Here is a 113263-nt window from a genome sequence, read left to right as displayed (position 1 = left end):
TGCTCGAACTTCATCACGTCGAAGCGATGATGCGGGCAGATCGGGAATTCCTCAGCCATTACACTTTGCTGCCCGCCGCCATGGATGCGCAGCAAGCGAGAGCCCGCAGCCTGCGGCTGGCGCATAATTTTTTGACATTGGTGGAAAACATCAAGAGCCGCTCGGTACTGGGCGCCTTGAAGACCACGATAAGGGATCCTGCCGTGCTGGGGCACTTAAGAATGCCGATTGCGGTGCGGCTGAGGAGGCTGCGGGATGCGATGTTTGCGCCCGCGGCGAATACAGGGGTGAAAAGACAGATTTCGTGAAATTGACGCGTGGACGAAATCTGCGCGGGGACTGGGGACAGATCAAACCTTGATGAAGGAGAACGCGATGGACCTGAACAAAACTGTCAGAAAAGCCGTCATTCCCGTAGCTGGCAACGGCACACGGTTTTTGCCCGCCACCAAGGCGATACCGAAGGAAATGCTGACGATCGTGGATCGTCCGGTCGTGCAATATGCCGTTGACGAAGCCATGCAGGCCGGCATCGAACACATTATTTTCGTGACGAGCCGCAACAAGACCGCCATCGAGGACTATTTCGACAGCGCGCCGGAACTCATCAACACGCTCACCCGCTCCGGCAAGACCGTGCAGGTATTGCAGCTGGAAAAGATGCTGCCGGTTGCCGGCACTGTCAGCTACACGCGCCAGCAGGTGCCGCTCGGTCTCGGCCACGCCGTCTGGTGTGCACGCGAACTGGTGGGCAAGGAGCCTTTCGCCCTGCTGCTGCCTGATATGGTTTCCTATGGCGCACGCGGCTGCATTGCCGGGCTGATGGAGCTTTACGATGAAGTCGGCGGCAATATTCTCGGCGTCGAGGAATGCCTGCCGGAAGAAGTCTCGTCCTATGGCGTCGTCGGCGTCGGCCAGAAGGTCAATCATGGCTTCGCCGTCACCGAAATGGTCGAAAAGCCGGAACCATCCAAGGCGCCTTCGAATTATTACCTGAATGGCCGTTACATCCTGCAGCCGGAAATCTTCGATATTCTCGCCAGGCAGGAACGCGGCGCGGGCAATGAAATCCAGCTGACCGACGGCATGAAGCGGCTTGCCGAAAAGCAGTCCTTCCATGCGCAGAAATATAGCGGTCGCACTTTCGACTGCGGCAGCAAGCAGGGCTTCATCGCCGCCAACGTCGCCTTCTCGCTGATGCGCGCCGATATGGAAGCCCAGGTTCTCGCTTCGGTGAAGGAACTGGTGGCGAACCACGAAAGCCGCGTCCAGGCGGCCTGACTTTAATCGCGCCGCCGGGGGAGGCGGCCGGCGCACCAATAACGGGAGGCGGGAAGGCGAGCATTTGTTCGGCTTCCCGCGTACCATTTTAATTCACAAGGTAGGTCCATGCACCACAAGACCTTTAAATCCAATATCGGTTTTCCGGAGTCCGGCAAGGATTCCGACACGTTCATCGACCTCGACCGCCTGTGGGCCGCCGTGGTGCGTCGCGCCAATGTCATTGCCGCCTCCGTCATTGCCGCCGTGGTTCTGGCCGGCCTTTATCTGGTGCTTGCGACCCCCGTTTACACCGCGATGACGCAGGTGCTCCTGGATGAAAGCCTTTCCCGTTATGCGGAAGAGGAATCGCCGGTGCCCGCCGCGCAGATCGTCGACAACCGCATCGCCAGCGCCGTGGAAATTTTAAAATCCAAGGAAATGGCCCTGACCGTGGTCGACAAGGCCAGGCTTGATGAGAACGACATCATCGTCAATCCGCCGATGTCGCCGGTCGAACTCGCCAAATCCTCCGTGCGCGGCATTCTCGATCTCGTTCTGCCGGGCGATCCGCCGGTTTCCGAAGCCGCAATCCGCGCCGGACGCCGCGAAAAGGCCGCCGCCGTTCTGCAGCAGTCGCTCACGGTGGAACGTGTCGGCCGCAGCTCGGTCATCGCCATCTCCACCCGCTCGACCGACCGCCAGCTTGCCGCGCAGATTGCCAAGACCTATGCGCAGGCCTACCTTACCGAACAGCTGAACGCCAATTTCGACGCCAGCGAGCGCGCCTCCGTCTGGTTGCAGGAACGCATGACGGACCTTAACCAGCGCGCCCAGGCGGCTGAACTGGCGGTGCAGAAATTCAAGTCGGACAACAACATCGTCTCCTCGCGCGGCGAGCTGATGTCCGAAGGCCAGCTTGCCGATCTCAACGGCCAGCTGATCGCCGCGCAGGCCGATGCCGCGACGGCCTCTGCCCGCTACAGCCAGTATAAATCGATCATCGACCGGGGACCGGACGCGGCCGTCGACAATGCCGTCGTTTCGGCCCGCGACACCGATAATTCGGTCATTCAGGATCTGCGCAAACGCTACATCACCATTTCCGACCGGCAGCAGGGCATCGTCCAGCAATTCGGCGCCGACCATCCGCAGGCGGTTGCGCTGGACGCCGAGAAGAAAGAGGTTTCGCGGCAGATCTATCAGGAACTGCAGCAGCTGACCGGCAGCCTGAAGAACGAATACGACGTCACCAATTCCCGCGTTCAGTCGCTGCGCGACAATATCGACCGGGTGGCAGGCCGCAATTCCGAGGCCAATATCACCATGGTGCAGCTGCGCGAACTCGAGCAGCGGGCAACGGCGCTGCGCACCCTCTACCAGTCTTACCTCGGACGCTTCGAGGAGGCTTCGCAGAAGCAGTCGCTGCCCATCGCCAAGGCGCGCATCATCTCCGAAGCGGGCCTGCCGACATCGCCTTCCAGCCCGAAAAAGACCATGACCATGGCGCTTTCGGTCGTTCTCGGCCTGATGCTCGGCGGCGGTATCGCAGCGCTTCTCGAATTCCGGGATCGCTTCTTCCACACCGGCAATGATGTGCGTGACAATCTGCGCATGCGTTTTCTCGGTTACCTGCCCTTCATCGGTGAAAGAGGCGTGGAAAACGCCAAGGCGGGCAACAGTGCCGCCACCCCCGGCGGCGAGAACGCCACGCTTGACGAAAGCGGGCAGGTCTCGTTCCAGAAAATGCTGCGCCTTGCCGTGGATAGTCCGCGCTCGAGCTTTGCGGAAACGCTTCGCAACGTGAAACTGACGGCAGATGTCGTCATTCAGGAACGCCAGTGCCGGGTCATCGGCGTCATTTCCTGCCTGCCGAACGAAGGCAAGTCGGTCGTGGCGCTCAATCTCGCCGGGCTGATCGCCTCCACCGGCAAGCGCACGCTGGTCGTGGATGCCGATATCCGCAATCCCGGCCTCAGCCGCATGCTGACGACACGGCAATCCGCCGGCCTCGTCGAAGTGGTGCTCGATGAAGTTCCGTGGACGCAGGCGGTGAAGGTGGATACACGCACGAAAATGGGCATCCTGCCGGTTTCCACCAGCAACCAGTTCGCCCATTCGAGCGAGCTGCTCTCCTCCTCCGGCATGCGCAAATTCATCGACTCCGCTCGCGAGGCCTGCGACTACATCATCGTCGACCTGGCGCCGGTGGTTCCCGTCATCGACGCCAAGGCCTTTGCGCCGCAGGTGGACGGTTTCGTCTTCGTCACCGAATGGGGCAAGACGCCGATCCAGATGGTGCAGAACCTGATGGCCAACGAACCGCAGATCGCCAACAAGACGCTCGGCATCGTGCTGAACAAGACCGACATGACGGAACTGCAGCGTTATGCCGGCCCCGGCGGTTCGGAACATTATCACGAGAAATTCTCGGCCTATTACGGCGATGCGAAGCCGCCGGTAAAGGAAGATGCGTAATGATGAAGCGGCCCGGTGAAACCGGGCCGTTTTATTCTGCCGAAGATTAAGACGGCAGGCCTCTGGCATTGCCCCCTGAAATTGCGCATTGATGGCGTGAAGCTAAAATCGCAAGCAGGATCAGTCCCATGCCATCACCCATCGCCTTTGTTTCACGGATGAATGCGGAAACGGAAGCCGTCTGGAAACAGGCGCTGCGCGCCGCCATGCCGCAGGAGGACATTCTCTCCTTTTCCGAATTGACGGACGAGCAGCGACAGGCGGTGGATTTCGCCATCGTCGCCAATCCCGATCCGGCCGATATTGCGGCACTTCCGGGCCTCAAATGGATCCACAGCCTGTGGGCGGGTGTCGAGCGGCTGGTGCTGGAACTGGGCGACAAGGCTCCCCCCATCGTCCGGCTGAAGGACCCTGAGCTTTCCCGCGTCATGGCCGAAGCCGTGCTGGCATGGACCTATTATCTGCAGCGCGACATGCCCGCCTATCGCGAAAACCAAAAAAAGGCGCTCTGGCAGGAGCTGGACTACCGCCATCCGGCCGAGATGACCATCGGCCTCCTCGGCCTCGGGGCGCTCGGCACGGCTGCGGCGGAGCGCCTCACCCATGCCGGTTTCAACGTTGCAGGCTGGAGCCGTTCGGCCAAGGCGATAAACGGCGTGGAACCACTGACCGGCGATAACGGGCTGCAGGCATTGCTGGAAAAGAGCGACATTCTCGTCTGCCTCGTGCCGCTTACCGATGCGACGCGCGGTCTTCTTGATGCCGCCCGTCTCGCCGCAATGAAACAGGGCGCGGCGCTCATCAATTTCGCCCGCGGCGCTGTCATCGTCGCCGACGATCTGATCGCGGCGCTTGATTCCGGCAGGCTTTCGCACGCCGTTCTCGATGTCTTCGAGCAGGAGCCGTTGCCCACCGCTTCCGCCTTCTGGCAACACCCCAAAGTTACGGTCCTGCCGCATATTTCCGCGCCGACAAGCCGGGAAAGTTCGGCCCGGATCGTCGCCGGCAATGTTCGCACATGGCGGGAAACGGGCGGGCTGCCGGAGACGGTCGACATGGCCCGCGGTTACTGAACGGCGGCAAGGCGGCCTATTCGGCCGCCACCGACTTGCCCGTATGGGCCTGTTCAACGGCGGAGATGATCTGCTGTTCGTCATAGGGCTTGGTCAAGAGAACCGCGCTTGCCGGCGCACCCTCCGGCAAATGGCTGTCCCCCGTCGCAAACACAATGGCAAGCCCCGGCTTGCGGCGCAGGGCCTCCACCGCCAGTTCGCCGCCCTTCATGTCGGGCAGGCCGATATCGGTAACGAGAACATCGATCTGATCTGCTTCGATAGCCTTCAGCGCCTGGGCCGCATTCCCGGCCTCAACGACGACAAAGCCGCTCTCCGACAGCATCTCCGTCGAATTCATCCGGATCAGCTCGTCATCCTCGACCAGAAGAACACGGATCGGCCGATTTTCGTTTTCGACCGTCCTGACAGGTTCGGAAGGTTTTAGATAACCGGGCGCGACAGTCGGCCGTGCCCTCGACAACGACACCTGCTTGCGGTTGGCGATGACGTGGCGAATGCGCCGCGCCAGCGCTTCGCGCGTATAGGGTTTGGAAAGCAGTTCCACCCCGGCATCCAGCCTGCCACCGTGAACGATGGAGTTTTCGGTGTAACCCGAGGTGAAGAGAACGGCGAGATTGGGCAGCCGTTCCTGCGCACGGCGCGCCATTTCCCGGCTTTTCAACGGTCCGGGCATTACCACGTCGGTGAAAATGACATCGATCGGAATGCCGCTTTCCACCACCGTCAAACCGGCCTGCGCATCGCGGGCGGTGAGCACGCGGTAGCCGAGATCGCTCAAGGTCTCGACGACGGTGTTGCGCACTTCCTCGTCATCTTCCACCACAAGAATGGTTTCCGTGCCGCCCTCCACCGGGCCGGTCGGCATCACCACTTCCCTGTCCTCATCGGCGGCGGAGCGCGGCAGATACATCTTTACCGTCGTGCCCTGCCCCACCTCGCTATAGATGTTGACATGGCCGCTGGACTGTTTCGCAAAACCATAGACCATCGAAAGCCCAAGACCGGTGCCCTTGCCTTCCGGTTTGGTCGAAAAGAACGGCTCGAAGACCTTGTCGAGAATCTCCGGCGACATGCCGGAACCGGTATCGGTGACGGCGAGCATCACATATTGCCCCGCCGAGACTTCCGAGTGCTTGCGGGCATAATCGCGGTCGAGAACCGCATTTCCAACCTCGATGGTCAGCTTGCCCTGCCCTTCCATGGCGTCACGCGCATTGATGGCCAGATTGAGAAGCGCGTTCTCGACCTGGTTGGGGTCGGCATAGGTGTTCCAGAGACCGCCTGAGGTGATGACCTCCACCTCGATCGCCTCGCCGAGCGAGCGGCGAAGCAGATCGTCCATGCCGGTTACGAAACGCGCGATGTTGATGACGCGCGGCTCCAGCGCCTGGCGGCGGCCGAAGGCCAGAAGCTGGCTGGCCAGCTTTGCGCCGCGATGAACGCCGGCAAGCGCGTTTTCCAGCCGCCGCTCCGCACGTTCATTGCCGGTCACATCCTTCGACAGCAATTGCAGATTGCCGGCGATCACCTGCAGCAGATTGTTGAAATCATGCGCCACGCCGCCGGTGAGCTGGCCGATGGATTCCATCTTCTGCGCCTGTTGCAGGGCCTTTTCAGTCTGGCGACGCTCGGCCATTTCCGCCTCGACACGCGCCTCGAGGCTCTCGTTCAATTGCCGAAGCTGCTCTTCCGCCCGGATGCGGTGACGAATTTCGCGCTCGAGATTGCTCGCATGTTCCTTGAGGGTATTTTCGGCCCGCCGCTGTTCGGTGACATCCGTATGGACACCGACCCATTCGGCAATAGCGCCGGCCTTGTCGAAAATCGGCACGCCACGGATCGCAAAAGTGCGGTAGACGCCGTCATGGCGGCGCACCCGATGTTCCCAGATATAGGTCGACTTTTCCGCGACCGCTTTGTTCCAGCTCTCGACAGACCCCTGCCTGTCCTCGGGATGGACCGCGTCCGCCCAGCCAAAACCCTGATAGTCTTCCGGAGTCTGACCCGTCAAAGCGCTCCAGGCGGGTTGTTCGCCCAGCATCATTCCTTCGGCGCTGTTGGTCCACAGCACGCCGTGCACGGCATCCACCGCAGCACGGAAACGATTGTTGCTGATGAGGATTTCCCGCTCCGAGCGCTTCCTCTCCTCGATATCGATGATCAGCACATAGATGCCGTCGATGGAGCCATCGGCAATGTAACGCGGAACATAGCGGATTTCGGCGGCGCGCGTGCTGCCGTCCGGTCTGCTGATCACGGTATCCGAAACGATCTTCTCGCCGCTGAGTGCGCGGTCGAGATAGGCCCTGCGGGCCTCGAAAAAGGCCTCGCCGACGATCTCGGGAACGCTGCGGCCGATCACCTCCTCGGCGCGGCGGCCGAACCATTCCAGATAGCCGTCATTGGCGAATTTATAAACGTAGTCACGGTCGACATATCCGACCAGGATGGGCAGGGCATTGGTAAGCCGGCTCAGTTCCTTGCGGCTCTGCTCCAGCGCCTCCACGGCCTTCACCTTGTCGGTGTTTTCGAGCACGGTGCACAGGACGCCGTCCACCGTTCCACCTTCGTTATAGATCGGCGTGTAGAACAGGTCGAAGATCACCTTTTCCGGCAGACCGTGCCGCATCAGCGTCATCGGCTGGTCGCGATAGGCCATCACCTCGCCGCGAAACCCCGCTTCCAGGATGCGGCTGTTCCAGTCCCATATTTCCGGCCAGATTCCCGGCACCGTGCCGCCGAGCGCCTGCGGGTGATAATTGCCGGCGATCTCCGCATAACCGTCATTATAGATCATCACATGATCCCTGCCCCACATCAGCACCTGCGGAATGGGCGAATTGACAACGGAATTGGCCTTCTGCCTCAGATTTTGCGGCCAGTCGCAAATAGGACCGAGCGATGTCTTCGACCAGTCGAAGCGGCGCACAAGCTCACCCGTTTCACCGCCACCGATCGGCCATACCGGGGCAGCACGAAGATTGGTCATTCAACATCACCACAAAAATCGAGAGGAAATCTCCCGTAATACAGATCGAAATAAAAGTCCAAGAAAACAAAAACTTCCGCTTATTGTTCCCCGCCCATTTTCAGATTTGGATAAAGTTCCGTCCGCGCGAAACATTCCGACGCATCGGCGGAATGGCGGCGCAACGTCGTTATCGCGACATCGCAGATTTCGGCATGACGCCCGAAAGACCGGACGATTGATTGATGATTGCCATCCTCAATACGCCAGAATCTGCCGCAAACGGAACGGCCACAAAGGAATTATTAAGCCTCAATATGGGCGCTGGCGGTCGCGGTGCCGTCGGCGCCCGGGTCTTCGCCACACCGCGACCAGAGGGAACAACAATGAAAATACTTTTGGGTGCCACAATTCTTTCCGCCGGCTTCGCCTTTTCAGGCGGCGCAGCCTATGCCGCCGACTGCGGAAACGTGACAATTGCCAGCATGAACTGGCAATCGGCCGAAGTCGCGGCCAATCTCGACAAGCTCATTCTTGAAAAGGGCTATGGATGTTCCGCCGAAATCGTCACCGGCGACACCGTGCCGACATTGACCTCCATGGCCGAAAAGGGCCAGCCGGATATCGCCCCGGAAGCCTGGGTCAGCCTGCAGCCGGAAATCGTCAAGCAGGGGCTGGAAGGCGGCAAGGTCGTCGCGGCTTCGAAGATACTGTCGGACGGCGCGGTTCAGGGCTGGTGGATTCCGAAATATGTCGCCGACGCCAATCCCGATCTCAAGACCATTCCCGACCTCTTCAAACATCCCGAACTCTTCCCCTCGCCTGAAGACAAGTCGAAGGGCGCCGTGTTCAACGGTCCGCAGGGCTGGGGCGGCACTGTCGTCACCGCGCAGCTTTTCAAGGCTTTCGACGGTGAGAAGGCCGGCTTCACCCTGGTCGATACCGGCTCCGCCGCAGGTCTCGACGGTTCCATTGCCAAGGCTTACGAAGCCAAGCAGCCCTGGGTCGGTTATTATTGGGCGCCCACCTCGCTGCTCGGCAAATATGAGATGGTGAAACTCGGCTTCGGCACCGATTATGACGCGGCCGAATGGAAACGCTGCACCTCGATTGCCGATTGTCCGGACCCGAAACCGAACGCATGGCAGGTGGACGATGTGCAGACGCTGGTGAGCAAGACCTTTGCCGACCGTGCCGGTCCGGCCATGGACTATCTGAACAAGCGCGCCTGGACCAATGACACCGTCAACAAGCTGATCGCCTGGATGACGGACAATCAGGCGACCGGTGAAGACGGCGCCAAGCACTTCCTGAAGGAAAACGAGGCGCTGTGGACCGGCTGGGTCTCTCCTGACGTCGCGGAAAAGGTCAAGGCCGCCCTTTAAAGCCGGCCCCTGCATATCTGCCCGGCAAACGGCGTCCGCCAGCGACGCCGCCGCGCCCGTACCGGCTTGGAAATACCCCCAGGCTTTACGGTGACGGTGTGCCGGTTCAACAGAGCGTTCCGTCCTGAGCCCTGCAGGACGCGCGGCGCTCTGGCGACTTTACTCCCGGAGCGCGGCGGACATCGATCCCCGCCTCCGGTTCGTCATGGAGAACAGGATATGGAATGGCTTTTCAAATTTCCGACCATGAATGATGATGCTCTGCGCGCGCTGAAAAAGGTTATCGACGAAGGCTTCCGGGCGTTCACCCGAACCTATGGCAGCGCGATAGAGGGGCTGTTCACACCCCTGCAGAGCTTCCTCATCTGGGCGGAAAGGCTTTTGATCGGCGCGCCCTGGCCGGTCGTTATTCTTATTGTCGGCGCACTCGCCTGGTTCGCCAGCCGCAGCGCCACCATTGTTGCGCTGTGTTGCGGCATTCTCTTCGCCATCGGCTGGTTCGGCATGTGGGAAGACACGATGAAGACGATATCGATGATCTTCGTCTGCGCCGTGCTGTCCATCGTCATCGGCCTGCCCATCGGCATCGCCATGGCGCGCTCCAACCGCCTGCAGAATGTCGTCAATCCCGTCCTCGACGTGATGCAGACGATGCCGAGTTTCGTCTATCTCATTCCCGTCGTCATGCTGCTCGGCATCGGTCGCGTGCCCGGTGTCATCGCCGTCGTCATCTACGCCATTCCGCCGATGATCCGGCTCACCAATCTCGGCATCCGCATGGTCGACCGCGACGTGCTGGAGGCGGCGGACGCCTTCGGGTCCTCGAAGCGCCAGAAGCTTTTCAAGGTGCAGCTGCCGCTTGCCCTTCCCACCATCATGGCCGGCATCAACCAGACGATCATGATGGCGCTCGCCATGGTCGTCATCGCCTCCATGATCGGCGTGCAGGGCCTCGGTCAGCCGGTGCTGAAGGCCATCGCCAATCAATATTTCACGCTTGGCGTGTTCAACGGGCTTGCCATCGTCGGCATCGCCATCATCTTCGACCGCATCAGCCAGGCCTATGGCCTTCGCCTGCAAAAACACCGGGAAGCAGCGCATGGCTAGTCAATCGATCGAAATTCGCAGCCTCTACAAGATTTTCGGCTCAAAGGCGGCCGACTATGTCGAACCTGTCAAGACCGGCATGTCCAAGGCGGACCTCAACGCCAAACATGGTCACGTGCTCGGCCTGCGCGATATCAACATCACCATGCCGGGCGGACAGATCACCGTCATCATGGGCCTTTCCGGCTCGGGAAAATCGACACTGATACGCCACGTCAACCGCCTGATCGACCCGACGGCCGGCGAAATCCTCTATGGCGGCACCGATGTCTGTCGCCTCAACGAAGCCGAGCTTCTGGAATTCCGCCGCCACAAGACGGCGATGGTGTTCCAGAAATTCGGCCTCTTGCCCCACCGCAATGTGCTGCAGAATGTCGTCTATGGCCTTGAGGTACAGGGCGTCGAAAAGCGCGAGCGGGAGGAAAGGGCCGAAGTCTGGATCAGGCGCGTGGGGCTCGAAGGCTTCTCCAGCCACTATCCGAACCAGCTTTCCGGCGGCATGCAGCAACGCGTTGGCCTTGCCCGGGCGTTGACCAACAATGCAGAAATTCTGCTGATGGACGAGGCCTATTCGGCACTCGATCCGCTCATTCGCGTCGACATGCAGACGGTGCTTTTGGAATTGCAGAAGGAGTTGAAGAAGACCGTGGTCTTCATCACCCACGATCTCGACGAGGCGCTGCGGCTGGGCGACAAGATCGCCATCTTACGCGACGGCGAAATCATCCAGCAGGGCACGGCCGCCGAAATCGTCATGTCGCCCGCCGACAGCTATATCGAGGCCTTCGTGGAGGAGGTCAATCGCGGCAGGGTCATCCGTCTCGGTGCCATCGTCCAGCCGGAGTTTTCCGGCCAGTCACGGCTTCAGCTCGATGCGGACATGACTGTTGAAGAAGGCCTGCGTGCGCTCGTTCGGGAAAATGTCAGCAGCGCCACGGTCGTCGGGGAAAACGGCAAGGCGCTCGGCGCCGTCACCACCGACGCCATCATGCGCTGCCTCGTCAGGACCGCACATGGTGAGGAAGCAGGCACGGCTGAACGCTTGTCAGGCTGAGCCTTCAAGCCATTCGGCCATGCCCTTCGCGGCGGCCCTGCCGGTGGCGAAACAGGCGGTCAAGAGATAACCGCCGGTCGGCGCTTCCCAATCCAGCATTTCCCCGGCGACGAACATGCCGGGGAGCTTTTCCAGCATGTAGTTTTCATCAAGGCCGCTCCACGCGATACCGCCGGCCGATGAAATCGCCTCGGCAATCGGCCTCGTCCGCAAAAGCGGTATCTCCGCATGTTTTATTCTCGCGGCGACGAACTCATCCGGCATGGCCGCGATGTCGGGAAAGATTTCCCGCAGAAGCCCGACCTTCACAGCCGATAAGCCGGCCGCCTTGCGCATGCGGTTTGCAAAACTCTCCTTCCGCCCGAGTTTCGCCAGATCGCGGCTGAGACGTTCCACCCTACGTCCCGGCGCAAGATCGATTGCGAGCGACACTTTGCCCACCTGTTCCAGCCGGTCACGCAGCGCGGCGGAATGGGCATAGATCACGCTGCCTTCAATACCATGCTTCGTGATGACGAATTCGCCCTGAAAAGCCCCTGCCGATGAAATGGTGATGGTGGATTTCACCGCTTCGCCGGCAAAACGCGCGCGGAAGACATCGCTCCAGTCGACGTCGAAACCGCAATTGGCGGGGCGGAACGGGGAAAGCGCCACGCCTTTCTCCGCCAGCGCCGGAACCCATGCGGCATCGGAGCCGAGACGCGGCCAGCTTGCGCCGCCAAGCGCCAGAAGAACGGCATCGGTCTTGATGGCGATCTCGCCCTCCGGTGTCGCGAAAACCAGCTGCCCGCCGGAAAAGCCCGTCCAGCGATGCCGCGTCCTGATGGTCACCCCCTGCGCCTCCAGCCGGGCGAGCCATGCCCTGAGCAACGGCGAGGCCTTCATGACGGTGGGAAACACCCGGCCCGAAGTGCCGACGAAGGTTTCCTGCCCAAGCCCCTGCGCCCAGTCGCGCAGCATGTCCGGCGTAAAATCATCGAGAGCGGCGCGCAGCCGCGGTTCCGCATCACCGAACCGGTGACGGAAGCTGTCGTAATCTTCGGCATGAGTAATGTTGAGGCCGGATTTTCCGGCCATCAGCAATTTACGCGCCACGGTCGGCATCGCCTCGAACACCGTTACGGCATGGCCTGCGGCCGAGAGCACTTCGGCCGCCATCAGCCCCGCCGGTCCACCGCCGATAATCGCGACCTGCCTCGCCTTTGCCAAAACCTTCTCCATCGCCATCTTCGCCATTCCGAGCCTTATACCGATTTCCGCATGCGAATATATGCGATATTGAACGCCCATGTTCACGCTCGACCGACCCGTCACCTTTTCGCAGGATATCAAGAAAAGCCGCTTCATCGCCTTTGCCGCACCGGTGACGGGCGAAGAGGATGCGAAAAACTTTCTTGCGGCGCATTCCGATCCTGACGCGAACCATAATTGCTGGGCATGGCGAAGCGGCCAGACCTATCGTTTCAGCGATGACGGCGAGCCTTCGGGCACGGCCGGGAAACCGATCCTTCAGGCCATAGACGGCCAGGCGCTGGATAATGTCGCGGTTCTCGTCATCCGCTGGTTCGGCGGCATCCTGCTTGGCAGCGGCGGGCTGATGCGCGCCTATGGCGGCACGGCGGCCGCCTGCCTGCGGCTTGGCGAAACCTCGCCGGTCATCGCTTATGTCAGCGCGACACTGAGCTGCCCCTTCTCCGATCTGGCGCTGGTGAAATCGCGCCTTTCCGCCACCCAGAACCTGCGTCTGGAAAGGGAAGATTTCACCGGCACCGGCGCGGATATGCTGCTTTCTGTTCCGGCGGATGAAGCCGAACGGCTCACCCGGCTTTTAAGCGACCTGACCAGCGGACGCGTCAATCTCCACATTCCCGACTAGCACGTCTGTCCGAATGCACGATTTGTGCTAAGGAAGCGCCATGTCATCTGAGCTTTCCAACCCCGTCTATAATCCGCCGCTCGAACCGTGGCTGACCATCGTGCACCGTGATGACGATCTTCTGGTGCTGGACAAGCCGAGCGGGCTTTTATCGGTGCCGGGGCGCGATCCGGCGCTTTCGGACAGCCTGATGACGCGTGTGCAGAAACAGTTCCCGAAAGCGCTGATGATCAACCGGCTGGACAAGGACACATCAGGCATCGTGCTGATGTCCCTGAACCGCAAGGCGCATGCGGCGATTGCGTCGCAGTTTGAAAACCGCCAGACACGCAAATCCTATGTCGCCATTGTCTGGGGAGAGGTTGCCGGAGAAGCGGGCGAAGTGGATTTGCCACTCGCCATCGATCCCGAAAACAAGCCCCGCCACCGCGTCGACCGCGAGAACGGCAAGCCGGCACAGAGCCTTTGGCGGGTGCTGGAACGATTGCCGCTTCCGGCAACGCGGCTGGCGCTGACACCCCTTACCGGCCGTACCCACCAATTGCGGGTGCATATGAAGGCACTTGGCCACCCCATTCTCGGCGATGAATTTTATGCCGAGGGCGAAGCGCTTGCCGCTGCGCCGCGGCTGATGCTGCATGCGCAGGAGGTTGGTTTCCGCCATCCCGATGGCCGCGACGTCACCTATACCGTGCCCTGCCCCTTCTGAGGCCTGCGATGAAAGAAAAAGACGAAAGCTTCGTAGTAGATTTTGTCGGCGGTGCAGTTGGCCACCGTTTCCGCTCCGGCGAGGGGCGCGGACAGGCCCTGCCGAAAGCCGCGGGTTTCACAAAAGGCCGCACGCCAAAGATCGTGGATGCGACCGCAGGCCTCGGGCGCGACGCCTTTCTGCTGGCCTCACTGGGAGCGGAAGTGACCCTCATCGAACGCTCGCCGGGAATGCATGCCCATCTTGCGGACGGCATTCGCCGCGCATTGGAGGCGGGCGGCGCCTATGCCGAGGCGGCGGCGCGCATGACGCTGCTTCACGGAGATTCACGCCAGTTGCTGAAAGAGCTTTCGCCCGAGGTGGTGATTGTCGACCCCATGCATCCGCCGCGCCACAACACGGCGCTGGTGAAAAAGGAGATGCGGGTGCTGAGGGAACTGGTTGGCTCCGACCCGGACCAGGTGGAGCTGATGGAGGCCGCACTGGAAAATGCCACGAAACGGGTGGTTTTGAAATGGCCGCTGCGCGCCGAGCCGATGCCGGGCATTCGCAAGCCTTCGCATCAGATAATGGGCAAGAACACCCGTTATGATGTCTTCATGATCTTCGGGAAATCTCTCGACCCGGAGGAATGATCAGCGGAAGCTCGGCTTGCGCTGCGCATTCATCAAAAGCTCGTGCCGCGAGGCGAACTCGCCGAACAGCTTTCTGAGCCGGGTTTCCTCCGCCTTGTCCAGCCGGTAACGCCGGCAGAATTCCGCGACGTTGAGGATCGGCTTGGTTCTGTTCCCGTCTATGGTCTTGTTGTCGATGATCTGCATGGCTCCCTCCGTGTAACAAAAGGGAAAACGTGACCGCAGGCTGGCGGTTCCTTATGAATTCGCATGGATGAGAAAAGAGCGTGCAGCCTGCACACGGCGTGATCAAGTTTTCTTGAAACTATCGCAGGAAACGAAATCCTCCCCAAATGGTTCTCTGCCTGACGTAAACGAAGGAAGGGAGACCCATGTTCCATAACAACCGATTTCTGAGTTCGACGATCCTGTGTGCGCTGCTCGCCGTGCCGCTTGCCGGTGTTGCGCAGGCCCAGGCCCCGGCTGCCGAAACGAAACGGCCGAATGCGCCGGATCAGAAACCGGCTTTTGAGGGCCAGACCCGCGCGCCGCAGGCCGCCACCCAGCCGAATATCGAAAAAACCGTCATTGCCGAGGGCCTGCCGCATCTGTGGTCGATGGAGTTTCTGCCCGATGGCCGCATGATCGTCGCAGCCAAGGAGGGCGCCATGCATATCGTCGCCGACGGCAAGGCCGGCCCGGCGATTGCCGGCGTGCCTGAGGTGGCATCCGACGGGCAGGGCGGACTTCTCGACATCGCGCTGGCTCCCGATTTCGAAACATCGCGCACCATCTTCTTCTCCTTCTCCGAACCGCGCGATGGCGGCAACGGCACGTCGGTAGCCTCGGCGAAACTGACCGAGGAGGGCGGCGCGGCAAAGCTGGACAATGTCTCGGTGATCTTCCGCCAGATGCCGACCTATGACGGCGACAAACATTTCGGCTCCCGCCTCGTCTTCGGGCCGAACAACGAGCTTTACGTCACCGTCGGAGAACGTTCGGATTCAAAGCCGCGCGTGCAGGCGCAGGACCTGTCGAGCGGGCTTGGCAAGGTCTTCCGCATCGATACACAGGGCAAGGCCTTTGAAGGCAATCCTTTCGCCAGCCAGCAGAACGCCCTCCCCGAAATCTGGAGCTATGGCCACCGCAACCTGCAGGCGGCAGCGCTTGACGGAGAAGGCAGGCTCTGGACCGTGGAACATGGCCCTCGCGGCGGCGATGAGCTGAACATGCCGAAAGCGGGCCTGAACTACGGCTGGCCGGTCATCACCTATGGCGTCGAATATAGCGGAAGGTCGGTTGGTGAAGGCGTTACCGCCAGAAGAGGCATGGAACAGCCGGTTTATTATTGGGACCCGGTCATCGGCCCCTCCGGCATGGCCTATTATGACGGCGACCAGATTCCCGAATGGAAGGGCGCTTTCTTCGTCGGCGGTCTGGTAAGCCAGGGCCTCGTCATCCTGCATATCGATGGCGACAGGGTCGCGACCGAAAGCCGGTTGCCGCTGGAGGCGCGCATTCGCGACGTGAAGGTGGGTCCGGATGGCGCAATCTATGCCGTGACCGAAGAGCGCGGCGGCGGTCAATCGCAGATCCTGCGGATCGCCAAGGCCGGCTGAGAAAACTCACGATTGGAACGACAGGCCGCCGGAACGAAGGCGGCCTGTTTTTCGTTTGCCGCAGCGTGAAACCTGCCGGAAAAAACCATGCCACAGCCGCCCACCCGCCTTCTTGCCAAAATCGGACTTGCCTATGTCAACGATCAGGAGCCGGGTATTGCCCGCGAGAAACGCGGACGCGGTTTCTGTTACCGCCTGCCGGGCGGCGAACTTCTGTCCGACAGCGTCGAACTGAAGCGCATCAAAGCGCTCAGCGTGCCGCCCGCCTATAAGGACGTGTGGATCTGCATCGACCCATCAGGCCATCTGCAGGCAACCGGCTTTGATGCCCGGGGGCGAAAACAATATCGGTATCATCCCGACTGGCATGCGCTCCGGGGCGAGACGAAATTCTTCCAGCTGAAAAGCTTCGGCAGGGCGCTGCCGGCCATTCGCCGCCGCGCCATCGCCGATATCGAAAAACAGGATCATGGGCCGGAAATGACGCTCGCGGCACTCACGCTGCTGCTCGATGCCGCCTATCTGCGCGTCGGCAACCGCTCCTATCTCGAAACCAACAGCACCTATGGCGCAACGACATTGCTCAAGCGGCACGTCTCCTTCGGTGAAACCATCGAGCTGCGGTTTGCCGCCAAGGGCGGGCAGAAGGTGAAACGGCAATTGCGCCACCCTCGCCTGCAGAAAATCCTCGAGGAGATCGCCGATCTGCCCGGCAAGGAACTCTTCGTCTGGCAGGACAGTGAAAACCGGGTGCATTCGGTCGATTCCAGCGATCTCAACGCTTACCTCTCCCGCATCGGCGGGCAAGGCATTTCCGCCAAGACCTTCCGCACCTGGGGTGGAACGCTGGCGGCCTTCTGCAACGCGATGGAACATGTGGCGGCGGGTGACAAGCCGAGCATAAAGGGCATGTGCGAGGCAGCGGCGGCGGAGCTTTCCAACACGCCCGCCATCTGCCGCAAGAGCTATGTGCACCCGGCCGTCCTCGATATAGCCACGGAAGAGAAAGCGCAGAAAAAGCTTGGCCGCATCTTGAAGGTCGGGGCAAAGCCCGTCTCGGGCCTCAGGGCGGATGAAAGACGGCTGCTTGCCTTCCTGCCCTGAGGATCAGCGGCTGCCCGCCCATTCCGCCAGCTCCCGCTCGGCCCTTTCCAGCGCGCTGTAATTCAACAGCTTGCGCAGGAAAGCGACGGTAACAGCGCGGGTTCTGAGATTATACCGGCCTTCCGCCTCGTCATCGCCAGCTGCCTGATGCACGTTCAGCTTCTCATAGAGGCTTTGCAGCCGGTTCTGTACGCTGCGCAGCGACAGGTTGCGGCGGCGGGCAATCGCCTTGTCGGTGAGGCCGAGCGCGACATCGACAAGGATTTCATATTCGGAATCGGTAAAGCCATGGGCCTTGCCGAGGCTCTTTTCCTGCAGGCCGCGCACTTCCCGGTCAATCACGCATTGCGCCTCGATGAAGATGCTGCGCAGCGCCAGCCGCAAGCGGTCATCGGAGGCCGATTTCAGCACGTAGCCATAGGCGGCACCCTCAGGCACGATGCGGGAGACACCGCGCACATAGGCCTCGTCGGAATAGTTGGACCAGAACAGGATGCGGGTATCCGGCCTTTCCTTCCAGATGGTGCGCGCCGCCTCGATGCCGTTGCGCTCGTTCATCTGCAAATCCATGACGATATGGGCGGCGCGATTTTCCCGCGCGAGCTTTTCGCCGGTTCTGCCATTGGCCGCTTCCAGCACCTTGTCGCATTCCGGCAGCGCGGCACGCACCGCCTCGTTCAGATAGGCGCGGTGCAACGCATCGTCCTCGACGATCAGCACATCCATGTCACAACTCCTCCCGCCGGTCGAAAGCGCCTGCCGGCAAGGTCACGGTGATGCGGGTTCCCGCTCCCGTGCCATTGCCGCCAATATCGAATCTGGCTGAAATCAGCCGCGCCCGCGTCTTCATATTGCCGATGCCGAGGCCACCGGAAGCCCCACCTTCGCCGCCGCCGCTGCCGTCGTCGCTGACCGTCATCCGCAAGCCGCCGTCGATTGCGGTCAGTTTCACGGCAATCGCTTCCGGCTGGGCATGACGAATGGCGTTATTGACCGCCTCCTGCACGATGCGGAACAGCGAGATGGCCACCGTCTTGTCCAGTCTTTCCACCAGCCCATCCGTCTCATCCGTCACCGACCAGTCGATTGCCGACCCGCTATCGCGCACGGAGCGGTCCACATAGGTCTCGATGGCCTCAACGACGCCGAACAATTGCAGGATCGAGGGTTTCGCCTCCTCGATGATCTCACGCAAATCCTGCATGCAGTGCTGCAGGCTGCGCACCACCGGCTCCAGCATCTCGCCTGACAGGTCGGGGGTATGGCTCATGCGCTCGATGCGCCGCGCAAGCCGCGTCAGGTCCGCCAGCGTCTGATCGTGCAGATCCATGCCGATGCGCTGCCGCTCGGCCTCCAGCGCCTCGGTCAATTGCAGCGCGCCGAGCCGGAGGCCTTCCTCGCGGGCATTGGCGCGCGCCTCCTCGATGGCGGAGCGTTTGGCCTGCTCGGCGGCGCGGATCGCGTAGAAATAGGGCGCCAGCAAATCGGCGACCGCGCGGGCATTCGCCACATCCTCCATCGTATAGGCGTCCGACCGGTGGGAGGAGCAACTCAGCGCGCCGATGATGTCGCCATGCACCTTCATCGGCACATGCAGCCGGCTATGCAGGTTAAGTTCGATGATCGGGCTTGAAAACGACCCTTCGAAATGAAAGCGCGGATCGGCGCAGGCGTCGCCGCTCAGGAGGTATTCGACCTCGCCTGATAGCAGCGAACGGATCGGACTACCGGTCAGAAGGGCGGGCGGCTGCCGGCTCCAGGCGCTGACGAGGCCGCTCTCATAGGCGATGTGATATTTGTCATCCAGCTGCTTGATGCAGACATCCATATGGTCATGCGGGATGATATGGCTGATCTCGGTGGCGACCGCCTGGATGATGGCGTTAAATTCGAGCTGCCCGGCAAGCAGCCGCGAAATGCCCATGTAGTGATGAAAAAGAGCGCTTTTCGGCGTATCCAGCATGTGCGGACGCCCTCCCAAGCGCCTGCCTTCGACCATCGCGGCGAAGCTTCAACCCATTGGGCGCCGCATCATCCATTCTGCGCCCGGCAGTGGCGTTTCGTCCTGCGGGTTCCCGCAAGCTTTCTGCGGAAACCCGCAGGAAGATTGCCGCGATCCGCCTATACAAGCCAAATCTTCTTGGTCATTCTCGCTTCTACTGGGGAACGGAGCTCCAGTGCAACGGGATTTCGTCTGCTGCCGAGGAGATTTGCGGCGGATGAGGGTTCCGGACCCGAAAGGGCAAGCCACCAGGGAGGAAATCAAATGGCTTTCAGGAAGATGCTTCTGGCATCGGCCGCTGTCGCATGTGCAGCTTTGCCGATCACCGCTCATGCCGATACGTCGGCCAAAAAAATTGCGCTTTCCAACAATTATGCCGGCAATTCCTGGCGTCAGGCGATGCTGACGAGCTGGGACAAGATCACCAAGCAGGCGGTTGCCGACAAGCAGGTCGCCGCCGCTGACGCCTTCACCACAGCCGAAAACCAGGCGACCGAACAGGCCGCGCAGATCCAGAACCTCATTCTTCAGGGTTACGACGCCATCGTCATCAATGCCGCTTCGCCGACCGCCCTTAACGGCGCGGTGAAGGAAGCCTGCGATGCCGGCATCACCGTCGTTTCCTTCGATGGCATCGTCACCGAGCCCTGCGCATGGCGCATCGCGGTCGATTTCAAGGCGATGGGCGAAAGCCAGATCGATTATCTCGCCAAGGCCATGCCGAAGGGCGGCAACCTGCTTGAAATTCGCGGTCTTGCGGGCGTTTCGGTGGACGATGAAATCCACGCCGGCATCGCCGCCGGCGTCGCCAGGAACCCGCAGTTCAAGATCGTCGGTTCCGTCAATGGCGACTGGGCGCAGGATGTGGCGCAGCGCGCCGTCGCCGGCATCCTGCCGAGCCTTCCCGAAGTCGCGGCTGTCGTGACGCAGGGCGGCGACGGTTATGGCGCGGCGCAGGCCTTCGCGGCCGCCAAGCGCCCGATACCCACCATCGTCATGGGCAACCGCGAAGACGAGCTGCAATGGTGGAAGCAGCAGAAAGACGCAAGCGGTTACGAGACCATGTCCGTCTCCATCGCTCCCGGCGTCTCGACGCTGGCTTTCTGGGTGGCGCAGCAAATCCTCGACGGCAAGGATGTGAAGAAGGACCTGACCGTGCCCTTCCTGCGCATCGACCAGGCCAATCTCGAGGAAAACCTGAAGACGACCCAGAAGGGCGGCGTGGCGAATGTGGAATATTCGCAGGAAGACGCCCAGAAGGCCATCGCATCGGCCAAATAGGCCGGATCGGCTTTAAGCCTGGCTATTGCGACGCTCCCGGAACGGGCGCCGCAATAGCCAAACATTATCCGATTTTCACATCACTGGCGTAGTTGCTCATGAATGACATCATCGAGGCGGAAGAAGTCGTCGCTGCGTGCGGCGTGAAAGTCGTGTTCGGCGCGGTAAGGGCGCTGGATGGGGCCGATCTCGTCATCCGCACGGGGGAATGCCTCGGGCTCGTCGGCCATAACGGCGCGGGAAAATCCACCATCGTCAACGTCATCAATGGCGGGCTGACGCCGCATGAGGGTTCCGTTTCCTATGGCGGCAACGAAAACCGCCACGGCATTGCCGCCGCCCGCGCGAACGGCGTTCGCTGCGTGTTTCAGGAACTGTCACTCTGCCCGAACCTGACGATCAGCGAAAATGTCCGCATCATGCATGCCGCCACGGGTGGGCGAAACTGGCGCGGCCGTGCGCTGACGACGATCCGCCAGACACTGGATGAAATTTTTCCCGGCCACGGCATCGATTGCGAACTGACCATCGCCGAACTTTCCATCGCCGAACGGTAGATGGTGGAAATCGCCATCAATTTCTGCCGCATACCGCACGCGCCGAGACTGGTGATTCTCGATGAGCCCACCTCTTCGCTCGATGCCGGTCTTGCCGAGCAGCTGATGGATTATATCCGCCGTTTCGTGCGTGAGGGCGGTTCGGTTCTGCTGATCTCGCATATTCTCGGAGAAATTCTTTCGACGGCCACCCGCATCGTGGTGATGAAGGATGGCCGGGTGGTGGCCGACCGGAAGGCCGCCGACTTCACCACCCGCTCGCTGGTCGAAGCCATGGGCAGCGTCGTCAAGGAACAGGACAGGCGACGGGGTGAAAGCCGCAAGGCAGGCGAAAAGGTGCTTTCCATGCCGGCACGCCGGGGCGAAGGCCTTGCCTTCGAGGCCTTTCGCGGCGAGATCGTTGGCCTTGCCGGTCTCGGCGGCCATGGCCAGACCGAAGCGCTTCTCGATCTTTATCTTGCCCGCAACAATAGCTGGCTGCCCTCGCGCAAGACCGATCTCGCCTTCGTGGCGGGCGACCGCAGCCTGAACGGCACCTTCCCGCTGTGGAGCATCCTCAAAAACCTGTCCATCGCCTCGCTCAGGGATATTTCAACCGCAGGCATGGTGGACAGGGGCAGGGAAACCGAGCTTGAGGCGCAATGGAAAAAGCGCATCGAAATCCGCACGCCCGACATGGGCAACAAGATCCTCTCCCTTTCCGGCGGCAACCAGCAGAAGGTGCTTTTTGCCCGTGCGCTTGCCACCACCGCCAGCACCGTCTTGATGGACGACCCGATGCGCGGCGTCGATATCGGCACCAAACAGGAGGTCTATGACATCTTGAGAACCGAAGCCTCCCACGGCCGCACCTTCATCTGGTACTCCACCGAAATGGACGAAATCCGCCTCTGCGACCGGGTCTATGTGTTCCGCGACGGCGCCATCCAGGCGGAACTCGTCGGCGACGATATTACCGAGCAGAATGTGCTGGCAGCCTCCTTTGCCGGAGAAGACCACGCATGAAACTCTCGGCAAACGCGCTCCGCCTCATCATTCCCGCCGCCTCGCTCGCCTTCCTGCTCGCCGCCGTCTTCTACATGCAGCCGCGCGCCATGAGCTATACGGGCATGAACCTGCTGTTCAATCTGGCGGTGCCGATTGCGCTCGCCACCATTGCGCAGATGCTGATCATGTCGGTCAACGATCTCGATCTATCGATGGGCACCTTCGTCAGTTTCTGCGCCTGTGTGACCGCCACTTTCCTGCAAACCACGCCCCTCCTCGGAATTGCGATTTTTGCCGGGGCGATTGCGGTTTACGCATTGCTTGGCGCCATCATCCATATCCGCGCCCTGCCCTCCATCGTCGTCACGCTCGGCATGAGCTTCGTCTGGGGCGGCCTCGCCGTCCTCATTCTTCCCTCGCCCGGCGGCCAGGCCCCCGCCTTCATCCGGGCGCTGATGACGGCGAAGCCGCCTTTCGTGCCGATCGCCATCGTCGCCAGCATCCTGATCGCGGTCGTCGCCCATTACATCGTCATGCGCTCGTCTTTCGGCGTACTTATGCGCGGGGTCGGCGGCAATTTCCGCTCGGTCGAACGCTCCGGCTGGTCGGTCGTCGGCATTCGCGCCGCCACCTTTGCGCTGGCCGGTTTCTTCGCGGTGCTGTCCGGTATCGCTCTTGTCGGGCTGACGACATCGGCCGACGCCAATATCGCGCTGCGTTACACGCTGCTCTCGATTGCCGGCGTCATTCTCGGCGGCGGTGAATTCGTCGGCGGAAGGGTATCGCCCATCGGCGCCGTCATCGGCGCGCTGACGCTGACGCTCGCCGGTTCGTTCCTCTCCTTCATGCGCATTTCACCCGACTGGCAGATCGGCGCGCAGGGGGCGATCCTCATCATCGTGCTGGCGCTGCGCATCCTGCTCAACCGTCTTGAAAAGCGGGAGAAAAACCAATGAACGGGCTGTCTTCCCTCACCAGAAAACCATGGATCTGGTCTTTCGCCGCAACGGCGGTCGTCTGGATCATCACCGTGCTTTTCACCGGCGGCGCAAGCTCCTTCGGCCTGTCGCATGCCGCACTCACCTTCGCAGCCTTTTCGGTCATCGTCGGCATCGGCCAGATGTTCGTCATCACGCTCGGGCCAGGCAATATCGACCTCTGTGTTCCCGCCACGATGACGCTGTCAGGCACACTGGCGCTCAAATTCATGGATGTGTCCGACGGACTTATCCTGCCCGGACTGCTGATCGCCATTCTGATCGGCATCGCCATCGGCATCGGCAATTATGCGCTGATCAAGCTCCTGCGCATCCCGCCGATCATCGCGACGCTCTCCATGAGCTTCATCGTGCAGTCCATCGCCATCTGGTCGAACCGCGGCCTGCGCATCAAGCCGCCGGAAACATTGGCCACATTCACCACGTCAAGTTTCTTCGGCATTCCGAACGTCGCCCTCGTGGCCCTGCTGCTGTCCGTCATCGCCTGGCTGCTGCTCGACCGCTCGTTTTACGGACGCTGGATTTCCGCCATCGGCCAGAGCACCTTCGCCGCCCGAATGACCGGCATTCCGGTGGACGGCGCACGTTTCGTCACCTATGTGCTCTGCGCGGTGCTTGCTGCCATCGCGGGTTATCTGCTCGCCAGCTTTTCCGGCGGTGCTGCGCTCAACATGGGCTCGGAATATCTGCTGATGTCCATCGCCGTTGTCGTCATCGGCGGCACGGCGGTGGCGGGCGGCGATTCCAATGTTCCCGGCATCTGGGGCGCTTCGCTCTTTATGTTCCTGGTGGTTTCGATGCTGAATACCTATGGTTTCGGCGCCGGCATCCGCCTCATCCTCACCGGCCTCATCATCATCTCCGTCATCCTTCTGGCAAGCGGCCCCAAGGCCACGCGCTGAACCCATAACGACAAGCCCCCAAGCGGACCACGCTCATGACCACAGACAAGACCTCCCCTTACGAAATCCACGATGACCGCTTTCGCCATCTGATCGTCGGCAATGCCGAGCTGGAAGAGCTTTATTCCGGCTGCCGCTGGGCCGAAGGCCCGGTGTGGTTTGCCGATCTGAACTGCCTGCTGTTCAGCGACATCCCCAATGAGCGCATGCTGCGCTGGGTGCCGGATGGCGGGATCTCCGTGTTCCGCCAGCCCTCCAACTTCACCAACGGCAACACGCGCGACCGGCAGGGACGGCTCGTTTCCTGCGAACATGGCGGCCGCCGCGTCACCCGCACCGAAGTCGACGGGTCGATCACCGCCCTTGCCGACAGCTATGGCGGCAAACGGTTGAACTCGCCCAACGACGTGGTGGTCAAATCCGATGGCAGCGTCTGGTTCACCGATCCCACCTACGGCATTCTTTCCGATTACGAGGGATACAAGGCCGAGCCGGAACAGAAGACGCGCAATGTCTACCGGCTCGATCCCGCAACGGGAGAGGTCACGATCGCCATCGACGACTTCATGCAGCCGAACGGGCTTGCGTTTTCTCCCGATGAGACAAAGCTCTACGTCGCCGACAGTTCCTACAGCCACGATGTCTCCCGCCCGCGCCATATCCGCGTCTTCGACGTGGTGGACGGTGTGAAGCTCGCCAACGGCCGGGAATTCTGCAATCTCGACAATGGCCTGCCGGATGGCTTCCGCCTGGATACGGCCGGCAACCTGTGGACCAGCGCCGGTGACGGCGTTCACTGCTTTTCCCCCGAAGGCACGCTCATCGGCAAGATCAGGGTGCCGCAGACGGTCGCAAACCTCACCTTCGGCGGCCCGAAAAAGAACCGGCTGTTCATCACCGCAACGAAATCGCTCTATTCGGTCTATGTCGCCGCAACCGGTGCGCAAACACCTTGAGGTGCTGAAAACCGGAGGATATGGGCCGGGAAGGAACTGGCAAGACGGGTTCACCGCGCTATAAAAGCGGAATGAACGACGATTCCAGCCCCTTCCTGACCGACGACATGGCCGAGGACGGCGACATGCCGGCCGTTGAGCCCACCAGCCGGATGCTTTCATGGGCGCGCAATTCCGCGCTCTACCGGCTGGAACAGCGGATGATGACGGAAAAGCAGCTGCGCGACGCCATCATGCGCAAGGCGCGGGAAAAATTCGAGGATATCAGCCCGGCGCAGGTGAAGGCGCTCGGCGAGTTTGCCGTGACCTTCGCTTATGGCATCAAGGCGCTCGACGACACGGCTTTCGCGGAAATTGCCGTGCGGAGCGGCCAGCGCAGCGGCAAGTCTAAACGCGGGCTGGCGCAGAAACTTCAGATCAAGGGTATCGCCCGGGAGACGGCGACGGCCGCGTTGCAGGAGACCAATGATCTGGTCGCGGCCGTCATCTTTGCGCGCAAGCGCGCCTTCGGGCCTTTTCGCCGTGTCGAACTCGACGAGAAGCGCAAAAACAAGGAGTTTTCCGCCTTCGCCCGCAATGGCTTCGGTTTCGAAATCGGCGCGAAGGTCATGGCCATGACTTTCGAAGAGGCGGAAGAGATTGTCGCTGAAGCGCCGCTCTGACAGCTATTGCGGCAGGGGATGGGTTTTCAGATAGGCGATCAGGTCCGTTATATCGGTTTCGCTCCAGAGCCCGAAAAAACGCATCGCATTTCCCGGTATCGCCTTCTTCGGGCTGGCGATGAATTTCTGCAGCTCTTCTTCCGTCCAGACCCGGCCAGCCGCGCCGGCATCTTTGAGCGCCTGCGAATAATGGCTGTAATCGGCCACAGAAGCCATCGGCCTGCCGACCACGCCCATCAGATGCGGCCCCATGCGGGTGCGCGGCGTATCGGCACTGTGGCAGGTGGAACAGCGGCTGAAGACTTTTTCCCCACGGGCCGCATCGCCTTCTGCAAAGGCGCTCGCCGCAAGGAGGAGGAAAAACGCGGACGCCGCCGCAGCTTGTTTGGACATGGAAATCATGGCCCGGATAATACAACGCCCTCTCCGCCTGACAACGAAGAGGGCGTTTTTTGAGATGCGACAGAATGCCCGGCTGAGGCCGGGCACTTTGCCGATCAGTTCATGGCCGTCAGCGTCACCGAAGTGCCGGTGGCGGCGAGGTTGAGGCCAACCTGGCCCGTCACGCTGACCGTCTGCAGCTGGATGGAGCCGGACGTGCCGCCAACGAGAACGTTGGTGCCAACGCCGAGACCGACGGTGACTTCAGCCGTTGCGCCCTGATAAAGGCCGCCGAGCGAGCCGCGGTGGTAACCGGCGGTCGGGGCGAAAACGGCCCAGACCAGACGGCCCTGCGTGGTGAAACCGAGGTCAACACCCATCTTGCGGATGGCGCCGGAATAATGGTCGGTGCGACGGGCGCCGATCGTGGACTGGAAGGTGCAATCCAGTTCCTTGGCCGAGCCGATCACGTAACCGACGCCGCCGCCGATATCGCAGGTGAGGTAACCGATCTTGACGCCATTGCGTTCGTCCTGCTCCTGCGGAGCCGGCTCATATTTTGCAAGGTCGGCAGCGAGTGCGGAAGCGGTTCCGCCAAGGCCCATCGTCAATGCGGCAAAAGTTACGGCAACAGCCTTTTTCATCTGATTTTCTCCTGTTTTATTCCTACCCGCAGCAGCCCTTCTTGCCCTCTCCGGATATTGAATTCCGCACTGTTAACGTTTGTTCCGAAAAATCGATCCAAAACAACTTAATTGGAGGCGATGAAAGCGGAACGGTTAACAATGTCTCATGGCGGTAGGATGCCATTAAGACATTGTTAGGGCGGGAAATGCGCGCGAAACCGCCATCAACAACCTGTGTTTCCGACCGTTGTTTTGCTGCAACAGCCTCAGAGCGGCAGCGCTACGGGAAGGCCGGTGGCGGCATGGGTCATGACATCCATGCGAACGCCATAGATCCGCTCCAGCGTTTCCGGCGTCATGATCTCCTGCGGCGTCCCCCGTGCAATGAGCTGGCCGGAATGCAGCGCGACGATCTCGTCGCAGAACCTTGCGGCCATGTTGACGTCGTGCAGCACCACGATGACGCCTAGGCCCTTTTCCCGCGACAGCCGCTGCACCAGCGAGAGCACCTCGAGCTGATGGGCCATGTCGAGCGCGGAAATGGGCTCGTCGAGAAGCAGGCTTTCGGCATTTTGCGCCACCAGCATGGCCAACCACACGCGCTGGCGTTCGCCGCCGGAAAGCGTATCGACCAGCCGGTCGCGGAAGGCGACGGTATCGGTGAGTTCGATGGCCTCATCCACCTTCTCCTGATCCGCTTTGGTGAACTGCCCGAGCGCGCCGTGCCAGGGATAACGGCCGAGCGCCACCAGTTCCCTGGCCAGCATGCCGGAGGCGGCCGGCGTATATTGCGGCAGATAGGCGAGCTTGCGCGCAAATTCGCGGTTGCCCCAGGCGTTCAACGGCTTTCCTTCGAACGAAACACTGCCCGCCGTCGGCTCCTGCATGCGCGCGAGAATCTTGAGCAGCGTCGATTTTCCCGAACCGTTATGGCCGATCAGGCCGATGGTCTTGCCGGTTGGAAAACTGGCCGTCAGCGGCTGCAGCAATGTCCTGCCCGGCACCTCCATGGTCACGCCGTCGAGAGAAAAAAGCGGAACATCGTCGCAGTCGACGGCAAGTGCTGCCTGGCCCATGGTTCTCATCTCCGTACATCGTTCAAAAAATTCATCATCGCCTGCCAGAGAGCCAGACCAGGTAGGGCGCACCCGCCAGGGCCGCAAAGAGCCCGAGCGGCAGCTCGTAGGGGAAAGTGACCGTCCGCGCCCCGAGATCGGAAAGCGCCATCAAAACCGCGCCGAACAGGAAGGAGGCGAAGAGATGGTCGCGCGGCGTGGTGAAGCCGGCGCGAAGCGCAATATGCGGCGCCATTAGCCCAACGAAACTCAAGGGGCCGACAAGCAGCGAGGCGGCGGCGGTGGCGATGCCGGCCACCGCGATGACGGCGATACGCGCCGCGCCGAGCGGCAGGCCGAGGGAGACCGGCACATCCCGGCCGAGCGGCAGGATCGTCAGCCAGCGCGCGACCGATAGCGCGCCCGCCAGAAGCACGACGGAAAGAATGGCGAGAAAGATCGCCGAAGCCGGTGTCGCGGTCGAGCCCGAGCCGCTGAGCCAGGCGAGAATCTGCCAGGCGCGCTGGTCGCCAATAGCGAGCAGCGCCGAAAGCACCGCAGAGCAGAGCGAACTTACGGCAATGCCGGCAAGCAGGATTTTTTCCGGCGCAAGGTGCCGGCGCACGGAAAAGATCAATACGAGGATCATGACCGCCGCCGAGCCGACGCCGGCGCCGCAAAACAGTTCGAACAGGCCGGCCGCCGGGAAAAGCGTGATGGCGGCGGCAAAACCGAGACCCGCGCCGCCGCTAACGCCGATGACCTCAGGGCTTGCCATGGGATTGCCGGTGAGCCGCTGGAGGAGCGCCCCCGCCATGGCCAGCAGACCGCCGGCGGCTATGGCCGCCACCAGCCGCGGCCAGCGCAACGGCAGCAGGCTTTGCAGGTCATTGGCGCCAAGCACCGTCCAGCCCTCCGGCGCCTTTCCTATGGCGAGCGCTGCAAAGACCAGACCCGCCATGATGGCGAGAACCGGCAGCAGGGCCGTAAGCCGGCGTCTTGTCGTCAGATCGACGCCTTCGCCGCGATGCACATCGGTCGGCCGGATTTTCGGCAGCAGCCACAGAAGCAGCGGGCCGCCGATCAGTGCCGTTACCGCACCGGTCGGAAAAACTTCGGCCGTCGTGCTCGCCAGAAGCTGCACGAGACCGTCGCAGAACCACAGCAGCAGACCACCGAGAAGCGGGGAAACCAGGAGCACCGAAGACGAGCGCCTGACGCCGAGCGCCCGGGTGAGCGCCGGTGCAGCAAGGCCGATGAAGCTGACGAGACCGACCGCCGAAGCAACGAAGGCGGCGAGCATGACGGCGACGGCCGCAACCGCCAGCCTGACCGAAAACAGCGAGACGCCAAACGATCGAGCGCCGGCGTCACCGAGACCGAGAACCGTGAGCGGCCTTATCAACACACCGGTCAGGACAAGGCCCGCGAGAAGCTGGAAGGCAAGCAGAATGGCGTTCGACCAATCCTGCTGGCTGAGCGAGCCGCCGTTCCAGACGACGAGCGACATCAGATATTCGCCCTGCGCCAGCGTCAGCGCGGCGGAAGCGGAAGCGGCGGTGATGCCGACCAACAGCCCTGACACCACCATGGTCACCGGCTCGAAAGAGCGTCGCCAGCCGAGAAGAAACACGATACCGGCCGCAGCGGCAGCGCCGGCGAGCGCCACCAATGCGCGGTTACCATCCAGCACCGATGGGAAAAACAGGGTGGCGACGACGATGGCGAGCTGTGCGCCTGCGGAAATGCCGAGCGTCGACGGGTCGGCAATCGGATTGCGCAGCAATTGCTGGAAAAGCGCGCCGGACAGGCCAAGCATGGCACCCGCCAGAATAGCGACGGCCACACGCGGCATCAGGCTGAAAGCGAAGATGATCTGATCCATCGACATGGATGCGGCATCGAATGGCGGACCGGGCCACGCCCCGAAAGGCAACCGCTGGAAGCCGGCATGCAGGGAAAGCCCGCAGGCCAGCACGAACAGCAGGCCGAAGAAAATCTGAAGGGGCCGGGCTGTCACAGCGCCTCCCCCCGCGCCGTCAGGGCCTCGGTCAGAAGCCGTGCGAAACGCATGCCGGCGGTGATGCCGCCATAGGGGCCGACATTGCCGAGCGTGACCACCCGGTTTTCGCGTATGGCGGGCAATGCGCGCCAGATGGCGCTGTTACGCAGGCTTTCGCGCGCTTCCACCGGAATATCGGAAACAATGACGATACGCGCCTCGGGCGAAGCAGCGAGGTTTTCAAGCGGAACCGGGGCAGCGAAGGTAAATTGCGAACGGTTCGCCCAGGCATTGCCAAGCCCCAGCCGGCCGAGAATATCCCCGAACATGCTGTCGGCGCCGAAAACGCGAAAATGCCGGGCATCGCCGATATTGATCACATAGGTCGGCCGCGCCGCAAAACCGGCAAGGCGGGTCCGCATGGCCTGCAGCGATTTTTCCGTTTCGTCCAAGACCCTGCGCGCTTCATCGACCCTGCCGAGTTTTTCACCAAGCGCGGTAACCGCCGCCAGCGCCTTTTGAAACGGCGGCTCGCCCTTCACGTAAAAGGGCAGCGAGAAGACCGGGGCAATCGCTTCCAGCCTGCCGGTATAACGCGTGTAGAAAGGCGAGATCAGAATGAGATCCGGCCGGGTCAATTGCAGAAGCTCGAAATTCGGCGCGCCGCGCAGGCCGAGATCGGCGACGGTTTCAGGGATTTCCGGCTCGACTGCGTTCACCCTGAACTGGATGAGTTCGGTGGCCGCCACCGGCATGATGCCGAGCGCCACCGAGGTTTCGAGCATGGCCCAGTCGATCGCGGCGAGGCGCGGCGTGGCTGCCGCCCCCGCCTTGCCCGCAAGGGCCGAAGCGGCGAGCAGGCCTAAAAATTCCCGCCGTCCCCAGAGGGGGGACATCCATCGATCCTTGCGCGTCATGCCCCTGCTGCTTCACTTTGATGTGGCGTTACCAACGGTAGGTCAGCTTGCCCATAACGGTTCTGCCGTCACCGTAATAGCATCCGAAAGTGGAGCAACTAGAAATATATTCTTTATCAGTCAAGTTTTGCACCAGAAGCGAGGCGCGGTAGCCGTTCTTCTCGTAGTGCACGCCGAGATCGAGAAGGGCGAGGCCCTTCATCTCGAAGGCATTGGCCGCATCGCCGTAGCGTTTGCCGACATAGCGCACACCGCCGCCAATGCCGAAACCTTCGAGCGCCGTATCCTCCGGGAAGGTGTAATCGAGCCAGAGGCTTGCGGCGTGCTGGGGGGCATTGTCCAGTTCCTTGCCGTTGTTGACGCGGCCGGAGACCTCGCTGTCCATGTAGGTATAGGCCGCGCGCAGGTCGAGCCCGTCTGCAAGGCTTGCGACGCCTTCCAGTTCGAGACCTCTCACATGCGCCTCATCCATCTGCTGCGTCACGCCGCCCACCGTCGTTGTGACGTTCTTCTGTTTCAGATCGTAGATCGCGGCGGAGAAGAAACCATCGAAGCCCTCAGGCTGATATTTGATGCCCGCTTCCCATTGTTCGCCGGTGGTCGGTTTCGGCGCATCGCCGACGGCCGGCTGCGGCACCGGTTCGAAGGAGGTCGCGTAGCTGACATAGGGCGCAATGCCGCCATCGAAGAGATAGCTGACACCGACACGGCCGGTCAGCTTGTGATCGTCCTTGTCGAGCGAGCGGTAGGTGGTGCCGTTGAAGGTCGTGCCGGTGGTGCTTGCCCAGTCCTGCCGCAGGCCGGCGGTGACGCGCCAGTTCTCGAAGGCCATCTCGTCCTGGGCATAAAGGCCGATCTGGGAAATATCCGTCTTCACATCGGCATAAAGCGTGCGCGAGGTGAGGCTGATCGGCCCGCCATAGACCGGATTGACCGGGTTGAGCGGCGTCGCGGCCCAGAATTCGGTTTTGACGTTATTGTCGAAATAACGGTAGTCTAGCCCGACAAGCAGGGTGTGGTCGACAGGCCCCGTGGAGAAATCCGCCTGCAGGCTGTTGTCGATGTTGAAAGTGTTCAGCAGCTCGTCCTGGAACGTCGCATTGCGGCGGATGAGATTGCCGATCATGCCGTTATTGGTCGAAGACATGCCGAGCGCACGATAGGACCAGTCGAAATTGGAATAACGCGCATTCTGCCGGAAGGTGAAGGTCTCGTCGAAACGGTGCTCGAATTCATAGCCGATATTGGTGAATTTGCGGCTTGACGTATCGAAGGACGGATCGCCGACATAAAAGCTGCGGTCCAGCATATTGCCGGGCCTCAAATAGGTCAGCGCCGGCGGCAGGCCGGAGGGCGAACTGGGATTATCGTGTTGATAGGACCCAAGCACCGTCAGTTTCGTATCCTCGTCCGGCTGCCAGGTGAGCGCCGGCGCGATGAAATAACGGTCGTTCTGCAGATTGTCCGTCTGGGCATGGGCGTTGCGGGCAACGCCGGTCAGGCGATAGGCGAAACTGTCGCTATCCGCCACCGGGCCGCCAATATCGAACATCGACTGGTAATAATCGAAGCTGCCGACCTGCGCGCCCACTTCGCCGAAACGCTCGAAGGTCGGCCGCTTGCTGATGAGATTGATGAGGCCGCCGGGATTGCTCTGGCCGAAAAGCACCGAAGCCGGCCCGCGAATGACCTCCACCCGCTCCAGCCCATAAACTTCATAAGCCGGCGCACCCGCCGTGCGCATCAGCCGCAGACCGTTGAGGAACTGCAGCTGGTTTCCCTGAAACCCACGAATGCGCGGCGCATCGAAGCGCGGATCGGCACCTGAAGGCTGCGCGACGACGCCGGGCACATAATTCAGCGCCTCGCTGAGATTGCGGACATTCTGCGCATCCATCTGATCCTTGGTGATGACCGAGACCGATTGCGGCGTCTCGATCAGGGATCGCCCCGTCTTGGTGGCGCTGGCGCTGGTTTTCGCCACATAACCCTTCACCGGGGCCTTGGGATCCTGGTTCTTGCCGCCTTCCAGGGTAATGGTCTGCAGCACCGTCGTCCCGGCTTCCTGGGCAAGGGCGCCGCCAGAGGCCAGCAATGCGGTATAGGCGATGGCCGCGCAACCGCCCGCCAGAATGGAAATGTGTTTGGTTTTTCCCTGCACGCCAAGACCCTTTGCCGCCCGCGCCGCCCCGAAAAAGACGGATAGTTTTCTGGAGAATTTCAGTCATCTTATTACGCAAGGCGTCAATTACGATCCAATAAGTGCAGCCGTTTTTTTTCATAATTATTGATTATGAAAATCTGCATCGATAATAGCTTGGAATTATTCAAATCTGCCGGGAAGGGCCGTGACGATGAGCAGGAAACCGGCAATCCGGGCAGAAACGTTCGAACTGCGCCACCTGCGTTATTTCACGACGCTGGTGGATGAGCGCAACTTCGAACGCGCCGCCGCCCGCCTCGGCATCGCCCAGCCGGGATTGAGCCAGCAGATCATGGCGCTCGAACAGATTGTCGGCATGCCGCTTCTCGACCGGACACGCCGATCGGTGAAGCTTACCACGCCCGGCCAGCTTCTTTACGAGGACGCCCGGAAAATCCTCGCCAATGCCGAGGCAACGCTTGCGGCGCTCAAACGCGTCGACCGCGGCGAAACCGGCCGTATCTCCATCGGTTATGTGGCCTCGGCCGCCTATTCCGGCCTGATGATCCAGTCCATCGCCAGTTTCCGCGCCTCCCACCCCGATGTGGAATTACAATTGATCGAGATGGAGATGCGGCTGCAGCTGGCCAAGATCGCCGATGGCAATCTCGATTTCGCCTTCATCCGCCCGCCCGCACCCATTCCGGAAGGCGTCACAACCCATGTGATCCTGCGCGAACCGCTAATGGCGGCCCTGCCGGAAAATCACCCCCTGGCCTATGCGTTGCAGGTCGATCTCAGGAACCTTTCCGGGGAAACCTTCATCACGCCGCGGCAACCGCCGGATGTCGGCTTTCACTACAATACCATGGAAGCCTGCAACGAAGCCGGCTTCCAGCCGACGATCAGCCCGGAAGGCCGCGATTACACCACCATTGCCAGCATGGTGGCCATCGGCCTCGGTGTCGCGCTGGTGCCGCGTTCGCTCGACTGCCTGAGGTTGCCCGGCATGCGCTATGTGCCGCTTGCGGCCAGCACCTCGACATCGGACCTCGCCATCGCCCACCGGAAAACGGAAGCCTCTCCCGCCGTCAGGGCCTTTATTCTCCACGCGCGCAATTAAAGCGGGGCAGGCTCCCCCGCGGGCCGAACAGCCCCGCCTGCCCGGCGGTCCCGTGGACGCAAATCCACCGTCATCCTTTTTTGTGTGGTATCGACGGCAAAACCATTTTTGGCGCAAACACATGAGATTGCGGGGAAAATACCGCTCTCCCGCCAGATGCCGCAAGCAGGGCCGCAATCCTGTCCGGATATTTCCTGCCCCGCTTTTCCCCATCGCCCCGGCGCACCGCATAATCGTGGCAGATTTCGATTTACGGGAGACAGCAATGGCTGAGACTTACGAACACCACGCCGCCGGCCTCGAATCCCCGGCATCCCACGCTTTCGAGGTTGCTCCAGACGATACAAACCCGCTTCCGTCCCCCACCCGCGCCATCTATGTGGGCAATGGCGGCCATCTCTGCCTGACCCTGCTTTCCGGGGTGACGGTGACCTTCCAGAACCTGCCGGCGGGCAGCATCCTACCGGTCAGGGCCATGCGCGTGATGTCAACGCGCACCACCGCCACAGGCATCGTCGGGCTCAGTTGAACCCCTCCGTCCCAAGCGATCAATGATGCGAAACACGGTACCCGCCGGAAACCCGCCACGGAGTATGACACTTTCATGACAAGCTTTCAGGTTGATGTCAGCAAAATCACGCATCCGCCATCAATCGGCCCAAGCGGCAGCATGCGCATGAGCATTTTCGCGCTCTCTTCGCTACCGCCGGGCTATCGGGAATCTGGTGGATCTGGCAGTGGCTCTTTTTACCGCGAAAGCGACGGGAACAGTAACATATCGTCCGGAAATCGGCAGCGTGCCGCTCAGCCTGCTGACGGCGATCTATCTGCTGTTTTTCATGAACCGGACATTCTGGTCGAAGGTTCACACCTATCTTTCCGCCTATCCGGTTGCTGTCGTCGCGCTTTATGTGGCCATGGCCGCCTTTCTCGGCGCGCTCATCATCATTTTTTCCGCCAAATATCTCATCAAACCGTTTCTGATCTTCCTGATCTTTGCGGCAGCCGCCGCGTCATGGTTCATGGACCGTTACGGCATCGTCATCGACAGCGACATGATCCGCAACGCCATGGAGACGACGCAGGCGGAGGCGGGCAATCTGATCACGCCCGGTTTTCTCTGGCATATGGCGATTTACGGACTGGTGCCGTCCCTCGTCATCGTCACCGTCCGCATCAGGCACCGGCCCATCCTCGACAAGCTTTTGTGGAACACGATCAGCATCCTGCTCTGTCTCTCCATCGCCGGCATCATAAGCTTCGCCAATTCCAAGACATTCACCACCGCCGTTCGCCAGCACAAGGACATCGTCAAAAGCGTCAACCCATTGTCGCCGATCATGTCGACCATTCATTATTTCACCCTGGCCGGCAAGGAAGTCGATGTTCAGGTCACCCCGGTCGGCAGGGATGCGAAGGTGCTGTCCTCATTGGGCGGCGTCCGCAAACCCCGCATCACCGTCATCGTGGCGGGCGAGACCGCGCGGGCCGCGAATTTTTCCCTGAACGGTTATGGGCGCGATACCAATCCCGAACTCGCGAAACGCGGCGTGATCTATTTTCCGAACACGACGAGCTGCGGCACCGCCACGGCCATTTCCATTCCCTGCATGTTCTCGAAATTCCCACGGTCGCAATATAGCCACAACAAGGCGCTCGCCAATGAAAACGTCATGGATGTTCTCGTCCATGCCGGCATCAGCGCCACATGGCTTGATAACAATACCGGCAGCAAGAACGTCGCCGACCGCATCGCCTATTTCGACCTGCCCTCCACCAATGACAGCCGCTTCTGCACCAGCGGGGAATGCCGCGACGATATCTTCTTCGACAAGCTCGACTCCTGGCTCAACGGCGTCACCAAGGACAGCGTCATCGTGCTGCACCAGATGGGCAGCCACGGGCCGACCTATTATCTGCGCTACACCGACGAATTCCGTAAATTCACCCCGGATTGCCGCACCGCCGAGCTTGGCAACTGCTCCGATGCGGAGATCGCCAATTCCTACGACAACACCCTGCTCTATACCGACCATTTCCTTTCGACCGTGATCGACAAGCTCAAAGCGCGGTCCGACAGGCTGGCGACGGGCATGATCTATGCCTCGGACCACGGCGAATCGCTTGGCGAGAACGGCGTCTACCTGCATGGCGCGCCCTATCTGCTGGCGCCCGACCAGCAGACCCATGTGCCGTTTCTCGTCTGGTTCGACGACGACTTTGCGAAATCCATGGGGCTCAACAAGGCCTGCCTGGCAAAAACCGCGGCGGAGGGCGGGCGCTCGCACGACAATTATTTCCACAGCATCCTCGGCATGATGAATGTCTCCACCTCCGTCTACGATCCCTCGCTCGATGTGTTCAGCGGCTGCACCCAGCGCCAGAACAGCTGAAACACCGTGCTTGACGCTTATCCGGAGAAAGAGATACGCAGGACGAAGCGATAGAGGGAGCTGTCTTGCGGGTTCTGCTTGTTGAAGACGATCATGTGCTGGGCGAAGCGCTGCGGGACCATGTCGCGGCGGCGGGCCATGCTGTCGACTGGTTCAAGACGCTGGGTGACGCCATGGCGGCGACGCTGACGATGGGTTACGGCCTCATCCTGCTCGACATGCGCCTGCCGGATGGCGAGGGCATCACCCTTCTGCAGACGCTGCGCCAGCGCGACGACGCGACGCCGGTGATCATTCTGACGGCCCATGACCAGGTTTCCGACCGGATTGCCGGGCTGAACGCCGGTGCGGACGATTATCTGGTCAAACCCTTCGATCTCAACGAGCTTTCGGCCCGCATGCTGGCGGTCTCGCGCCGTTACGAGGGGCGTTCCGCTCCCGTCATCCGCCTGCCCGGCATCGAGATCAACCAGGTGGCGCGCAATATCACCGTCGATGGAACGGCGCAGACGCTGAGCGCCCGGGAATGGGCCGTGCTGGAAAAACTCGTCGAACATCCCGGCGCGGTCGTCTCGAAAGCGCAATTGCACGACACGCTTTACGAATTCGGCGCGGAAATAGAAAGCAACACGGTCGAGGTCTATATCAGCCGGCTGCGCAAGAAAATCGGCCATGACCGCGTCGAAACCGTACGCGGCGTCGGCTACACCATCAGGTAAGAACGGCAGGCAGGCAGAGATGGCCAGACCGACCAGCATGACCCGCAAGCTCGTGACGGCGCTGACCAGCGTTGTCGCCATATCCTGGCTTCTCGCCTGCGGGCTGGGCGTCATGGTGATGCAGGACGAGTTCGCCGAGATTTTCGACGCCGGCGTCGAGGAGACAGCCGAAAGGTTGCTGCCACTATTGGTGGACGACCTCAGGGAAAATAACACCGCCCCCGCCTCGCGCAATCTCAACCCTTCGGCGGAGGGGGCGGAATATCTGACCTATCAGGTTCGTGATCGGGAAGGACAGGTTGTGCTGCATTCGCATGACAGTTCGACGGAACCTTTCGAGGTTTCGCTCGAACCCGGTTTTTCCGAAACCGCGACCCAGCGCATCTTTACGGTTGCGACACCGGACGGAAACTATTTCCTGCAGGTCGCCGATGCCTTCGCCAATCGCCGCGAGGCGATCGAAGAGGCGGGCACCGCACTGGTTCTCCCCGTTCTCATCCTCATTCCCGCCAGCATTTTCGCCGTCATCGTCGTGGTGCGCAGGACGCTGCGGCCGATACAGACCCTGCGCGACGACATCGGTAAAAAGGACGGCGGTAATCTCGCGCCGCTGCCAACGCAGCCCTTTCCGGGCGAGCTTCATCCCATCGCCCGTTCCGTCAACCTGCTGCTTGGGCGGCTGCGATCGACCATCGAGGCGGAGCGGGAATTCACCGCCAACAGCGCCCATGAATTGCGCACGCCGATTGCCGGCGCGCTGGCGCAGGCGCAGCGGCTGCATGCCGACATTCCGCCGGAACTGGCGCCGCGTGTGGAAAATATCGAAAAATCCCTGCAGCATCTCGCCCACCTTGCCGAAAAACTGCTGCAGATGTCACGCGCGGAAGCGAGGATCGGGGTCACCGACACGGTAAACGACCTCATTCCCGTTCTCGAGCTCGTCATCGACGACATGATGAGAACGGCCATCGGTTCATCCCGCATCCGTTTCACCAATCGCTGTGAGCGTGGCCTGTCCTGCAGGATCGGCGCGGATGCCTTCGGCATCATCATCCGCAACCTCCTCGAAAACGCGCTGATCCACAGCCCGGCGGAAAGCCCGGTACAGGTCTTTGCCGAAGCGGACGGCACGATCCGCATCGTCAATGCCGGGGCGGCGATCGACGCGGCGCTCCTGCCCAAGCTGACGACCCGTTTCACCAGGGGCCAGACCATGGCCGATGGTACCGGGCTTGGTCTTGCCATCGTCAAGAGCCTGGTGGAGCAGGCCGGCGGAGAGCTGGTGCTTTCCTCGCCGGCGCCGGGCCGGAAGGACGGCTTTGAGGCCCGCGTCATCCTTCCCGTCGAAGCCGCCTGAATGCTCAGAAGAAAAAGCCCCGCCGGAAGGGCGAGGCTTTTGCCGGCCTGGATGGCGGCCGCTCAATCCTCGTGGATATGGCTGTGATCGCGCGTATCGCGCATCTTCACATAAACCACCAGCGACAGGGCGATCATGATCGTCACATACCAGAAGAACCAGTTTTCGTGGCCGATCTGCTTGAACTTCAAAGCCACGAATTCCGCCGTTCCGCCGAATATGGTGTTCGCCAGCGCATAAGGCAGAGCCACGCCGAGCGCACGGATATGGGCGGGGAACATTTCCGCCTTCACCACCGCATTGATGGAGGTATAGCCGGTCACGATCAACAGGCCGACCAGAACGAGGGCGAAAGCCATGATCGGATCGGTCGTGGTCGAAAGCGTGCTGAAGATCACATAGGTGAACAACGTTCCGAGAATGCCGAAGCCCACCATCAGCGGCTTGCGGCCGATCTTGTCCGAAAGCGCGCCGGCAATCGGCTGGCACAGCATGAAGACGAAGAGCGCCGCGGTGGTGATTTCGGTGGCGCTTTCCTTGCTGAAGCCCGAGGTGTTGACGAGGAATTTCTGCAGATAGGTCGTATAGGCGTAAAAGGCGAGCGTGCCGCCCGATGTGAGCGCCATGACCATCAACGCTTCCCTAGGATAGTGCTTGAACAGCGCCCAGCCGCTGGACTTCGGCTTGTCGGCCTCGCCGGCCTTGGCGTTTTCGAAGGACTGCGTCTCGACAAGGCCGCGGCGGATATAAAACACCGCAATCGCCAGAAGGCCGCCGATGAAGAAGGGAATGCGCCAGCCCCAGGAACCGAGCTGTTCCGGCGTCAGGACCCGCTGCAGCACCAGAAGCACCGCCAGCGCCAGAAGCTGGCCGGAAATCAGCGTCACATACTGGAAGCTGGAGAAGAAACCGCGGCGGTTCTTGCCGGCCATTTCGCTGAGATAGGTTGCGCTGGCGCCATATTCGCCGCCGACGCTGATACCCTGTAGCAGCCGGGCGAAAACGAGAATGGCCGGTGCGGCGATGCCGATCGTCTCATGGCCGGGCGTAATCGCGATCAACAGCGAACCGAGACACATCAGTGTGACGGACAGTGTGAGGCCGGCCTTGCGGCCCTTGCGGTCGGCATAGGTGCCCATGAACCAGGCCCCGATGGGCCGCATCAGAAATCCGACGGCGAAAACGGCGGCTGCGCTCAACAATTCTGCGGTCTGGTTTCCGGAAGGGAAAAACACCGGCGCGAAATAAAGGGTGAAGGCCGAATAGACGTACCAGTCGTACCATTCGACGAGGTTGCCCGCCGATCCGCCGATAATGGATTTCAAACGGGTTTTCTGGTCCGGCGCGGCGGCGGGACCATTTGCCATAATATTCACGGGTAAACTCCAATTCATCTTCGTCTGGAGATGGAAGGGCGAACGGAAGGTGTGATAATTTGTCGCTCTCGGTGGGGGTATATACCCGTCATGTTGCACTGCGCAAGTTTATACCGCATCGCAATATTGCCGACAAAACCGCCGGAGCAGCCAAAACCCTTCTGGCTCCCAACCTTTGGCCACCGGTCTTTTCGTCGGGATCTTGGGTAGAACCCGCGAAAGTAAAACCGCCCGACTGTGATCCGCCTTGTAAGCCGCCCGCGCTCAAACTAAAAAATATCAATGATTTACGATATATCGGACATCCAGATCGAAAAGCTCCTGATTGCCGCCGCCCGTGCGGGCGAGGCGCTGGCGCGGCTGGACGAGCGGATCGACCGGTCACCGATGAAACACGGCTTCATCGAAAGACAGGATTTCACCGATGCGATTTCCTCCATGTGGGTGGACGGTGAACTCGTCCATATGGAAGATCTGGTGCTGCATGACGCGCATATGGATGTGCGCGCGCCAACCCATGAAATGACGGCGGCGCACCGGATTCTCCGCTCGAGACGGCTGATTTTTTCCAATGCCGCCGGCTGGGCCTTTACCGCACCGGGCCTTTCGAGGCTGCGCGGCAGGGCGGCACTTGCCGAAGAGCCGGCGCCTCCCAGACAATCGCCCGATCACTCCCGCGATGAAGACACCGACGCGGGCGAGACGGAAACATCGCTGGACGGCGCTTTTTCCGAGCTGGATGCGCTTCTGGCGCGAAGCGCCGCAACGCTCGATGCGATCACCACCGGCAGCGCTCTTCCGCCAATGCACAGGGAGGAAAGCCATGCGATCATCAACGAACCCGACTGGGACGAGGATGGGCGGCTGAAAGAATGGTGGGACGTCCATGCGCGGACGGAGGAACTGCCGGCGATTCTTCGCACCGCCATCCTGCTCGACGCCTGGAACATGATCGAGGTGCTGCAACGCAGCCCCTGGCTTGGCAGGCTTCTGGCCTCCTCCTTCCTGCGTGACGGCGCCGTCACGCCCGATCACCTGCCCGCGCTTAGCACCGGGCTTCGCGCCGTTCCGCGGGAGCGCCGGCACGCCAGAAACCAGACGCAGCGCCTTCTCGCGCTTCTCGACAGCTTTTATGAAGCGGCACAGGCCACCATGAAGGAGCACGACCGGCTGAGCCACGCAAGAGAGCGCATGATGCGCAAGCTGGCCGGCAGGCGCTCCTCTTCGCGTCTGCCGGAACTGGTGGAGCTTGTCGTCTCCCGCCCGGTGGTCTCGGCGGCGATGATCGTCAAGGAGCTCGGCACCACGCCGCAGGGCGCGATCGGGCTCGCCAACCAGCTGGAATTGCGGGAAGTCACGGGGCGTGGCCGGTTTCGCGCCTGGGGCATGCTGTAGCAAAGGCCGCCCCGACCTTCGCAAGAACCCGGAAAAATACCGGCTTTTCAGCCTTTTTGCCGATATGAATTGCCGCGGGAATGCAGCGATCACGAATCTTAACAAAATTTAACTATTGCGTAGGTCGACGAAGCCGTTATGTTCCTCGCTGCGTTGCAGCACTGATTTTCTTCTCCGGCAACGCGGTCGCATTCGGTCCCGGCAACTTTTCTTTGCCGCCCGCATTTAAGTGTCCATTCTGAGGGAGATGCAATAATGACAATTTCAATCTCACAACCCGATTCCGATCACGAAACCGATGCTCCTTTTGCCAAAAAGGTCCTCACCGCGCGCAATCTCGCCGGATACACGGTCGAACAGCTTGCCGTAACCTGCGGTCTCACCACCAGCGAAATCCGCGCCCTGGAAGACGGCACGGATAGCGATCCGCTGCGCATCCGGCGCGTTGCGGCAGCACTTCATATTCCTGTCGAAACCGTCATCTGATCCGTCCCTGGCGATCAGCAAAATCTCAGCGCCGCCGGGGATGATGTTCAAAAGAACATCCGGGCGGCGCGCGTAGCCTTTTGCCGCCAACCGCTTCCGGAACATTTTCCGCTCCGCTCTCTTAACATTTTCGTTATCCGGCACCACATGGGGTTCACGAGCGACCATTCGGCCCCGCTTGTGCGAGAGCAGCAACAACCTCCGGAATCCTGCCATGACACTCAGTCTTAACACCGAAGAACCGGTTTCTTCCGCATTGGATGAATTATGGCCAGCGGAAAAGACGGAAATTCTCGACTGGCTCATCACCGGCACCAAGGATGAACGCTTTATCGACGACATATTCGTCGAGCTTTGCAGCAGGCTGCGCGAGAGCGGAGTTTCCGTTGCGCGGGGCACACTCGCTTTCCGCATTCGCCATCCGCAATGGCTTGGCGCGCGCATTTTGTGGAAAGCCGGCCAGCCCGCCGCCGAAATCGCCACCTATGGCTATGGGTCGGAAAGCACGCCCGAATATCTCAATAGCCCCATCAACGACATTCATCAGGGCGCAACCGAGGTTCGCCACCGGCTGACCGGCGAGGAAATCGACCAACCCGGCTATACGATCTACGCGGATCTGCGGGCCGAAGGGCTGACGGATTATTACGCCTGGCCGATCGAGCACACCTTCGGCAAGCGCCATGTCGCCACATTCTCCAGCGACAGGCCCGGCGGCTTTACGGAAGCGGAAGTCTTCACCCTGAAAAACCTGCTGCCGGCCCTGGCGCTGGTCAGCGAAATACGCCTGAAAAATCGCATGACACGCACCCTTCTGGAAACCTATGTGGGGCCGCATGCGGGCGAAAAAATCCTCAATGGCGCCACCACACGCGGCAGCGGCATGACGGTGGGCGCTGCGATCCTGATCTGCGACCTCAGAAATTTCACCCATATTTCCGACCTTTGGCCGCGCGACGATGTGATCGAGCTCCTGAACGGTTATTTCGACGCCATGTGCGATCCCATCGAGGAATTCGGCGGCGAAATACTCAAATTCATGGGCGACGGGCTGCTGGCGATTTTCCCACTCAGCGACCCGCAGGCCTGCGAAAACCTGCTGAAGGCCATCGCCAGTGCGCAGAAAGGCCTTGTCGCCCTCAACGAGATCAATCGCCAGAAGGGCCACGATCCCCTGGGTTACGGCATCGGCGTGCATGTCGGCGATGTCATGTATGGCAATATCGGCTCGAAGACCCGCCTCGATTTCACCGTCATCGGCCCAGCCGTCAACATCGCCTCGCGGCTGGAAACGCTGACCAAGGAGACCGGGCGCAATGTGCTTTTCTCCGAAGAATTCGTCCGCATGGCCGGATATCAGGGGAAGCTGGAAAATCTCGGCCACTGGCTGCTGCGCGGCCTCGAAACCCCAGTCGAGGTTTACGCCCTGCCCCACAATCCGGTCCTGACAGCGTCGGCCGATTGAATGTCGCAAGGGGCTTTGACGCCGCCCCTATGCTTTTTACGACAGCAGCCATGCACGCCATGGAACCCTCCCGAAGGAATGATTCCGGTCGTCTCGATCATCGTCAAAACGCTTGACACGTCCCCGATGTCGATCTAGCAAAATGGAACATATATTCCATATCGAAACATTGATTGCATTCATATTCTGTCTCTCCGGGAGTGAGGGACGGATGTGAGAAACCGGAGGAAAGATGGTTACGAAATTGGCACTGCTCGGCGCTGGACGGATCGGCAAGGTCCACGCCAAGGCGATCACCACCGACAGCCGTGCGCAGCTGGTGGCCGTTGTTGACGCCATGGCCGGCGCCGCGGAAGCAATCGCCCGCGAGGCGCAGTGCAAGGTCAGCACCATCGATGAGGTTCTGGCCGACAAGACGATCGACGCCGTCATCATCTGCACCCCGACCAACACCCATGCCGACCTGATCGAGCGTTTCGCCCGGGCCGGCAAGGCGATCTTCTGCGAAAAGCCCGTCGATCTCGATGTCGCCCGTGCGGAAGCCTGCGCCAAAGTGGTCGAGGAAACCGGTGCGAAGGTGATGCTCGGTTTCAACCGCCGTTTCGACCCGCATTTCCAGGCCGTTCACAAGGCCATAGACGATGGCCGTATCGGCAAGGTGGAAATGGTGACCATCACCAGCCGCGACCCCGGCCCGCCGCCGGCCGAATATATCAAGGTCTCCGGCGGCATTTTCCGCGACATGACCATTCATGATTTCGACATGGCCCGTTTCCTGCTCGGCGAGGAAGTGGAAAGCGTGTTCGCCACCGGTTCCGTCCTCGTCAATCCGGAGATCGGCGCGCTCGGTGATTTCGACAGCGCCAGCATCATCCTGACGACGAAAAGCGGCAGGCAGGCGATCATTTCGAATTCGCGCCGCGCCACCTATGGTTACGACCAGCGTATCGAGGTGCACGGTTCGCTCGGTTCGGCAGCGGCCGAAAACCAGCGCCCGGTCTCCATCGAAATCGCCAATGCGGATGGCTACACCCGCCCGCCGCTGCATGATTTCTTCATGACGCGTTATACGGCCGCATATGCGGCGGAAATCACCGCCTTCATCGACAGCATCGAAAACAATGTTGCGCCGTCGCCCTCCATCAAGGACGGTCTGATCGCGCTGAAACTGGCCGACGCCGCGTTGAAATCCACCGCTTCGAAGGCGGCCGTGAAGATCGGCTGAAGCCACAACCGGGACGCTGAGCGTCTTGCAGAATCTTCTGTCCGCCGCGCAATCGTTGACGGCGGACAGCCGCGCCTGTCCCAAAGCCCTCGGCAGCGGGCCAATATCATCAAGGCTTCACGTCGACTCGAAACGCGTCGCACCTTTCAGATTCCACAAGCCGCGCCTCTAAGATTCCATAATAGGTCGGCACGCCCCACCGCCCTCATTCCTGTGCTTGTCGCAGGAATCCAGCCGACGCGCGTCTGCGCGGCGGGAGAGACTCCTTTCAGTCCAAGGACTTCGACTGGCTGGATCCCTGTGACAAGCACAGGGATGAGGGGAAAGCACCGCAAAACTACGTTCCAGCAATCGGCCCTTGAAAAGGCAGCTTCCACACTTGCATGGCAGCTATTCGGAAAATAAGGTTGTCTGACAAGGTACGGCCATAACATATGGCTGTTACCCACCTCATTCACCCCGAATACTCTTTTGCCGGCGGCAGCCGGATAGCGGTTTTTTCATGCCATCACCCAGGACCGGCTTTGTTTATGCGCTTGTCGCCTTCACGATCTTTGCGGCGCAGGATGGTATTTCGAAACACCTCGGCAGCGCCTATCCCCCTGTCTTCATCGCCATGCTGCGATACTGGGCCTTTGCCCTTTTCGTTCTTTTGATGGCCGCAAGGTCGGCGGGTGGTATCAGGGGCGCCGTCATGGCCAACCGTCCCTGGCTGCAGATTGGCCGCGGCGTGCTTCTCGCCGTGCAGATCGTGATTTCGATCTTTTCCTTCGCCGTCGTCGGGCTGGCGCACAGCCATTCCATCCTCGCCTCCGCACCGCTGATCGTTGCGGCGCTGTCCATGCCTTTGCTGGGAGAACATGTGGGCTGGCGGCGCTGGAGCGCCATTTTTGTCGGCTTCCTCGGCGTTCTCGTCATCCTCAAACCGGAGGGCGACGGTTTCGACAACCGGCTGCTGATCACCTTCGTGGCCACCTTCATGCTGGCGCTCTACAGCGTCCTGACCCGCCTCGGCAGCAAGAGCGATTCGGCGATGACAAGCTTCTTCTACACCGGCGTTGCCGGTGCGGCGGCCCTGACGCTGGTCGGCCCGTTTTATTGGGTCAGCATCGAGCCGCAGGATTGGGGCTGGATGCTGGCGCTCTGCATTACCGGCATGAGCGGCCATTATTGCCTGATAAAGGCGTTCGAACTGGCGGATGCGGCTTCCGTGCAGCCCTTTTCTTATTATCAGCTGGTGCTCGTCTCCATCATCGGCGTCACCATCTATGGCGAGGTCGTGACATCAAACATGGTCATCGGCGCGGCAATCGTCATTGCCGCCGGCCTCTTCACCATCTGGCGGGAACATGTACTCGCAAGGAAGAGCCGCCAGCGCAGCTGATCTGCGTCCATATCGGCCGGATCAGACGAGCGCCGCCTCGCAGCGCAGCAGCATGCCGAACAGATCGCGCGGCTCATCCGGATCGGCCAGCAGGTCCAGCTCCGTATAGAGCCCGGTGGATGGCAGTTTCGAGCGCACGTAACGCAGCGCCGAAAAATCCTCGGTTGCGAAACCGACGCTGTCGAACAGCGTGATCTGCCGGTCGCTCGCCCGTCCCTCTCTGGCGCCGGCAATGACCTGCCAGAGTTCGGTAACGGGATAATCCGCCGGCAATTGCTGGATTTCGCCTTCAATGCGTGTCTGCGGCGGATATTCGACGAAAATATCGGATCGAAGCAGAATATCACGGTGCAACTCTGTCTTGCCGGGACAATCGCCGCCGACAGCGTTGATGTGAATGCCGGGCCCGACCATGTTGTCGGTCAGGATCGTCGCATATTGCTTGTCGGCGGTGACGGTGGTGATGATATCCGCCCCTTCGACCGCTTCCTGTGCGCTCTCACAGATCTTGATGGCAAAACCCTGTCCGGCGAGATTGCGGGCGCATTTTTCGCTGGCGGACGGGTCGATATCGAATAGCCGCAGCGTGTCTATGCCGAGAATCGCCTTGAAGGCGCGCGCCTGGAATTCGCTCTGGGCGCCATTGCCGATGATGGCCATGGAGCGGGCATTCTTGCGGGCGAGATATTTCGCGGCGACAGCGGAGGTGGCCGCAGTGCGCAGCGCCGTCAGGATGGTCATCTCGGTCAGAAGCAGCGGATAACCATTGCCGACATCGGAAAGCACGCCGAAAGCCGTTACCGTCTGGCGGCCTTCCTTCATGTTTTTCGGATGGCCATTGACATATTTGAAGCCGTAAAGCGTGCCATCGCTGGTCGGCATCAGTTCAATGACGCCTTCCTTCGAATGCGAGGCGATGCGCGGCGTCTTGTCGAAGCTTTCCCAGCGGCGGAAATCCTCTTCCACCGCATCGGCAAGCTCGCGCAGGAACGTATCTATGCCCACGCGCAGCACGAGTTTCATCATATGGTCGACGCTGACGAAGGGCACGATATTCAGGTTCGGTATTACGGTCATCGCATCACCCCTTTCAGCCGGCCCGTGTCGGGCGGTCCATGACCCGCTTGCCCATCAGGCTGGCGGCGAGATCGACCATCAGTGTCGCGGTTCTGCCGCGCTCGTCGAGAAACGGGTTGAGTTCCACCAGGTCGAGACTGCAGACCAGCCCGCTGTCATGCAGCATTTCCATCACGAGATGCGCCTCGCGGAACGTCGCGCCGCCCGGAACCGTGGTGCCGACGGCCGGCGCGATGGACGGCTCGAGGAAGTCGACATCGAGACTGACATGCAGGAGCCCGTTTGCCGCCTGAACCCGCGCCAGGAATTCGCGCAGCAGAACGGCGACGCCATGCTCGTCTATCGAGCGCATATCGTGAACGGTGATATCGCTCTTTTCAAGCGCGTCCCTTTCGGCCGGATCGACGCTGCGGATACCGATCATGCCGATATTTCCTTCAGGCACCGCATGGGAAAGCGGCGGGAAATAACCGGAAAAACCCTTTCGCCCACTGAAATAGGCAACCGGTGTGCCGTGCAGATTGCCGCTGCGTGTCGTCTCCAGCGTGTGATAATCGGTGTGGGCATCGAGCCAGAGCACGAAAAACGGCCGGCCGGTCTCCGCCACCCGGCGTGCCATGCCGGCGACTGTTCCGGCCGAAATCGCATGGTCGCCGCCGAGAAAGATCGGCACGGCGCCGGCGCTTTCACGATAGGCCGCCTCGGTCAGCGCCTCGGTCCAGGCCACGGTTTCGGCCAGATGATGAACCGCCGGATTGGGATGCTGGAATTCTCGCAGCGGCGCCGGCGTCACATTGCCGGTATCGACCACGCGGTGGCCCAGCTCTTCAAGTGCGTGCGCCAGCCCTGCGACGCGATAGGCGCTGGGGCCCATCTCGCATCCCAGTTGCCCAGCCCCGATCTGCAGCGGCGCGCCGATCAACCTGATTTCCATTCCCGTCCTCGCTTTCCTACCGATGATTCCAGTTCACCACAGTGATCTGGCGAAACGAACAGCAAATATTGGCAAAATTATCGAAATAAGCTATCGATTTGGTAAAATTGATTTACCGAACTGGTCATCATGGACAATCTTGACGAACGACTCATCACCCTTTTGCGGCACAATGGCAGGCGCAGCATTTCTGATCTCGCAATCGAGACGGAGACCTCGCGGGCGACGGTGCGCTCGCGCATCGAAAGAATGGAAAATGACGGCACCATCATCGGTTACACCGTCATTTTGCGCGCCGATGCGGTGGAGGCGGCGATCCGCGGCATCATGATGATCGAGATTGAAGGCCATGTGACGGACCGCGTCATCCGCACGCTGGGCGGTTTTCCGGAAATATCCGAAATCCACAGCACCAACGGCCGCTGGGACCTGATCGTGGAACTCAATGCCGCCACGCTCAGCGATTTCGACGCCGTTCTCCGCCGCATCCGCCTCGTGCCCGGCATCACCGGCAGCGAGACCAGCCTGCTGCTCTCCACCCCCCGCTCCACCCGCGCACGGCTCTGACCCCACGACAAAACGCAAAACAGGGATAAAACGCATTTTTCGATTTTTTCGACTTGCGCCCCGGAATAAATCATCTATATGACGACCCACCAAAGCGAACGCACCACGCGCTTCAGGCTTTTGGGGAATAGTTCAATGGTAGAACAGCGGACTCTGACTCCGTCGATCTTGGTTCGAATCCAGGTTCCCCAGCCAACCTATCTTTTTATTAAACAAAATCAGCCACATAAGAAACATTAGCGACGGCTAAGTGTTACAGTCTTGTGTGTGACACAGATGGAGCTTTTGGGGCACCCCCGTGGCGCGCTCTTCTTTGCAGCTAAGCAAAATTACCGTTCTCAATGGAATCGCAGTATCGTTCGAAGGCCGCTAGGCTCGCATCTGTCCGAATGGCACTGTAAAACTCCATCCTTCGTTCTTCACGAACAGCAGTTTCCCCGGCCGTCAAATCGCAGTTGAACACGTCGATTGAATTCGACGGCATTCGTGTCTTCTCAGCGTTGATCTGAAAGCCTGCTTGAGGCAGCGCCTCTAAGAGGCCGTTAAAAGCTGGCCCTATGAGCTCTGCGCTGTTTCCGGAAAACACTATGTCGTCCATGTAAACCGACACGGTTATGCCATCCGGCAGCGAGCGAAGGTAATCACCGACTGATGAGGTCATCAGAACTAGCGTTGCGAGTATTGGCGACTGCACGAACCCATAGGGCAACGCATAGCTAGGCTGTTCGTATGGATTTTTGACAGTTGACCATTTCGCATAATGTTCTGCGCGCGCCAAACCTATAGATCGAAGTGCCACCATTACCCGATTGCGGCCAATACCATAGAAGAAGCGTTGGATATCGACGCGGCAGAATATCGAGTTCTCTCGATGGGAGTGGATAGCCGCAACGTGCCCACCTTGCCTCATGTGGTAGACAAAGGGGTCGAAGCCATATGCAGCTTCAATTTTGCTCTTAATGTCCTCGCCGATCTTTCGGCCCAGAATGCTAGGCTTGAAGAACTGCTTCCCGTTCTGAACAAATGAATGATCGAAATTTTCGAAGCGGACGGGCATAGTTGACGACCTTGTTCACAAGCTCAAGCACCTGATTGATCACCTCAAGGATGACTACAATCGCCGGCAGATACTTGCAAACAAGGCCAATGAGGTTCGGTTTTGTCCGCATACTCATCTCCTGTTGCTACGCTGCCAGCAACCAGCAACTCCAGGGCAAAGGAGTCGTCAACTGAGAGAACCCATGGGGTCTCGAAGCGAATACACAAGGATATCCAAAGGATACACCAAGCATACAAGCCAGTGTGAATTGCAGGCTATCGCCGACAGCAAGCTAGATGTAGCTCATGACTGCAACCCTTGCAAGTAAGGAGCAGGCATTGGTTGCGTAGCACAACCGCTATTCGGGAGTATTTTTCTTTGCAGGAAGAAGGGCTTTGATCTTCTCCAATTTAGAAATAAAATCAGATAGATCGTCGGCATTGTTGAATTCATAGCAGCCGGAGACGGTCTCCATATCGAATACAATGGGCTTCGATGGCCGATGCTCAACCGCAGGCGAAGGAAGCGGGAAACCCATGCGCGGGTTTGTCCAAGACGAATTCTGCTGCCGGTCGACCTGCACCGGCTCACCGCCCGCATCGTCATCTTCCGTTTCAGCGGGCGGCGGGGCAATGTCATCTGCGGACAACCCCGCATATTGAACGTTGTCCTTGAGGATGCTTAGAAGTGCCCTTGCTGACTGGTCGTTAAGACCTCGCTCTATCTTCAGGTGACTGCGCGCAACCGGGTCTGCTGGCAATCCATCGCTCCACCCCGATTTCTCCCAAAGCGACCGAAAGAGCGCTGGCGTCAAAGCGAATTCCGCCAAAATCTTCCTGCGCTCTTCATCCCTTTCATCAAGGAAGTAATGTTTACCCTTCGCAGATAGGCGAAGTTTACGTTCAGCATTAGCTCCTTCGTCATCTATAATGCCATAAGACTTCAGGGCACTTATAGTCTGAAATCCGCCGCTGCTTTTCGGACTATAGTTCCAAAGCTCGAAAGCAGTTGTGACCGGCATCCAACGCACCGCTTTGTCGCCCTCGTATAGTTCCCGGGCTCGACCCAATGCTTTTTCTAAGCTGATAAACGGGAAGCGTGTCGTGCTTTCGGATGCCATCAGTCGACTCCTGTGTTTCCTGCCTTATAGACTGGTCATCGAAATTTCGCAAGACCCCATGTATTTCTCCATTTTGTTTCTATTTCTTGTCACCCCTTGACGGCAAGAGGAGAATCGGCGAGTTTCGAGCCTGCTCGCATGGTAGCCAACAAAACGGTGATGTGGAAAATGAAACCAGATGTCGAGCCCCGTTATGCGCGGTCATTGGCGTAACAGGGGAGACTAACGAAAAGCCGCCCATTTCGGTGGAACGAAAGAGGCGGCTTAGATGACCAGAAATCGAAGGAGGCGTGAGCCTCGCGACTCTTGTCGATGACAATCCAAGCTTCGCATTTCTCTCGCCTCTTTTCAAGGCCCACCGCGCTTTTGAAGAGGTGTCGATATGGTTTGGGTTAATCCCTATACCCGTATCCGCTTTGGCAAGACGGAATCTGTCTGCGGACACTTCCGTTCCCTGCCGAATCACTAAGAACCAGCGATCTCAAGATCGGATCCCATCAACACCTACCGGAGCTTGCCTCCGGCATTTTTTTGCCCGCCGAGAAGATCGGCGGGCCTTGGACTTCGGGTCTGGTCGGTGTCCCGAATGATTGGCGATACTATACGAGATATTCCGGGGCTTCCTCGCCCCAATAGACCCCGACTACGTCACCGATCACCGCAAGCTTGTCACTGCCGTCGTCCACGACCGTCAGAACGCCGGTAGACGTGCGGTAGATAGTAACCGCCTGCGGCCGAGAGAAAACCTCAAGGCCCTTCGTCGCCGGGTCTTCGCAGAAATCGCGGTATTCCTTAAGGGTGTGCTTTTCCATGAAAGACGCACCGAACCCATCACCGACAAGGGTCACGCCGTCATGACCGTAGTTAATCACGGTCATCATGCAGTTCGGCGTGGTGAACACACGCGCCTCGTTCGGTGCCGGATTGCAAACGGTCATGATGCTGGCGTTAGCCGCTTCGCGGTATGCGCTAAACTGCGGCGGGTTCATGCGGTAAATCGACATAAGACGTCCCTTCTTTGTTAGTGGGACCACCCAATATTCACATATCGAGTTGGTTTTCAAAAGGATTTCATAGGTTAATGACAAGTGCCTGTTTTCGTTAGGCAACTAGGCGCGCAGTCGTCGCCTCAATGTCCCTCAAGCAATCTTCCGGCCAGATGCCGAGTTCTTCGCCGAGACGCTTGGCCTGAGGGTAAACATCACGCCGCGCGATGCGTCTTCATGAGCCACGTTCTGGACGTCCAATTAAGAGACCGAAAGGTAGGTGAACTCAAAGAGGACAAGGGACGCTTGCTGACCTTTACTTATCGCGGCAACGACCTCGCCAGGAATCCAGTCGCCTTATCAGCGTCCCCTACAGTGCAGGGAGAACGCCTCATCGATCGCGTCGCCCGCCCCTTCTTCTCGGACCTCATGCAGGATGAAAGCGTGAGACATCGTCTGGCTGCGGCACTCTCTTCAACCTGACGCCGTCAGTAGACCTTCGCCTCGCCAACCCCTTTTGCCGCGTCTGCTGCCTTGAAATCGGCAAGCAGCTTGCTCGTCGCATTGGCGAAAAGCGTCACATCGTTGCCGATTGCGACGAAGGTCGCCCCCAGTTCGACGTAACGTTTCGCCAACGCCAGATCGCCGGTCAGGATGCCAGCCGCCTTGCCATGCGCCTGAATGCGCTTCAGAGCCTTTTCAACTTCCGCCTGCACATCCGGCGCGCCGGGCTTGCCAAGGAAACCCATATCCGCCGCAAGATCGGCCGGACCGATAAACACGCCATCGACGCCGTCGGTGGACGCGATTTCGTCCAGTTTCTCCAGACCGGCCCTGCTCTCGATCTGAAGCAGCAGGCAAACCTCATCATTCGCCGTCTGCAAATAATCGGGAATACGATTGAACCGGGAGGCGCGCGCCAGCGCGGCGCCGACGCCCCGCACGCCGTGGGGCGGATAACGAACGGCTTTCACCAAGGCCTGCGCCTCATCGCCACTTTCGACCATGGGCACCAGCAATGTCTGGGCTCCGATATCGAGCAATTGCTTGATGATCCATGTTTCGCCGATTGGCGGACGGATAACCGGGTGGCTTGGAGACCCTTTCATTGCCTGTAATTGCGACACGAGCAGCGGAATGTCATTCGGTGCGTGCTCGGCGTCGAGAAGCAGCCAGTCGTAACCGGCATCGGCGGAAATCTCGACCGTATAAGGATTGGCGAGCGCCTGCCAGAATCCGATCTGCGTGCGCTTTTCCTGCAAGGCCTGCTTGAAGCTGTTTCTGGGGGCGGGCATCGCTCTGTTCCCTATTCGAAGAAGAGGCTGACCGTGCCGTAAGGACCGAAATCCCCGACGATCGTATCGCCATGACGCGCCTCGACCGGACGAATGAACGAACCGGCCAGGACAACCTGCCCGGCTTCGATACCGTCGCCATATTGGGCGAGCCTATTGACAAGCCAGGCGACGCCGCGCGCCGGTTGGTTCAGCACGCCGGCGCCAAGGCCGGTTTCCTCGACCTCCGCATTGCGGGATACAATCGCCCCCATCCAGCGCATGTCTAGCTGGTCGGGACGCACCGCCCGACCACCGGTCACGATGCCGGCGTTGGCGGCGTTGTCCGAGATCGTATCGAACACGTTGCGCGCCTTCTTTGTCTCAGGGTCGACACGCAGAATGCGCGTATCCAGAATTTCGAGCGCGGGCGTTACATAGTCCGTTGCATTCAGCACATCGAACACGGTCACGCCCGGCCCCTTCAGCGGCGCCTTCATCACGAACGCAATTTCCGCTTCAATCCTGGGCTGGATGAAGCGATCCTTCGGAACGGTTGCACCGTCCTCGAACACCATATCATCGAACAGCACGCCGGAATCCGGAATATTGATGTTCAACGCATATTGCATGGCCTTCGAGGTCAGGCCGATCTTCCAGCCGATGACCCGACGGCCAGCCGCGATCTTCTTCTTCACCCACGCGCCCTGAATGGCGTAGGCATCGTCCATGGTCATGGCGGGATGCTTCAGCGAAAGAAGCCCGGTCTGCACGCGGGTGCGCTCCGCCTCGTCGAGGCTTGCGGCCGCCGCTTCGATCTGATCTCCGTTCAGCATATCAAATCTCCTCGTCGGCAATGGTATTGCGCAGCAGGCCGATGCCTTCGGCCTCAACCTCCACCACATCCCCCGGCTTCAACCAAACCGGCGGATCGAAGCGCGCGCCTGCGCCCGTCGGCGTGCCGCAGACGATAACATCGCCCGGCGCCAGCGTGGTGAAGGTGGAGATATAGTTGATGATCCTGCTGAAGGAAAAGATCATGCGACTGGTGCGGTCGATCTGGCGAACCTCGCCGTTTACGCGGGTTTCGAGCTTGACGTCGGCAAGCTGGCTCTCATCCCTGAACGGCACCAGCCAGGGGCCGATGGAGCCGGAAGCGTCGAAGTTCTTGCCCTGCGTCACGTTGAACTTGGCGTGACGCACCCAGTCACGCAAGGTTCCTTCATTGCACAGCGTCAGCGCAGCAATGTGCGAGAGCGCTTCCGATTCCGGAATGCGCCGACCGCCCTTGCCGATGACGATGACGATTTCGCCCTCATAATCGAGCTGATGGCTTTCCGGCGGACGGATCAACGGCCTGTCGTGGCCGGTGAAGGAACGTGGAAAACGGATGAACAGCGAAGGATTGGTCGGGGCAGCCTGCCCGTCCTTGTATTCCTCGTTACGGTCGGGAAAGTTCACCCCAACGCAGATCAGCTTTTCCGGTGCGGGAATAGGAATCTCGTAAGTGATCTCGCTCACCGGAAAATCCGGCTGATGACCTGTGGCCGCTTCCAGCAGTTCGGCAAAGGCGTTGGCCTCCACGACTTCCTTCAGTGTCGGGAAGCGCGCGCCGAACCGGGCGGAAAGATCGATCACGCCATCATCGACGATCAGGCCATAGCCCCGGCGTTTGCCTGAGGTGAAACTGGCGAATTTTGGATGAGCCATCCTGCTGTTCCTTATGCAACGCCGCCGAGGCAGACATATTTGATTTCGATGAAGTCATCGATGCCGTAGCGGGAACCCTCGCGACCGAGACCGGAGGATTTGACGCCGCCGAAAGGCGCTTCCGCCGTGGAAATGAGGCCGGTATTGACGCCAACCATGCCGTATTCCAACGCTTCGGCCACGCGGAATACACGGGCGAGATCCTTGGCGAAGAAGTAGGAGGCAAGGCCGAACTCCGTATCGTTGGCTTTGGCGATAACGTCGGCTTCGTCGGTAAACCGGAAAAGCGGAGCAACCGGGCCGAAGGTCTCTTCCGTCGCAACGGCCATCTCCTGCGTCACGTTGGCGAGAACGGTCGCCTCGAAGAACGTGCCGCCCAGCGCATGGGGCTTACCGCCCTGAATGACCGTCGCGCCTTTGGAAACGGCGTCGTTCACATGCTCCTCGACCTTCTTCAGCGCGGCCCCGTCGATCAACGGCCCGAGAATAACGCCCTCATCGAAACCATTGCCCGTCTTCAACCCGCCGACAGCCCTGGCAAGTTTTTCGGCAAAGGCGTCATAAACCTTGTCCTGTACATAAATGCGATTGGCGCAAACGCAGGTCTGACCATTGTTGCGGAACTTGGCAATCAGCGCGCCTTCGACCGCGGCATCGAGATCGGCATCGTCGAACACGATAAACGGCGCGTTGCCGCCGAGTTCCAGGCCAAGCTTCTTGATGGTCGGCGCAGACTGGCGATAAAGCTGTGCTCCCACTTCCGTCGAACCGGTGAAGGTCAGCTTGCGCACGATGGGGCTGGCCGTCATTTCCGCGCCAATCTCGCGAGCGGAACCGGTAATCACGCTGAACAAACCCGCAGGCAGACCGGCGCGTTCACCAAGCACGGCGAGAGCGACGGCGGAGAACGGCGTCTGGCCGGCAGGCTTCAACACCATGGCGCAACCGGCGGCAAAGGCCGGTCCGGCCTTGCGGGTAATCATGGCGTTCGGGAAGTTCCACGGGGTAATGGCCGCGACAACGCCGATCGGCTGCTTCAGCACCAGAATGCGCTTGTCCTTCTGGTGGCCGGGGATCACGTCGCCATAGATGCGGCGGGCCTCTTCAGCGAACCATTCGATGAAACTTGCGCCATAGGCGATTTCACCTTTGGCCTCGGCCAGCGGCTTGCCCTGCTCCAATGTCAGGATATGGCCGAGATCGTCCTGATTGGCGATCATCAGTTCGAACCATTTACGCAGGATTCCAGCGCGTTCCTTGGCCGTGCGGGCAGCCCATTCCTTCTGGACCCGCTCGGCAACAGCAATCGCCTTCTTCGTTTCGGCCGCGCCGAGCTTCGGCACGTAACCGATCACGTCACCCGTTGCCGGGTTGGTCACCGCGATGCCGGCTCCGTTCGCCTCGATCCATTCTCCGCCGACAAACGCCGCCTGACGCAGCAGGCTCGGGTCTTTAAGTGTCATGGGGTCACCCTCTTCATTAAGCTACACGCAGAGCGGGGACGCCGCCATCGAAGATGGAGCGTCCCCGCTCCATGCAGGGCTGGCGTCCGTCAGGGCGCGATGATCGGCTGGGCCTTCAGCAACGGCTCCCTGGTCGCCGTTTCGGCGAACAGGCTGCCATGCTCGAACCACGAACGCGGCGCCGGCGCACCCCACAACGTCTGGCGCTGCGGATCCTTCAGATCCCATTTGATCGGCTCCAGATCCGGATCGACGGTCTGGTAATCCGAGCAATAGATTTCGATGCGGTGACCATCCGGATCGAGAATGTAGAGGAAGAAGGCATTCGAGATGCCATGGCGGCCGGGGCCGCGTTCGATATTGGCCAGGTAACCCGTGGTCGACATCAGATCGAGGAGGTCGATGATGTTGAGCGGCGTCGGAACCCAGAAAGCGGTGTGGTGCAGACGCGGGCCAACCCCATTGGTGAAGGCCATGTCGTGAACGCCGCCCTTGCGGTGCAGCCAGGCCGCCCACAGCTTCTTGCTCTCGTCGTCCTCGGTATATTCGGTCACGCGGAAACCGATGTCGTTATAGAAGGCGACGGATGCATCCACGTCGGGCGTGAAGCAATTGAAGTGATCGATGCGCAGCGGCTTCACGCCGTGATACAGCGCGTATTTCTGATGGATCGGCTCAAGACGCTCCATCTTGTAATAAAATTCCAGCGGAATGCCAAAATTGTCGGTCGTCCGCAGGGTGCGGCCCTGATACGGACGCTCCACCCACTCGGCCTTGCGGCCCTTCGCTTCGAAATAGGCCTTCGCCTTGTCGAGATCTTCCTCGGAATAAACCTTGAGCGCGAGGTAACTGACCGCCGAAGCCTCACCCTTCTTTAAAATGACGCAATGGTGGCCGCGCTCCTCAAGTGCGCGAAGATAGACGGTGTCTGCATCTTCATCCGTGACCTGAAGGCCAAGCAGATCGGCATAGAATGCGCGGCTGGCGGCAAGATCCTTCACCACGAACTCAACGTGGCTAAGGCGCACGGTGTTGAACGCCGGATAAAGATTGAACTGGGGTAGCGGCATGTTTTCCTCCTCGGAAGCCGGAGCGACATTGCCGACCGGCCAAATGGCTTGTTGTGTATTGGTGGATGGCCGCGCCACCTGCACATGGCGCGGCGAAAAACTGGCCGGATCAGCCGCCAAGCTTCTGGATGGCGTGCGATGCGGTGGCGAACGCTATGTTCTTCGTTTCCATGTAAAAATCGAAGGACCAGTCGCCGCCGTCACGGCCAATGCCGGAGCTTTTCACACCACCGAACGGGGCAGGAAGGTGGCGGACATTTTCCGAATTCACCCAGATCATGCCGGCTTCCAGCGCATCGGTGAAGCGGAAGGCGCGTGTGACATCGGCAGTCCAGAGATAACCCGTCAGGCCATACTGCACATCGTTGGCAATCTTCAGCGCCTCGGCTTCGTCAGCAAACGGAATAGCCGTGAGAACCGGTCCGAAAATTTCCTCCTGGGCAATGCGCATCTGGTTATTCGCGCCCGTAAAAAGCGTCGGCGAAACATAGCAACCGCCGCCCGGACCATCGAACTTGGCGCCACCGGCCGCAACCGTGGCACCTTCGGACTTGCCGATGGCGATGTATTCGAGAACCTTCTTCTCGTGAACCGGATGCACGAGCGGGCCAATAACGGTTTCCGGATCGAGCGGATGACCGACCTTGATACGCTTGGCTTTCTCCGCCACCAGCGCCGTAAACCTCTCATAGACGCTTGCTTCGACAAGCAGGCGCGAGGAGGACGTGCAACGCTCGCCGTTCAGCGAGTAGATCATGAAGACCGCGGCATCGGCCGCACGCTCCATATCGGCGTCGGCGAAAACGATCACGGGATTCTTGCCGCCGAGTTCGAAATGAACGCGCTTCAGCGTGTCCGCGCCCTGCTTCATGATGAGCGAACCGGTGCGGCTTTCGCCGACGAAGCCGATGGCCTTGATGAGCGGATGTTCCGTAAGCGACTTGCCGGCATCCTCGCCCAGACCGTTGACAAGATTCCATACGCCCTTCGGCAGACCGGCTTCTTCAGCGATTTCCACCAGAAGACGGGCCGTGAGCGGCGAAAACTCCGCCGGCTTGTGAACGATGGTGCAGCCAGCGGCCAGCGCCGGGGCAATCTTCCACGTCGACAGCATGAACGGCGTATTCCACGGCGTGATGACGCCGACCGGGCCGATCGGCGAACGGGTCGTGAGGTTCACCTGGCCCTTGGCGCGCAGGCTCTTGCCATCACGGGCTTCGGGCGCGCGATCGGCAAAGAAACGGAAGTTCTCCGCACCGCGCAACGCGGCCTTCGCCATGAATTTCAGTGACTGTCCGGTGTCCATGCACTCAACGAAGGCAATTTCTTCGGCACGCGCCTCGATCGCGTCGGCGATCTTGTGCAGCAGTTTCTTGCGGGCGTCACCGCCGAGCGCCGCCCAGGCGGGAAAGGCGTCGCGCGCGGCCTTCGCGGCCAGATCGATATCCGCAGCCTTGCCGTGGGCAACCCTGGCAAGCGGCTTCAGATCGACCGGCGAAATGGACTCGAAAGTGGCGCCGTCAAGCGCCGGAACCGCCTCGCCGTTGATGTGGTTGAGAACGCCCTTGTCGGCAAAACGGGCGAGATACCCCTTAGCCTTTTGAATGTTTTCCTCGAGCTTCGACATTTCTTCTCCATATTTTCGCTCAGCAGCGGATAAGTCTCAAGAGCTCACCACTCTGCCGTGCATGAACGTGTTCGCGATTTCGCAGCCAAAGCCGCTTTCAACTTGCTTCCTGCCGAAGGCGTGGGTGAATGGCATTTTTCTTCCAGCTCAGATCAGGGTCGATCTCGCGGATCTCCAGCGTCAGGGCGAAATGCGGTGTCGCAAACAGCGCGGAAAGCTCATCCGTCACCGCCGCGAAAATCCTTTCGCCGATAAGCTTCTTGTCACCGGCGCTGCGCCCGACACCAATGCGGAACGACATGTCGATGAAGGCATTCTCCGGCAGCTTGTCGGCAATGGCATAGGCCTCGGCCCGGAAGGCGCGGACGCGCACCGCACCGACTTCGAACAATCCGGTTTCCAGAATCGTATCGAGAATGCGCTCGCTCAGCGCCTTGAAATTCACCCTTCCGTCCAGATTGGACGAATATTCGATGTTAAAGTGCGGCATATTTCCTCCCACCATGACGCCACTATATTTAACATGTTAATGATATGACTGGAGCTGTCAAGAGACCGCAGAACTTTTGAGCAAGACGACGCCTCGCTGAATGCCATCACCTGCCGCAGCAACACCACTGCGTTGCCCGCGGCAGATGTGATAACAAAACAGCAGTACCCCCGCTGGCATCGCGGTTTTGCCTGAGGATATGCGACATCAACCGCCAAGCGCGGCTTCGACGCTCGGAACATGCACGAAGTTTCGATCGAAATAGAGAAGCGCGTGACCATCCCGACGCGCACGGATTTCAACCACCTCGCCGATCATGATGTTATGTGTGCCAACCAGCCTCGCCTCCTTCAGATAGCAGTCGAAGGAAACGATGGCGTCGCTGAGCGCCTGATTGCCGGAAGCGAGATCCACCCAGTTGGCGGCGGCATAACGCGACGCCATATCGGCCTCGCGGCCAGCGAAAAAACCCGCCAGTTCCTTGTGATCGCCGGTCAGTACGTTGACGCAGAACCTGCGATTTTCGAGGAACAACCCCGCCTGCGCCGAATTGCTGTTCATGCAGACGAGCAATGTCGGCGGCTCGTCCGTCACCGAGCACATGGCGGTGGCGGTGAACCCGCCGCGCCCGGCGGGTCCATTGGTGGTTATGACATTGACCGGCGCGCAGACCCGCGCCATGGCGTCACGAAACTCGGAACGGGCGACAACGGGGTGCGTCATGGTCGCCTCCTTATTCCGCGGCATCGCGGACACCTTCCGCGCGGTCGTTGAGCGGCTGAAGCCATGTATTGCCAGTCCAGCCATGCTCGTCGTAGTCACTCATGCAGGTATCGACCAGCGCTTCCATGTCGCGCAGGATCGTGCCCTTTTCCGCCCCCTTGAGCACCTGGAGACGGACGTCTTCGGGCGTACCGGCATAGTTCAGTTCATAGAGCGCATGGCGACCGCCGAATTCAGTGCCCGTCGCATCCCAGAGCAGCTTCATGATCTTGATGCGCTCCTTGTGGCCCATGTCGTTCGAGCCGCGGACATATTGCGCCAGATAACGGTCTATATCCGGGTTGGCGAAATCCTTTGCCGATGACGGAAGGTAGATCAGGCCGGACGCGATCGAACGGCGCACGAGATCGATAATGCGCGGATAGGCATCCGACATGAAGGCGCGATAACAAAGCGCGGCCTCGAGGTTCGGAAGCTTCGCGCCGCCCACCCAGTCGACCGGATTGCGGGCCATCGCATCGTAAAACGCCTTGAACTTGTGGCGCAACGCAATCACCTCGCCGAGCATGGCCTGGTTGCCGCGAAAGGCATCGCCGCCGGTGGCGCGCAGCGCCTTAGCCAGCAGCCCGGCAAGGAATTCGAGCTTTACGATGAAGCGTCCACATCCCTGAAAGCAAAAGCCCTGCATGAAGCCGGACAAGACGGTGAAGGAAAGGATACGCCGCGCGTCATTGTAGATCAGCACGTCCTCCCAGGGGACGAAGACATTGTCGAGTACGAGGATCGCGTCGTTTTCATCGAAGCGTGAAGATAGGGGATAGTCGAAAGGCTGACCAAGGCGGTTGGCCGCCTCCTCATAGGAGGTACGGCAGAACATCTTGACGCCCGGCGCATTCATCGGCGCGATGAAGGTCAACGACAATGAGGGGTCTTCCGTAACGGTCGCAGAACTTTGCGCCAGCAGATTGTAATGCGTAAGCGCAGAAGAGGTCGCGACGACCTTGGCGCCGGAGACATAGACACCGGCATCCGTTTCCTTTGTCACATGAACGAAGACGTCCTTCACATGCTCCGCCGGTTTGTGGCGGTCGATCGGCGGATTGACGATGGCATGATTGAGAAAAAGCACCGACTCCTGTGTGCGCTTGTGCCAGTTGCGCGCATTATCGGCGTAATCGCCATACCAATCGGCATTGACGGACAGCGTATTCATCAGCGACGCCTTGTAGTCAGCCGTACGGCCCATCCAGCCGTAGGACATGCGCGCCCATTCGGTGATCGCGGCCTGCTGGCCGACGAGATCATCGATGGAAGAGGCATGCTTGAAGAACTTGTGCGTGTAGCCGCCATTGCCGGTGTCGGTGGGCGCGGTCAGTATATCCTTCTTCGCCGGGTCGTGCAGAGCATCGTAAAGGCGCGCCAGAGACCGAACCGAATTGCGCATCGACGGGTGCGTGGTGACATCGTGAACCCGCTCGCCATTGATGTAGACCTCACGGCCGTCGCGCAGCGATTCAATGTATTCAGCGCCGGTAAACGGACGCTTCTTGTCGGAACGAAAATCTTCGGCTTTCATGGTCAATCCTCCCTTGACGTTGATCAAAGACTAACCCTTGCCAGCGCGCCCAGCCATGGACAGAATGGCAAAAACGATTGTACTTTTTTCGACGGGGGGCCTTCCATGGCAGTGCCAAGCTTCTTCATTTACGGCGAACCGGACAAACCGCTCGACATAGGCTTCATGCACGCGGAAACCATCATGGAACGCAGGCAGATTCACTACGGCCACGTCGATGCGCACAAGCATGACCGCATGGCCCAGATAACGCTCTGGACCAGCGGGCATGGCACCTATTTTATCGAGGATCAGCAATTGGATTTTATTGCACCGGCTGTCAGCTTCGTTCCGAGCGGCGTGGTGCACGGTTTTACGGTCGCTGCCGACACATCCGATGCGCTCGTCGCGTCGGTGGCGGATAGCGCCCTACCCCCGATCTCCGCCCTTTCGACACTGAGTTTCGACAGGCCGGTCATGGTGCGCGGACATGCCGAAAATCCGATCTGGCAGCGGCTCCACACCATCATGGAACGGATCCACGACGATTACAGGCAGGGCATGATGAATGCCCTTTCGGCGCTCGTGGCCGTCGCCTGCAACGACATTGCCAGTCTAGCCAGCACGAGCGATGCGCCAGCGCATGGCGGAAACGATCTCGCCCAATCATTTCGCCGGCTGGTCGATGGCCACTTTCGGGAGAATTGGCCGGTGGAAGGCTATGTCGCGGCCTTGGGCACCACGCCGCACCTGCTATCCAAGGCCTGCCGTCAGGCTTATGGCCTTTCCGTCAAGACGTTCATCGATGAACGCCGCCTGCTGGAAGCGAAGCGACTTCTGCTTTTCACCGTCCGCTCGGTCGAAGATGTGGCGTACGAAATCGGCTTTCACGATCCCGCCTATTTCTCACGCTTCTTCCGGCAACGCACCGGAGAGCCACCGGGTGAATGGCGCGGCGCGCAGACAAACAGGCCGGCGTGATTCTTGTAACCCTCAATGCCGAAGTCGACTCCGACGCCAGATCGCCACCGACATCTGGCCCACGACCGCTCCCGTCGAGGGATTGATGATATTGGCGTGGCGCGGCGCTTCCTCGGGTTGTCCGGCGGTAATCAGCTTGAAAAGCTGCATCTGTTTCCTCCAAGCGACGATGGAGCCGAATAGTGGAAGGCGAAGCGGTGGATGTCTTGGAGAGAGGCGCAGTGGAGCTGGACTTAAACGCGACTGCAACGGCGCGCTATTGCACCTATTTCGACGGGTTTCTTTCAGGAAACCGTCACCAATGGTAGAGAAACGCTTGCGCTTCAGGGCAGAATGAAACAATGAACGTGTTAACGGCTTTTGCCGGGAGCCTTGGAGAGAGACATGCCGAACGAAGCCTTGACGAAGCAAGAGGAAACGAGCGTGACGCAAGGCGCGACCACGCCGCCCGCGACACGCCGTTCACTGCCGATTGCCTTGCTGCGCGCCCGTGAAGCGGTGATGAGCCATTTCCGCCCCATGCTGGCGCAACACGACGTAACGGAGCAACAATGGCGCGTTATCCGCGTTCTGCATGAAGCAGGCACGCTCGACGCTTCCGAAGTCGCCGAGCGCGCCTTTATTCTTGCACCCAGTCTCACCCGCATGATCCGGTCGCTTGAGGAGCGCGGTTTCATTTCCAAGCACAAGGACAAAGGCGACGGCCGCCGCGTTCTTTTGACGATTGCCCCGGCCGGTGAAACCATCATTCGGGAGGTTCTGCCCGACAGCCGCAAGATCTACGAGAATCTCGAAGCTCACTACGGCAGGGAGCGACTGGATATACTGCTTGACCTGCTGGACGAACTCGCTTCGTTCCGCAACGAAGCGGGTTCGTCCCTGTCTGATGAATGAACTCGGGCTGCCAGTGGACGCCTGCCGCCATACCGCGTTAATCCAAACAAAATAATAAACATGTTAAATACAAGATTGGGCAAACAAAAAGCCCGCGCCTTTCGAGGGCGCGGGCTTCTTGCTTCATGGAACACGATCTCAGTGCTTTTTCACACCCAGATAGGTTTCGACAATGTGCCTGTCATCCGCCAGATCGGCAGCAGGGCCCTCCATGGCGACCGTTCCGGATTCCAGAACATAACCATAATCGGCGATCTGGAGCGCCGCGCGGGCATTCTGTTCGACGATCAGAATGGAAACGCCTGTTTCCCGCAATTGGCGGACCTTTTCGAGCACCTCCTTGACGATGAGAGGCGCAAGACCAAGGCTTGGCTCGTCCAGCATCAGGAGCTTCGGCCGTGACATCAGCGCACGTGCAATCGCCAGCATCTGCCGCTCACCGCCCGAAAGCGTATTTGCCACCTGATGCTTGCGCTCCAGAAGACGCGGAAACTGCTTGTACGCCTCCTCCAGATCACGCTCGCGGCTACCGTCCCGCACCTTGCGGCGGCTGTACCCTCCGAGAACCAGATTGTCAGCCACACTCATCTGGCCGAAAAGCTCACGTTTTTCGGCCACGAGGCAAAGCCCCGCTCCAAGCCGATCCTCTACCGGTGTCGCGGAAATATCCCGCCCGCCGAGAGTAATTGTCCCCTTGGCGGGTTGCAGCCCCATGATGGCGTTGAGCAGCGTTGTCTTGCCGGCTCCGTTGGGGCCAATGACGGTGACGATGGAGCCGGCCTTCACCTGAAGGCCCAGGCCCGGAATAACCTCAGCCTTGCCATAACCGGTGGAGAGGTTCTTGACTTCGAGCAGGGCGGTCATGCGTCCACTCCCAGATAGGCCTGCTGCACGCGGCTGTTTTCCTGTATCTCTTCGGGCAGTCCTTCAGCGATCTTCTGCCCGAAATCCACCACCACAAGGCGATCGACAAGGTTCATGACGAATTCCATGTCGTGTTCGACGATAAGGATCGTCATGCCCTCGGCGCGAAGCTGTCGCAGCACTTCGTCCAGCTTCTGCTTTTCATGATAACGCAGACCGGCAGCAGGCTCATCCAGCAGCAACACCACAGGATCGGCAGCAAGCGCCCGGGCGATTTCAAGAATACGCTGCTGGCCGAGCGCAAGGCTTCCTGCGGGCAGGTGTAGGAACTCGCCAAGACCAACCCTTTCAAGTTGACGCTTGGCATTGGCGAAAATCGCCGCCTCTTCATCGCGATCAAGCCCGAGAATGGCTGAAAACACGCCGCGACGTCCTCGTAGATGCGCGCCGACGGCTACGTTTTCCAGTACGCTCATATCCCCGCGCAGCATGACGTGCTGGAAGGTGCGTGCAACGCCGAGCCTGGCAAAAGCCGCTTGCGGACGGTTTTCCATGCGCTCACCGGAAAGTTCGATAGAGCCTTCATTCGGTTTCAGAACGCCGGTCAGGAGATTAAACAGGGTAGACTTTCCAGCGCCATTCGGGCCGATAACGCCGAGAATGTGCCCTGCTGTCAGATCAAAGCCCACGCCATTCACCGCCGTCAGGCCGCCGAAGCACTTGACCAGACCATCCACCTTGAGAATTGACGATCCGGTGACCGGTTTCGGCCGGGATGGCAGCGGCGAGGCATCTTCCTTCACCACGCGCGGCGGTGCTTCCGGCAGCAATCTGGCGATATAAGGCGTCAGTCCGCCGCTCGCTCTTTGCAGGATGAGCACCATCAGCACGCCGAAAACAATGCCTTCGGCCGCACCGGATGTGCCGATCAGGCCCGGAACGATGTCCTGAAGGCCATCGCGGATAAGAATGAAGATGGCCGAGCCGAGAATACCGCCCCACAGGCTGGAAGCACCGCCGATAACCGCCATGAACAGGTATTCGATACCGCTATTCAAGCCGAAAGGCGTCGCATTCACGAACTGCACGAGATGCGCGTAAAGCCAGCCGGAAATACCGGCAAGCACGGCGGCATGGACGAAGATCAGCGTTTTCAGCCCGGCGGTGTCAACACCGAATGCTTCCAGCATGACGACGCGGCCGCGCAGCGAACGCACCGCCCTGCCGTTACGGCTATCAAGCAGATTACGCACGGAAATGAACGCGCCGGCCACGAAAAGCCAGATCAACCAGGTATAGGCGGCGCCGGAAAGCGGATGACCGAAGATCGCAATACCCGGCAGGCCGGAAATGCCGTCATGACCGCCAAGCGCCGCGATGTTACCGACGAGGAAGAACAGGCTGAGGCTCCATGCAATCGTCGAGAGCGGCAGATAATGGCCGGAAAGCTTCAGCGTCAGAAGACCGATCAGCCAGCCGGAAAATGCAGTTGCGACGATAGCCGCAAAGATGGTCAACCACGGCGAAAGGCCGAGATTGGCGGTAAGCCAGGCGGTGGTGTAGGCGCCTACCCCGACGAATGCCGCCTGACCGAACGAGGTCAAACCGCCAATGCCGGTCAAAAGCACCAGACCGATGACGACAATCGCCGCCAGACCGATGAAGTTCATCAGCGTGATGTAATAGGCTGGCAGCACGAGCGGAGCGACAACCGCAAGCGCAACGGGAATGAGAGAAAGGTAACGGGGGTTCATTCGTCGTCCTCCTCAGCATGTGCGGCACCGTAATTACGCCACAGCAAGACGGGAATGATGAGTGCAAAAACAATGACATCCTTGAAGGCGCTGGCCCAGAAAGACGAATAGGATTCGATCAGGCCGATCAGCAGGGCGCTGCCCGCGGCCAGCGGATAGGACGCAAGTCCGCCCACGATGGCGGCGATGAACCCCTTGAGACCGATCAGGAAGCCGGTATCGAAATAGATCGTCGTCATCGGAGCGATCAGCAGGCCGGAAATCGCGCCGATCAAACCCGCCAGAAAGAAGGCGAGCGTGCCGGAGCTTTCCGTGCGAATACCGACGAGGCGCGCACCCGTGCGGTTGAACGCCGTTGCCCGCAGCGCCTTGCCGATCAGTGTTCGCCCAAAGAAAACCGCCATGACGACAATCAGCGCGGCAGCGACCAGCACGACGAAAATAGCCTGCGCCTTGATCGGAAAACCCGCGAAGCGAATGACACCGGAAAAGATCGGTGCGGTGCGCACGCCTTCCGCGCCGAAGGCAATGAGGCCGAAGCCCAGCAGGACGAAATGGATCGCCATGGCGACAATCAGCAATACCAGCACCGAAGCATGGGCCAATGGCCGGAAAGCAACGCGGTAGATCATCAGCCCCAATGGCACGACGATCAGAAGCGTCAGGAACATTCGATACCATGCGCTGGAGGCAAGCGGCACCGTAACCCAAGCCAGTGCGGTGACCGCGAGCGGATAGGCAACGTAAAAGCATGCGGCGCGCAAGGCCCGGCGATCACGCTCACGGAACCAAGTGTAGAGTTCCATGATCGCCGCCAGCGCGCCGCCCACACAGAGCAGCCAGACGGTGCCTGGCACGACGCCGGTTTCGATGGCGGCAAGGCTGAGCGCGGTCAGGGAAACCACCTCCCCTTGCGGTATGAGCATAACGCGCGTCACGGAAAAGACCATGACCAGCGTCAGCGCCAGCAGGGCGTAGATCGCCCCGTTGATCAAGGCATCCTGCGCAAGCAGAACTGCGATATTGCTGTTCATCTGTTGGACCCGTTGGAAAAGGAAGACACGCCCTGCCGTTCCGGCGACTGTCAAGGCCGCCGGCGTCAGGCATCCCGCCGGGCCACGGATGCAGCCCGGTTCTCAGCGACAGGAAGTCAGTTCTGCTGAACGTAAACCCACTTGCCGTTCTCGATCTTCACCAGAACCTCGGCCCGCTCGTCGGTTCCGTTATGATTGGTCGGGCTCAGGTTGAAAATGGCCTGGGTGCCGACCAGCTCCGGCGTGGTCTGATAGGCGTCGCGCAACGCGGTACGGAATGCTTCCGTGCCGGGCTTGCCAGCCGGAAGCGCGCGCGGAATCGCGTTTTCGAGAATGAGATAGGCATCCCAGATGGTTGCTCCGAAAAGCGAGCGCGAACCGGCACCATACTTGCCTTCGTAGGCCTTGATGTAGTTCAGGGCCACAGGTTTGACCGGATCGTTGTCCGCCAGCTGCTCAGCCACGAGAACGGGCGGCACGGCAAGCATGACGCCGTTCAGGCCATCCTTGCCGACGCGCAGAACATCGGGGTTGGCCATGCCTTGATTGATGTAAATCGCGCCGTCATAACCCTGGTTGCGCAGTTCGAGCACCGGCGAAACGCCCGGCGTGCCGGATGCGCCGATCACCACGGCATCAGGCGCGGCGGAAATCACGCTCAACACCTGTGCGGTGACGGAAGTGTCCTTCGAATTGTAGCGCTCGTCGGCGACGACCGTGATGCCACGCGTATCCGCAACCTTTTTGAATGCGCCGATGAAGCTGTCGCCGAAAGCATCGTTGAAACCGATGAAGCCAACGGTCTTGTCGCCGTCCTTGTCCATCTGGCCGTAAACGCGGGCGGCCATTGCCGGCTCTTCAGGCGCGGTCTTGAACACCCACTGCTTGTTGCCTTCGACCGGGCGGGCGATGACAGCGGAACCGGCAGCCGAAACCATCGCCGTTTTACCAGGGCCGACGACTTCAACGACCGCAAGCGAGGTCGGCGTGACGGACGGTCCGAAGATGATGTCGACCTTCTCTTCTTCGATCAGCTTCTTGGCGGCGCGCACCGCAGCGGACGGGTCGCTGGCGTCATCAAGAACGATATATCGCACATCCTCGCCGGCGACCTTGCGCGGCAGAATATCGATGGTGTTCTTGACCGGAATGCCTAGCGAGGCGGCGGGGCCCGTCAGCGAAAGAATGGCACCCACCTTGATTTCGGCGAAGGCCTGCGATGCCATGAATACGGTGGATGCGAGAACGCCGATAAAACCGACATGCGTAAGACGACGCATGAACTTCTCCCTTATTTAGATCCCCTTGCGGAATCTCCTCAGATCCCGCACGTCCTCCCAGACGCAAAAATTATTTAACATGTTCATTTTATTAAATCAACGGCTGGTTTGCGGATTGCCAGATTCGTGAACGCAAAAAGAAAAATCGCGAACGACAGAGCGTCATTTCGTGGTTTTATGTTTTTAATACAATGCCTTATAGAAATCTCTCACGCCGCGACGGACAGAAGCTTAAGGTCGAAATTCTCGTCTGATGCACGTTCGGCAGCGGGCGCCCACGGCGTGCCAACGAAGCGGCGAGCCGCCATATGATCGGCCGGACGGTTGATACTTTCCACGCCGAGCAGCCTTTCACCGCGATAACAGAATACCGAAAACCGGCCGCTTGCCGGGTCGCCACGCAGCACGGTGCGGTCGTGCCCGCCGATCAATCCAGCGATTTGCAGCTTTATCGCTCCCTGATCACTCCAGAACCACGGCAAGGCCGCATAGGGTTCCTCACCCCCGGTCAGTATCCGCGCCAGATGGCGTCCCTGATCGATAGCATTCTGCACGCTTTCAATGCGAAGCGGCCGCTCCGCTTGCGGATGCGGAACGACGACACAATCGCCGATCGCGGATATGGCCGGGTCCGAGGTGCGCAAACGGGCGTCCACCGTAACGCCGCCATCCACGACCAGCCCGGCCGCGCTGGCAAGTCCGTCATTGGCGATAACGCCGATGCCGACCACAACGAGATCGGCCGCCAGCGTCTCGCCGGTGGATGTGACCGCACCGGCGACGCGACCGTCAGCCGTTGCCTCGAAGCGGTCGACACCCCGCCCGAAGAGGAAACGCGTTCCCCGCGCCTCATGCGTTTGGCGGATGTGACCGGCCGTTGTGCGGGATACAGCCCGTGCCAGCAGTGTCGGCGCTGCCTCGACCACTGTGCAGGAAAGCCCGCGATCAGCGGCGACAGCCGCGAACTCAAGCCCTATGAACCCGGCGCCGATGACAAGTGCACGACGCGCTCCCTCCAGCCTCTGCTTCAGATTTTCAGCATCGGCGCGGGTACGCAGATAATGAATGCCCGGCAGATCGGAGCCGGACACGGCAAGTTCACGCCGCCGCGCGCCCGTTGCCAGCACCAGGTGATCATAGGCCAGCCGCCGCCCCGAAGCCAGATGGACGGTTTGTGCGGCCCGGTCGATGGAGCACGCAGCGTCGTTTTCCACGAACTCTATGCGCTGGGTGGCCAGGAAATCCGGCCCGCGCAGATCGAGGCCGGAGGCGGGAATCCTGCCGAGCAGGAATGCCTTGGAAAGTGGTGGGCGTTGATAGGGTAACCCCGGCTCATCGCCCACAAGCACGATGGAACCATCATGCCCCGCCTCGCGCAGCGAGACGGCAGCCTGCAACCCGGCCTGTCCCGCGCCGATGATGACAATGCGATCCAGCCCCATGGTTACACCTGCCGTTCCGGAATACGCACCGTGATACGATCTGCCTGCCCGGCGAAAAGCTGGCAGCTCAGGCGGCTGCAGGCATCGCGCGGGCTTGCCGTGCAGTCCAGCATCTCGCTTTCGGTATCGCTTGCAGCATCGAGCGTATCGCCGCCCTCCTCGAGGTGAACATGGCAGGTTGCGCACATGGCGGACCCGCCGCATTCGCCCACAATACCTTCAACCCCGTTCAGGATGGCGGCCTGCATGACGGAGGTTCCGGCCTCGGCCTCGATCAGCCGCTCGGAACCGTCCGGCTGACGGAAAAGGATCGTTGTCATGATTACACCTCCCTCAGCTCGTCCACTGAACCGGAACGGATGTCGGCCCACGGAAAACCCAGCCCGCCCAGGTCACCGGTCCTTCACCGGGCCTCAAGTCCTTGAGGCGGCGGAACAAGGTCGGCAACGCGACTTCACCCACCTGCACGCGGGCCGCCCATGTGCCCAGACAGAAATGCGGCCCGCCACCGAAGGCGACATGTGGTTTCTTTTCGCGGTTGATGTCGAACTTCTGGGCATCGGAAAAGACGGAGTCGTCACGATTGCCGGAAGCGAGAACCACGCCGATCCGCGCGCCTTCCTCCAGAACCGTTCCGCCCAACTCCACCTTTTTTGTCGTTTGACGTGGATACATGCCGATGGGGGACACCCAGCGCACCGTTTCCTCGAACACATTGCGCCAGAGAGCTGGGTCGGCCTCCACCTGCGCCCGCTGGTCAGGGTTTTCCAGAAGAGCAGCAACGGCGGTGCCGATGGCATCGCGCGGTTCGTTCAACCCGCCGCCGATGATGACCTTGACGTTGGCGGGGATCTCTTCGCGGTTCAGCGGGTCGGCCGCGTGCAACATGGCGGAGATGATGGAGTTGTCGGGGTTCTTCTGAAGGTACGGGATCATTTCATCGAGCGCGGCGTCGACGCCTGCGGCGGCTTCGTCGCTTCGCCGCCAGATTTCCGCATCATTTCCGTAGTTACCGGTTCCATCCATCATCGCCTGGGACCAGATGGCGAGATTTTCCCATGGCACATTGGTCAGGCCCAGCAACGCCGCCAAAGCGCGCGATGCACAAGGCGCGGCGAAACTGTCGAACAGATCGGCTGCCTCTCCCTGCTCGATCATGCGATCCACGAGGTCATCGACGATGGTCTGGAACACCGGCATCCAGTGACCGCGGATCACGTTGGGACGCAGGGCCGCCTCGCAGGCCACCCGCTCGCGCTTGTGAACGGCGCCATCCTTGCGCAGCATCGTGTGGCCCATCACCCGCTTCATCAGCGATTGCGCCTCATTGGCGCTGAACGTTTCCGGATCACGCTCAAGCTGCACGATGTCCGCGTGTCGCGTCACCAGATAGCGGTTGGCGGCAGGCACGAAGCATACGGGCTGTTTCTCCCGCAGCCTGGCATATGTCGGATAGGGGTCTGCAAACAGGTCGGCAAGCTGTATTTCCTCGCCCACCGTTACGGATTGTACGGTCATCGGTTCCTCCCATGAACTCTTGCGGTTCGTCTCCTCGGGTTCCTCCTCAAGAACCCGGAAAGACTTTCCACATCGGTCATTCATTTGTAAAACAGATATTTCCGTGTTATTCTTCGGAAACTCCGATTTAAGAAACCAGCCGATGGACCAGCCCCGCTTTTCGCTTCGCCAGATCCGTTATTTTCTCGCCGTAGCCGAGGCGCGCACCATCAGCGAAGCGGCAGGCAGGCTATCCATCTCTCAAGGCGCATTAACGGAAGCGCTGGACGAGCTGGAGAAACAGATGGCGGTTCGCCTGCTTGTCAGGCGGCGGGCGCATGGCGTCTCCCTGACGCGCAACGGGCGCGAACTGATCGCTCATGCCCGCGCCCTGATGGCGGCGGCGGCGGAGTTGCAGGCCGCAGCGGAAAACCGCGGCGGAACACTGGCCGGGCGCGTTTCGATCGGCTGTTACATGACGCTGGCGCCCTTCGTCATGCCCGCGCTTATCGGCGCCTTCCGCACCCACCATCCATCCGTGGAACTCGATGTATTCTATGGTTCGGGCGAAGAAATCAGCCAGCGGCTTGGCGAAGGCCACCTCGATTTCGGCCTCGTCTATGACTTCAACCTCTCGCCAGCCACCGCTTGCGATCCGCTTTATCAGGTACGCCCGCGCATCGTGCTTCCCGCAGAGCATTCGCTTGCAACGCAGGCCGAAATCGATCTGGCGATCATGGCGCGCGACCCACTGGTGCAATTCGATGTGGAGCCGGCGCTGAGCAACACAAGGCGCATTTTCGAGGTGCTGGGCGTACCGCAAAAACCGGGTCTGAGCGCACCGAGCATCGAACTCGTGCGCTCGCTGGTCGGCCACGGCTTTGGCTATGCCGTGTTATTGCACCACCCGCCCGGCGACATGAGCTATGAAGGCAAGCAACTTGCCGTACGCGACATAGCGGGGCTAGACCTCACTTATGACGTCGTACTTGCCCGGTCCACCTATCTGCGCGCCACACGACGCAGCGAGGAATTGCGTCGCTTCTGCCTGTCCTGCTTCGCGGATGACGCGGATAGCGCCAAACCGGAGCAGGCAGTCAGAAAGAAGGCATGAAACCGGTTTGGCCGCGGTAAGTCGACCGAGTTCGGGCCTAGCGCCGGACGACGTCGTAGCCGAGTTCACCAAATCCTCATATATCCGGATCAGCGTCAGCCGTTCGCCTGACGGCTTGCATTCGTTGCTCAAAGGCAGTTTCGTCAAGTCGATGCGCTACGGCCAAAGCTTCGGCTGACGGTTGCCGAAACCTCTCATATTTGAGCGCCATCTCATCAGTGCGCGGAACCTTCCGACCTCTTTCTACGATATGCCAACTCACAGCAGATCGCCTTGATCGATAAAAGGCCTCCAGTAAGATCGGAGGCTGTTCTAACCTCATTGCAAATGGGGCGCCATTCAGGTCTCAGATCAACCTCAAATTGAGTTGAGTTGACCGTTACCAAGATTTTGTGATGCCTGTGGTTAGGCCCCTGAGGAGATAATCGAATGGTATCCGCGGACACCGAATTCAAGCGCCCCCTAATCGTTCGACCAATGCAAAAATACTACAGCTTTCTATACCATCCCGTAGAAACCATATTGCGTGTCATCGCAGGTCTTGCGCTTGTTACGCACGGTTGGCACAAGATCATAGATCCTTTTGGCGATATCGGACTGGTAGAAAGACTTGGTTTTTATCCCGGTGTTCTGTGGTCTCCAGCTCTAGCTGTAACTGAGTTCTTTGGTGGCATGTTGATCGCAATCGGCCTCCTGACACGTCCAGCCGCATTCGCTGCAATGTTCGTTTTACTTGTTACGGCATTTTTTCACTGGATTGTCCGGGCGGAAGGTTACATGGGGGCGGAAAAATCAATTCTATGGGCTGCCATAATGCTGTTCTTTACCATCCGAGGCGGCAACCGCCATTCGATTGACGCAAGACTCGGCAGGGAATTCTAAAGCCGGAGTTTTGTCCTTGAACCCATGATCGACTTTGATGGTGATCTGCCACCGAACTTTCATCCGGCTGCGACTAGAGCTTCCGTAGTTTTTGAATGCGCCAAAATGACATGGTGTGAGCAACCGGTGGAAACGAGCGATGTCCAGCCAGAAATGGCTGTAGCCATCTGCCTATTCAGTGATGGCGCTGCGGGCATGACCAAGATCGAGGAACAGGCTCTCGTTCAAAGGCTCGTCGCGCATGGACAGTTGAAGGATTCGACAAAGCCGTTCGGCATTGGTTTGCTTGGCGCGATGTAGCGCCGGTAACGTTTCGCACCTATATTTCCTTTTGGCCGGACCAAACCTCGTTTCGGCATCCTGCGCCCTAGTCACCGGAACCGGCGACGGCCGCGACCAGGGCCCTGATTGCCGATGCATGGGCCGGTGTTCGCGCCCGGGACAAAAGAACGATATCGGATGGCGGCAAGGGTGGCAGACCGAATTCAGCGCTCCTGTCGGGCAGGCCCCGGGCACTGATGTCGCCGAGAGCTGCGACGCCTGCGCCGGCAAGGACGCCTTCATGGAGCGCTGCGCAGCTTCCGGCGGTGAAGGCGTCGCGCCAGCCTATGCCAGCCCTTCCGAGCTCCGAGATCGCAATGTCCCGTACGCCACATCCCGGCCCCAAGGATACCAGCGGAATGGCGCTTTTGGCACGTGGCCGCCAATCCGGGGCCGCTCGCCATGCCAGCCGGTCGGTGCGCAGCACTTCACCATCGGTCCCGCCGCCGTTGCGGCGGATGATGGCGGCATCGGCCAGTCCCGACGCGAAACTTTCCCTCACGTAACGGGAAAAACCGATCGTCACGTCGATGACCGCATTGGCCGGCAGCGAGGCGCGCATCGCTCTTATCGCCGCCGAGAGGCGGTTGCCGATCGCGTGATCGCTGGCTGCCAGGGCAAAATGCAGCGGCGGTTCGTCGCTGAAGGTCAGCGCTTCCTCGTGCTTGGCAAGCAGCTCTCGCGCCTTGGGAAGGAACACCTGTCCGTCCTCGGTCAGCCGTAGATGGCGTGGCGAGCGGTCGATCAACCGCCTGCCAAGACGCTGCTCAAGCATCTTGAGCTTCTGGCTGACAACCGGCTGCACGGTTCCTGCCGCCTCCGCCGCCTTCGTCAGGCTGCCGAGTTCGACGGCGAGAATGAAAAGGCGAACGCTTTCAAGATCAATCATATAAAATCACTATGAATGGAATAGTTATATCCATCTTCTCACTATGACTGAATTTGCGCAAGTTGGTTTTCGGCAACAAGGAGATCAACACCATGCCCATGATCAAAGCCCGCTACACCAGACCTCAGAATGGCCCCGACCCAAAACTGGAGGTCGCAGCTCTCCTGTCTCGGCTCACCGCAGAGGTTCTGCACAAAGATCCGGCTGTGACCGCTGTTCTCGTCGAAAGCGCCGATCCCGCAGACTGGATCATTGCCGGAACAAGTGTCGCCGATCAGAAACTCGGGACATTTTATGTCGAGGTTTCGATCACGGATCATACCAACATCAAGGAGGAGACGACCGAGTGGGTGCGGCGTGTCTATGACGGGATGAACAGGCTGGTTGGCCCCGCGCACGAAGCAAGCTATGTGCTGGTTCACGCCGTGGATGGCGACGCCTATGGTTACGGCGGACAGACCCAGAACCTGCGATGGGCGCGCAAATACGCCTAGTGCTGGCGAGGGGACAGGGCAGGCCGGGAAGGAACGGGGACACGATGGTAATTTATGAGCTGGCCGCTGTGGGTGCAGCCACCTGCTGGGCGATGACGGGGCTTCTTTCCGCTCGTCCGGCGGGGCATCTTGGGGCGCTGGCCTTCAACAGGACGAGGCAGCTTTTCGTCGCCTCGGTGCTGGGTCTTTATGTTCTCGCCTCGGGAACATGGCGGGAATTGCAGCCGGAGGCGCTGTGGTCCCTTCTCCTGTCCGGCTTCATCGGCATCTTCGTTGGCGACACACTCCTGTTCACCTGTCTCAATCGCCTGGGACCGCGCCGCTCGGGAATCCTGTTTGCGCTCAACGCTCCCATCGCCGCCGTGCTTGGCTGGGCGATCCTTGGCGAACGGCTTTCCGCAATAGCGGTCGCCGGCATAGGCCTCACCCTCGCAGGCGTTCTGCTGGCGATCCTCTTCGGCAAGCGCAAGGCGCAGCTGCACGAATGGGAAAGGGTGAGGGGATCGCTCTGGCTCGGCATAGTCGTCGGCCTTCTGGCGGCGCTGAGCCAGGCCGTCGGCTCGCTGATCGCCAGACCGGTCATGGCGACAGGCGTCGATCCTGTCGCCGCGTCCATGCTGCGGGTGGGCGTCGCCGCGCTTTGCCTCACGGCATTGACCATGCTGCCCATCAAGGCGGTCAAGCCGAAGGGACCATTGACGGGCAGCATCTTCGCCCAGACAGCGCTGACCGGCATTATCGCGCTTGGCTTCGGCATGACGCTGCTGCTGTTTGCGCTTTCTGGCGGCAAGGTCGGCATCGTCTCGACGCTGTCGGCCACCACACCGGTCATCATCCTGCCGCTGCTCTGGCTGAAAACCGGGGAGCGGCCTGCATTCGGGGCATGGGTGGGAGCCGCACTCGTCGTTGTCGGCATGGCGCTTGTGTTCTGGCGCTAGAGCACTTCGAGGAAAAACGGCCCCCTGCGTCAATTTCGCGGCGACAAGCGCTCAGACGCGGCAGATGACGGACCCGCCCGTCATGCCCGCGCCGGCGGCCGTCAAAAGCAGGACCTCCCCCTCCGCGAAGGGCCGCGCGGCATTGGCGATGGAAAGCGAAAGCGGAATGGTCGCGGCGGAGGAATTGCCGAAGGTTTCTATGGTGCGGACGGTCTTTTGCCTGGTGATGCCGAGATTGCCGCAGACGGCGTCGAACATGCGGTCATTGGCCTGATGGGGTATGAAACGGTCGATATCGGCCGCCGCCATACCCGCATCACGCAGCACCCGTTGCGAGGTCCCGGTCATCAGCGCCACGGCGCGGGAAAAGACCTCGCGGCCGTCGCGCATCGTCATCAACGCATCTTCGGCAGGGGTGTCGGCGGCAAAAGGCTGACTGCTGCCGCCCGCTGCTATCTGGATGAGATCGTAGCCGCTGCCATCGGCAACGAGATCGGCGGACAGCAGGCCGCCTCGCCCCTCCCGGCAGGGCCTTAGCACGACCGCGCCGGCGGCATCGGCGAAGAGGATCGCACTTGCCCTTTCCGCCGGATTGATGCGGCGGCTCAGAATATTGGCGGCAACGACAAGCACGGCGCGGCCATGCGCGCGCACGAAACCATCCGCAAGAGTGAGTGCATAAAGAAAGCCGGAACAGGCCCCGGCGAGATCGATCGCGCCGGATCGCGCCAGGCCCAGCCTGTGCGCAAGCAGCGGCGCGGAAGGCGGCAGCAGATGGTCCGGCGTGGAGGTGGCGAGCAGCGTGAGCCCGATGTCATCGGAATCGATTTTTGCAGCCTCCAGCGCCATCCGGCCGGCTTTTTCGGCAAGGCCGCTCAGCGTATCGCCCCCTTGCGCCCAGTAACGCGTGCGGATGCCGGTCCGCCGCTCGATCCAGCCGGCTTCCAGCCCGAGATTGGCCTCTATCTCCGCATTGCCGACGCAGCGCGCCGGAACGGCATGGCCAAAACCGGCCATGCGGGAAGAACGTGTCTGCATCGTCAGGACTTTCACAATATGGAGAGATGGCCGTTCCCTGCTTTCACACGGCCCCGGCCGTGCGTGATTTTATCGGCGTCGTTCCGGTGACGATCCCGGCCACCTCGTCGATGGCGTCAAAGGCGCGCGTCAGCTCTTCCGCCGTCGAACAATAGGGCGGCATCAGATAAAGCACGTTGCCGAGCGGGCGGATGATGAAGCCGCGCTCACGGAACAGTTGCCGCATATGCGGTCCCGCCTCGGCGAGATAACCGCTGGCCGGCACCACGAGATCGAGCGCCGCAATCGTGCCCGCCTGCCGGATGTCGACGAAACGCCGGTCATCCGCAAATCGACGCAGATTGTCGCACAGCATCTGCTCCAGTTGACCGATGCGCGCAAGCACGGGTTCATCCCGCCAGAGCCTGATATTGGCGACGGCGGCGGCGCAGGCGATCGGATTGGCCGTATAGGAACTCGAATGGAAAAAGGTCCTGCGGCGATCCGTCGAATAATGCGCGTCAAAAATCTCGGCGCTGCACAGCGTCGCCGCCAGCGGCAGGGAACCGCCGGTCAGGCCCTTGGAGGTGCAGAGAATATCCGGCGAAATCCTCGCCTGTTCGCAGGCGAAGAGCGTTCCCGTTCGGCCCCAGCCGGTCATGACCTCATCGGCAATGACGAGGCAGCCGTGGCGTTCGGCGATCTGTTTCAGCCCGGCCAGCACATCGGCGCCGTAAATCTTCATGCCGCCGGCCCCGAGCACCAGCGGTTCGAGCAGCAGCGCGGCGACGCGGCCAGAACGGCAGAAGCTCTCGAACATGTCCAATGTGCGCTGCTCGCCGCCCGCTTCGGGAAAAGCCAGCCGGTCGACGCCAAAAAGCAGCGGTTCGTAAGCGGCGTTGAACACACCGCGTTCGCCGGTCGACATGGCGCCTATCGTATCCCCGTGATAGCCATGCTCCATCACCACGATACGGTCGCGCTTTTCTCCACGGTTATGGAAATAGCCGAGCGCCATTTTCAGCGCCACTTCCACGGCAGTCGAGCCGCTGTCGGAATAAAATACATGGCTCAGCCCGGCGGGAGCGAGCTCGATCAGCCCTCTGGCCAGGGTTTCGGCAGGCTCATGGGAAAATTCGGCGAAGATGATCTGGTCGAAGGCCTCGGTCGCGGCACGGATGGCCGCCATGATAGCCGGATGGCGGTGACCATGGGTGGTGACCCACCAAGATGAAATGGCATCGAACAGCCGGTTACCGTCCTCATCGATCAGAAAGGCGCCTTCCGCCGCAACGATGCGTTTCATCGGCGGTTCCAGCCCATGCTGGGTAAAAGGGTGCCAGACGGGGGAACGGCTCATGCCGGCGTCTCCAGAAAATCAGCGAGGTTGAAGTTTTCGGCAAATGCCTGATGCAGCGCCTTGGCCGTCATCTCCGGCAGGTGCGGCAGCCGGCCGAGCGGATGAACCGCACCAATATCGGCGATGACACGCTGATTTTCCCGGTTCTCGTCGCCGATGAAGGCCACGCCATGCACCGGAATGGCGCGCCGCCGCAGCGCTTCGAGCGACAGCAGCGTGTGGTTGATGGTGCCGAGCGTTGTTCTGGCGCACAGGATCAGCGGAACCCGCCAGCGGGCAAAGATATCGGCAAACAGCAACCTGTCCGTCAGCGGCACCAGCAGCCCACCCGCCCCCTCGATGACCAGAGCTTTATCCGTTTTTGGCGGCTGCAAAAGCGCGGGATCGATCGTGACATTGTCGAGACGGGCCGAAAGATGCGGCGAGGCCGGCATTTTCAGGCGATAGGCCTCCGGCAGGATGCGCGCGCGCGGCACATTGCCCAACCGCTCCACCGTTTCGCTGTCGGTTTCTTCCTCCAGCCCGGATTGCACGGGTTTCCAGTAACAGGCCTGCAGGGCGTGCGTCAGCGCGGCGGCAAACACCGTCTTGCCAATGCCGGTATCGGTGCCGGAGATGACGAAACACGGACTCATGCCCGCTCCTCTTCCAGTGAAAGGGCGAGCAGCCCGACCATATCGGCGATATGGCTTTCATCCACATTGAGGGTGATGGCGATGCGCAGGCGCGCCGTGCCTTCCGGCACCGTCGGCGGGCGGATCGCCCGTACGTCGAAACCGCCGTGACGCAGACGCGCGGCGACCTTAAGCGAGCGGGCATTGTCGCCGATCGTCACCGGCAGTATCTGCGAGCCGCTCGGCGCGATGCCGAGCCGTGAGCGAAGCTCCTCGCCGGCAAAATTTACCAGTTCCGCCAGCCGCGCGCGCCGTGAGGGTTCGTCGGCGACGATGCGCAGGGCTTCGCGCACCGCCGCCGCCACCAGCGGCGAAGGCGCGGTCGAATAGATGAAACCCCGGGCACGGTTGACGAGATAGTCGGCAAGAGCCGCCGGCAGGCTCAAAAGTGCGCCGGAAAGACCGAGCGCCTTGCCGCAGGTGTGTAGTGCCACCACATTGCCCCGGCCCTCCAGCACCGCAGCAAGGCCGCGCCCGCCGGGCCCGAACACGCCGGTAGCATGGGCCTCGTCAACGACGAGAAAGCCGCCATGTCTTGCGGCAAGATCGGCCAGGGCCACAAGCGGCGCACAATCTCCATCCATGGAGTAAAGGCTCTCGACTGCGATCCACGGCCGGCCTCCGCCGCCCGCCTGCCGCCAGCGGATGATTTCCGCCTCGAATGCCTCAACCCGATTATGCGGCACCGCGACCGCCTTCGCCTTGCCGGCCGCAATGCCGTCATGCACGCTGGCATGGATAAGGGCATCGTGAAGGACAAGATCGTCCCGCAGCGGCAGGGTGGAGAACAGCGCGACATTGGCGGCAAAACCGTTGCCGAAATAGATCGCTTTTTCGGCCCCGAAGAAGGCTGCCGCCTCCGCTTCCAGCGCCTCATGTTCGGGGTGGTTGCCGCGCAAAAGCCGCGAGCCGCCGGCGCCCACCGGCACACCTCTTCCGATGGCGTCGGCTATCGCCGCCTTCAGCCGGGGAGCGTCTGCAAGCCCGAGATAGTCGTTGGAGGTGAAATCGATCCCCTCCCGGGGAGCGAGCGCCCGCAGCCGCGATTTGCGCCGCAGGCCGGCAAGCTTCGCCTCATAGGGGGAGAGCGCCGCAACGTTCACCGGCACCCTCCCGGCTCCTGGGACGGCAGTTCCATCGGCTTCAGACCCAGCCGGCGGAAGAGCGCGGTATCGTGGTCCTCACCCGGGTTGTCAGCCGTCAGCAAGGTCTCGCCGATGAAGACGGAATTGGCGCCGGCCAGAAAACAGAGCGCCTGTGTTTCATCGCTCATCTCGGTACGCCCTGCCGAAAGCCGCACGTGCGAATGCGGCATCAGGATACGCGCAACCGCGATGGTGCGGACAAAATCGATGGGATCGACGGGATCGGCATTGGCAAGCTTGGAACCGGGGATCGGGATCAGCATGTTGATCGGCACGCTTTCCGGCGGAACCGGCAGATTGGCGAGCGTCACCAGCATCGAAATCCGGTCTTCGACCGTTTCTCCCATGCCGAGAATGCCGCCGGCGCAGACCTTGATACCGGCATCGCGGACATTGGCAAGCGTTTCCAGCCGGTCCTCGAAGGTACGGGTGGTGATGATCTGCGAATAGAACCGCTCGGATGTATCGACATTATGATTGTAATAGTCCAGCCCGGCATCGGCCAGCCGTTCGGACTGTTCGGGCGTCAGCATGCCGAGCGTCATGCAGGTTTCCATGCCGAGGGCCTTCACGCCCTCGACCATGGCCACCACCGCCTCCATGTCGCGTTCCTTGGGGTTGCGCCAGGCAGCACCCATGCAGTAGCGCGTCGCCCCACCTTCCTTCGCCTTTCGCGCTTCGGCCAGTACCCGCTCCACCTCCATCAGCCTGGAGGCTTTCAGGCCGGTCGGGTTTCGCGCCGACTGGCTGCAATAGCCACAATCCTCGGGGCAGCCGCCGGTCTTGATGGATAAAAGCCGGCTCATCTGAATGGCATTGGGATCGAAGTGGCGGCGATGCACCTGCTGGGCGCGGAAGAGAAGATCATTAAACGGTAAATTATAGATAATTTTTGCGTCTTCGAGCGATATACCCATTTCCTTTGCTGGAATCGGGCGCGGATTCCTTTCGATTTGTGTAGCGATGTGGTCCATTCGGTGACCTTCCCTCAAAATAAATAGATAGAACTTATTTTTATCTATTTTTTTCGCAATGCATTTTGCAAGCACTTTTTCCAGAAAAGTTTCCCGCGTGCAGGATCGGCGGCACGTGCGGGATCGTAATTGCCTGGTTTCAATGCCGAAATTCACCGGACAGGCAGATGCCCGCGGAAAAGATCGGCCCCCGCCCCCATGGCGCGAAAACTCCGCACTTGCTATGGGTGGGGACATGATCACTCTTCGTCCCTCAGAAAGCCGCGACGCTTCCCGCATCCTCGACATATGGAGCAGGGCAGTCGACGCCACCCATGATTTTCTCCTGCCGGCGGATCGCGCCGCGATCGGGGAGGAGGTCAAGGTTTTCCTGCCGCAGGCGCCGCTGACGCTGGCGGTCGATGGTTCGGATCGTCCGCTCGGCTTCATGTTTCTGCACGAAGGGCACATGGAGGCGCTTTTCATCGATCCGGATCAGCATGGCAAAGGCATCGGCAAGGCGCTGGTCCAGAGAGCGCTTGTGCTCCATCCCGCGCTGACCACCGATGTCAACGAACAGAATGCCGGCGCAATGGGCTTTTATCGCCGGCTGGGCTTCGAACCGACGGGGCGTTCCGATCTCGACGGACAGGGACGACCCTACCCGCTTGTGCATCTTCGGTTTCGCGCAACGGAAAAATAGACCGCCGGGATCGTCGGGGAGGATATACCACGAGCACCATCATCCGTTTCGCAACCGATGATTTCCTGCCCGAGCACCGCTTCGACCAATGGCGCGAGGTGCGCGGCAAAAGCCTGTTCGGCGTGACGATCGAGCTTGCCCGGGATCGCCGCCACAGCTTCAGGGGTTCGTTTCAGGCGCGCGCCCTTGCCGGCGCCGTTGTCAGCGAGATGCGCGCTTCCTCTTACCGGGTCAACCGCACCGAAGCCGATATTGCCCGCATTGCCGGCGAGAGCCTCTGCATCGGCCTGCAGGTCAAGGGGTCGGGGCTTCTGCATGCCGGCAGGGACCGGGTTCATTCCGTCAGCGGCGGCGACATCACCATCAACTACTCGGACCTGCCCTACGACGCCATACCCGGCAACGAGGCGGAATTTCACTATCGGATGCTGAAAATCCCTGTGGACTACGAGGTCATGCTCGGCCAGGCCACCGACGACCTGTTTGCGACGCGTTATGCGGAGAATAATAGTTTCTCCCTGCCGTTCCGCGCCCTCTTTAATGCGCTGAACGCCGATCAAGGCAGGCTCATCGATCCCGCGCGCGATGTGGCGCATATCGCCAGGCTTGCCATGACGGCGCGCGGGCGGCTTTCGGCCACCATGCCGGAAGTGCGCGCCGCGCTCAGGACCGGGTTCTGTTATGCCGCCCAGGACATCATGATGCGGAAAAAATCCCGCCAGAACCTCACACCCGCCGCGGTTGCGCGGGAGCTCGGCATTTCGCTGCGGCAATTGCACGTCGTTTTCGAAGGCGCGGAACTGTCGTTTTCCCGGACATTGTCTTCCATGCGGATCGAGGAAGCCAAAAGGTTGCTGGTGGCATTTCCCGCTTTGCCGGTCACGGACATCGCCTATGGCTGCGGTTTCGACAGTCTCGCCACCTTCTACAGGGTTTTCGCCGGCACCTATGGCATGACCCCGCGCGAAGCCCGCATCGTGAATATGCCGCCGGCTTAAAATTCCGCCTCTGCGCGCAATGAGAAGACGCACCATTTCAGCTCCTGTAAGGCCGTAGACCATTCCATATCGGAGCGCGGCCCATGACCAATTTTTTCGACTTTGCGATTTCCCGATTGCCGGCCGCCACAGCCGATGGCCGTGCGCCAGCCCCCGGCGAAATAGAGACGATGATTCAGAAAGATTCCTTCGCGGCGGCGCTGCGCCTGCTGGCCGGAAGTTTCATCGCCCTTTATGAGGGCTCACCCGAAATGACCGCGCTTTTTGCGACGCGTCAGGGCCGACTTCTTTGCCACGCGCTTCTGGCGCTCTATTTCCAGAAATCGACCGCCCGCGAGACCGGAGAAGATGAGCTCGCCCTGACACGGGAAGATTTCGGCCATCTGGCGCTGCGGCACGGCCTCGCCAGCCATAGCGTCGCTTATGCTTTTTTCAAAGAAGCGCTGAAGCGCGGGCTGACACGACCGGCAAGCCCATCCCATGACGGGCGTATCGCCGGTGTGGCGCCTTCACCGCCGGCGCTCGCGATGCTCGTGCAATGGTACGACGTGCATTTCCAGGCGCTGGATCTGCTCGACGAAGGTTTCAGGGCATCGCGTTTCATGGCGCGGTCAGAAATAATGCTTCCACATATTCACCCCCGGGTGTCGCAGGCATTTCTCTCCCATCCGGAGGTGCGTTGCCCCGGCCCGCTCTCCATCATCTTCAACTGGTTCGACGGCGGCGGACTGCTGATGGATCGGCTTATTGCCGGAATCGACTGGGAAAGGCCACCCGAACACGGAAGACGTGTGACCGACGTGCAGACGGTAACGCAGCTGGCGGCGGCGCTCTCCCTGTCGCGCATCCATGTCGGCCGCAAGCTCGCGGCGGCCGAACTGATCGGCGGCATTGGCTGGAGCGGGCGGCGCGGCCGCTCCGCACTGTGGATTTCGCAGGGCTTTTACGAGGAATACGCCCGCACGCAGGCACGCAAACTGCTCATTCTCGACGAGGCCTTCATCGATTTCGCATGAGCTGCGGACAAGCCACAGGTCACGCGGCACGACGGTTTTCGTCAATGGTTATGGGGGATATCCATTGACAAATCACCGGACTGCCGCTTTTCTACCGGACATGCGTGAGATGTTGCGAGCATCGAAATTGCTGGCCCTGTTGTTTAGACTGGTGATGATACTGTCACTGGCGGGCTACAGCGTTTCCACTGTCAATGCCGCAATGCATGGTCCCGAAACGGGGAGAATGCAGCGCGATCAATCCGCCATGATGAATCAAGGCGCGATGATGGATCATGGCGGTTCGGCCATGACCTCCGGCAGTCACGATCACCACGACATGGCCGATGAGGACGGCGGCGCCGAAAAGCCGGCCAAACCGCAATGTTGCAGCGACTTCTGTCTCAGCATGGCGGTCCTGATCGGCCACGATGTCAATGGCACGCCCGTTGTCAGCGGCATCCGCTCCTTCCTCGATGACAGCAAGGCGCTGGGCCAGACCCCGCTGCTTCACCGTCCGCCTAATATCTGAACAGGCCGAGCCCGCCTTTGGGCAATGACCGTGCGCGAGCGGCTTTAGCGCCGTCGCGCCGTTGCATCTCCTGTTCGGAAAATACCCATGAACCCAATTTATATTGTGGTCGCGGCGCCCCTCTTTCTGGGCGGCTGCACAGCCACATCCCTGATGAACGACGCCGCCTCCTATGACGACGCGGCAAACCCGGCGCTTGGCGTCGCTCCCCTCCGCTACCAGACCCCGGTCTCGGGTTACACAGCCCGCATGCCGGCCGATCCGAAACCCTGGCGTAACCAGAACGATGCGCAGGCTCCGAAAGGAGATGCATCATGACACTACGCCCCCTCAAACTCGCATCCGCCCTCTGCCTGCCGGTTTTTCTCGGCGGCTGCGTCACGGCCGCCCAATATGCGGCGCGGGACGCCGGCTTTGCCAATGTTTCGTCCAGAACGTCCGAGGCGACAGGAAAACAGGCGGTCTGGGTGCAGAACCGGGCCGAAGCGCAGGCGACACAGGCCCGCGTCAAATCGCTGATGACGGCCGGCAAAAGTCTTGATGTCGAGACGGCGGTGCAGGTTGCACTGCTGAACAACAAGGGCCTTCAGGCGGCCTATGCCGATCTCGGCGAATCCGCCGCCACCGCATGGCAATCGACCATGCTGGTCAATCCCAGGGTCGGCATAGGGCTGACGGGGATCGGCACCCCGGGGCTCAGGGCCTATCAGGCGATCGAGGGCGTCGTGGTCACCAATATTCTGGCGCTGGCGACCCTCAAGAAAAATGTCGAGATCGCCGATACCGGCTTCCGCAAGGCGCAGCTTGGCGCCGCGCTGAAGACGCTGCAACTGGCGGCCGACACCCGCCGCGCCTGGATCACCGCGGTGGCGGCATGGGAAAATGTCGGCCAGCTGGCGCAGGCGCAGACCGCGGCGGATGCCGCCTCGGAACTTGCCCAAAAGCTTGGCGAGGCGGGCTCGCTCAACAAGGAGGGCCAGGCCCGCGAGCAGGTCTTTTATGCCGAGCTGACGGGCCAGATCGCCAGGGCGCGGCTTGAGGCCCGCCTTGCCAAGGAGGAGCTGACCCGGCTGATGGGGCTGTGGGGAGCGGATATCGAATACACCATTCCCAACCGCCTGCCCCCGCTTCCGAAGGCTCTCACCAAGCGCGAGATGATCGAGGCCGAAGCGCTGCAACGCCGCGTGGATCTGCAGATGGCGAGGCTCGATCTGGAGGCGACCGCCCGGTCGTTCAAGCTCACCGAGGCCACCCGATACGTGACCGATCTCGAAATCCGTTCCGGCTTCGAGACCGAACGCGAGCTGGAAGACGGCGAAAAACACAAACAGACGACCGGCAATGCCGAGTTGGAATTCGTCATTCCGATCTTCGATTCCGGGCAGGCGCGTATGCGGGAATCCGAACTCGCCTATATGCGCGCGGCAAACCTGCTGGCGGAAAAGGCGGTCAATATCCGCTCCGAAGCCCGCTCCGCCTATCAGGCCTATCGCTCGAACTATGACATCGCCCGGCACTACCGCAACAGCGTGGTGCCGCTGCGAACAAAGATCGAGGAGCAGTCGCTGCTGACCTATAACGGCATGATCACCAACACCTTCGAGCTTCTGGCCGACAGTCGGGAAAAGGTCAATTCCAACCTGCTCGCCATCAACGCCAAACGCGACTTCTGGCTCGCCGAAGCCGGCCTCGCACCCGCCATTTACGGCGGTGGCGCGGGTGCTGCGGCAGGCGCGGAGACCGAGGTTGCCGCCGCTGGCGGCGGCGGTGGCGGACATTGAGAAAGGAGAACCACCATGTTCAATAGAAGAAACTTTCTGGGTGTCGGCGCCGCAATGGTCTCCTCGGCGGCCTGGGCGAAAACATCCAACACCAGCCTGCCGGAAGCGGCAGTGATGGAAACGGCTGCGACCCAGGCCCCGGTCAAGCCCACCACCGGTCCCGACTACAACCCCGTCGTCACCCTCAATGGCTGGACCCTGCCCTTCCGGATGAACAACGGCGTCAAGGAGTTCCACCTTGTCGCCGAGCCGGTGGAGAGGGAGATGGCGGAGGGCATGACCGCGCGGCTGTGGGGTTATAACGGCCAGTCACCCGGCCCGACCATCGAGGCCGTCGAAGGCGACCGGGTGCGCATTTTCGTCACCAACAGGCTGCCGGAACATACGACGATCCACTGGCACGGCATGATCCTGCCGTCAGGCATGGACGGCGTCGGCGGGTTGTCGCAGCCGCATATCCCTGTCGGAAAGACCTTCGTCTACGAGTTCGACCTCGTGAAGTCCGGCACCTTCATGTACCACCCGCATTCGGACGAGATGGTGCAGATGGCGATGGGCATGATGGGCTTCTTCGTGATCCATCCGAAGGATCCGGCCTTCATGCCTGTCGATCGCGATTTCGTCTTCCTCATCAATGCCTTCGACATCGATCCCGGCTCCTATGTGCCGAAGATCATGACCATGACCGACTTCAATCTGTGGTCATGGAACAGCCGGGTGTTTCCGGGCATCGATCCGCTGGTGGTTTCCAAGGACGACCGGGTGCGTGTCAGGGTCGGCAACCTGACCATGACCAACCATCCGATCCACATGCACGGTTACGATTTCGAGGTGACCTGCACGGATGGCGGCTGGGTGCGACCCGAGGCGCGCTGGCCGGAGGTGAGCATCGATATTCCCGTGGGTGCGATGCGGGCCTATGAATTCGACGCCAAATATGTCGGCGACTGGGCGATCCATTGCCACAAGTCGCACCATACGATGAATGCGATGGGACATGATGTCCCGACCTTCATCGGCGTCGACAAGAAGAGCGTTGCCGAAAAAATCCGCAAGGTGCGGCCGGAATATATGCCGATGGGCACCGCCGGCATGGCCGATATGGGCGCGATGGAAATGGAAATCCCCGAGAACACCGTCCCCATGATGACGGGTTGGGGTCCGCACGGCCCCATCGAGATGGGCGGCATGTTCTCCGTGGTGAAGGTCCGCGAAGGCATCTCCGCGGGCGATTACTCAGATCCCGGCTGGTACGAAAACCCGCCCGGAACCCAGGCCTGGGAATGGACCGGCGAGTTGCCGGATACGACCAAGACCAACGACCCCAAAACCCAGATCACGCCGAAACCGATGAAACACGGCTGATGGTGCAGACCCTGACCCAACCGAACCAAGGAAACATGCGATGACCAGACTGAAACTTGCACTGCTTCTCACCGCGCTCGCCACGCCCGCCTTGGCCGCGGGCACCCATGGCGGCGGCCATGAGGCGATGGCGATCGGCGAACCTGGCGACAAGGCCAAGGTGACCCAGACCATCCAGGTGACGATGAAGGAAACGCCGGACGGCAAGATGGTTTTCACCCCCGCCAAATTCGACTTCAAGAAGGGCAAGACCGTGCGTTTTGCCGTGAAGAATGTCGGCGAGCTGGACCATGAATTCATTCTCGACGAACAGAAGGCCAATCTGGAGCACAAGGCCGCGATGGAAAAGACGCCGGAGATGGAGCACGACAATCCGAATGCCATCAGCCTCGCGCCCGGCGAAAGCGGCGAAATCATCTGGAAATTCACCAATGACGGCATGTTCGAATTCGCCTGCCTGAAACCCGGGCATTACGAGGCCGGCATGCGCGGCGATCTCAAAGTTTCGGCAAAGTAACCCATTCAACAAAGGAACCTGACCATGAAAACGATCATGAACATCACTGTCGCAGCAGCACTTCTTCTTGCCGCTCCCTTCACTGCCGTTGCGCAGGAATTCACCAAGGGAACGGTGAAGAAGGTCGATGCAGCGGCCAAGAAGGTCACCATCATCCATGAGGAACTGAAGAACCTCGACATGCCGGCCATGACGATGGTGTTCCGCGTCAAGGACGATGCGATCCTCTCCAGGCTCAAGGAAGGCGCCAATATCGAATTCGTTGCCGAACGGGCCGACGGCAAGCTGATCGTCGCCCAGGTGAAATAAGACGCCGGAAGCCGCGTCCGGGAAAACCGGCAAGGGCAGCGGTTTTCCGCTGCCCTTGCCATCTTCGGCGGGTGAAACTCCCGGAGATTATTGTTCGGCTAATGACCTTGGCTGCATGGCAACCGGCATCCCGCGGGCCTTGCGCAAGAAGGCCGCATCGATCGCATGGCGGTTTTGCGTGAAGGGCCAATGGAGCAGAAGAAACACCGCAAACATCAGGGGCCACGCAATCAGGACATCGGAGAAGAAGTGCGCGCCCATTGCGACCCGGTTCAGCGAGACGATCACGATAAATGGCGCCAATATCGCTGTGCCGATCAGGCGGAATTTCTCCGGCAGGAGTATGGTGAAGGCCAGAAGGGCGATTGCAGACGCGCTCTCACCGGAAGGAAAGGAGCAATTTCGGACGCAGCCGCCATCGAGGGAAAGAACCGGCGTAAAAAACAGGTCTCCCCCGAACTCGACAAGATGGCGCGGCCTTGCCCTGCCGAAAGCGGTTTTCAGGACATGAACCAATGCACCCGGTCCCAGAAGAAAAAAGACGGTGACAAGCAGCAGCTTGTGAGGCGGAAAAAGCCGCGGCAGGCGACCCCAGAAGGGCATGAGGAAAAGCATGCACACAAGCCCGGACACTAAAACCGGCGGAAGCATGCGGTTGAGGTCGCGGACGGAAAGCAGAAACTCGTCTTGACTGAGCAGGAAACCATCCATCCAGAACTGCCGGCTCACATTGAGGTCGATATCCGGCCGCATCGTGAAAAAAGCCATCATCGCCAGCGCGACAGAAAGAGTCAGCAGCAGGAGACTGCCGGAGGCGCGCACAAAAACCCGATGCACGCCACCGATGGCGCTTGCGCGAAATCTCAACCCCCGGGTCGAATCCGGCTTTTGCAGATGGGTTTTATCCGTGAGAGACTGGTGCATGGCCAGTTCTCTTCCGCAGAAATGTCAAGGCTTTGCGGAGAAAGAAACAAGACTGCGAGGAAAGCCGCGCTGACGATCTCTATTCCCGGATGCGAGCCTTGCCGGATGCCGCGCATCCGCTTAGCGTCGCGCCATCATCACGGCCGATACAAGTAGTTTGCGGGTTCAGCATGGACAAAGGGCTTATCCTGATCGTCGAAGACGATCCCGATATTATTCAGATTCTCGACGCCTATCTCATTCGTGAAGGCTACAGAACCGTCAGAGCCAGCGATGGCGAAGTGGCGCTCACCCATTTTTCCATGTTGCGGCCGGATCTTGTTCTCCTCGATATTCGCCTGCCGAAATTCGATGGCATCGAGGTGTTGAACCGTATCCGGCGGGAGCGGGATACGCCCGTCATCATGGTCACCTCGCTCGCCGAGGATATGGACAAGCTCACCGGCCTGCGCCTCGGTGCGGATGACTACATCGTCAAACCTTTCAATCCCCACGAATTGATCGCGCGGGTGAACGCCGTGCTGAAACGCACGCGCCAGCCGGCCGATGGCGGGATTTTGCGCTTCGGCGCCATCGAAGTGGACACCGAAGCTTATGTCGCGGCGATCTGCAACGACAAGGGGCGGACCGTTCTGCCGTTGACCCTGAGCGAGTTCAGGATACTCGCCCATATGACGCGCCGCCCTACCCACGCCTTTCAGCGCGCCGACATTCTGGATGCCTGCCTGCCCGAAAGCGATGCGCTGGCGCGCACCATCGACACGCACATCGCCAATCTGCGCAAGAAACTGACGGACCACGGCGCCTGCGGTTATCTCGTCTCGGTGCGCAGCGTCGGTTACCGGCTGGCAAGGGAGCAGAAATCATGAGGCTTCGGCGGCTTGGCCTCAGCACGATGACGGCGATCACGATCACGACGATGCTCGTCTTTGCCGTCGCAACGATCTATCACGGCGTCTCCTGGTATGCGGAAAATATACAGGAGCGCGCCATTGCCGCACTCTCGCCCGATGCCGCCAAGGCTTTTTCGGATATTGACCGGGGGGTGATGCCGGACGAGCAGCAGCTGCGAGCGCTTCTCAAGGTTCTGCCAGGCGTGCAGAACGCGGCAGACGACGAGTTTCTGGCATCGATTTTCGGCTTCGGCCTGCTCGGTGTCGTCCTGTGCAGCGTGCTTGGCTATTTCATCTCCCGGCGCATTGCCGCGCCTCTGGGACAGCTTACCGAGGCGGCACGGCGCATGGCGACCGGCGATTTCAGCGGCGGCGAGAACGTCAAGGCGAGCCGCATTGCCGAAATCGGATCTCTTGTGGAAAGCTTCGACAGTTTGACGCGGGAGCTTCAGATGATGGAGCGCCGGCTGAAGTTCAACACGATGGCGGTGGCGCACGAGCTGCGCACCCCACTCACCATCCTGCAGGGCCGTCTGCACGGCATTGTCGACGATGTCTTTCCCCTCGACAAGCAAGCCATTCGCCATCTCATCGTGCATGTGGAAGGACTGGCGCGCCTTGTCGACGATCTGCGGACACTCTCTCTGGCGGAGACCAACAGCCTCGTCAAAGACATGCAGCCGCTCGATCTCGCCGCCGAATGCGCAGCCGCCGCCGAAGCGGCGCAGCAGCTGATGGACGAGGCTGGCATCGATCTCGACATGTCACTGGAGCCCGCGCCCGTCTACGGGGACCGCCAGCGTCTTCGACAGCTGCTTCTGGTCCTGATGGACAATGTGCGCCGTTATGCGGCGAGCGGCAGGCTTCTGCGCTGTGTGACGGGGTTTGAGGACGGGCGCCCCTTTGTCGCGATCGAGGATAAGGGACCGGGTTTTCCCCCTGGCGTCGAAGCGCATGGCATCGAGCTCTTCTGGCGGACAGAACCGTCACGCGCACGCAAAACCGGCGGCACCGGTCTCGGCCTGTCGATTGCCCGGGCCATCGCCCGCGCGCATGACAGCGATCTGCAGATAAAGGCGCGGCCGGAGGGCGGAACCATCGTGACGGTTGTCTTCAAGGCGACGCCCTGAAAACCCCGGCGGGAGAATCGTCTGCCTCGATCAGGGCCGCCTGCCGCCCGTGGCAACAACGATCCGGCCTCCATACAGGATTGGCCGTTTCTCGACACGGTCTTCACAAATCCGGCGCATGCCTCGGCTGAAAGCTTATGTTCAGCCGGAAATCCATCCATGTCGCGCACTCAGCATGCTGCCGTATCGGCAGAGAAATTCCCTGCCACCGATGATGCGGCCCGGGCGGCTTCAGGCAGCGCCCGTTTTTTACTGTTCTGGAAAATCATAACCTTTGTCTGGCGCGCCCATTGGAAGCGGGCGGTGCTTTTCTGGCTGCGTTTTGCGGCAAACCCTTTCGTGACCTTTCAATGGTGGCGGTTTCTGGCGGATTTTTCGGCAAGGGAGAAATTGCCGCCGCCGCATGACGAGCTTCTGCAAAAACCCCTGTCGAAATTCCTGATTAACAGGGTGCCGCAGAAAAGGCGCCTGGTTTTGCTTGCGGACAATTTCACCATCGCGGGCCGGCATTTTTCCAGGCGCGTCATGGCCGGCCTCTGGGCGGGAAAAACCATGGGGATGGGTACCGTTCATGGCCGAAGCGACGAATATTATTGCACCCTGTCATTGGCCGACCGCTGCGGCGGCCGGCACGAGGGCGCTTTTGCCGTCAGGCTTATGCGCAGCGATGACGATACTGTTCTTTGGACGGCGACGTTCATGTTTGTGCGCGGATGCGAGACATGGCGCCACTCCATTGTCGTCGGCGGCATGCAGGGTCCGCGGGACGCAAAAGAGCGGATGGTGTCGGTGACGCGCGATCTCTGCGGACTTCGCCCCAAGGAGGCGACATTGATGGTCCTGCAGGGGCTCATACCGCAGGATGCATGGCACTATTTCGCTGTGGCCCATTCCAGACACCCCATTCGCTACCGTCGCACACGACGACAGAAAATGATGGTTTCGGACATTGACGCCTTCTGGCGGGAACGCTCCGCCGAACCGGAGGAAACATTCGGTTTTCAAGTTCCCGCCTCCAGCCTTGACGGCACCGACAAACGAAGCCGGATGAAGCTCTGTTTTTATAATCTCGGCAGGAATTTTGCCGGAAATAAAGGCGAATAGGGATTTTGCGAACGGGCCTGTACATGACAGGCCCTCCATTCCCTCGACCTTTTTCCGAGATCTCCGGTCGCTTATTGCGTTGCCAGCCGCCGCGCCGGGCCGAAGACGACAAAACTGATGGCGGCGAGCAGCCAGACGCTGATGCCGGCATAAAGCATGACCAGGCCAAAACCGTCTGCAAGCGCCCGATGGACGAGCGCTTCCGAAACGCCCTGGACCGAAGCGCCCGCGGTGCCCGCCGCGATCTTTTCCGCAAGCAACTGCATTGCGCGCCCATCCATGCCGGACGGCAGGTTTGCCCGAAGCGAAGACCCGACGCCCTCCACCAGAATGAAGCCCATGACCGGGATGTTGATGGCGAGCGAGATCATCCGCGCGCTCATGTCGATACCCGAGGCCATGCCCGAGCGTGCGGGGGAAACCGCCCCCGTGGTGGTGTTGGTGACAGGCGTATTGGTCAGCCCGAGCCCGATGCCGGAAAGAATGCAGCCGGGCAGCATGGTGAGCCAGCTCGCATTTTCGACGCCGCTTCCCAATTTCATCAGCATGAAACCGAGGCCGATGGTGAACAGCCCGGCCGGAATGACAAGGCGTGGCTGATAGCGCAACGACAGGCGTTCCGCCAAAGGCGGCACCACCAGCGCCGGCAGCGTATAGGCCAGCAGGCCGAGGCCGGCGGTGACGCTGTCATAACCGAGACCCGCCTGAAACCAGATCGGCAGATAGATCATGAAAGGCCAGAAGCTGATATTCATTGCCGCCGAACCGATGATCGCCCCGGAAAAAGGCCGGATGCGGAAAACGGAGAAATCGAACATCGGTCTCGCACTAAGCTTTTCAACGATCACGAAGGCAATCAAGCTCACGGCCGAAACACCGAGGATCATAAGCGCCTCAAGGCTCACAAAACCGAGCTCGGGTCCCTGCGTGATGAAAAAGGCAAGGCAGAAGACGGCGGCCGAAAGGGTGACCATGCCGGCAAGATCGAGACGCGCCGCCTCGGGATCGCGCGATTCTCCGACGCCAGCCGCGGCGAGCAGCCATGTGACGATACCGATCGCCACGTGAACGAGGAACACCCATTCCCAGCTCCACAGCGCAACGATGGCGCCGCCGACGATCGGGCCGAAACCCAGTCCCACGCCCGATATGATGCCCCACCAGCCAAACGCCATGCCGCGCTCGCGCGCCGTACGGAACTGATGCGACAGGATGGCGATCTGACACACCAGCATCGCCCCGCCGCTCAAGCCCTGAAGGAAGCGGGCGCCGATCAGCACGAGAACATTCTCCGTCATTCCGCAGGCGAGAGAGGAAAGCGCAAAGGCGACGATGCTGGCGATAAAGACCCGTTTGCGGCCGAAACGGTCGGCCAGCGCGCCTGTCGCCATCAACACCATCGTCACGCCGATCGTATAGGCGTTCATGATCCACTGAAGCTGCCGGAAATCCGCATGCAGCACCTGTTCGAGTGTTGGCAAGATCGCCGGAACGCTGGAAATCTCCAGTCCGAACATCAGGGCGGAGAGGCAGACGGCAGCAAGCGCCACGGCGCTCCTGTTACCGGCCGGTGCGGTAATGGCAAGGGTCATTCTTCGGCCTTTCATGGATCAGGTCGCACATGCGACATCCGCTCGGTAAACCGGCGGCAAGTTAGCCAAGCCTTGACCATAACTGAATTGGATGGTTGGCTATTTCAGAGACAACAAATCGGAATTATCGCCATGAGCGTGCTGGATGTGGATGCCGTCGAGGCCTTCGTCACGATCGCCGACCTGCAGAGCTTCACCCGCGCCGCCGAGGCGCTGGGCACCACCCAGGGCGCCATCAGCGTCAAGCTCAAACGGCTGGAAGACCGGCTCGGCCAGCGGCTGCTCGAACGGACGCCCCGCTCGGTGCGGCTGTCGGCACAGGGTGCGGTGTTTCTGGCGCCCGCCCGTGAATTCCTCGCCGCGCATGATCGGGCGCTGGCCGGCCTTGCCTCTCCACGCCGCCGGTTCGGACTTGGCATTGCCGCCCATGTGGCGGGGCCGGAAGTGCCGACCCTGCTGGCGCGGCTCAACGCCCATGATCCCGGGCTTACGATTGAAGTGCGGATGGACAATTCCCGCACCCTGCTGGACGCTTTCGACCGTGGCGAAATCGATGCGGCAATCATTCGACGCGAGGACGACCGGCGTGACGGCGAGGTGCTCGGGCCGGAGCATTTCGGCTGGTACGCCACCCCGCAATTCGAACATCGCCAGGGCGAGCCATTGCGGCTGGCGGCGCTCTCACCCGCCTGTGGCGTACGCGACATCGCCGCCCGTGCACTGGATGCGGCCGCAGTCGCCTGGACGGAAGTATTTCTTGGCGGCACATCGTCGATGGTAACGGCGGCGGTTTCGGCCGGTCTTGCAATTTCCGCCTTTTCCTGTCGGCTGGCGCCGCCCGGCACGGTCGAGGTCAGCCAGCGTTTCGGCCTGCCGCCCCTGCCCTCCACCGAAATCATCATGTTCTCGACATTGACGGACCGCAGATCCCGCGAAGCGCTACGCACCCTCGCCGCCGCGTTTCGCGAGCACCGGCCGGGAAGCTGACGCGATCCTGCCTGACACCGGCTAAGCGCCGGGCCCGAATGCTTCTGGTGTCAGCTTTCCGCTCCTCAGGAGATGTTGCAGAGCATAGGAAACCGAAAGCGCATCGTCGAGCGCATCGTGCCCCTGCAACAGCGGATGCTCGACGCCGTAATAAGCGGCCAGCCTGCTGCTCGACGTTTTTGCCAGATCCTCCAACGGCATTCCCGCTGCAAGCAGAAGTTTGACGGCATTGTCGAAACGGTTAGCAGGAATGGGCGGCTGTATACCGGCGACATAACAGCTGATCGCCACCATATTCAGCTCGTCCTTGCCCCATGACCAGCATTGGGCACCTTCCGTGAAGCCGTCGAAGCTTGAAAGAGCCTCCTGCAAGGGAACGCCTTCCGCGTCGATGATCTCCCCGGTGATAGCCGTCAGCCCGGTGAAGAACGGATCTATCGCATATCTTCCGCCATGACGGTCAACCGGACATATGTAAGCCTTGTAGGTTTCCAACAGCGGAAAATCGCCCTCCAGCTGGAGCTTGACGGCGCCGATCTGCGCAATGACCGGATCAGGATCATGCGCAGCACACCAGAATCTTCGCTGGGACCCCTCGAGGCACAGGAATTCGCAGTCGAATATGATCGCCTTTTTCATGAATCATTTCCCTCGTTCGCCCTGAACAACTCTTGAAAGCACAAATGAAGTGCTTTATATATTTCATATGAGCACGAAACTTTTGTCCAATGTCGTTCTGGCGCTGAACCTTTCGGAGGAGAACCGCTCTTGTCTCGAAGAGACGCTCCTTGCCTATCGGCGTGCGATGGCGATCCTTGACCAGACCGAAGGAGCCAATCTCGTGGCCCTGCACGCGGCAGCTTATGAGGAGATCAGGGTCAGGACCAGCCTTCCTTCACGCATGGTGACTTTGGCTCTGCGCGACCACAGCCAGCGCGATCCGCAGGAGCCGGTGCGCGACATACCCCTCGACAGCAAGCTCTTTTCGGTGAAGGGGCCGGACATGGTCAGCATCGCCACCCTCTCGGGCCGCGTCGTGGTGCCCTATACCGTCCGGGGTTACCAGGACGGCTGGAATGACTTTGCAGAAGCGCGCCTCGTTTTCGAGGGCGGATCCATCAGCATCCATGCCGGGATAAAAACCGGCGTCCAACCGAACAGGGAGGCTTCGATGAACAATGAAGGTATTCTTGGCCGACTCGGGCGTGTCATCGCCGGTGTCATGAATAACGCCGTCGATGCGGCGGAGGCATCCAATCCGGTTGCCGTTGCGCAGCAGGCGGTGCGCGAAATCGCGAAGATCGCAGATGAGGCCCGATCCGCCCTTGGTGTGGCGGTTGCCGCCGGCCATCGCCTGAAGGCCAAGACCGCGGATCTCGAGGAGGAGATCCGCGACCTCGACGACAAGATCAGGGTTGGGTTGGAAAACGGCCGTGAGGATCTCGCCCGCGCCGCAACCGGCCTGCAGATCGATCTGGAGGCGCAGCGGGAAGCGCTGAACAAGGCGGTCCTTGAAAATGCCGCTGAAATTGCCGAGGCGGAAACCACATTGCGCAGCATCGCCTCCGCAAAGGCGGATGCGCAAAAGCGGCTTGAGGATGCCAAGCGCGCCGAACGCATCACGCCGGCGGCGGATACGACGCCATCACAGCGCAACGACCGCCGCCTGGCCGATGCGCTCGACGCCATCGAAAGAGTAACCGGCACGCCGGCCAAGCCCAATAATGGCGCGGCCGAGGTGGAAGAACTCGGCCGGATGCAACGTCAAAGCGCCATCGAAGCGCGGCTCAAGGCGTTCCGGGAAGGACAACGTTGATGGAAGGCATTGTCCAGCCAGGCACTGCGCCCTTCTGGATCGCCTTGCTGACGGTCGCCGGCCTCGGCATTGTCGAACTCATCTCGGTTCTGCTTGGCGCATCGGCTTCCGGACTGCTTGACGACAGTTTCAGCTATCACGCGCCTGGAGATACCGAGGCGGGACTGCTCGGCAGCTGGATGTCGTGGCTCAACGCCGGCGGCGTGCCGCTTCTTGTCCTGGCGGTCATCCTGCTTTCGGCTTTTTCCGTCGCCGGGTTCTTCATTCAGGGGGTCGCCTCCGCAACGCTTCTCGGGCCGTTGCCGGTTTATGTGGCCATGAGCGGCGCCGTTGCCGCCGCCATTCCGGCTACACGGTCACTCAGCCGGGCCCTAGCAAAAATCATCCCGCGTGATGAGACGAACGCGCTGGAGCAGGCCGACTTTCTGGGGCTTGTGGGCACCGTCACCATCGGGCCTCTCGATCGGGGCAATCCCGGCACCGTGCGGGTGAAGGACCGCCACGACAATATTCACTTCCTGCGTGCACGGGCCGCATCCGGTCATACGATCGATACAGGTGCGCAGATATTGATCGTCGATGGCGCGGACGGGCTTTTTGAAGCCATTCCCGCACCGCCGGATCTGGAAATTCACAATAGCGGGCATAACAGGGGCTAACTCACCATGGATTTCTTTTCTTTGAGCCTGATCGCCGGGGGCATCGTCACGGCGGTCGTCGTCATCGGCATCATCATGACATCGCTTTATACGCGGTCGACACGCGACAAGGCCTATGTCAGAACCGGCCTCGGCGGCAAAAAAGTCGTCCTCGACGGCGGTGCAATCATCCTGCCGATCTTCCACTCCTATTCCTGGGTTTCGCTCAGCACATTGCGGCTGGAGGTGAAAAGGTCCGAACACGAATCGCTGATCACCAAGGATCGCATGCGGGCCGACATCACCGCCGAATTTTACGTGCGCGTTAAGCCCGACGCCGAAAATATCGCACTGGCGGCCCAGACGCTCGGTGACCGGACGAATGACGCCGACGCGCTGAAATCACTGGTCGAGGCGAAATTTGTCGACGGTTTGCGCTCGGTTGCCGCGACCATGTCGCTGCGCGATCTTCAGGAACAGCGCGCTGAATTCGTCAAATCCGTGCAGGCGGCCGTCGCCCACGACCTGCAGTCCAACGGCCTCGAACTGGAGTCGGTCTCGCTGACACGGCTCGACCAGACCGATATCAAGCATTTCAATCCCAACAATTCATTCGATGCGGAGGGCCTGACCGCGCTCACCCGGATCACCGAAGAACGCAAACGCGAGCGCAACCAGATCGTTCGTGACAACGAAGTCGAAATTGCCACGAAGGATCGCGAAGCGGTGCTGCGGCGCCTGACCATCGAACGCGAACAGCGCGACGCGGAACTGACGCAGGAGCGCGATATCGCCAACAAGACGGCGGAAACGCGGGCGGAAGCGGCAAGGGCCGAGCAGGCGGCTCGCCTCAACGAGGAAACGGCAAAGCTCGATACGGAACGCGGCATTGCCGAACGGGATGCACAAGCCCGCCAGGCCCGCGAAACCGCACGCATCGAGGCCGAGCGCGGCATTGCCGAGCGCGAAGCGGAAGCACGCAAGATCACCGAAACGGCGCGCATCGAAGCCGCCATCGCAGTCGCGCAGAAGGTGGAACAGGAACAGGCCGCCCGCGCCAAGGCGGACGAGGCCAAGGCTTCCGCCATCACGGCCGAAGAGCAGGTGGCGACCGCCCGCGAAGTGGAAATCGCCGAACGCGCCAAGCGCATCGCCGTGATCGACGCCCGCAAGGCGGCTGAGCAGGAAGCGACGGCCATCACGGTTAAGGCGGAGGCCGAACGGCAAGCCGCCGAAAACCTGGCGGCCGCAACCAAGATCGGTGCGGAAGCCGAGGCGCAGGCCGCGAAAATCCGTGCCGAAGGCGTCATCGCGCTCGGCGACGCGGAAGCCCAGGCAGAGCGTGCAAAGAACGATGCGCGCAATGCGCTATCCGGCGACATCATCGCGTTCGAACTCGCCCGCGCAAGGATCGCCATCATTCCCGAAGCACTTTCCGAGGCGATGAAGCCTATCGAGAAGATTTCCGACATCCGCATCTTCAGCGCCGGTAATCTGGCCGGCGCCCTGGGTGGCGGCGGCGACACGAAAAACGGCAATGGCCTCGGCGATCTGTCCAGCCAGCTTCTCAGCTTCACGGCACAAAAGCCGGTTCTGGACGAGATCCTCGCACAGGCCGGCTTCAAGGGCGCGGACCCAACACAGGCCCTGCTGGCCGCATCGATCACGAATGCCGCAGATCAGCCAGCATCGGAAAAACAGCACCGTAAAGAGACGTAGGAAGCTCATCGCTCCTGCGGCAACAACGATAAGCGCGGCCCAGCACAAGGTGGCCGCGCTTTTTGCCCTTCGTGGCATTCATCAGCATGAAACCACTGGCTTCGATCGGGCATTCACATGAAAACGCGCCGGCAAGGGACTAAGCCGAGCATTGACTAGCTGGTGTTCAATCAGCGCGACACTCAGCAGCACCATCGGTGCAACGCCGTGGCCGAACTGGCCATTCCGCCCCCTCCCTGTCGACAATTCCGGACGGGAAATTTAGCATCGCGTGAGAAAGACCGGCGCCTCTGTCGGTTTCCCCTCGCCGCCGCGGAGTATTCATGTCACTTCCCCAGAAAATCGGCTTCATCGGAACGGGCGCCATAACCGAGGCGATGGTTCGGGGCCTGCTCGGCAGGCCAGCCGCCTTGCCGCATGTCATGGTATCCCAGCGCAGCGCCGATATCTCGGCCAGACTTGCGGTCGAGTTTCCGCAGGTGGTCGTCTCCGGCGACAATCAGGCGATCGTCGACGGTTGCGATACCGTCGTGCTGGCTATCCGCCCGCAGATCGCCGAAGAAGTCATCCGGCCCCTGCAGTTCCGAGACGGGCAGAAGATCATCAGCGTCGTTGCCGCAACCGGCCGCGAGGCGCTTCTGGACTGGATCGGTGCGGATGTGCGCCTCAGCCAGGCGATCCCGCTGCCCTTCGTCGCCCGGCGCAGCGGCGTCACCGCCATTTATCCTGCCGATGTGGATACGGCTGCCATCTTCAACGTGCTCGGCAAGGCGGTGGAATGCGAGACCAAGGCGGAATACGATCTTCTGGCCGCCGCGAGCGCCCTGATGGCCACCTATTTCGGCATCATGCAGACCGCGACGGAATGGCTGGCCGAGAAGGGCCTGCCGGAAGAAAAGGCGCGCGCCTATCTTACACCGCTCTTTGCCGGCCTCTCCGAGGTGGCCGTGCTTGCCGGCGACAGGACGGATTTCACCGAGATCAGCCGTGAATTCGCCACCAAGGGCGGCCTCAACGAGCAGGTGCTGCAGGACTTCGACGGCAAGGGCGGTTCGAGGGTGCTGAAGGACGCATTGAGCCGTGTACTGGAGCGAATTGGGCAATAGCCGCCCGGCAGCAAACGGCAACAAAAAGGGGCCTTTCGGCCCCTTTTCTTTCATGCCTTACCGGGGCGATTGATGGTGAGGAAGTGCCGCACCACCGGTTTTTCAAGGCCGGAATGGTAGGCGAGCACCTTGCCCTGCAAATCCGCATCGGCATTGGAAACCCGCTTGTGCTGGCGCAGATGTTCGGCCCAGGATTCCACCATGAACCATTCGACGATCTTCTGCGGATCGGCGGAATCCTCCGTCACGCCCCAGCCATAGGCGCCGTCGCGTCGGCGCTCCTGGGAGAGTTCGTCCAATGCATGCAGGAAAGCGGCGCGGTGATGCTTTTCGACGTTATATTCGATCAGGATCAGAACCGGGCCGCGATCATGGGCCACCGGCTCGGCAACGAGCGGTTCGGGCCAATGGTTGGAGGGCACCATATCCGCATCGCCCGCAGGCAGTTTCAGGCGGTGCATGACAAGACCGGCGATGAAGAGGCCAGCTGCACCGATCAGCAACGTACCCGGCACGCCCGCGGCTTCGCCAACCGCGCCCCAGCCGATGCTGCCCGCTGTCATCGCGCCGTTGAAGACGGTGAGATAAACGGCCAGACCCCGGCCACGCACCCAGTTCGGCAGGATTGCCTGGGCTGCGCCATTCAGCGTCGTCAGAGCCGTGATCCAGGCGCCGCCAAGAAACAGCAGGATGATGATGGCAAGCCACTTTGGCGGTGCGAACGAAAGTCCGGCCATGACGAGCGCGGTCGTGAGAGCTGCACCCAGCAGCAGGGCGTCGGCATCGAAACGTTGACGCAGTTTCGGCATGACCAGCGCGCCGCCGATGGCGCCGGCGCCGACAGCGCCAAGCAGGATGCCGTAGAAACTTGCATCTCCGCCGAGCAATTGCCGGGCGACCAGAGGCAGCAGCGCCCACACGGCACTGGCGAAAGCAAAGAAGATCGCTGCCCGCAGCAGAACGACATGCAGCGGCCGGCTGGCGCGGGTATAACGAAGGCCCGCCCGGAATGCGCCAAAGAAACCCTCCGCCAGCGCATCATTGGCGTTCTTTGCCCGCGGCCACCACAAAAGCGCGGCGATGACCACGAAATAGCTTGCGACATCGGCGCCATAGGTGAAGGCCGCCCCGAAGGCCGCGAGCAGGATGCCGCCGGCGGCGGGACCGATGGAACGGGCGATGTTGATGCCCAGCGAGTTCAGCGCCACGGCGCTCTTGATATCCTCACGTTTCACCAGTTCCGGCACGATGGCCTGCCAGGTCGGCCCCATCAATGCCGCACCGATGCCGCCGAGGAAGGTGAGGCCGATCAGGGCGCTGACGGACAGCAGGCCGGTATGGGCGAGAACCATCAGGGTGATACTGACCGAGGCCAGCAGAAGCTGCACCGCGATCAGGAACTTGCGGCGATCGAGAATATCGGTCAACACGCCGGCCGGGATTGCCAGAAGAAAGATCGGCAGGGTTCCGGCCGCCTGAACCATGGCGACGGCCGCCGGCGAGGCCGAAAGATCGGTCATCAACCATGAACTGGCGACATCGCGCATGAAGCTGCCGGTGTTACCGAGCACCGTCGCCGCCCAGAGAACGGCGAAAACCGGTTGCGCAAGGGGAGCAAAGCTGCTCGCGGAGGATTTTGCGGCGCTCATTTGCCTGTTCCTTTCGTGAAATCGATTGCGGCGACGATAACGAAAGCGCCGGCCAGACCAAGATGTTCGAAGAAGGCGTTGGTGGCCATCATGCGGTCCATGCCGGGCGCCATTTCCCAGAAGCGGAGAGCGATGAAGGTGGCCAGCAGCGTGAAGCCTGCCAGCGCCAGAGCCCCTGCCCACCGCAGGAAGCCCGATACCACTAGGGCGGAGGCGGTGAGTTCGAACAGGATGACGACGACCGCGAATGCGGCGGCCGGCTGGAGACCAAAATGGTTCATCTCGGCAATCGCGCCGGGAAAGTCGAAGATCTTGGTGAGCGGCCCCTGAATATAGGCCGAGCAGAGCGCCAGAAGCGCGAGGATTTTTGTGGCGGGTGCGGCAACGATATCCGCAACAAGCCTGCGAAGGCGAAAGGTCGAAGATGGATCGGTCATTTTTTGCTCCTGCGATCTGGCCCTCGGTGTTGAGCGGCGCTGCGTTCATCTGATGGAGCGATATTGACGCAAAGGATTATCGCCAACAATTGCATCAATTATTTCTATATTATTGCGTATTTTGTAATGGCGCTTTTTGCCAGAGGCAACGGGCAGCGATAATCCGCCGCCCGTTGCATTTCGTTTGCCGATAGGGCTCAGACCGCCCAGCAGGAGCAGCCCAGCGCGCCGAAGAAGCCCTTCAGATCGGCAATCGGCAATTTCGACGTCCATGCGCCGGCATGGTCGTGACCATGCACGCCGCAATCATTGGCGCAGCCGCAGGAGGTGATGGCTGCGCGTCTGAGCGAGTTCTTTCCAGCGCCCTGCGGCTCACCCCAGGCGGCATAACCGCCGAAGGTGCGGACCGGCGACCAGTCGGGCATGGCCGGCGGAATATTGCTTTCATCCAGCGTCCTGAAGTCACCGGCGCCATAAACGACCTTGCCGCCCACCATGGTCAGTTCCGAGGTGAGGAAGGAAATCTCATCTTCCGCGCAGGAGAAATAGTCTTTGTCCGGCACCACGAGATCGGCGAACTGGCCCTTTTCAATGCGGCCCTTCTTGCCCTCCTCGTTGGAGAACCAGGTGACTTTTTCGGTCCACATGCGCAGCGCCGTCTCGCGGTCGAGGCAATTGGCGCGCGGATAAAGCTGCATGCCGCCCACCGTCTTGCCCGTCACCATCCAGAACAGCGACACCCACGGATTATAGGAGGCAACGCGCGTTGCATCCGTGCCGGCCGAAACGTTCACGCCCTTTTCCAGCATCCGCGCAATCGGCGGGGTGGCTTCCGCCACGCCCTGACCGTAGCGTTCGACGAAATATTCGCCCTGATAGGCCATGCGGTGCTGGGTGGCGATGCCGCCGCCGAGGGCCGCGATGCGGTCGATAGAGCGGTCGGAGATCGTTTCGGCGTGATCGAAGAACCAGTTCAGGCCTTCGAGCGGAATGTCCCGGTTGACCTTTTCGAAGACATCCAGCGCCCGCGAAATCGTCTCGTCATAGGTGGCGTGCAGACGCCAGGGCCAGCGGTTTTCCGCCAGAATCCGGACGACGTCTTCAAGCTCGCCTTCCATTTCCGGCGGCATGTCCGGTCGCGGCTGGCGGAAATCCTCAAAATCGGCAGCGGAAAAGACCAGCATTTCGCCTGCGCCATTGTGCCGGAAATAGTCGTTGCCCTGCTTGTATTTGACCGATGACGTCCAGTTGAGGAAATCCTCCTTCTCCTGTTTCGGCTTCTGCGTGAAGAGATTGTAGGCCAGCCGAACCGTCATCTGGTTCTCATCCGACAGCTTCTGGATCACCTCGTAGTCATCAGGGTAATTCTGGAAGCCGCCGCCCGCGTCGATCACGCCGGTCACGCCCAGCCGGTTCAGCTCGCGCATGAAGTGGCGGGTGGAATTGACCTGGTAGTCGAGCGGCAGCTTCGGCCCCTTGGCGAGCGTCGAATAGAGGATGCCGGCATTCGGCTTGGCGAGTAGCAGGCCGGTCGGATTGCCGTTCGCATCGCGGGTGATCTCGCCGCCTGGCGGGTTCGGCGTGTCCTTCGTGTAGCCGACGGCGCGAAGCGCCGCGCCGTTCAACAGCGCCCGGTCGTAAAGATGCAGCAGGAAGACCGGCGTATCCGGCGCCACCGCATTGATCTCCTCGATGGTTGGCAGGCGCTTTTCGACGAACTGATGCTCGGTGAAACCGCCAACAACCCGCACCCATTGCGGCGCCGGGGTGATCGCCACCTGGCGCTTCAGCATGTCCATGGCATCGGCAAGCGAGCGCACGCCATCCCAGCGCAGTTCCATGTTGAAGTTCAGGCCGCCGCGCACGATGTGGGTGTGGTTGTCGATCAGGCCGGGCAGAACCCGCTTGCCCTTGAGGTCGACGACCTTCGTATCAGGCCCGGCAAGCGCCATGACCTCGGCGTCGCTTCCCACCTCCAGGAACAGGCCGTCCTTGATGGCGACTGCCGTTGCATTGGGGTTACCGCGGTCGAGCGTCGTGAAGCGGCCATTGTGAAGGATCGTATCTGGATACATGGAAGAACCTCCGGTCTTGATGGGATCAGCGGCCTTAGCCGGTGAGAACAGATTCGGAAAGGCGAGGCTCGAAGCCGCGCCGAGAAAGGTGCGTCGTGTCGGCATCAGCTTCTCTCCCGGTCGATCGGCTGTTTACCCTCGGCAAGGCCGGCTGTTTCGGCGCCGCCCTTGGGCATGTGGCCGAACATATGCGGCTTGATGTGGTTGAACCACGAAACGGCGGCCGGTTCCCTGTCGATGATCGTCCTCGCGAAGGGGATGATCTGTTCCCCGACCAATATGCCGAGCAGACCGATGAGAGCGATGACGGGCGGTGCGGGCGAACGCACATTGAGCAGGCTATAAACGATGCCGACCAGCAGGCCGGCGCCAAGCGACAGAAGATAGACTTTCATGGAAACCTCCTCGATAGGTGAAAGCCGCACCGGGCTGGATCATAATCCTGCCGGTGCGGCGCAGTTGAAAGCTTATTTTTTGGCCGGGTTGGGACCGATGCGCTTGCCGTGCTTGACGCGTTCTTCACCGCCATGGACATGGGTTACGGCATAATCGATGCCCATACCATAGGCGCCGGAATGTTCCTTCACCAGCGAGGTGACGGCGTCATAGGTTTCCTTGCGTGCCCAGTCGCGCTGCCATTCAAGCAGCACCTGCTGCCAGGTCACGGGAATGATGCCGGCCTGCACCATGCGGTCCATGGCATATTTGTGCGCGTCGACAGAGGTGCCGCCGGAGGCGTCCGCCACCATGTAGATCTCGTAATCTGCGACATCGTGGAGTGCGGAGAGCGCAAAGGTGGTGTTGCACACTTCCGTCCACAGGCCGGAGACGACGATCTTCTTGCGGCCACCGGCGGCGTTCTTCGCCAGCGCATCGCGGACATTCTGGTCGTCCCAGGAATTCATCGAAGTACGCTCGAGAATGTCGTTTTCCGGGAAGACCGCAAGCAGTTCCGGAAAGGTGTTGCCGGAGAAGCTTTCCGTTTCGACCGTGGTGATGGTCGTCGGAATGTTGAAAATCTTTGCCGCCTTGGCGAGGCCGACGACATTGTTCTTCAGGGTCTGCCGGTCGATGGACTGCACACCGAAAGCCATCTGCGGCTGCTGGTCGATGAAGATGAGCTGGCTGTTGGCGGGGGTAAGGACTTCGAGCTTGGACATTTTCAGTTCTCCGTTTAGGTGGTGATTGCCGATCTACGGCGGTGGAAATTAAGAAGGCTTCGCCGGCCGGCCGCCCGGCAGGGGCAGCCGTCTTGAAAAGCATAAGTCTGTTTTGGTCAGTCGAGGCGGATCAGAGACCCGCTTTATGCCGCAAGGGGAGCGAGGTTTGCCTCGATCTGATTGCGGAAAGGCTCATAACGGCTGGGCAGCTTGAGTGCTTCACCCAGATGCGCCGTATCCTCGTCACGGTCGAAACCCGGTTCGTTGGTGGCGATTTCGAACAGGATGCCGCCCGGGGTACGGAAATAGATCGCCCAGAAATAATCGCGGTCGATGACCGGGGTGACCTGATAACCCGTATCCATCAGCGCCTTTCGCACTTCCAGCTGCTTCTGGCGGTTTTCGACTGCGAAAGCGATATGGTGGACCGAACCTGCCCCCGGACGGGCAAAGGGCGTCTTCGGCAGGGTCGCGAGATCGATCGTGTCGGCCCCGTTGCCGCCGGGAATGACGAAGCGTGTCACATTGCCTTCGACATCGGCCCTTTCATATCCCATGAAGCGAAGGAGTTCCTCAGTCGCGGCCGTGTCGTTCAGGTTGAAGCGCGCGCCGGTGAAGCCACGTATGGCGCGCTCTTCGGAAATACCCTCGGCCAGCCAGGGGGCGCGGACATCGTTATCCGTTTCGATCAACGCAAGGCCATCGCCATCGGGGCCGGTGAAGCGCAGGCGCTCGGCGCCAAAAACCGTATCGGCCTGGAGGTTGCCGACACCTTTGGCAATGAGACGCTCTTTCCAGAAGCCCAGCGAACCCTTGGGAATGGAAAACTGGGTCTCGCCCACTTCGCCAATGCCGGGACGGCCGGCCATCATGTTGGCGAAGGGAAAGTAGGTCATGACGGTGCCTGGCGTTCCCTTTTCGTCACCGTAATAAAGGTGATAAACACTTGGCTCGTCGAAGTTGACGGTCTTCTTCACCCGGCGCAGGCCGAGCGTATCGGTGAAGAAGCTGTTGTTCTGCCGCGCATCCGACGCCATTGACGTGACGTGGTGCAGGCCCTTGATATCCTTGATCATCGTCGGCGCCTTTCGTCGTTGCTGTGTCCGTTTCGATGGACAAAGATGTAACCCGCTTGATTGCATCGTGGAATTGCAATATTTTTCTCGAATGAATTGCGATTTTTGAAATAATGGCGATGAACGACCACAAAGCTCTGAAAACCTTTCTGATGGCCGCCGAAAAGCGCAATTTCGCGCAGGTCGCCCGTGAACTCGGCATGACGGCGGCTGCCGTCACCCGCGCCATTGCCGCGCTTGAAGACGATCTCGGTGTGCAATTATTTGTCCGCACCACCCGGCAGGTCTCGTTGACGACGGACGGGGCCGTCTTCGCCGCACAGATCCAGCCGGCCGTCGAGGCGCTGGAGAATGCCCGGCGCGATGTCCGCAACGCCCACAAGGCCGATGAGGGGCGGCTGCGGATCAGCGCGCCGACATGGCTCGGCAAGACGGTGCTGCCACCGATCCTGTCTGGTTTCCGGGAACGCTATCCGAAAATGTGCTTCGAGATTTCGCTGTCGGACGGCCTCGTCAATATCGTGGATGACGATTACGATCTGGCGATCCGCATTTCGTCCGCCCCTTCGGACAAATTCACCATCTGGCGCAAGATCAGGGCCGTGCCGAGAATATTGGTGGCGGCCCCGGGCAGCCGGTTTACGCAGATGCAGCATCCGAGCGAACTGACCCCTGACGATTGCCTTGCCTATAGCGGCGAAAGCCGGCGGGAGAACTGGGTCCTGTCGGATGGCGGATCGAGCATCAGCATCACCGCCGGCCGCGCATTCAGCGCCAATAATGGCGAGGTTCTGGCCGATATGGCGGCGGATGGCGCCGGTGTGGCCATGCTGCCGGGATTTCACATCGCCGAACATATCCGCAGCGGCCGGCTTGCCCATGTTCTGCCCGGCTGGGCGCCGCCGGAACTCTGGCTGACGCTTTATTACCCCCCCTATCAGGCCCTGCCGCCCCGCATCGCAACCTTCTCGAAATTCTTCGAGGAGCAGCTGCCGGCCTATATGATGATGCTGGATTGAGGCTGGGCGGCCCGGCAGCGGCGTCCGCGCCGCAAGCATCATTGCTGGATCGGGTGAAGCCCTGTAGATTGCATGGGCGCCTCGGAGAGTGGAAACATGGCCCTCAAGCGGATGGACAATATCGGGATCGTCGTCGAAGATCTCGAAGTGACGATTGATTTCTTCATGGAACTCGGCCTCGAGCTCGAAGGCCGGGCGATGATTGAGGGAGAATGGGCGGGGCGCGTCACGGGGCTGGGCAATCAGCAGGTGGAGATTGCCATGATGCGCACGCCGGACGGCCACAGCCGGCTGGAGCTCTCCCGTTTTCTCACGCCGTCCGTCATCGCTGATCATCGCGATGCACCGGTCAACGCCCTCGGTTATCTCCGCGCCATGTTCACGGTGGACGACATTGACGGAACCCTGGAAAGGCTCCGCCAGCACGGCGCGCAGCTCGTTGGCGATGTCGTGCAGTATAAAGACATCTATCGGCTCTGTTATATCCGCGGGCCTGAGGGGCTTCTCATCGGGCTTGCAGAAGAGCTGGGCCAGATAGGAAACGAAGAGCGAGAATGACAGGCGCGCTCGCGCTCGCCTGTCTGATGGGTGACATAGCGCGTTCGGTCGCCGTCTACGCCAGATGCTGGCTGAAGAAGCGCGCGATCCGCTCGAACGGAATCTTGTCGGCGCGGTCATAGAGGTCCGTATGGTTGGCATCCGCAATGATGACCAGCTCCTTCGGTTCGGCCGCAGCGGCAAAAGCGGTCTCGCTGAAATAGCGGGAATGCGCTTTCTCTCCGTGGATGAACATGACCGGGCGCGGCGATATTTCGGCGATATAGGTCAGGATCGGCATATTCATGAACGACAGGGGCGTCGTCTGGGTCCAGGCATTGCCGGAGTTGACGGCACGCGCATGATAGCCGCGCGGCGTCCGGTAATAATCGTGATAGTCGATCAGGAACTGCGCTTCCCCACCCTTGAGATCGTTATAGGCCGGCTGATAGGCGGGACTTCCCATTTCCGCGTCCTGCCAGCGCTGCCGGCTCATCTGCTCCAGCGCCTGTGTACGTTGCTCCAGGGTGACGCTGTCATTGTAACCTTTGGACATGACGCGGGTCATGTCATACATGGTGCTGGCCACGACGGCCTTTACGCGCTTGTCCACCGCAACGGCGTTCAACGCCATGCCGCCCCAGCCGCAGATGCCGATGACACCGATGCGCTCACGATCCACATGGGACTGCAGCCCGATATAATCCACCGCGGCACTGAAATCCTCGGTATTGATATCGGGCGAAGCGACGTTGCGGGGCTCGCCGCCGCTTTCTCCGGTAAAGGACGGATCGAACGCCAGGGCGGCAAATCCGCGCTCCGCCATGGTCTGCGCATAAAGGCCGGACGACTGTTCTTTCACCGCACCGAAGGGGCCGCTGACGACAAGGGCAGGCAATGGTTCGCTGCCACGGTCCTTTGGCAGGTACAGGTCTCCCACCAGCGTGATGCCATAGCGGTTTTTGAACGACACCTTCTGGTGATCGACGGCATCGCTCTTGGGGAAGACCTTGTCCCATGAAGAGGTCTGGGCGAGAGCCTGTGTCGCGCTCGCCATTGGCACCATGCCCATTGCGGCAACGGCGATGCCCGTTGCCTTCATCAGGTTGCGCCTGCCGGTATTGCAGGTCTCATTCGTGTCTGTCGGCTTGCTCATGTTGGGAACTCCTGTGGTTCGGTTCATTGGATGCGTTCGATACGCAGCGGAAATTCCCCAGGGATATGAAGCGCTTCGTAGCCTTGGTCGAAGCGTCCCAGCCGGATGAGGCCGGGATGCCTGTAGTCGGCATAGAACATCGCGAGATTGCCCCAGGGCACGTAATAACAGAGGTCGTAAGGCCGCTCGTTGTCGAACGGCCCGTGGCCTTCGACGGTCAGCTTTCGGGGAAGATAGGCGATCTTTTCGTTGGAGCCGAAGTCGGCGATCTTGAGATCGAGCGGCAGCATGGACGCGAAATCACGCGCCGACGGGTTGTCATAGAGTGTCGCCAGCATCGTATTTTTTCCGAATGTCAGCCTGATCTTCAAATCGGTCCGCTCCTGATTGTTGGGGCCGCTGCTGCTGAGAGCCGGCGCAGGCAGGATGAACGCGGCAGCCAACGCCAGCAGGGCGCGTCGGGTTGGATGGGTGAGAGGAGCCCTCATGATGGCCTCCGCGCCAGCCGCCAGGCCGCAAGGGCGGCAAGCGAGGAACAGCAGAGCAGCAATCCGCTCAAGGTGAAGGCGGACCACCAGCCGAAACTGTCGAATAAAATTCCGCCGACCGAGGCCCCCGCTGTTATCGCCAGTTGAATGACGGCGACCTGCAGCCCGCCGCCGGCCTCGGCATCGTCGGGAAGGATGCGGCTGAGCCAGGTGCCCCAGCCGACCGGCGCGGCGGTGCCAAGCAAGCCCCAGCCAATGAGCGCGGCGGCGACAGGAAGTTTCGCATCGCCAAAGACAACCATGAAGAGCGCGATACCGGCCATCAGCAGGGGAATGATTACAAGAATGCTGAACAGGCGGCGTTGCAGCAGCCTGCCGATGACCCATGTTCCCACTGCCCCGGCCAATCCCATAATCAGCAGCAGCAGCGACAGCATGGTGATTTCAACCCGGGTAACCTGTTCGAGAAAGGGCCGCAAATAGGTGAAGAGCGCGAACTGCCCCATGAATAACAGCAGGATGGCGGCCATGCCCGCCGCAACGGCGGAACGTCCAAGCAGCCTGAAGACATTCGCGGATGCGCGCTCGCGGCGCGGCGGAAGTTCCGGCAGCACGGTCCATTGCCACAGGAGCGCAAGCAGGCCGATCGGCACGACAAGAAAGAAGGCGCCGCGCCAGCCGATATAGGCGCCCAGCAGGCTGCCGAGCGGGGCGGAAACCGTTGCCGCAACCGCATTGCCGGCATTCAGCAGGGCAAGCGCCTTCGGCACCTGATCATGGGAAACGAGACGCATCACGATGGCGGTGGACATAGACCAGAAACCGCCGATGGAGATTCCGAGAAGCGCCCGGCCGAACATCAGGACCGGGTAAGACGGTGCAAGGGTAACCACGATCCCGGATACCATCAGCAGCGCTGTCAGGCCGAGCACGACAACACGCCGGTCGAGCCGCCGGGACAGGCCGGCAATGAACAGGCTGGTGATGACCGCAAAGACGCCGGAGACGGAGATCGCCTGCCCCGTATTGCCTTCCGAAACCCCGAGGTCGGCGGCGATCGGCGTCAGCAGGCTGACTGGCATGAATTCCGAAGCGATCAATACGAAAGCGCAAAGCGTCATGCAAAACACGGCGCTCCATGCCGCGCGTTTGTTGCCCATCTCTTCATCATAGGTGAGGGTCATTCGCCCAGATCCCACTAAAATTCCGGTTTCTTTCAATGGCGGCAAGATATTGCCGGGCGACTTTGCGGACAATCCGTGCTAATTCGCATGGACTTATCGAAATTCAATATCAATCAGGGGTTTTGATGCAGCGAGAGGATATGAAGGATCTCCTCTGGTTCATGGAGGTTGCGAAGGAGCGAAGCTTCACGAAGGCGGCGGCGACGCTCGGAACATCGCAATCGACCTTGAGCTATACGATCAAGCAGCTGGAAGCCCGGTTGGGCGTGCGCCTGTTGACCCGGACGACACGCAGCGTGGCCACGACGGAAGCCGGCGAGCGCCTGTTTCTGTCCCTCGCCCCACGCTTTCAGGGGATCGAGACAGATCTGGCGGACCTCGTCGCCTTTCGCGAAAAGCCCTCGGGCACCGTGCGCCTCACCCTGTCCGATCATGCCCTGCAAACGACCGTCTGGCCGAAACTGGGCCGCGTGCTGTCCAGCTATCCTGATATTCATGTCGAACTCTACAGCGACAATGGCATGCGCAATATCGTCGAGGAGCGTTTCGACGCCGGCGTGCGACTGGGCGAAAGCGTTGACAGGGACATGATTGCCGTGCGGATCGGCCCGGACTGGCGTCTCCGTGCCGTGGCTTCGCCGGACTATTTTGCCAGACACGGCATCCCTGTCGCACCGCAGGATCTGGTCGGCCATGTCTGCATCAATACGCGTCAGGCGACCTGGGGCGGTTTCTATACCTGGGAGTTTGAAAAGGGCGGCCGGGAGCTGCGGGTGAGAGTGGAGGGGCAGCTGAGCTTCAATTCCTCGATTTCCCAGATCGATGCGGCCGTGAAAGGTTACGGGATCGCTTACGTGCCGGAGGATCTTGTCGAGGGGCACATCGCCGATGGAAGATTGCAGGCCGTCCTGGATAGTTGGAGTACACCCTTCACCGGATACCATCTCTATTATGCCAGCAGGCGTCAGATGTCTCCAGCGATGAAGGTGATCATCGACGCCCTGCGCCATCATGCCTGACCCCCAGGGTTGACGTGTTACGAGGGCAATCTCCCGGATCAGACCGGATCCGGGGCAACCGCAACGCAGCCTCGTTTTCGGCATGGGCTTTCTGGAATGACGCCATCAACACCTTGCCGGATCATCAAACGGCTCACCCCTGCCTGGCGAAGCATTTTCATGCCATAAAAAAGGGCAAATGGTGGCTATCGCTTTAAAAAATATTTATAAATTATAAAATTACAGCATAAAAATAAAAAAATCGGCAGATTTCGGCCCCAATTACATAGATATTTCGGGCATAGCGAGTGACAAGTTTCCGATTATAACGAAAATTAGCAATTAAAACATATCGATATCGATTTCCAAAACATATTGAACTTTCCATAGAATCAATAAATATTGCTTCACGCGCCAAAGATGGCCCAGCTAAAATTTAGCCATGTCATTTTATACTTCAGCAAAATCTAAAGTTGTCAACGCCCAAGAATAAAAAGCACCGCAAGTAAATATTAACTCGGCTTTAAATGTTCGGCTGATATGACACGCTCGTCGTGAGGTTGTAAGCGGCAAAAATTATTAGCGGCATTCGCACAAGCTAGCGTGGAAAATCCGGGTCCGTTTCCGGCTCGAATTGCATGATGCGTTTCCAGCGCAGGTTCACTTGAGCCATGTTCTCCACAATTTCGCTTTATTTGCGGATGTCGGACCGCTGCCGGAATGGGCAGTGTCTGGCGGCAGATAGGCGTGACCAGTCACCATCCGGTAAAGGACACGTTCATGACTTCGATTCTTTCCTCACTGTCTGCTGTGCAGATATCCAAGCTTTCCACGTCCACAATCGCCAGTCTGACCTCGGAAGACGTGAATGCCCTTGACAGCGCCAAGATCAAGGCTCTTTCATCGGCGCAGATCGCCTCTTTCAGCACGGATAATCTCGCTCTTTTCAGCTCTGAAGACGTCCGCGCCATTTCGGTAAGCGCCGTCAAGGGACTGACCCTGGCCCAGATCGCACAATTGAGCTCCGCTCAGGTCAGCAGCCTGTCGTCGTCGCAGGTCACGGCGCTCTATGCCAGCCAGATTGAAGCCCTGTCCACCGACCAGATCAAGGCCCTCGGCTCGACACAGGTCGCAGGCCTCAGCTCCGCCCAGATCGGGACACTGAGCAGCGACGAACTGGCGCTCTTCTCCACCGACGAGATCAAGGCCATCAGCGCCAACGCCATCGCGGGCCTCTCCGCGGCCGCACTGGCTGCTCTCAGCACCGAGAACGCTGCCGCACTGACGAAGACGCAGATCGCAGCCCTGTCTTCGACGCAGCTGGCCGCACTGACTTCCGATACTCTCGCCACCTTCTCCACAGACGAGATCAAGGCCATCAGCACCAAGCTCCTCGCCGGCCTCGACGTCAGCAAGCTGAGCACCGGCAATGTCGCCGCGCTGAGCAGAACGCAAATTGCGGCGCTCTCTTCGGCGCAGTTCGCAGCCCTGTCGACAGACCAGCTCAAGGCCCTCGGTTCCGATCAGGTCGCCGGCCTCAGCTCCGCCCAGGTTGGGACACTGAA

The 113263-nt window shown here is 60.6% G+C and carries 108 protein-coding genes, 1 tRNA gene and 2 pseudogenes (1 of these 111 cut by a window edge); 59 read left to right on the top strand and 52 right to left on the bottom strand.

What is annotated here, in order from left to right:
- From N5D22_RS16155 to N5D22_RS16140, 4 genes are all read left to right on the top strand, one after another.
- A protein-coding gene (locus N5D22_RS16155) for a glycosyltransferase family 2 protein (RefSeq protein ID WP_279656865.1) crosses the window boundary here: on the top strand, positions 1-308 show its final stretch. It extends 688 nt beyond the left edge of the window; 308 of the gene's 996 nt are visible here — the last part of the coding sequence; its start codon lies beyond the left edge, outside the window; its stop codon occupies positions 306-308.
- 67 nt (positions 309-375) lie between these two features.
- A complete protein-coding gene (locus tag N5D22_RS16150; protein WP_279656866.1) occupies positions 376-1281 on the top strand; it encodes a UTP--glucose-1-phosphate uridylyltransferase in 906 nt (301 codons plus the stop codon).
- A gap of 108 nt (positions 1282-1389) precedes the next feature.
- Positions 1390-3738, top strand: a complete 2349-nt coding sequence (locus N5D22_RS16145; protein ID WP_279656867.1) for a polysaccharide biosynthesis tyrosine autokinase — start codon at positions 1390-1392, stop codon at positions 3736-3738.
- A gap of 128 nt (positions 3739-3866) precedes the next feature.
- Entirely contained in the window at positions 3867-4811 is a 945-nt protein-coding gene (locus N5D22_RS16140; protein WP_279656868.1) for a glyoxylate/hydroxypyruvate reductase A, read from the top strand.
- A gap of 16 nt (positions 4812-4827) precedes the next feature.
- On the opposite strand, the gene N5D22_RS16135 is transcribed toward N5D22_RS16140, so the two are convergent.
- Positions 4828-7803 (bottom strand): PAS domain-containing protein, encoded by a 2976-nt coding sequence (locus tag N5D22_RS16135; RefSeq protein ID WP_279656869.1) that lies wholly within the window; start codon positions 7801-7803, stop codon positions 4828-4830.
- 365 nt (positions 7804-8168) lie between these two features.
- Between N5D22_RS16135 and N5D22_RS16130 the strand changes: the two genes are divergently transcribed.
- From N5D22_RS16130 to N5D22_RS16120, 3 genes are all read left to right on the top strand, one after another.
- Entirely contained in the window at positions 8169-9167 is a 999-nt protein-coding gene (locus N5D22_RS16130; protein ID WP_279656870.1) for an ABC transporter substrate-binding protein, read from the top strand.
- 219 nt (positions 9168-9386) lie between these two features.
- Entirely contained in the window at positions 9387-10274 is an 888-nt protein-coding gene (locus N5D22_RS16125; RefSeq protein WP_279656871.1) for a proline/glycine betaine ABC transporter permease, read from the top strand.
- Positions 10267-11328, top strand: a complete 1062-nt coding sequence (locus N5D22_RS16120; RefSeq protein ID WP_279656872.1) for a glycine betaine/L-proline ABC transporter ATP-binding protein — start codon at positions 10267-10269, stop codon at positions 11326-11328. Before N5D22_RS16125 ends, N5D22_RS16120 begins: the two co-directional genes overlap by 8 nt.
- On the opposite strand, the gene N5D22_RS16115 is transcribed toward N5D22_RS16120, so the two are convergent.
- Positions 11320-12564, bottom strand: a complete 1245-nt coding sequence (locus N5D22_RS16115; protein WP_279656972.1) for a TIGR03862 family flavoprotein — start codon at positions 12562-12564, stop codon at positions 11320-11322. The two genes, N5D22_RS16120 and N5D22_RS16115, sit on opposite strands and share 9 nt — an antisense overlap.
- A 52-nt stretch (positions 12565-12616) precedes the next feature.
- Here N5D22_RS16115 and N5D22_RS16110 point away from each other — a divergent pair, with 52 nt between their 5' ends.
- Genes N5D22_RS16110 through N5D22_RS16100 form a run of 3 tightly spaced genes read left to right on the top strand, consistent with a single transcriptional unit; the run spans position 12617 to position 14548 of the window.
- A complete protein-coding gene (locus tag N5D22_RS16110; protein ID WP_279656873.1) occupies positions 12617-13204 on the top strand; it encodes an IMPACT family protein in 588 nt (195 codons plus the stop codon).
- Positions 13205-13244: 40 nt separating this feature from the next.
- Positions 13245-13913, top strand: a complete 669-nt coding sequence (locus N5D22_RS16105) for a pseudouridine synthase (RefSeq protein WP_279656874.1) — start codon at positions 13245-13247, stop codon at positions 13911-13913.
- 8 nt (positions 13914-13921) lie between these two features.
- Positions 13922-14548: a class I SAM-dependent methyltransferase gene (locus N5D22_RS16100; RefSeq protein WP_003522119.1), complete on the top strand. Its 627-nt coding sequence runs from the start codon at positions 13922-13924 to the stop codon at positions 14546-14548.
- On the opposite strand, the gene N5D22_RS16095 is transcribed toward N5D22_RS16100, so the two are convergent.
- Positions 14549-14734: a hypothetical protein gene (locus tag N5D22_RS16095; protein WP_003508485.1), complete on the bottom strand. Its 186-nt coding sequence runs from the start codon at positions 14732-14734 to the stop codon at positions 14549-14551.
- A 185-nt stretch (positions 14735-14919) separates the two neighbouring features.
- Here N5D22_RS16095 and N5D22_RS16090 point away from each other — a divergent pair, with 185 nt between their 5' ends.
- Together N5D22_RS16090 and N5D22_RS16085 are read left to right on the top strand one after the other, a co-directional pair.
- Positions 14920-16146, top strand: coding sequence for a PQQ-dependent sugar dehydrogenase (locus N5D22_RS16090; RefSeq protein WP_279656875.1), 1227 nt, complete (start codon positions 14920-14922; stop codon positions 16144-16146).
- Between the two features lie 87 nt (positions 16147-16233).
- Positions 16234-17250, top strand: coding sequence for a DNA topoisomerase IB (locus N5D22_RS16085; protein WP_279656876.1), 1017 nt, complete (start codon positions 16234-16236; stop codon positions 17248-17250).
- Between the two features lie 3 nt (positions 17251-17253).
- Here N5D22_RS16085 and N5D22_RS16080 read toward each other — a convergent pair whose 3' ends face one another.
- Both N5D22_RS16080 and N5D22_RS16075 read right to left on the bottom strand, forming a co-directional pair.
- A complete protein-coding gene (locus tag N5D22_RS16080) occupies positions 17254-17976 on the bottom strand; it encodes a response regulator transcription factor (RefSeq protein WP_003522116.1) in 723 nt (240 codons plus the stop codon).
- Between the two features lies 1 nt (position 17977).
- Positions 17978-19213 (bottom strand): GAF domain-containing sensor histidine kinase, encoded by a 1236-nt coding sequence (locus N5D22_RS16075; protein ID WP_279656877.1) that lies wholly within the window; start codon positions 19211-19213, stop codon positions 17978-17980.
- 303 nt (positions 19214-19516) lie between these two features.
- Here N5D22_RS16075 and N5D22_RS16070 point away from each other — a divergent pair, with 303 nt between their 5' ends.
- From N5D22_RS16070 to recX, 6 genes and pseudogenes are all read left to right on the top strand, one after another.
- Positions 19517-20533 carry an ABC transporter substrate-binding protein gene (locus N5D22_RS16070; protein ID WP_279656878.1) on the top strand — a complete coding sequence of 339 codons (1017 nt, stop codon included), beginning with the start codon at positions 19517-19519 and terminating at the stop codon, positions 20531-20533.
- 98 nt (positions 20534-20631) lie between these two features.
- Positions 20632-22095: pseudogene (locus tag N5D22_RS16065) on the top strand (sugar ABC transporter ATP-binding protein).
- Positions 22092-23033, top strand: coding sequence for an ABC transporter permease (locus tag N5D22_RS16060; protein WP_269829348.1), 942 nt, complete (start codon positions 22092-22094; stop codon positions 23031-23033). Before N5D22_RS16065 ends, N5D22_RS16060 begins: the two are co-directional and overlap by 4 nt.
- Entirely contained in the window at positions 23030-23977 is a 948-nt protein-coding gene (locus N5D22_RS16055; protein WP_279656880.1) for an ABC transporter permease, read from the top strand. Before N5D22_RS16060 ends, N5D22_RS16055 begins: the two co-directional genes overlap by 4 nt.
- A 35-nt stretch (positions 23978-24012) precedes the next feature.
- Entirely contained in the window at positions 24013-24933 is a 921-nt protein-coding gene (locus tag N5D22_RS16050; RefSeq protein WP_279656881.1) for an SMP-30/gluconolactonase/LRE family protein, read from the top strand.
- Positions 24934-25004: 71 nt separating this feature from the next.
- On the top strand, positions 25005-25595 hold the full coding sequence (recX, locus tag N5D22_RS16045; protein WP_279656882.1) for a recombination regulator RecX: 591 nt from the start codon (positions 25005-25007) through the stop codon (positions 25593-25595).
- Between the two features lie 3 nt (positions 25596-25598).
- Here recX and N5D22_RS16040 read toward each other — a convergent pair whose 3' ends face one another.
- The 6 genes from N5D22_RS16040 to N5D22_RS16015 all read right to left on the bottom strand — a co-directional run bounded on the left by N5D22_RS16040 (position 25599) and on the right by N5D22_RS16015 (position 32737).
- Positions 25599-25997 (bottom strand): cytochrome c family protein, encoded by a 399-nt coding sequence (locus N5D22_RS16040; RefSeq protein WP_279656883.1) that lies wholly within the window; start codon positions 25995-25997, stop codon positions 25599-25601.
- 95 nt (positions 25998-26092) lie between these two features.
- Positions 26093-26620 carry a DUF992 domain-containing protein gene (locus N5D22_RS16035; protein ID WP_279656884.1) on the bottom strand — a complete coding sequence of 176 codons (528 nt, stop codon included), beginning with the start codon at positions 26618-26620 and terminating at the stop codon, positions 26093-26095.
- 248 nt (positions 26621-26868) lie between these two features.
- Entirely contained in the window at positions 26869-27678 is an 810-nt protein-coding gene (locus N5D22_RS16030) for an ATP-binding cassette domain-containing protein (RefSeq protein WP_279656885.1), read from the bottom strand.
- Between the two features lie 34 nt (positions 27679-27712).
- Positions 27713-29677: a Fe(3+)-hydroxamate ABC transporter permease FhuB gene (gene fhuB, locus N5D22_RS16025; protein WP_279656886.1), complete on the bottom strand. Its 1965-nt coding sequence runs from the start codon at positions 29675-29677 to the stop codon at positions 27713-27715.
- A complete protein-coding gene (locus N5D22_RS16020) occupies positions 29674-30576 on the bottom strand; it encodes an iron-siderophore ABC transporter substrate-binding protein (protein WP_279656888.1) in 903 nt (300 codons plus the stop codon). Before N5D22_RS16020 ends, fhuB begins: the two co-directional genes overlap by 4 nt.
- Before the next feature lie 28 nt (positions 30577-30604).
- Positions 30605-32737 carry a TonB-dependent siderophore receptor gene (locus N5D22_RS16015; RefSeq protein ID WP_279656889.1) on the bottom strand — a complete coding sequence of 711 codons (2133 nt, stop codon included), beginning with the start codon at positions 32735-32737 and terminating at the stop codon, positions 30605-30607.
- Between the two features lie 193 nt (positions 32738-32930).
- Here N5D22_RS16015 and N5D22_RS16010 point away from each other — a divergent pair, with 193 nt between their 5' ends.
- The 5 genes from N5D22_RS16010 (at position 32931) to N5D22_RS15990 (ending at position 38311) form a co-directional block, all read left to right on the top strand.
- Positions 32931-33842: a LysR family transcriptional regulator gene (locus N5D22_RS16010; protein WP_279656890.1), complete on the top strand. Its 912-nt coding sequence runs from the start codon at positions 32931-32933 to the stop codon at positions 33840-33842.
- A gap of 265 nt (positions 33843-34107) precedes the next feature.
- Complete coding sequence (locus N5D22_RS16005) at positions 34108-34371, top strand: hypothetical protein (protein WP_279656891.1); 264 nt, start codon at positions 34108-34110, stop codon at positions 34369-34371.
- A gap of 196 nt (positions 34372-34567) precedes the next feature.
- Entirely contained in the window at positions 34568-36235 is a 1668-nt protein-coding gene (locus N5D22_RS16000) for a phosphoethanolamine--lipid A transferase (RefSeq protein WP_279656892.1), read from the top strand.
- A gap of 65 nt (positions 36236-36300) precedes the next feature.
- Positions 36301-36954, top strand: coding sequence for a response regulator transcription factor (locus tag N5D22_RS15995; RefSeq protein WP_279656893.1), 654 nt, complete (start codon positions 36301-36303; stop codon positions 36952-36954).
- Positions 36955-36973: 19 nt separating this feature from the next.
- Positions 36974-38311 carry a HAMP domain-containing sensor histidine kinase gene (locus N5D22_RS15990; protein ID WP_279656894.1) on the top strand — a complete coding sequence of 446 codons (1338 nt, stop codon included), beginning with the start codon at positions 36974-36976 and terminating at the stop codon, positions 38309-38311.
- A 62-nt stretch (positions 38312-38373) separates the two neighbouring features.
- Here the strand turns inward: N5D22_RS15990 and N5D22_RS15985 are convergent, their stop codons facing one another.
- Positions 38374-39678, bottom strand: coding sequence for an MFS transporter (locus tag N5D22_RS15985; RefSeq protein ID WP_279656973.1), 1305 nt, complete (start codon positions 39676-39678; stop codon positions 38374-38376).
- A 291-nt stretch (positions 39679-39969) separates the two neighbouring features.
- Between N5D22_RS15985 and N5D22_RS15980 the strand changes: the two genes are divergently transcribed.
- From N5D22_RS15980 to N5D22_RS15960, 5 genes are all read left to right on the top strand, one after another.
- Positions 39970-41082: an RHE_PE00001 family protein gene (locus N5D22_RS15980; RefSeq protein WP_279656895.1), complete on the top strand. Its 1113-nt coding sequence runs from the start codon at positions 39970-39972 to the stop codon at positions 41080-41082.
- 255 nt (positions 41083-41337) lie between these two features.
- Positions 41338-41568 carry a helix-turn-helix domain-containing protein gene (locus N5D22_RS27150; RefSeq protein ID WP_003522093.1) on the top strand — a complete coding sequence of 77 codons (231 nt, stop codon included), beginning with the start codon at positions 41338-41340 and terminating at the stop codon, positions 41566-41568.
- Between the two features lie 214 nt (positions 41569-41782).
- Positions 41783-43033: an adenylate/guanylate cyclase domain-containing protein gene (locus N5D22_RS15970; protein WP_279656897.1), complete on the top strand. Its 1251-nt coding sequence runs from the start codon at positions 41783-41785 to the stop codon at positions 43031-43033.
- 232 nt (positions 43034-43265) lie between these two features.
- The gene (gene iolG / locus N5D22_RS15965; protein ID WP_279656898.1) at positions 43266-44258 is read left to right on the top strand and encodes an inositol 2-dehydrogenase; all 993 of its coding nucleotides are present in this window, start codon (positions 43266-43268) and stop codon (positions 44256-44258) included.
- Between the two features lie 502 nt (positions 44259-44760).
- A complete protein-coding gene (locus N5D22_RS15960; RefSeq protein ID WP_279656899.1) occupies positions 44761-45642 on the top strand; it encodes a DMT family transporter in 882 nt (293 codons plus the stop codon).
- A gap of 21 nt (positions 45643-45663) precedes the next feature.
- On the opposite strand, the gene N5D22_RS15955 is transcribed toward N5D22_RS15960, so the two are convergent.
- Together N5D22_RS15955 and rocF are read right to left on the bottom strand one after the other, a co-directional pair.
- A complete protein-coding gene (locus N5D22_RS15955) occupies positions 45664-46719 on the bottom strand; it encodes an ornithine cyclodeaminase (RefSeq protein WP_279656900.1) in 1056 nt (351 codons plus the stop codon).
- Positions 46720-46732: 13 nt separating this feature from the next.
- Positions 46733-47653: an arginase gene (gene rocF, locus N5D22_RS15950; RefSeq protein WP_279656901.1), complete on the bottom strand. Its 921-nt coding sequence runs from the start codon at positions 47651-47653 to the stop codon at positions 46733-46735.
- A 129-nt stretch (positions 47654-47782) separates the two neighbouring features.
- On the opposite strand from rocF, the gene N5D22_RS15945 reads away from it, so the two are divergent.
- Together N5D22_RS15945 and N5D22_RS15940 are read left to right on the top strand one after the other, a co-directional pair.
- Positions 47783-48220 carry an Lrp/AsnC family transcriptional regulator gene (locus N5D22_RS15945; RefSeq protein ID WP_003508428.1) on the top strand — a complete coding sequence of 146 codons (438 nt, stop codon included), beginning with the start codon at positions 47783-47785 and terminating at the stop codon, positions 48218-48220.
- 121 nt (positions 48221-48341) lie between these two features.
- Positions 48342-48415: transfer RNA gene (locus tag N5D22_RS15940), tRNA-Gln, on the top strand.
- A gap of 124 nt (positions 48416-48539) precedes the next feature.
- Here N5D22_RS15940 and N5D22_RS15935 read toward each other — a convergent pair.
- From N5D22_RS15935 to N5D22_RS15925, 3 genes are all read right to left on the bottom strand, one after another.
- Positions 48540-49277, bottom strand: a complete 738-nt coding sequence (locus tag N5D22_RS15935) for a reverse transcriptase domain-containing protein (protein WP_279656903.1) — start codon at positions 49275-49277, stop codon at positions 48540-48542.
- A gap of 340 nt (positions 49278-49617) precedes the next feature.
- On the bottom strand, positions 49618-50379 hold the full coding sequence (locus N5D22_RS15930) for a hypothetical protein (RefSeq protein WP_279656904.1): 762 nt from the start codon (positions 50377-50379) through the stop codon (positions 49618-49620).
- Between the two features lie 599 nt (positions 50380-50978).
- Positions 50979-51383 (bottom strand): hypothetical protein, encoded by a 405-nt coding sequence (locus N5D22_RS15925; RefSeq protein ID WP_279656905.1) that lies wholly within the window; start codon positions 51381-51383, stop codon positions 50979-50981.
- A 219-nt stretch (positions 51384-51602) separates the two neighbouring features.
- Here N5D22_RS15925 and N5D22_RS15920 point away from each other — a divergent pair, with 219 nt between their 5' ends.
- On the top strand, positions 51603-51848 hold the full coding sequence (locus tag N5D22_RS15920) for a HipA N-terminal domain-containing protein (RefSeq protein ID WP_279656906.1): 246 nt from the start codon (positions 51603-51605) through the stop codon (positions 51846-51848).
- A gap of 5 nt (positions 51849-51853) precedes the next feature.
- On the opposite strand, the gene hpaI is transcribed toward N5D22_RS15920, so the two are convergent.
- The 9 genes from hpaI to N5D22_RS15875 form a co-directional block, all read right to left on the bottom strand.
- Entirely contained in the window at positions 51854-52660 is an 807-nt protein-coding gene (gene hpaI, locus N5D22_RS15915; RefSeq protein ID WP_279656907.1) for a 4-hydroxy-2-oxoheptanedioate aldolase, read from the bottom strand.
- Positions 52661-52671: 11 nt separating this feature from the next.
- Complete coding sequence (gene hpaH / locus N5D22_RS15910; protein ID WP_279656908.1) at positions 52672-53475, bottom strand: 2-oxo-hept-4-ene-1,7-dioate hydratase; 804 nt, start codon at positions 53473-53475, stop codon at positions 52672-52674.
- 1 nt (position 53476) lies between these two features.
- Complete coding sequence (locus N5D22_RS15905) at positions 53477-54349, bottom strand: fumarylacetoacetate hydrolase family protein (protein ID WP_279656909.1); 873 nt, start codon at positions 54347-54349, stop codon at positions 53477-53479.
- An 11-nt stretch (positions 54350-54360) separates the two neighbouring features.
- Complete coding sequence (gene gabD / locus N5D22_RS15900) at positions 54361-55812, bottom strand: NADP-dependent succinate-semialdehyde dehydrogenase (protein ID WP_279656910.1); 1452 nt, start codon at positions 55810-55812, stop codon at positions 54361-54363.
- A gap of 89 nt (positions 55813-55901) precedes the next feature.
- Entirely contained in the window at positions 55902-56882 is a 981-nt protein-coding gene (gene hpaD, locus N5D22_RS15895; protein WP_279656911.1) for a 3,4-dihydroxyphenylacetate 2,3-dioxygenase, read from the bottom strand.
- Positions 56883-56991: 109 nt separating this feature from the next.
- The gene (gene hpaE / locus N5D22_RS15890) at positions 56992-58509 is read right to left on the bottom strand and encodes a 5-carboxymethyl-2-hydroxymuconate semialdehyde dehydrogenase (RefSeq protein WP_279656912.1); all 1518 of its coding nucleotides are present in this window, start codon (positions 58507-58509) and stop codon (positions 56992-56994) included.
- A gap of 97 nt (positions 58510-58606) precedes the next feature.
- Entirely contained in the window at positions 58607-58999 is a 393-nt protein-coding gene (locus N5D22_RS15885) for a 5-carboxymethyl-2-hydroxymuconate Delta-isomerase (protein ID WP_279656913.1), read from the bottom strand.
- 207 nt (positions 59000-59206) lie between these two features.
- Positions 59207-59722 (bottom strand): flavin reductase, encoded by a 516-nt coding sequence (locus N5D22_RS15880; protein ID WP_279656914.1) that lies wholly within the window; start codon positions 59720-59722, stop codon positions 59207-59209.
- 10 nt (positions 59723-59732) lie between these two features.
- Positions 59733-61298: a 4-hydroxyphenylacetate 3-hydroxylase N-terminal domain-containing protein gene (locus N5D22_RS15875; RefSeq protein WP_279656915.1), complete on the bottom strand. Its 1566-nt coding sequence runs from the start codon at positions 61296-61298 to the stop codon at positions 59733-59735.
- Between the two features lie 105 nt (positions 61299-61403).
- Between N5D22_RS15875 and N5D22_RS15870 the strand changes: the two genes are divergently transcribed.
- A complete protein-coding gene (locus N5D22_RS15870) occupies positions 61404-62258 on the top strand; it encodes a helix-turn-helix domain-containing protein (protein WP_279656916.1) in 855 nt (284 codons plus the stop codon).
- Positions 62259-62270: 12 nt separating this feature from the next.
- Here N5D22_RS15870 and N5D22_RS15865 read toward each other — a convergent pair whose 3' ends face one another.
- Positions 62271-62408 (bottom strand): hypothetical protein, encoded by a 138-nt coding sequence (locus tag N5D22_RS15865; RefSeq protein WP_279656917.1) that lies wholly within the window; start codon positions 62406-62408, stop codon positions 62271-62273.
- Positions 62409-62642: 234 nt separating this feature from the next.
- Between N5D22_RS15865 and hpaR the strand changes: the two genes are divergently transcribed.
- Positions 62643-63152 (top strand): homoprotocatechuate degradation operon regulator HpaR, encoded by a 510-nt coding sequence (hpaR, locus tag N5D22_RS15860; protein WP_279656918.1) that lies wholly within the window; start codon positions 62643-62645, stop codon positions 63150-63152.
- A 138-nt stretch (positions 63153-63290) separates the two neighbouring features.
- Here hpaR and N5D22_RS15855 read toward each other — a convergent pair whose 3' ends face one another.
- From N5D22_RS15855 to N5D22_RS15825, 7 genes are all read right to left on the bottom strand, one after another.
- The gene (locus N5D22_RS15855; RefSeq protein ID WP_279656920.1) at positions 63291-64016 is read right to left on the bottom strand and encodes an ABC transporter ATP-binding protein; all 726 of its coding nucleotides are present in this window, start codon (positions 64014-64016) and stop codon (positions 63291-63293) included.
- Positions 64013-65770 (bottom strand): branched-chain amino acid ABC transporter ATP-binding protein/permease, encoded by a 1758-nt coding sequence (locus tag N5D22_RS15850; protein WP_279656921.1) that lies wholly within the window; start codon positions 65768-65770, stop codon positions 64013-64015. The genes N5D22_RS15855 and N5D22_RS15850 overlap by 4 nt, the downstream gene beginning before the upstream one ends.
- Positions 65767-66804 carry a branched-chain amino acid ABC transporter permease gene (locus tag N5D22_RS15845; RefSeq protein WP_279656922.1) on the bottom strand — a complete coding sequence of 346 codons (1038 nt, stop codon included), beginning with the start codon at positions 66802-66804 and terminating at the stop codon, positions 65767-65769. Before N5D22_RS15845 ends, N5D22_RS15850 begins: the two co-directional genes overlap by 4 nt.
- Before the next feature lie 116 nt (positions 66805-66920).
- The gene (locus N5D22_RS15840; protein WP_279656923.1) at positions 66921-68084 is read right to left on the bottom strand and encodes an ABC transporter substrate-binding protein; all 1164 of its coding nucleotides are present in this window, start codon (positions 68082-68084) and stop codon (positions 66921-66923) included.
- Between the two features lie 209 nt (positions 68085-68293).
- A complete protein-coding gene (locus N5D22_RS15835) occupies positions 68294-69526 on the bottom strand; it encodes an FAD-dependent oxidoreductase (protein WP_279656924.1) in 1233 nt (410 codons plus the stop codon).
- Between the two features lie 2 nt (positions 69527-69528).
- Positions 69529-69846, bottom strand: coding sequence for a 2Fe-2S iron-sulfur cluster-binding protein (locus N5D22_RS15830; protein WP_279656925.1), 318 nt, complete (start codon positions 69844-69846; stop codon positions 69529-69531).
- Between the two features lie 13 nt (positions 69847-69859).
- On the bottom strand, positions 69860-71044 hold the full coding sequence (locus N5D22_RS15825) for a cytochrome P450 (RefSeq protein WP_279656926.1): 1185 nt from the start codon (positions 71042-71044) through the stop codon (positions 69860-69862).
- A 142-nt stretch (positions 71045-71186) separates the two neighbouring features.
- On the opposite strand from N5D22_RS15825, the gene N5D22_RS15820 reads away from it, so the two are divergent.
- The 3 genes from N5D22_RS15820 to N5D22_RS15810 all read left to right on the top strand — a co-directional run bounded on the left by N5D22_RS15820 (position 71187) and on the right by N5D22_RS15810 (position 73319).
- Positions 71187-72137: a LysR substrate-binding domain-containing protein gene (locus N5D22_RS15820; RefSeq protein WP_279656927.1), complete on the top strand. Its 951-nt coding sequence runs from the start codon at positions 71187-71189 to the stop codon at positions 72135-72137.
- A gap of 477 nt (positions 72138-72614) precedes the next feature.
- Positions 72615-73019 carry a DoxX family protein gene (locus N5D22_RS15815; protein ID WP_279656974.1) on the top strand — a complete coding sequence of 135 codons (405 nt, stop codon included), beginning with the start codon at positions 72615-72617 and terminating at the stop codon, positions 73017-73019.
- Positions 73020-73043: 24 nt separating this feature from the next.
- Positions 73044-73319 carry a hypothetical protein gene (locus tag N5D22_RS15810; protein ID WP_279656928.1) on the top strand — a complete coding sequence of 92 codons (276 nt, stop codon included), beginning with the start codon at positions 73044-73046 and terminating at the stop codon, positions 73317-73319.
- A 67-nt stretch (positions 73320-73386) separates the two neighbouring features.
- On the opposite strand, the gene N5D22_RS15805 is transcribed toward N5D22_RS15810, so the two are convergent.
- Positions 73387-74229: a LysR family transcriptional regulator gene (locus N5D22_RS15805; protein ID WP_279656929.1), complete on the bottom strand. Its 843-nt coding sequence runs from the start codon at positions 74227-74229 to the stop codon at positions 73387-73389.
- A gap of 92 nt (positions 74230-74321) precedes the next feature.
- Between N5D22_RS15805 and N5D22_RS15800 the strand changes: the two genes are divergently transcribed.
- Positions 74322-74723 (top strand): 4-oxalocrotonate tautomerase family protein, encoded by a 402-nt coding sequence (locus N5D22_RS15800; protein ID WP_279656930.1) that lies wholly within the window; start codon positions 74322-74324, stop codon positions 74721-74723.
- A gap of 44 nt (positions 74724-74767) precedes the next feature.
- On the top strand, positions 74768-75661 hold the full coding sequence (locus N5D22_RS15795; RefSeq protein WP_279656931.1) for a DMT family transporter: 894 nt from the start codon (positions 74768-74770) through the stop codon (positions 75659-75661).
- A gap of 51 nt (positions 75662-75712) precedes the next feature.
- Here N5D22_RS15795 and N5D22_RS15790 read toward each other — a convergent pair whose 3' ends face one another.
- Genes N5D22_RS15790 through bioB form a run of 5 tightly spaced genes read right to left on the bottom strand, consistent with a single transcriptional unit; the run spans position 75713 to position 80831 of the window.
- A complete protein-coding gene (locus N5D22_RS15790) occupies positions 75713-76699 on the bottom strand; it encodes a beta-ketoacyl-ACP synthase III (protein ID WP_279656932.1) in 987 nt (328 codons plus the stop codon).
- Between the two features lie 43 nt (positions 76700-76742).
- On the bottom strand, positions 76743-78038 hold the full coding sequence (locus N5D22_RS15785) for an adenosylmethionine--8-amino-7-oxononanoate transaminase (protein ID WP_279656933.1): 1296 nt from the start codon (positions 78036-78038) through the stop codon (positions 76743-76745).
- Entirely contained in the window at positions 78035-78673 is a 639-nt protein-coding gene (gene bioD, locus N5D22_RS15780; protein ID WP_279656934.1) for a dethiobiotin synthase, read from the bottom strand. The genes N5D22_RS15785 and bioD overlap by 4 nt, the downstream gene beginning before the upstream one ends.
- Positions 78670-79815: an 8-amino-7-oxononanoate synthase gene (locus N5D22_RS15775; protein WP_279656935.1), complete on the bottom strand. Its 1146-nt coding sequence runs from the start codon at positions 79813-79815 to the stop codon at positions 78670-78672. The genes bioD and N5D22_RS15775 overlap by 4 nt, the downstream gene beginning before the upstream one ends.
- The gene (gene bioB, locus N5D22_RS15770; protein ID WP_279656936.1) at positions 79812-80831 is read right to left on the bottom strand and encodes a biotin synthase BioB; all 1020 of its coding nucleotides are present in this window, start codon (positions 80829-80831) and stop codon (positions 79812-79814) included. Before bioB ends, N5D22_RS15775 begins: the two co-directional genes overlap by 4 nt.
- Before the next feature lie 235 nt (positions 80832-81066).
- On the opposite strand from bioB, the gene N5D22_RS15765 reads away from it, so the two are divergent.
- From N5D22_RS15765 to N5D22_RS15725, 9 genes are all read left to right on the top strand, one after another.
- Positions 81067-81513, top strand: a complete 447-nt coding sequence (locus tag N5D22_RS15765; protein ID WP_279656937.1) for an acetyltransferase — start codon at positions 81067-81069, stop codon at positions 81511-81513.
- A gap of 98 nt (positions 81514-81611) precedes the next feature.
- The gene (locus N5D22_RS15760; RefSeq protein ID WP_279656938.1) at positions 81612-82511 is read left to right on the top strand and encodes an AraC family transcriptional regulator; all 900 of its coding nucleotides are present in this window, start codon (positions 81612-81614) and stop codon (positions 82509-82511) included.
- 83 nt (positions 82512-82594) lie between these two features.
- Complete coding sequence (locus N5D22_RS15755) at positions 82595-83527, top strand: hypothetical protein (RefSeq protein WP_279656939.1); 933 nt, start codon at positions 82595-82597, stop codon at positions 83525-83527.
- 100 nt (positions 83528-83627) lie between these two features.
- Positions 83628-84038 carry a hypothetical protein gene (locus N5D22_RS15750; RefSeq protein WP_279656975.1) on the top strand — a complete coding sequence of 137 codons (411 nt, stop codon included), beginning with the start codon at positions 83628-83630 and terminating at the stop codon, positions 84036-84038.
- 87 nt (positions 84039-84125) lie between these two features.
- On the top strand, positions 84126-84356 hold the full coding sequence (locus tag N5D22_RS15745) for a hypothetical protein (RefSeq protein ID WP_279656940.1): 231 nt from the start codon (positions 84126-84128) through the stop codon (positions 84354-84356).
- Entirely contained in the window at positions 84353-85819 is a 1467-nt protein-coding gene (locus N5D22_RS15740) for a TolC family protein (protein WP_279656941.1), read from the top strand. Before N5D22_RS15745 ends, N5D22_RS15740 begins: the two co-directional genes overlap by 4 nt.
- Before the next feature lie 15 nt (positions 85820-85834).
- Positions 85835-87184 carry a copper oxidase gene (locus N5D22_RS15735; RefSeq protein ID WP_279656942.1) on the top strand — a complete coding sequence of 450 codons (1350 nt, stop codon included), beginning with the start codon at positions 85835-85837 and terminating at the stop codon, positions 87182-87184.
- 40 nt (positions 87185-87224) lie between these two features.
- Positions 87225-87701 carry a plastocyanin/azurin family copper-binding protein gene (locus N5D22_RS15730; RefSeq protein ID WP_279656943.1) on the top strand — a complete coding sequence of 159 codons (477 nt, stop codon included), beginning with the start codon at positions 87225-87227 and terminating at the stop codon, positions 87699-87701.
- 24 nt (positions 87702-87725) lie between these two features.
- A complete protein-coding gene (locus N5D22_RS15725; protein ID WP_279656944.1) occupies positions 87726-88010 on the top strand; it encodes a copper-binding protein in 285 nt (94 codons plus the stop codon).
- 87 nt (positions 88011-88097) lie between these two features.
- Here N5D22_RS15725 and N5D22_RS15720 read toward each other — a convergent pair whose 3' ends face one another.
- The gene (locus N5D22_RS15720) at positions 88098-88934 is read right to left on the bottom strand and encodes a phosphatase PAP2 family protein (protein WP_279656945.1); all 837 of its coding nucleotides are present in this window, start codon (positions 88932-88934) and stop codon (positions 88098-88100) included.
- A gap of 170 nt (positions 88935-89104) precedes the next feature.
- Here N5D22_RS15720 and N5D22_RS15715 point away from each other — a divergent pair, with 170 nt between their 5' ends.
- From N5D22_RS15715 to N5D22_RS15705, 3 genes are all read left to right on the top strand, one after another.
- Positions 89105-89803, top strand: coding sequence for a response regulator (locus tag N5D22_RS15715; protein WP_279656946.1), 699 nt, complete (start codon positions 89105-89107; stop codon positions 89801-89803).
- Positions 89800-90957: an ATP-binding protein gene (locus N5D22_RS15710; RefSeq protein WP_279656947.1), complete on the top strand. Its 1158-nt coding sequence runs from the start codon at positions 89800-89802 to the stop codon at positions 90955-90957. The genes N5D22_RS15715 and N5D22_RS15710 overlap by 4 nt, the downstream gene beginning before the upstream one ends.
- A gap of 159 nt (positions 90958-91116) precedes the next feature.
- Positions 91117-92061: a DUF535 family protein gene (locus N5D22_RS15705; RefSeq protein WP_279656948.1), complete on the top strand. Its 945-nt coding sequence runs from the start codon at positions 91117-91119 to the stop codon at positions 92059-92061.
- 71 nt (positions 92062-92132) lie between these two features.
- Here the strand turns inward: N5D22_RS15705 and N5D22_RS15700 are convergent, their stop codons facing one another.
- A complete protein-coding gene (locus tag N5D22_RS15700) occupies positions 92133-93653 on the bottom strand; it encodes an MFS transporter (protein WP_279656949.1) in 1521 nt (506 codons plus the stop codon).
- A gap of 132 nt (positions 93654-93785) precedes the next feature.
- Here N5D22_RS15700 and N5D22_RS15695 point away from each other — a divergent pair, with 132 nt between their 5' ends.
- Entirely contained in the window at positions 93786-94640 is an 855-nt protein-coding gene (locus N5D22_RS15695; RefSeq protein ID WP_279656950.1) for a LysR family transcriptional regulator, read from the top strand.
- Positions 94641-94661: 21 nt separating this feature from the next.
- On the opposite strand, the gene N5D22_RS15690 is transcribed toward N5D22_RS15695, so the two are convergent.
- Entirely contained in the window at positions 94662-95279 is a 618-nt protein-coding gene (locus N5D22_RS15690) for an exonuclease domain-containing protein (RefSeq protein WP_279656951.1), read from the bottom strand.
- Positions 95280-95346: 67 nt separating this feature from the next.
- Between N5D22_RS15690 and N5D22_RS15685 the strand changes: the two genes are divergently transcribed.
- The 4 genes from N5D22_RS15685 (at position 95347) to N5D22_RS15670 (ending at position 99919) form a co-directional block, all read left to right on the top strand.
- On the top strand, positions 95347-96456 hold the full coding sequence (locus tag N5D22_RS15685; protein ID WP_279656952.1) for a PspA/IM30 family protein: 1110 nt from the start codon (positions 95347-95349) through the stop codon (positions 96454-96456).
- Positions 96456-97115, top strand: coding sequence for an OB-fold-containig protein (locus N5D22_RS15680; protein WP_279656953.1), 660 nt, complete (start codon positions 96456-96458; stop codon positions 97113-97115). Before N5D22_RS15685 ends, N5D22_RS15680 begins: the two co-directional genes overlap by 1 nt.
- Before the next feature lie 6 nt (positions 97116-97121).
- Positions 97122-98813, top strand: a complete 1692-nt coding sequence (locus N5D22_RS15675; RefSeq protein WP_279656954.1) for a flotillin domain-containing protein — start codon at positions 97122-97124, stop codon at positions 98811-98813.
- 323 nt (positions 98814-99136) lie between these two features.
- Entirely contained in the window at positions 99137-99919 is a 783-nt protein-coding gene (locus tag N5D22_RS15670; protein ID WP_279656955.1) for a pyrroline-5-carboxylate reductase, read from the top strand.
- A 50-nt stretch (positions 99920-99969) separates the two neighbouring features.
- On the opposite strand, the gene N5D22_RS15665 is transcribed toward N5D22_RS15670, so the two are convergent.
- From N5D22_RS15665 to N5D22_RS15640, 6 genes are all read right to left on the bottom strand, one after another.
- Positions 99970-101568, bottom strand: coding sequence for an MFS transporter (locus N5D22_RS15665; protein ID WP_279656956.1), 1599 nt, complete (start codon positions 101566-101568; stop codon positions 99970-99972).
- A complete protein-coding gene (locus N5D22_RS15660; RefSeq protein WP_279656957.1) occupies positions 101565-102005 on the bottom strand; it encodes a DoxX family protein in 441 nt (146 codons plus the stop codon). Before N5D22_RS15660 ends, N5D22_RS15665 begins: the two co-directional genes overlap by 4 nt.
- Before the next feature lie 197 nt (positions 102006-102202).
- Positions 102203-104185, bottom strand: coding sequence for an amidohydrolase (locus N5D22_RS15655; protein WP_279656958.1), 1983 nt, complete (start codon positions 104183-104185; stop codon positions 102203-102205).
- A complete protein-coding gene (locus tag N5D22_RS15650; protein WP_279656959.1) occupies positions 104185-104475 on the bottom strand; it encodes a XapX domain-containing protein in 291 nt (96 codons plus the stop codon). The genes N5D22_RS15655 and N5D22_RS15650 overlap by 1 nt, the downstream gene beginning before the upstream one ends.
- Before the next feature lie 72 nt (positions 104476-104547).
- Positions 104548-105240, bottom strand: coding sequence for a hydrolase (locus N5D22_RS15645; RefSeq protein WP_065657452.1), 693 nt, complete (start codon positions 105238-105240; stop codon positions 104548-104550).
- Between the two features lie 143 nt (positions 105241-105383).
- Complete coding sequence (locus N5D22_RS15640; protein ID WP_279656960.1) at positions 105384-106316, bottom strand: ring-cleaving dioxygenase; 933 nt, start codon at positions 106314-106316, stop codon at positions 105384-105386.
- Positions 106317-106435: 119 nt separating this feature from the next.
- Here N5D22_RS15640 and N5D22_RS15635 point away from each other — a divergent pair, with 119 nt between their 5' ends.
- Together N5D22_RS15635 and N5D22_RS15630 are read left to right on the top strand one after the other, a co-directional pair.
- Complete coding sequence (locus N5D22_RS15635) at positions 106436-107335, top strand: LysR family transcriptional regulator (protein WP_279656961.1); 900 nt, start codon at positions 106436-106438, stop codon at positions 107333-107335.
- A 96-nt stretch (positions 107336-107431) separates the two neighbouring features.
- Positions 107432-107893 (top strand): VOC family protein, encoded by a 462-nt coding sequence (locus N5D22_RS15630; RefSeq protein ID WP_279656962.1) that lies wholly within the window; start codon positions 107432-107434, stop codon positions 107891-107893.
- A gap of 55 nt (positions 107894-107948) precedes the next feature.
- Here the strand turns inward: N5D22_RS15630 and N5D22_RS15625 are convergent, their stop codons facing one another.
- The 3 genes from N5D22_RS15625 to N5D22_RS15615 are packed head-to-tail and all read right to left on the bottom strand — an operon-like array spanning position 107949 to position 110700.
- The gene (locus tag N5D22_RS15625) at positions 107949-109028 is read right to left on the bottom strand and encodes an alpha/beta hydrolase (RefSeq protein ID WP_279656963.1); all 1080 of its coding nucleotides are present in this window, start codon (positions 109026-109028) and stop codon (positions 107949-107951) included.
- Between the two features lie 23 nt (positions 109029-109051).
- Entirely contained in the window at positions 109052-109516 is a 465-nt protein-coding gene (locus N5D22_RS15620; RefSeq protein ID WP_279656964.1) for a cyclophilin-like fold protein, read from the bottom strand.
- Entirely contained in the window at positions 109513-110700 is a 1188-nt protein-coding gene (locus N5D22_RS15615) for an MFS transporter (RefSeq protein WP_279656965.1), read from the bottom strand. Before N5D22_RS15615 ends, N5D22_RS15620 begins: the two co-directional genes overlap by 4 nt.
- Before the next feature lie 125 nt (positions 110701-110825).
- On the opposite strand from N5D22_RS15615, the gene N5D22_RS15610 reads away from it, so the two are divergent.
- Positions 110826-111719 (top strand): LysR family transcriptional regulator, encoded by an 894-nt coding sequence (locus N5D22_RS15610; protein ID WP_279656966.1) that lies wholly within the window; start codon positions 110826-110828, stop codon positions 111717-111719.
- Positions 111720-112478: 759 nt separating this feature from the next.
- Positions 112479-113263, top strand: a pseudogene (locus N5D22_RS15605) (ice nucleation-like protein); the annotation flags it as partial.

The organism is Agrobacterium sp. GD03872 (assembly GCF_029840625.1).
Lineage (GTDB): Bacteria > Pseudomonadota > Alphaproteobacteria > Rhizobiales > Rhizobiaceae > Agrobacterium > Agrobacterium fabrum_A.
Note: the sequence above shows the minus strand (reverse complement) of the source record. Positions and strands in the feature narration are given on the sequence as shown.

Excerpts from the sequence above, each read along its gene's own strand:
- N5D22_RS15720 (WP_279656945.1), bottom strand. The coding sequence starts at position 88,934 with ATGCACCAGTCTCTCACGGATAAAACCCATCTGCAAAAGCCGGATTCG.
- N5D22_RS15845 (WP_279656922.1), bottom strand. The coding sequence starts at position 66,804 with ATGAACAGCAATATCGCAGTTCTGCTTGCGCAGGATGCCTTGATCAAC.
- N5D22_RS15655 (WP_279656958.1), bottom strand. The coding sequence starts at position 104,185 with ATGCCGACACGACGCACCTTTCTCGGCGCGGCTTCGAGCCTCGCCTTT.
- N5D22_RS16050 (WP_279656881.1), top strand. The coding sequence starts at position 24,013 with ATGACCACAGACAAGACCTCCCCTTACGAAATCCACGATGACCGCTTT.
- N5D22_RS27150 (WP_003522093.1), top strand. The coding sequence starts at position 41,338 with ATGACAATTTCAATCTCACAACCCGATTCCGATCACGAAACCGATGCT.
- N5D22_RS15690 (WP_279656951.1), bottom strand. The coding sequence starts at position 95,279 with ATGAAAAAGGCGATCATATTCGACTGCGAATTCCTGTGCCTCGAGGGG.
- N5D22_RS15870 (WP_279656916.1), top strand. The coding sequence starts at position 61,404 with ATGGCAGTGCCAAGCTTCTTCATTTACGGCGAACCGGACAAACCGCTC.
- N5D22_RS16060 (WP_269829348.1), top strand. The coding sequence starts at position 22,092 with ATGAAACTCTCGGCAAACGCGCTCCGCCTCATCATTCCCGCCGCCTCG.
- N5D22_RS15665 (WP_279656956.1), bottom strand. The coding sequence starts at position 101,568 with ATGAGCGCCGCAAAATCCTCCGCGAGCAGCTTTGCTCCCCTTGCGCAA.
- N5D22_RS15990 (WP_279656894.1), top strand. The coding sequence starts at position 36,974 with ATGGCCAGACCGACCAGCATGACCCGCAAGCTCGTGACGGCGCTGACC.
- N5D22_RS15710 (WP_279656947.1), top strand. The coding sequence starts at position 89,800 with ATGAGGCTTCGGCGGCTTGGCCTCAGCACGATGACGGCGATCACGATC.
- N5D22_RS15750 (WP_279656975.1), top strand. The coding sequence starts at position 83,628 with ATGCGTGAGATGTTGCGAGCATCGAAATTGCTGGCCCTGTTGTTTAGA.
- N5D22_RS15885 (WP_279656913.1), bottom strand. The coding sequence starts at position 58,999 with ATGCCGCACTTTAACATCGAATATTCGTCCAATCTGGACGGAAGGGTG.
- N5D22_RS15970 (WP_279656897.1), top strand. The coding sequence starts at position 41,783 with ATGACACTCAGTCTTAACACCGAAGAACCGGTTTCTTCCGCATTGGAT.
- N5D22_RS15625 (WP_279656963.1), bottom strand. The coding sequence starts at position 109,028 with ATGAGCAAGCCGACAGACACGAATGAGACCTGCAATACCGGCAGGCGC.
- N5D22_RS15810 (WP_279656928.1), top strand. The coding sequence starts at position 73,044 with ATGATCGACTTTGATGGTGATCTGCCACCGAACTTTCATCCGGCTGCG.
- N5D22_RS15980 (WP_279656895.1), top strand. The coding sequence starts at position 39,970 with ATGATTTACGATATATCGGACATCCAGATCGAAAAGCTCCTGATTGCC.
- N5D22_RS15680 (WP_279656953.1), top strand. The coding sequence starts at position 96,456 with ATGGAAGGCATTGTCCAGCCAGGCACTGCGCCCTTCTGGATCGCCTTG.
- bioD (WP_279656934.1), bottom strand. The coding sequence starts at position 78,673 with ATGAGTCCGTGTTTCGTCATCTCCGGCACCGATACCGGCATTGGCAAG.
- rocF (WP_279656901.1), bottom strand. The coding sequence starts at position 47,653 with ATGGAAATCAGGTTGATCGGCGCGCCGCTGCAGATCGGGGCTGGGCAA.
- N5D22_RS15735 (WP_279656942.1), top strand. The coding sequence starts at position 85,835 with ATGTTCAATAGAAGAAACTTTCTGGGTGTCGGCGCCGCAATGGTCTCC.
- hpaR (WP_279656918.1), top strand. The coding sequence starts at position 62,643 with ATGCCGAACGAAGCCTTGACGAAGCAAGAGGAAACGAGCGTGACGCAA.
- N5D22_RS15700 (WP_279656949.1), bottom strand. The coding sequence starts at position 93,653 with ATGACCCTTGCCATTACCGCACCGGCCGGTAACAGGAGCGCCGTGGCG.
- N5D22_RS15790 (WP_279656932.1), bottom strand. The coding sequence starts at position 76,699 with ATGCAGACACGTTCTTCCCGCATGGCCGGTTTTGGCCATGCCGTTCCG.
- N5D22_RS16130 (WP_279656870.1), top strand. The coding sequence starts at position 8,169 with ATGAAAATACTTTTGGGTGCCACAATTCTTTCCGCCGGCTTCGCCTTT.
- N5D22_RS16005 (WP_279656891.1), top strand. The coding sequence starts at position 34,108 with ATGGCTGAGACTTACGAACACCACGCCGCCGGCCTCGAATCCCCGGCA.
- N5D22_RS16030 (WP_279656885.1), bottom strand. The coding sequence starts at position 27,678 with ATGGGCCAGGCAGCACTTGCCGTCGACTGCGACGATGTTCCGCTTTTT.
- N5D22_RS15705 (WP_279656948.1), top strand. The coding sequence starts at position 91,117 with ATGTCGCGCACTCAGCATGCTGCCGTATCGGCAGAGAAATTCCCTGCC.
- N5D22_RS16150 (WP_279656866.1), top strand. The coding sequence starts at position 376 with ATGGACCTGAACAAAACTGTCAGAAAAGCCGTCATTCCCGTAGCTGGC.
- N5D22_RS15650 (WP_279656959.1), bottom strand. The coding sequence starts at position 104,475 with ATGAAAGTCTATCTTCTGTCGCTTGGCGCCGGCCTGCTGGTCGGCATC.
- N5D22_RS16115 (WP_279656972.1), bottom strand. The coding sequence starts at position 12,564 with ATGGCGAAGATGGCGATGGAGAAGGTTTTGGCAAAGGCGAGGCAGGTC.
- N5D22_RS15935 (WP_279656903.1), bottom strand. The coding sequence starts at position 49,277 with ATGCCCGTCCGCTTCGAAAATTTCGATCATTCATTTGTTCAGAACGGG.
- N5D22_RS16120 (WP_279656872.1), top strand. The coding sequence starts at position 10,267 with ATGGCTAGTCAATCGATCGAAATTCGCAGCCTCTACAAGATTTTCGGC.
- N5D22_RS15765 (WP_279656937.1), top strand. The coding sequence starts at position 81,067 with ATGATCACTCTTCGTCCCTCAGAAAGCCGCGACGCTTCCCGCATCCTC.
- N5D22_RS16085 (WP_279656876.1), top strand. The coding sequence starts at position 16,234 with ATGCCACAGCCGCCCACCCGCCTTCTTGCCAAAATCGGACTTGCCTAT.
- N5D22_RS15815 (WP_279656974.1), top strand. The coding sequence starts at position 72,615 with ATGCAAAAATACTACAGCTTTCTATACCATCCCGTAGAAACCATATTG.
- N5D22_RS15635 (WP_279656961.1), top strand. The coding sequence starts at position 106,436 with ATGAACGACCACAAAGCTCTGAAAACCTTTCTGATGGCCGCCGAAAAG.
- recX (WP_279656882.1), top strand. The coding sequence starts at position 25,005 with ATGAACGACGATTCCAGCCCCTTCCTGACCGACGACATGGCCGAGGAC.
- N5D22_RS15645 (WP_065657452.1), bottom strand. The coding sequence starts at position 105,240 with ATGTCCAAGCTCGAAGTCCTTACCCCCGCCAACAGCCAGCTCATCTTC.
- N5D22_RS16145 (WP_279656867.1), top strand. The coding sequence starts at position 1,390 with ATGCACCACAAGACCTTTAAATCCAATATCGGTTTTCCGGAGTCCGGC.
- N5D22_RS15615 (WP_279656965.1), bottom strand. The coding sequence starts at position 110,700 with ATGACCCTCACCTATGATGAAGAGATGGGCAACAAACGCGCGGCATGG.
- N5D22_RS15840 (WP_279656923.1), bottom strand. The coding sequence starts at position 68,084 with ATGCGTCGTCTTACGCATGTCGGTTTTATCGGCGTTCTCGCATCCACC.
- N5D22_RS15850 (WP_279656921.1), bottom strand. The coding sequence starts at position 65,770 with ATGAACCCCCGTTACCTTTCTCTCATTCCCGTTGCGCTTGCGGTTGTC.
- N5D22_RS15960 (WP_279656899.1), top strand. The coding sequence starts at position 44,761 with ATGCCATCACCCAGGACCGGCTTTGTTTATGCGCTTGTCGCCTTCACG.
- bioB (WP_279656936.1), bottom strand. The coding sequence starts at position 80,831 with ATGGACCACATCGCTACACAAATCGAAAGGAATCCGCGCCCGATTCCA.
- N5D22_RS15905 (WP_279656909.1), bottom strand. The coding sequence starts at position 54,349 with ATGGCTCATCCAAAATTCGCCAGTTTCACCTCAGGCAAACGCCGGGGC.
- N5D22_RS15730 (WP_279656943.1), top strand. The coding sequence starts at position 87,225 with ATGACCAGACTGAAACTTGCACTGCTTCTCACCGCGCTCGCCACGCCC.
- N5D22_RS15675 (WP_279656954.1), top strand. The coding sequence starts at position 97,122 with ATGGATTTCTTTTCTTTGAGCCTGATCGCCGGGGGCATCGTCACGGCG.
- N5D22_RS15785 (WP_279656933.1), bottom strand. The coding sequence starts at position 78,038 with ATGAGCCGTTCCCCCGTCTGGCACCCTTTTACCCAGCATGGGCTGGAA.
- hpaD (WP_279656911.1), bottom strand. The coding sequence starts at position 56,882 with ATGCCGCTACCCCAGTTCAATCTTTATCCGGCGTTCAACACCGTGCGC.
- N5D22_RS16055 (WP_279656880.1), top strand. The coding sequence starts at position 23,030 with ATGAACGGGCTGTCTTCCCTCACCAGAAAACCATGGATCTGGTCTTTC.
- N5D22_RS16105 (WP_279656874.1), top strand. The coding sequence starts at position 13,245 with ATGTCATCTGAGCTTTCCAACCCCGTCTATAATCCGCCGCTCGAACCG.
- N5D22_RS16010 (WP_279656890.1), top strand. The coding sequence starts at position 32,931 with ATGAGCAGGAAACCGGCAATCCGGGCAGAAACGTTCGAACTGCGCCAC.
- N5D22_RS15875 (WP_279656915.1), bottom strand. The coding sequence starts at position 61,298 with ATGAAAGCCGAAGATTTTCGTTCCGACAAGAAGCGTCCGTTTACCGGC.
- N5D22_RS16110 (WP_279656873.1), top strand. The coding sequence starts at position 12,617 with ATGTTCACGCTCGACCGACCCGTCACCTTTTCGCAGGATATCAAGAAA.
- N5D22_RS15715 (WP_279656946.1), top strand. The coding sequence starts at position 89,105 with ATGGACAAAGGGCTTATCCTGATCGTCGAAGACGATCCCGATATTATT.
- N5D22_RS16090 (WP_279656875.1), top strand. The coding sequence starts at position 14,920 with ATGTTCCATAACAACCGATTTCTGAGTTCGACGATCCTGTGTGCGCTG.
- iolG (WP_279656898.1), top strand. The coding sequence starts at position 43,266 with ATGGTTACGAAATTGGCACTGCTCGGCGCTGGACGGATCGGCAAGGTC.
- N5D22_RS15820 (WP_279656927.1), top strand. The coding sequence starts at position 71,187 with ATGGACCAGCCCCGCTTTTCGCTTCGCCAGATCCGTTATTTTCTCGCC.
- N5D22_RS15685 (WP_279656952.1), top strand. The coding sequence starts at position 95,347 with ATGAGCACGAAACTTTTGTCCAATGTCGTTCTGGCGCTGAACCTTTCG.
- N5D22_RS15620 (WP_279656964.1), bottom strand. The coding sequence starts at position 109,516 with ATGAGGGCTCCTCTCACCCATCCAACCCGACGCGCCCTGCTGGCGTTG.
- N5D22_RS15825 (WP_279656926.1), bottom strand. The coding sequence starts at position 71,044 with ATGACCGTACAATCCGTAACGGTGGGCGAGGAAATACAGCTTGCCGAC.
- N5D22_RS15755 (WP_279656939.1), top strand. The coding sequence starts at position 82,595 with ATGACCAATTTTTTCGACTTTGCGATTTCCCGATTGCCGGCCGCCACA.
- N5D22_RS16125 (WP_279656871.1), top strand. The coding sequence starts at position 9,387 with ATGGAATGGCTTTTCAAATTTCCGACCATGAATGATGATGCTCTGCGC.
- N5D22_RS16070 (WP_279656878.1), top strand. The coding sequence starts at position 19,517 with ATGGCTTTCAGGAAGATGCTTCTGGCATCGGCCGCTGTCGCATGTGCA.
- N5D22_RS15945 (WP_003508428.1), top strand. The coding sequence starts at position 47,783 with ATGGACAATCTTGACGAACGACTCATCACCCTTTTGCGGCACAATGGC.
- N5D22_RS15830 (WP_279656925.1), bottom strand. The coding sequence starts at position 69,846 with ATGACAACGATCCTTTTCCGTCAGCCGGACGGTTCCGAGCGGCTGATC.
- N5D22_RS15805 (WP_279656929.1), bottom strand. The coding sequence starts at position 74,229 with ATGATTGATCTTGAAAGCGTTCGCCTTTTCATTCTCGCCGTCGAACTC.
- N5D22_RS16075 (WP_279656877.1), bottom strand. The coding sequence starts at position 19,213 with ATGCTGGATACGCCGAAAAGCGCTCTTTTTCATCACTACATGGGCATT.
- gabD (WP_279656910.1), bottom strand. The coding sequence starts at position 55,812 with ATGACACTTAAAGACCCGAGCCTGCTGCGTCAGGCGGCGTTTGTCGGC.
- N5D22_RS16100 (WP_003522119.1), top strand. The coding sequence starts at position 13,922 with ATGAAAGAAAAAGACGAAAGCTTCGTAGTAGATTTTGTCGGCGGTGCA.
- N5D22_RS15695 (WP_279656950.1), top strand. The coding sequence starts at position 93,786 with ATGAGCGTGCTGGATGTGGATGCCGTCGAGGCCTTCGTCACGATCGCC.
- N5D22_RS15985 (WP_279656973.1), bottom strand. The coding sequence starts at position 39,678 with ATGGCAAATGGTCCCGCCGCCGCGCCGGACCAGAAAACCCGTTTGAAA.
- hpaH (WP_279656908.1), bottom strand. The coding sequence starts at position 53,475 with ATGCTGAACGGAGATCAGATCGAAGCGGCGGCCGCAAGCCTCGACGAG.
- N5D22_RS15855 (WP_279656920.1), bottom strand. The coding sequence starts at position 64,016 with ATGACCGCCCTGCTCGAAGTCAAGAACCTCTCCACCGGTTATGGCAAG.
- N5D22_RS15925 (WP_279656905.1), bottom strand. The coding sequence starts at position 51,383 with ATGTCGATTTACCGCATGAACCCGCCGCAGTTTAGCGCATACCGCGAA.
- N5D22_RS16020 (WP_279656888.1), bottom strand. The coding sequence starts at position 30,576 with ATGACGCGCAAGGATCGATGGATGTCCCCCCTCTGGGGACGGCGGGAA.
- N5D22_RS16095 (WP_003508485.1), bottom strand. The coding sequence starts at position 14,734 with ATGCAGATCATCGACAACAAGACCATAGACGGGAACAGAACCAAGCCG.
- N5D22_RS16080 (WP_003522116.1), bottom strand. The coding sequence starts at position 17,976 with ATGGATGTGCTGATCGTCGAGGACGATGCGTTGCACCGCGCCTATCTG.
- N5D22_RS15725 (WP_279656944.1), top strand. The coding sequence starts at position 87,726 with ATGAAAACGATCATGAACATCACTGTCGCAGCAGCACTTCTTCTTGCC.
- N5D22_RS15670 (WP_279656955.1), top strand. The coding sequence starts at position 99,137 with ATGTCACTTCCCCAGAAAATCGGCTTCATCGGAACGGGCGCCATAACC.
- N5D22_RS16140 (WP_279656868.1), top strand. The coding sequence starts at position 3,867 with ATGCCATCACCCATCGCCTTTGTTTCACGGATGAATGCGGAAACGGAA.
- N5D22_RS15930 (WP_279656904.1), bottom strand. The coding sequence starts at position 50,379 with ATGGCATCCGAAAGCACGACACGCTTCCCGTTTATCAGCTTAGAAAAA.
- N5D22_RS15630 (WP_279656962.1), top strand. The coding sequence starts at position 107,432 with ATGGCCCTCAAGCGGATGGACAATATCGGGATCGTCGTCGAAGATCTC.
- hpaE (WP_279656912.1), bottom strand. The coding sequence starts at position 58,509 with ATGTCGAAGCTCGAGGAAAACATTCAAAAGGCTAAGGGGTATCTCGCC.
- N5D22_RS15660 (WP_279656957.1), bottom strand. The coding sequence starts at position 102,005 with ATGACCGATCCATCTTCGACCTTTCGCCTTCGCAGGCTTGTTGCGGAT.
- N5D22_RS15740 (WP_279656941.1), top strand. The coding sequence starts at position 84,353 with ATGACACTACGCCCCCTCAAACTCGCATCCGCCCTCTGCCTGCCGGTT.
- N5D22_RS16035 (WP_279656884.1), bottom strand. The coding sequence starts at position 26,620 with ATGAAAAAGGCTGTTGCCGTAACTTTTGCCGCATTGACGATGGGCCTT.
- N5D22_RS15610 (WP_279656966.1), top strand. The coding sequence starts at position 110,826 with ATGCAGCGAGAGGATATGAAGGATCTCCTCTGGTTCATGGAGGTTGCG.
- N5D22_RS15920 (WP_279656906.1), top strand. The coding sequence starts at position 51,603 with ATGAGCCACGTTCTGGACGTCCAATTAAGAGACCGAAAGGTAGGTGAA.
- N5D22_RS15835 (WP_279656924.1), bottom strand. The coding sequence starts at position 69,526 with ATGGGGCTGGATCGCATTGTCATCATCGGCGCGGGACAGGCCGGGTTG.
- N5D22_RS15865 (WP_279656917.1), bottom strand. The coding sequence starts at position 62,408 with ATGCAGCTTTTCAAGCTGATTACCGCCGGACAACCCGAGGAAGCGCCG.
- N5D22_RS15640 (WP_279656960.1), bottom strand. The coding sequence starts at position 106,316 with ATGATCAAGGATATCAAGGGCCTGCACCACGTCACGTCAATGGCGTCG.
- N5D22_RS16040 (WP_279656883.1), bottom strand. The coding sequence starts at position 25,997 with ATGATTTCCATGTCCAAACAAGCTGCGGCGGCGTCCGCGTTTTTCCTC.
- N5D22_RS15745 (WP_279656940.1), top strand. The coding sequence starts at position 84,126 with ATGAACCCAATTTATATTGTGGTCGCGGCGCCCCTCTTTCTGGGCGGC.
- N5D22_RS16135 (WP_279656869.1), bottom strand. The coding sequence starts at position 7,803 with ATGACCAATCTTCGTGCTGCCCCGGTATGGCCGATCGGTGGCGGTGAA.
- N5D22_RS15880 (WP_279656914.1), bottom strand. The coding sequence starts at position 59,722 with ATGACGCACCCCGTTGTCGCCCGTTCCGAGTTTCGTGACGCCATGGCG.
- hpaI (WP_279656907.1), bottom strand. The coding sequence starts at position 52,660 with ATGCCCGCCCCCAGAAACAGCTTCAAGCAGGCCTTGCAGGAAAAGCGC.
- N5D22_RS15955 (WP_279656900.1), bottom strand. The coding sequence starts at position 46,719 with ATGACCGTAATACCGAACCTGAATATCGTGCCCTTCGTCAGCGTCGAC.
- N5D22_RS15800 (WP_279656930.1), top strand. The coding sequence starts at position 74,322 with ATGCCCATGATCAAAGCCCGCTACACCAGACCTCAGAATGGCCCCGAC.
- N5D22_RS15795 (WP_279656931.1), top strand. The coding sequence starts at position 74,768 with ATGGTAATTTATGAGCTGGCCGCTGTGGGTGCAGCCACCTGCTGGGCG.